This is a genomic window from Sulfurimonas limnophila (assembly GCF_059705345.1).
On record NZ_AP046127.1, the window covers coordinates 230,686 to 344,031 of the forward strand.

At 35.2% G+C, this 113,346-nt stretch carries 132 protein-coding genes and 5 tRNA genes (2 of these 137 cut by a window edge); 87 read left to right on the top strand and 50 right to left on the bottom strand.

What is annotated here, in order from left to right; genetic code table 11:
* The 3 genes from AC6H33_RS01230 to AC6H33_RS01240 all read right to left on the bottom strand — a co-directional run.
* On the bottom strand, positions 1-894 hold the 5' portion of the coding sequence (locus AC6H33_RS01230) for a multiheme c-type cytochrome (protein ID WP_497605171.1). The gene continues 426 nt to the left of window position 1, outside the view; 894 of the gene's 1,320 nt are visible here — the first part of the coding sequence; it begins with the start codon at positions 892-894; its stop codon lies off the left edge, out of view.
* Positions 895-1,188: 294 nt separating this feature from the next.
* Complete coding sequence (rnhB, locus tag AC6H33_RS01235) at positions 1,189-1,749, bottom strand: ribonuclease HII (protein WP_497605172.1); 561 nt, start codon at positions 1,747-1,749, stop codon at positions 1,189-1,191.
* A gap of 117 nt (positions 1,750-1,866) precedes the next feature.
* Positions 1,867-2,931 carry an ATP-binding protein gene (locus AC6H33_RS01240; protein WP_497605173.1) on the bottom strand — a complete coding sequence of 355 codons (1,065 nt, stop codon included), beginning with the start codon at positions 2,929-2,931 and terminating at the stop codon, positions 1,867-1,869.
* A 156-nt stretch (positions 2,932-3,087) separates the two neighbouring features.
* Here AC6H33_RS01240 and rpsJ point away from each other — a divergent pair, with 156 nt between their 5' ends.
* From rpsJ to infA, 23 genes are read left to right on the top strand one after another with little or no spacing between them, the layout of a single operon-like run.
* The gene (gene rpsJ, locus AC6H33_RS01245; protein WP_011371921.1) at positions 3,088-3,399 is read left to right on the top strand and encodes a 30S ribosomal protein S10; all 312 of its coding nucleotides are present in this window, start codon (positions 3,088-3,090) and stop codon (positions 3,397-3,399) included.
* Between the two features lie 9 nt (positions 3,400-3,408).
* Positions 3,409-3,984, top strand: a complete 576-nt coding sequence (gene rplC, locus AC6H33_RS01250; RefSeq protein WP_497605174.1) for a 50S ribosomal protein L3 — start codon at positions 3,409-3,411, stop codon at positions 3,982-3,984.
* Positions 3,984-4,598, top strand: coding sequence for a 50S ribosomal protein L4 (rplD, locus tag AC6H33_RS01255; protein ID WP_497605175.1), 615 nt, complete (start codon positions 3,984-3,986; stop codon positions 4,596-4,598). Before rplC ends, rplD begins: the two co-directional genes overlap by 1 nt.
* Complete coding sequence (locus AC6H33_RS01260) at positions 4,599-4,880, top strand: 50S ribosomal protein L23 (protein WP_299850966.1); 282 nt, start codon at positions 4,599-4,601, stop codon at positions 4,878-4,880.
* 1 nt (position 4,881) lies between these two features.
* The gene (gene rplB, locus AC6H33_RS01265; RefSeq protein WP_497605176.1) at positions 4,882-5,721 is read left to right on the top strand and encodes a 50S ribosomal protein L2; all 840 of its coding nucleotides are present in this window, start codon (positions 4,882-4,884) and stop codon (positions 5,719-5,721) included.
* 4 nt (positions 5,722-5,725) lie between these two features.
* Complete coding sequence (gene rpsS, locus AC6H33_RS01270) at positions 5,726-6,001, top strand: 30S ribosomal protein S19 (protein WP_497605177.1); 276 nt, start codon at positions 5,726-5,728, stop codon at positions 5,999-6,001.
* 2 nt (positions 6,002-6,003) lie between these two features.
* Positions 6,004-6,321 carry a 50S ribosomal protein L22 gene (gene rplV / locus AC6H33_RS01275; RefSeq protein WP_011371927.1) on the top strand — a complete coding sequence of 106 codons (318 nt, stop codon included), beginning with the start codon at positions 6,004-6,006 and terminating at the stop codon, positions 6,319-6,321.
* 1 nt (position 6,322) lies between these two features.
* On the top strand, positions 6,323-7,042 hold the full coding sequence (gene rpsC / locus AC6H33_RS01280; RefSeq protein ID WP_497605178.1) for a 30S ribosomal protein S3: 720 nt from the start codon (positions 6,323-6,325) through the stop codon (positions 7,040-7,042).
* Between the two features lie 2 nt (positions 7,043-7,044).
* Positions 7,045-7,470 (top strand): 50S ribosomal protein L16, encoded by a 426-nt coding sequence (gene rplP / locus AC6H33_RS01285; RefSeq protein WP_011371929.1) that lies wholly within the window; start codon positions 7,045-7,047, stop codon positions 7,468-7,470.
* Entirely contained in the window at positions 7,457-7,642 is a 186-nt protein-coding gene (gene rpmC / locus AC6H33_RS01290; RefSeq protein ID WP_300693690.1) for a 50S ribosomal protein L29, read from the top strand. The genes rplP and rpmC overlap by 14 nt, the downstream gene beginning before the upstream one ends.
* A gap of 9 nt (positions 7,643-7,651) precedes the next feature.
* Positions 7,652-7,900 carry a 30S ribosomal protein S17 gene (gene rpsQ, locus AC6H33_RS01295; RefSeq protein WP_011371931.1) on the top strand — a complete coding sequence of 83 codons (249 nt, stop codon included), beginning with the start codon at positions 7,652-7,654 and terminating at the stop codon, positions 7,898-7,900.
* Positions 7,900-8,268, top strand: coding sequence for a 50S ribosomal protein L14 (gene rplN / locus AC6H33_RS01300; protein ID WP_497605179.1), 369 nt, complete (start codon positions 7,900-7,902; stop codon positions 8,266-8,268). The genes rpsQ and rplN overlap by 1 nt, the downstream gene beginning before the upstream one ends.
* Complete coding sequence (gene rplX / locus AC6H33_RS01305; RefSeq protein WP_011371933.1) at positions 8,268-8,498, top strand: 50S ribosomal protein L24; 231 nt, start codon at positions 8,268-8,270, stop codon at positions 8,496-8,498. The genes rplN and rplX overlap by 1 nt, the downstream gene beginning before the upstream one ends.
* 2 nt (positions 8,499-8,500) lie before the next feature.
* Complete coding sequence (rplE, locus tag AC6H33_RS01310; RefSeq protein ID WP_497605180.1) at positions 8,501-9,046, top strand: 50S ribosomal protein L5; 546 nt, start codon at positions 8,501-8,503, stop codon at positions 9,044-9,046.
* Complete coding sequence (locus AC6H33_RS01315; protein WP_497605181.1) at positions 9,046-9,231, top strand: type Z 30S ribosomal protein S14; 186 nt, start codon at positions 9,046-9,048, stop codon at positions 9,229-9,231. Before rplE ends, AC6H33_RS01315 begins: the two co-directional genes overlap by 1 nt.
* 44 nt (positions 9,232-9,275) lie before the next feature.
* On the top strand, positions 9,276-9,671 hold the full coding sequence (rpsH, locus tag AC6H33_RS01320) for a 30S ribosomal protein S8 (RefSeq protein ID WP_497605182.1): 396 nt from the start codon (positions 9,276-9,278) through the stop codon (positions 9,669-9,671).
* Positions 9,672-9,680: 9 nt separating this feature from the next.
* Positions 9,681-10,217 (top strand): 50S ribosomal protein L6, encoded by a 537-nt coding sequence (gene rplF, locus AC6H33_RS01325; protein WP_497605183.1) that lies wholly within the window; start codon positions 9,681-9,683, stop codon positions 10,215-10,217.
* A 13-nt stretch (positions 10,218-10,230) separates the two neighbouring features.
* Complete coding sequence (rplR, locus tag AC6H33_RS01330; RefSeq protein WP_497605184.1) at positions 10,231-10,587, top strand: 50S ribosomal protein L18; 357 nt, start codon at positions 10,231-10,233, stop codon at positions 10,585-10,587.
* A gap of 8 nt (positions 10,588-10,595) precedes the next feature.
* A complete protein-coding gene (rpsE, locus tag AC6H33_RS01335) occupies positions 10,596-11,036 on the top strand; it encodes a 30S ribosomal protein S5 (protein WP_294929651.1) in 441 nt (146 codons plus the stop codon).
* A gap of 3 nt (positions 11,037-11,039) precedes the next feature.
* Positions 11,040-11,438, top strand: a complete 399-nt coding sequence (rplO, locus tag AC6H33_RS01340) for a 50S ribosomal protein L15 (RefSeq protein ID WP_277059614.1) — start codon at positions 11,040-11,042, stop codon at positions 11,436-11,438.
* Between the two features lie 2 nt (positions 11,439-11,440).
* The gene (gene secY / locus AC6H33_RS01345; RefSeq protein WP_497605185.1) at positions 11,441-12,703 is read left to right on the top strand and encodes a preprotein translocase subunit SecY; all 1,263 of its coding nucleotides are present in this window, start codon (positions 11,441-11,443) and stop codon (positions 12,701-12,703) included.
* 3 nt (positions 12,704-12,706) lie between these two features.
* Positions 12,707-13,465: a type I methionyl aminopeptidase gene (gene map / locus AC6H33_RS01350; protein ID WP_497605186.1), complete on the top strand. Its 759-nt coding sequence runs from the start codon at positions 12,707-12,709 to the stop codon at positions 13,463-13,465.
* A gap of 16 nt (positions 13,466-13,481) precedes the next feature.
* Complete coding sequence (gene infA / locus AC6H33_RS01355) at positions 13,482-13,700, top strand: translation initiation factor IF-1 (protein WP_008338996.1); 219 nt, start codon at positions 13,482-13,484, stop codon at positions 13,698-13,700.
* 32 nt (positions 13,701-13,732) lie between these two features.
* On the opposite strand, the gene AC6H33_RS01360 is transcribed toward infA, so the two are convergent.
* From AC6H33_RS01360 to AC6H33_RS01405, 10 genes are all read right to left on the bottom strand, one after another.
* Positions 13,733-14,470 (bottom strand): sulfurtransferase, encoded by a 738-nt coding sequence (locus AC6H33_RS01360; RefSeq protein ID WP_497605187.1) that lies wholly within the window; start codon positions 14,468-14,470, stop codon positions 13,733-13,735.
* 6 nt (positions 14,471-14,476) lie between these two features.
* Positions 14,477-14,779, bottom strand: coding sequence for a chorismate mutase (locus AC6H33_RS01365; RefSeq protein WP_497605188.1), 303 nt, complete (start codon positions 14,777-14,779; stop codon positions 14,477-14,479).
* Between the two features lie 53 nt (positions 14,780-14,832).
* Positions 14,833-15,522: a lysophospholipid acyltransferase family protein gene (locus AC6H33_RS01370; protein ID WP_497605189.1), complete on the bottom strand. Its 690-nt coding sequence runs from the start codon at positions 15,520-15,522 to the stop codon at positions 14,833-14,835.
* A 9-nt stretch (positions 15,523-15,531) separates the two neighbouring features.
* Positions 15,532-15,738, bottom strand: a complete 207-nt coding sequence (locus tag AC6H33_RS01375; protein WP_497605190.1) for a hypothetical protein — start codon at positions 15,736-15,738, stop codon at positions 15,532-15,534.
* A gap of 1 nt (position 15,739) precedes the next feature.
* The gene (locus AC6H33_RS01380) at positions 15,740-16,588 is read right to left on the bottom strand and encodes a CvfB family protein (RefSeq protein ID WP_497605191.1); all 849 of its coding nucleotides are present in this window, start codon (positions 16,586-16,588) and stop codon (positions 15,740-15,742) included.
* Positions 16,589-16,653: 65 nt separating this feature from the next.
* Positions 16,654-17,907 (bottom strand): arsenic transporter, encoded by a 1,254-nt coding sequence (locus AC6H33_RS01385; protein ID WP_497605192.1) that lies wholly within the window; start codon positions 17,905-17,907, stop codon positions 16,654-16,656.
* 207 nt (positions 17,908-18,114) lie between these two features.
* Entirely contained in the window at positions 18,115-19,578 is a 1,464-nt protein-coding gene (locus AC6H33_RS01390; RefSeq protein ID WP_497605193.1) for an ATP-binding protein, read from the bottom strand.
* Positions 19,571-20,245, bottom strand: a complete 675-nt coding sequence (locus tag AC6H33_RS01395) for a response regulator transcription factor (RefSeq protein ID WP_497605194.1) — start codon at positions 20,243-20,245, stop codon at positions 19,571-19,573. The genes AC6H33_RS01390 and AC6H33_RS01395 overlap by 8 nt, the downstream gene beginning before the upstream one ends.
* 3 nt (positions 20,246-20,248) lie before the next feature.
* Positions 20,249-20,608 (bottom strand): diacylglycerol kinase, encoded by a 360-nt coding sequence (locus AC6H33_RS01400; RefSeq protein ID WP_497605195.1) that lies wholly within the window; start codon positions 20,606-20,608, stop codon positions 20,249-20,251.
* Positions 20,605-22,545, bottom strand: coding sequence for an LTA synthase family protein (locus tag AC6H33_RS01405; protein WP_497605196.1), 1,941 nt, complete (start codon positions 22,543-22,545; stop codon positions 20,605-20,607). The genes AC6H33_RS01400 and AC6H33_RS01405 overlap by 4 nt, the downstream gene beginning before the upstream one ends.
* Positions 22,546-22,713: 168 nt before the next feature.
* Here AC6H33_RS01405 and AC6H33_RS01410 point away from each other — a divergent pair, with 168 nt between their 5' ends.
* The 20 genes from AC6H33_RS01410 to AC6H33_RS01505 all read left to right on the top strand — a co-directional run bounded on the left by AC6H33_RS01410 (position 22,714) and on the right by AC6H33_RS01505 (position 37,732).
* Positions 22,714-24,636, top strand: a complete 1,923-nt coding sequence (locus AC6H33_RS01410) for an LTA synthase family protein (RefSeq protein ID WP_497605197.1) — start codon at positions 22,714-22,716, stop codon at positions 24,634-24,636.
* Positions 24,626-25,306: a phosphatase PAP2 family protein gene (locus tag AC6H33_RS01415; protein ID WP_497605198.1), complete on the top strand. Its 681-nt coding sequence runs from the start codon at positions 24,626-24,628 to the stop codon at positions 25,304-25,306. Before AC6H33_RS01410 ends, AC6H33_RS01415 begins: the two co-directional genes overlap by 11 nt.
* Positions 25,307-25,364: 58 nt before the next feature.
* Positions 25,365-25,709 (top strand): hypothetical protein, encoded by a 345-nt coding sequence (locus AC6H33_RS01420; RefSeq protein WP_497605199.1) that lies wholly within the window; start codon positions 25,365-25,367, stop codon positions 25,707-25,709.
* A gap of 276 nt (positions 25,710-25,985) precedes the next feature.
* On the top strand, positions 25,986-26,099 hold the full coding sequence (gene rpmJ, locus AC6H33_RS01425) for a 50S ribosomal protein L36 (protein WP_008338806.1): 114 nt from the start codon (positions 25,986-25,988) through the stop codon (positions 26,097-26,099).
* Between the two features lie 2 nt (positions 26,100-26,101).
* Positions 26,102-26,464, top strand: coding sequence for a 30S ribosomal protein S13 (rpsM, locus tag AC6H33_RS01430; protein ID WP_299853109.1), 363 nt, complete (start codon positions 26,102-26,104; stop codon positions 26,462-26,464).
* A gap of 10 nt (positions 26,465-26,474) precedes the next feature.
* On the top strand, positions 26,475-26,867 hold the full coding sequence (gene rpsK / locus AC6H33_RS01435; RefSeq protein WP_497605200.1) for a 30S ribosomal protein S11: 393 nt from the start codon (positions 26,475-26,477) through the stop codon (positions 26,865-26,867).
* 11 nt (positions 26,868-26,878) lie between these two features.
* Positions 26,879-27,505, top strand: coding sequence for a 30S ribosomal protein S4 (gene rpsD / locus AC6H33_RS01440; protein WP_497605201.1), 627 nt, complete (start codon positions 26,879-26,881; stop codon positions 27,503-27,505).
* Positions 27,506-27,533: 28 nt separating this feature from the next.
* Positions 27,534-28,526 carry a DNA-directed RNA polymerase subunit alpha gene (locus AC6H33_RS01445; protein ID WP_497605202.1) on the top strand — a complete coding sequence of 331 codons (993 nt, stop codon included), beginning with the start codon at positions 27,534-27,536 and terminating at the stop codon, positions 28,524-28,526.
* A 20-nt stretch (positions 28,527-28,546) separates the two neighbouring features.
* Entirely contained in the window at positions 28,547-28,897 is a 351-nt protein-coding gene (rplQ, locus tag AC6H33_RS01450) for a 50S ribosomal protein L17 (RefSeq protein ID WP_497605203.1), read from the top strand.
* 154 nt (positions 28,898-29,051) lie between these two features.
* Positions 29,052-30,284, top strand: coding sequence for an aldo/keto reductase (locus AC6H33_RS01455; RefSeq protein ID WP_497605204.1), 1,233 nt, complete (start codon positions 29,052-29,054; stop codon positions 30,282-30,284).
* 79 nt (positions 30,285-30,363) lie between these two features.
* The gene (locus AC6H33_RS01460; protein ID WP_497605205.1) at positions 30,364-30,639 is read left to right on the top strand and encodes a NifU family protein; all 276 of its coding nucleotides are present in this window, start codon (positions 30,364-30,366) and stop codon (positions 30,637-30,639) included.
* Positions 30,640-30,654: 15 nt separating this feature from the next.
* On the top strand, positions 30,655-31,245 hold the full coding sequence (locus AC6H33_RS01465; protein WP_497605206.1) for a hypothetical protein: 591 nt from the start codon (positions 30,655-30,657) through the stop codon (positions 31,243-31,245).
* On the top strand, positions 31,235-32,530 hold the full coding sequence (locus AC6H33_RS01470; protein ID WP_497605207.1) for a UDP-N-acetylmuramoyl-L-alanyl-D-glutamate--2,6-diaminopimelate ligase: 1,296 nt from the start codon (positions 31,235-31,237) through the stop codon (positions 32,528-32,530). Before AC6H33_RS01465 ends, AC6H33_RS01470 begins: the two co-directional genes overlap by 11 nt.
* Before the next feature lie 96 nt (positions 32,531-32,626).
* Positions 32,627-33,001, top strand: a complete 375-nt coding sequence (locus AC6H33_RS01475; RefSeq protein ID WP_497605208.1) for a (2Fe-2S) ferredoxin domain-containing protein — start codon at positions 32,627-32,629, stop codon at positions 32,999-33,001.
* Between the two features lies 1 nt (position 33,002).
* Positions 33,003-33,368, top strand: a complete 366-nt coding sequence (gene panD / locus AC6H33_RS01480; RefSeq protein WP_497605209.1) for an aspartate 1-decarboxylase — start codon at positions 33,003-33,005, stop codon at positions 33,366-33,368.
* A gap of 4 nt (positions 33,369-33,372) precedes the next feature.
* Positions 33,373-33,507, top strand: a complete 135-nt coding sequence (locus AC6H33_RS01485) for a hypothetical protein (protein ID WP_497605210.1) — start codon at positions 33,373-33,375, stop codon at positions 33,505-33,507.
* A gap of 1 nt (position 33,508) precedes the next feature.
* Positions 33,509-34,489 carry a PDZ domain-containing protein gene (locus AC6H33_RS01490; RefSeq protein ID WP_497605211.1) on the top strand — a complete coding sequence of 327 codons (981 nt, stop codon included), beginning with the start codon at positions 33,509-33,511 and terminating at the stop codon, positions 34,487-34,489.
* 12 nt (positions 34,490-34,501) lie between these two features.
* Positions 34,502-35,350, top strand: coding sequence for a polyprenyl synthetase family protein (locus AC6H33_RS01495; RefSeq protein WP_497605212.1), 849 nt, complete (start codon positions 34,502-34,504; stop codon positions 35,348-35,350).
* 17 nt (positions 35,351-35,367) lie between these two features.
* A complete protein-coding gene (tkt, locus tag AC6H33_RS01500; protein WP_497605213.1) occupies positions 35,368-37,287 on the top strand; it encodes a transketolase in 1,920 nt (639 codons plus the stop codon).
* A 193-nt stretch (positions 37,288-37,480) separates the two neighbouring features.
* Positions 37,481-37,732, top strand: coding sequence for a ComEA family DNA-binding protein (locus AC6H33_RS01505; RefSeq protein WP_497605214.1), 252 nt, complete (start codon positions 37,481-37,483; stop codon positions 37,730-37,732).
* Between the two features lie 52 nt (positions 37,733-37,784).
* On the opposite strand, the gene AC6H33_RS01510 is transcribed toward AC6H33_RS01505, so the two are convergent.
* Positions 37,785-38,459, bottom strand: coding sequence for an endonuclease III domain-containing protein (locus AC6H33_RS01510; protein ID WP_497605215.1), 675 nt, complete (start codon positions 38,457-38,459; stop codon positions 37,785-37,787).
* Positions 38,456-39,364, bottom strand: coding sequence for an AEC family transporter (locus AC6H33_RS01515; protein ID WP_497605216.1), 909 nt, complete (start codon positions 39,362-39,364; stop codon positions 38,456-38,458). Before AC6H33_RS01515 ends, AC6H33_RS01510 begins: the two co-directional genes overlap by 4 nt.
* A gap of 54 nt (positions 39,365-39,418) precedes the next feature.
* Here AC6H33_RS01515 and AC6H33_RS01520 point away from each other — a divergent pair, with 54 nt between their 5' ends.
* Positions 39,419-39,739: a thioredoxin family protein gene (locus AC6H33_RS01520; protein ID WP_497605217.1), complete on the top strand. Its 321-nt coding sequence runs from the start codon at positions 39,419-39,421 to the stop codon at positions 39,737-39,739.
* A gap of 3 nt (positions 39,740-39,742) precedes the next feature.
* Here AC6H33_RS01520 and rlmB read toward each other — a convergent pair whose 3' ends face one another.
* On the bottom strand, positions 39,743-40,492 hold the full coding sequence (gene rlmB / locus AC6H33_RS01525) for a 23S rRNA (guanosine(2251)-2'-O)-methyltransferase RlmB (RefSeq protein ID WP_497605218.1): 750 nt from the start codon (positions 40,490-40,492) through the stop codon (positions 39,743-39,745).
* 51 nt (positions 40,493-40,543) lie between these two features.
* Positions 40,544-41,269, bottom strand: a complete 726-nt coding sequence (locus tag AC6H33_RS01530; RefSeq protein WP_497605219.1) for a YaaA family protein — start codon at positions 41,267-41,269, stop codon at positions 40,544-40,546.
* A 137-nt stretch (positions 41,270-41,406) separates the two neighbouring features.
* On the opposite strand from AC6H33_RS01530, the gene AC6H33_RS01535 reads away from it, so the two are divergent.
* From AC6H33_RS01535 to fusA, 18 genes are all read left to right on the top strand, one after another.
* Positions 41,407-41,483 (top strand) — tRNA-Thr (locus AC6H33_RS01535).
* 55 nt (positions 41,484-41,538) lie between these two features.
* Positions 41,539-41,623, top strand: a tRNA-Tyr gene (locus AC6H33_RS01540).
* Positions 41,624-41,636: 13 nt separating this feature from the next.
* A tRNA-Gly gene (locus AC6H33_RS01545) sits at positions 41,637-41,713 on the top strand.
* Positions 41,714-41,867: 154 nt separating this feature from the next.
* Positions 41,868-41,942 (top strand) — tRNA-Thr (locus AC6H33_RS01550).
* Between the two features lie 91 nt (positions 41,943-42,033).
* Positions 42,034-43,233, top strand: coding sequence for an elongation factor Tu (tuf, locus tag AC6H33_RS01555; protein WP_497605220.1), 1,200 nt, complete (start codon positions 42,034-42,036; stop codon positions 43,231-43,233).
* Between the two features lie 43 nt (positions 43,234-43,276).
* Positions 43,277-43,429 (top strand): 50S ribosomal protein L33, encoded by a 153-nt coding sequence (gene rpmG, locus AC6H33_RS01560; RefSeq protein WP_137011688.1) that lies wholly within the window; start codon positions 43,277-43,279, stop codon positions 43,427-43,429.
* Between the two features lie 54 nt (positions 43,430-43,483).
* Positions 43,484-43,560 (top strand) — tRNA-Trp (locus tag AC6H33_RS01565).
* Positions 43,561-43,624: 64 nt separating this feature from the next.
* On the top strand, positions 43,625-43,804 hold the full coding sequence (gene secE, locus AC6H33_RS01570) for a preprotein translocase subunit SecE (protein ID WP_497605221.1): 180 nt from the start codon (positions 43,625-43,627) through the stop codon (positions 43,802-43,804).
* A gap of 9 nt (positions 43,805-43,813) precedes the next feature.
* Positions 43,814-44,353 carry a transcription termination/antitermination protein NusG gene (nusG, locus tag AC6H33_RS01575; RefSeq protein ID WP_497605222.1) on the top strand — a complete coding sequence of 180 codons (540 nt, stop codon included), beginning with the start codon at positions 43,814-43,816 and terminating at the stop codon, positions 44,351-44,353.
* Between the two features lie 165 nt (positions 44,354-44,518).
* The gene (gene rplK, locus AC6H33_RS01580) at positions 44,519-44,944 is read left to right on the top strand and encodes a 50S ribosomal protein L11 (RefSeq protein ID WP_497605223.1); all 426 of its coding nucleotides are present in this window, start codon (positions 44,519-44,521) and stop codon (positions 44,942-44,944) included.
* 70 nt (positions 44,945-45,014) lie between these two features.
* Complete coding sequence (gene rplA, locus AC6H33_RS01585) at positions 45,015-45,707, top strand: 50S ribosomal protein L1 (protein WP_497605224.1); 693 nt, start codon at positions 45,015-45,017, stop codon at positions 45,705-45,707.
* A gap of 151 nt (positions 45,708-45,858) precedes the next feature.
* Positions 45,859-46,338 carry a 50S ribosomal protein L10 gene (gene rplJ / locus AC6H33_RS01590; protein WP_497605225.1) on the top strand — a complete coding sequence of 160 codons (480 nt, stop codon included), beginning with the start codon at positions 45,859-45,861 and terminating at the stop codon, positions 46,336-46,338.
* Positions 46,339-46,394: 56 nt separating this feature from the next.
* On the top strand, positions 46,395-46,763 hold the full coding sequence (gene rplL / locus AC6H33_RS01595) for a 50S ribosomal protein L7/L12 (RefSeq protein ID WP_497605226.1): 369 nt from the start codon (positions 46,395-46,397) through the stop codon (positions 46,761-46,763).
* Between the two features lie 229 nt (positions 46,764-46,992).
* Entirely contained in the window at positions 46,993-51,138 is a 4,146-nt protein-coding gene (gene rpoB / locus AC6H33_RS01600; protein ID WP_497605227.1) for a DNA-directed RNA polymerase subunit beta, read from the top strand.
* Complete coding sequence (gene rpoC, locus AC6H33_RS01605) at positions 51,131-55,642, top strand: DNA-directed RNA polymerase subunit beta' (protein ID WP_497605228.1); 4,512 nt, start codon at positions 51,131-51,133, stop codon at positions 55,640-55,642. The genes rpoB and rpoC overlap by 8 nt, the downstream gene beginning before the upstream one ends.
* 200 nt (positions 55,643-55,842) lie before the next feature.
* A complete protein-coding gene (gene rpsL / locus AC6H33_RS01610; protein WP_497605229.1) occupies positions 55,843-56,223 on the top strand; it encodes a 30S ribosomal protein S12 in 381 nt (126 codons plus the stop codon).
* Between the two features lie 100 nt (positions 56,224-56,323).
* Positions 56,324-56,791 (top strand): 30S ribosomal protein S7, encoded by a 468-nt coding sequence (gene rpsG, locus AC6H33_RS01615; RefSeq protein WP_497605230.1) that lies wholly within the window; start codon positions 56,324-56,326, stop codon positions 56,789-56,791.
* Positions 56,792-56,803: 12 nt separating this feature from the next.
* Positions 56,804-58,894, top strand: coding sequence for an elongation factor G (gene fusA / locus AC6H33_RS01620; RefSeq protein ID WP_497605231.1), 2,091 nt, complete (start codon positions 56,804-56,806; stop codon positions 58,892-58,894).
* A gap of 349 nt (positions 58,895-59,243) precedes the next feature.
* Here the strand turns inward: fusA and AC6H33_RS01625 are convergent, their stop codons facing one another.
* Positions 59,244-59,957: an arginyltransferase gene (locus tag AC6H33_RS01625; RefSeq protein WP_497605232.1), complete on the bottom strand. Its 714-nt coding sequence runs from the start codon at positions 59,955-59,957 to the stop codon at positions 59,244-59,246.
* A gap of 42 nt (positions 59,958-59,999) precedes the next feature.
* Here AC6H33_RS01625 and AC6H33_RS01630 point away from each other — a divergent pair, with 42 nt between their 5' ends.
* Positions 60,000-60,344: a hypothetical protein gene (locus AC6H33_RS01630; protein WP_497605233.1), complete on the top strand. Its 345-nt coding sequence runs from the start codon at positions 60,000-60,002 to the stop codon at positions 60,342-60,344.
* Here AC6H33_RS01630 and prfB read toward each other — a convergent pair.
* Positions 60,322-61,419, bottom strand: coding sequence for a peptide chain release factor 2 (gene prfB / locus AC6H33_RS01635; protein WP_497605234.1), 1,098 nt, complete (start codon positions 61,417-61,419; stop codon positions 60,322-60,324). The genes AC6H33_RS01630 and prfB overlap by 23 nt on opposite strands.
* 53 nt (positions 61,420-61,472) lie before the next feature.
* Between prfB and panC the strand changes: the two genes are divergently transcribed.
* Positions 61,473-62,294 (top strand): pantoate--beta-alanine ligase, encoded by an 822-nt coding sequence (gene panC / locus AC6H33_RS01640; RefSeq protein ID WP_497605235.1) that lies wholly within the window; start codon positions 61,473-61,475, stop codon positions 62,292-62,294.
* Here panC and AC6H33_RS01645 read toward each other — a convergent pair.
* From AC6H33_RS01645 to flgB, 4 genes are read right to left on the bottom strand one after another with little or no spacing between them, the layout of a single operon-like run.
* Positions 62,241-64,028, bottom strand: a complete 1,788-nt coding sequence (locus AC6H33_RS01645; protein ID WP_497605236.1) for a peptidoglycan D,D-transpeptidase FtsI family protein — start codon at positions 64,026-64,028, stop codon at positions 62,241-62,243. The genes panC and AC6H33_RS01645 overlap by 54 nt on opposite strands.
* Positions 64,029-64,059: 31 nt before the next feature.
* A complete protein-coding gene (gene fliE, locus AC6H33_RS01650; RefSeq protein WP_497605237.1) occupies positions 64,060-64,359 on the bottom strand; it encodes a flagellar hook-basal body complex protein FliE in 300 nt (99 codons plus the stop codon).
* Positions 64,360-64,375: 16 nt separating this feature from the next.
* Positions 64,376-64,870: a flagellar basal body rod protein FlgC gene (gene flgC / locus AC6H33_RS01655; protein WP_497605238.1), complete on the bottom strand. Its 495-nt coding sequence runs from the start codon at positions 64,868-64,870 to the stop codon at positions 64,376-64,378.
* 10 nt (positions 64,871-64,880) lie between these two features.
* Positions 64,881-65,312, bottom strand: coding sequence for a flagellar basal body rod protein FlgB (gene flgB / locus AC6H33_RS01660; protein ID WP_497605239.1), 432 nt, complete (start codon positions 65,310-65,312; stop codon positions 64,881-64,883).
* Between the two features lie 95 nt (positions 65,313-65,407).
* Here flgB and AC6H33_RS01665 point away from each other — a divergent pair, with 95 nt between their 5' ends.
* The 4 genes from AC6H33_RS01665 (at position 65,408) to AC6H33_RS01680 (ending at position 68,939) form a co-directional block, all read left to right on the top strand.
* Complete coding sequence (locus AC6H33_RS01665; protein ID WP_497605240.1) at positions 65,408-65,638, top strand: hypothetical protein; 231 nt, start codon at positions 65,408-65,410, stop codon at positions 65,636-65,638.
* A gap of 373 nt (positions 65,639-66,011) precedes the next feature.
* Positions 66,012-66,482 (top strand): type II secretion system protein, encoded by a 471-nt coding sequence (locus AC6H33_RS01670; protein ID WP_497605241.1) that lies wholly within the window; start codon positions 66,012-66,014, stop codon positions 66,480-66,482.
* Positions 66,483-66,589: 107 nt separating this feature from the next.
* The gene (locus tag AC6H33_RS01675) at positions 66,590-67,030 is read left to right on the top strand and encodes a prepilin-type N-terminal cleavage/methylation domain-containing protein (RefSeq protein ID WP_497605242.1); all 441 of its coding nucleotides are present in this window, start codon (positions 66,590-66,592) and stop codon (positions 67,028-67,030) included.
* A 31-nt stretch (positions 67,031-67,061) separates the two neighbouring features.
* On the top strand, positions 67,062-68,939 hold the full coding sequence (locus tag AC6H33_RS01680) for a primosomal protein N' (protein ID WP_497605243.1): 1,878 nt from the start codon (positions 67,062-67,064) through the stop codon (positions 68,937-68,939).
* Here the strand turns inward: AC6H33_RS01680 and AC6H33_RS01685 are convergent.
* Both AC6H33_RS01685 and AC6H33_RS01690 read right to left on the bottom strand, forming a co-directional pair.
* Complete coding sequence (locus AC6H33_RS01685) at positions 68,923-69,492, bottom strand: NUDIX domain-containing protein (RefSeq protein ID WP_497605244.1); 570 nt, start codon at positions 69,490-69,492, stop codon at positions 68,923-68,925. The genes AC6H33_RS01680 and AC6H33_RS01685 overlap by 17 nt on opposite strands.
* Complete coding sequence (locus tag AC6H33_RS01690) at positions 69,461-70,669, bottom strand: peptidoglycan DD-metalloendopeptidase family protein (protein ID WP_497605245.1); 1,209 nt, start codon at positions 70,667-70,669, stop codon at positions 69,461-69,463. The genes AC6H33_RS01685 and AC6H33_RS01690 overlap by 32 nt, the downstream gene beginning before the upstream one ends.
* Positions 70,670-70,782: 113 nt before the next feature.
* On the opposite strand from AC6H33_RS01690, the gene AC6H33_RS01695 reads away from it, so the two are divergent.
* From AC6H33_RS01695 to AC6H33_RS01705, 3 genes are read left to right on the top strand one after another with little or no spacing between them, the layout of a single operon-like run.
* Entirely contained in the window at positions 70,783-71,580 is a 798-nt protein-coding gene (locus AC6H33_RS01695) for a plasminogen-binding N-terminal domain-containing protein (RefSeq protein ID WP_497605246.1), read from the top strand.
* A gap of 3 nt (positions 71,581-71,583) precedes the next feature.
* Complete coding sequence (locus tag AC6H33_RS01700) at positions 71,584-72,969, top strand: FAD-linked oxidase C-terminal domain-containing protein (protein WP_497605247.1); 1,386 nt, start codon at positions 71,584-71,586, stop codon at positions 72,967-72,969.
* Positions 72,970-72,974: 5 nt separating this feature from the next.
* On the top strand, positions 72,975-73,808 hold the full coding sequence (locus AC6H33_RS01705) for a YihY/virulence factor BrkB family protein (RefSeq protein ID WP_497605248.1): 834 nt from the start codon (positions 72,975-72,977) through the stop codon (positions 73,806-73,808).
* On the opposite strand, the gene AC6H33_RS01710 is transcribed toward AC6H33_RS01705, so the two are convergent.
* The 4 genes from AC6H33_RS01710 to AC6H33_RS01725 all read right to left on the bottom strand — a co-directional run bounded on the left by AC6H33_RS01710 (position 73,755) and on the right by AC6H33_RS01725 (position 80,859).
* Positions 73,755-75,017, bottom strand: a complete 1,263-nt coding sequence (locus AC6H33_RS01710; RefSeq protein ID WP_497605249.1) for a ComEC/Rec2 family competence protein — start codon at positions 75,015-75,017, stop codon at positions 73,755-73,757. The genes AC6H33_RS01705 and AC6H33_RS01710 overlap by 54 nt on opposite strands.
* Before the next feature lie 4 nt (positions 75,018-75,021).
* Positions 75,022-77,502, bottom strand: a complete 2,481-nt coding sequence (dnaB, locus tag AC6H33_RS01715) for a replicative DNA helicase (RefSeq protein WP_497605250.1) — start codon at positions 77,500-77,502, stop codon at positions 75,022-75,024.
* Positions 77,502-78,560 carry a flavodoxin-dependent (E)-4-hydroxy-3-methylbut-2-enyl-diphosphate synthase gene (ispG, locus tag AC6H33_RS01720; protein WP_497605251.1) on the bottom strand — a complete coding sequence of 353 codons (1,059 nt, stop codon included), beginning with the start codon at positions 78,558-78,560 and terminating at the stop codon, positions 77,502-77,504. Before ispG ends, dnaB begins: the two co-directional genes overlap by 1 nt.
* Positions 78,561-78,855: 295 nt before the next feature.
* Positions 78,856-80,859 (bottom strand): TonB-dependent receptor, encoded by a 2,004-nt coding sequence (locus tag AC6H33_RS01725; RefSeq protein ID WP_497605252.1) that lies wholly within the window; start codon positions 80,857-80,859, stop codon positions 78,856-78,858.
* A gap of 94 nt (positions 80,860-80,953) precedes the next feature.
* Between AC6H33_RS01725 and AC6H33_RS01730 the strand changes: the two genes are divergently transcribed.
* Positions 80,954-81,091: a hypothetical protein gene (locus AC6H33_RS01730; RefSeq protein WP_497605253.1), complete on the top strand. Its 138-nt coding sequence runs from the start codon at positions 80,954-80,956 to the stop codon at positions 81,089-81,091.
* On the opposite strand, the gene AC6H33_RS01735 is transcribed toward AC6H33_RS01730, so the two are convergent.
* A complete protein-coding gene (locus tag AC6H33_RS01735) occupies positions 81,084-82,169 on the bottom strand; it encodes an AAA family ATPase (RefSeq protein WP_497605254.1) in 1,086 nt (361 codons plus the stop codon). The two genes, AC6H33_RS01730 and AC6H33_RS01735, sit on opposite strands and share 8 nt — an antisense overlap.
* A 251-nt stretch (positions 82,170-82,420) precedes the next feature.
* Positions 82,421-83,416, bottom strand: coding sequence for an agmatine deiminase family protein (locus AC6H33_RS01740; RefSeq protein ID WP_497605255.1), 996 nt, complete (start codon positions 83,414-83,416; stop codon positions 82,421-82,423).
* A 16-nt stretch (positions 83,417-83,432) separates the two neighbouring features.
* Between AC6H33_RS01740 and AC6H33_RS01745 the strand changes: the two genes are divergently transcribed.
* Complete coding sequence (locus AC6H33_RS01745) at positions 83,433-84,449, top strand: alanine racemase (RefSeq protein ID WP_497605256.1); 1,017 nt, start codon at positions 83,433-83,435, stop codon at positions 84,447-84,449.
* On the opposite strand, the gene AC6H33_RS01750 is transcribed toward AC6H33_RS01745, so the two are convergent.
* From AC6H33_RS01750 to ribA, 5 genes are all read right to left on the bottom strand, one after another.
* Positions 84,446-86,416 carry an EAL domain-containing protein gene (locus AC6H33_RS01750; protein WP_497605257.1) on the bottom strand — a complete coding sequence of 657 codons (1,971 nt, stop codon included), beginning with the start codon at positions 86,414-86,416 and terminating at the stop codon, positions 84,446-84,448. The two genes, AC6H33_RS01745 and AC6H33_RS01750, sit on opposite strands and share 4 nt — an antisense overlap.
* A gap of 80 nt (positions 86,417-86,496) precedes the next feature.
* Positions 86,497-86,889 (bottom strand): hypothetical protein, encoded by a 393-nt coding sequence (locus tag AC6H33_RS01755; protein WP_497605258.1) that lies wholly within the window; start codon positions 86,887-86,889, stop codon positions 86,497-86,499.
* Positions 86,886-87,110: a PP0621 family protein gene (locus AC6H33_RS01760; protein WP_497605259.1), complete on the bottom strand. Its 225-nt coding sequence runs from the start codon at positions 87,108-87,110 to the stop codon at positions 86,886-86,888. The genes AC6H33_RS01755 and AC6H33_RS01760 overlap by 4 nt, the downstream gene beginning before the upstream one ends.
* A complete protein-coding gene (rsmG, locus tag AC6H33_RS01765) occupies positions 87,107-87,688 on the bottom strand; it encodes a 16S rRNA (guanine(527)-N(7))-methyltransferase RsmG (RefSeq protein WP_497605260.1) in 582 nt (193 codons plus the stop codon). Before rsmG ends, AC6H33_RS01760 begins: the two co-directional genes overlap by 4 nt.
* 32 nt (positions 87,689-87,720) lie before the next feature.
* Positions 87,721-88,284: a GTP cyclohydrolase II gene (ribA, locus tag AC6H33_RS01770; RefSeq protein WP_497605261.1), complete on the bottom strand. Its 564-nt coding sequence runs from the start codon at positions 88,282-88,284 to the stop codon at positions 87,721-87,723.
* Positions 88,285-88,353: 69 nt separating this feature from the next.
* Here ribA and hemB point away from each other — a divergent pair, with 69 nt between their 5' ends.
* A complete protein-coding gene (gene hemB / locus AC6H33_RS01775; RefSeq protein ID WP_497605262.1) occupies positions 88,354-89,325 on the top strand; it encodes a porphobilinogen synthase in 972 nt (323 codons plus the stop codon).
* A 100-nt stretch (positions 89,326-89,425) separates the two neighbouring features.
* A complete protein-coding gene (argF, locus tag AC6H33_RS01780; RefSeq protein ID WP_497605263.1) occupies positions 89,426-90,352 on the top strand; it encodes an ornithine carbamoyltransferase in 927 nt (308 codons plus the stop codon).
* Between the two features lie 136 nt (positions 90,353-90,488).
* Here argF and trpS read toward each other — a convergent pair whose 3' ends face one another.
* The gene (trpS, locus tag AC6H33_RS01785; RefSeq protein ID WP_497605264.1) at positions 90,489-91,448 is read right to left on the bottom strand and encodes a tryptophan--tRNA ligase; all 960 of its coding nucleotides are present in this window, start codon (positions 91,446-91,448) and stop codon (positions 90,489-90,491) included.
* A gap of 119 nt (positions 91,449-91,567) precedes the next feature.
* Here trpS and hpf (AC6H33_RS01790) point away from each other — a divergent pair, with 119 nt between their 5' ends.
* Both hpf (AC6H33_RS01790) and hemJ read left to right on the top strand, forming a co-directional pair.
* Positions 91,568-91,897: a ribosome hibernation-promoting factor, HPF/YfiA family gene (gene hpf / locus AC6H33_RS01790; protein ID WP_497605265.1), complete on the top strand. Its 330-nt coding sequence runs from the start codon at positions 91,568-91,570 to the stop codon at positions 91,895-91,897.
* Position 91,898: 1 nt separating this feature from the next.
* Positions 91,899-92,321, top strand: a complete 423-nt coding sequence (hemJ, locus tag AC6H33_RS01795; protein WP_497605266.1) for a protoporphyrinogen oxidase HemJ — start codon at positions 91,899-91,901, stop codon at positions 92,319-92,321.
* A gap of 29 nt (positions 92,322-92,350) precedes the next feature.
* Here the strand turns inward: hemJ and der are convergent, their stop codons facing one another.
* From der to AC6H33_RS01810, 3 genes are read right to left on the bottom strand one after another with little or no spacing between them, the layout of a single operon-like run.
* Positions 92,351-93,835 carry a ribosome biogenesis GTPase Der gene (gene der, locus AC6H33_RS01800; RefSeq protein WP_497605267.1) on the bottom strand — a complete coding sequence of 495 codons (1,485 nt, stop codon included), beginning with the start codon at positions 93,833-93,835 and terminating at the stop codon, positions 92,351-92,353.
* A 60-nt stretch (positions 93,836-93,895) separates the two neighbouring features.
* Positions 93,896-94,585: an NlpC/P60 family protein gene (locus AC6H33_RS01805; RefSeq protein WP_497605268.1), complete on the bottom strand. Its 690-nt coding sequence runs from the start codon at positions 94,583-94,585 to the stop codon at positions 93,896-93,898.
* Positions 94,582-95,160 (bottom strand): LPP20 family lipoprotein, encoded by a 579-nt coding sequence (locus AC6H33_RS01810; protein WP_497605269.1) that lies wholly within the window; start codon positions 95,158-95,160, stop codon positions 94,582-94,584. The genes AC6H33_RS01805 and AC6H33_RS01810 overlap by 4 nt, the downstream gene beginning before the upstream one ends.
* Positions 95,161-95,300: 140 nt before the next feature.
* On the opposite strand from AC6H33_RS01810, the gene AC6H33_RS01815 reads away from it, so the two are divergent.
* Positions 95,301-95,759: a phosphoribosyltransferase gene (locus AC6H33_RS01815; RefSeq protein ID WP_497605270.1), complete on the top strand. Its 459-nt coding sequence runs from the start codon at positions 95,301-95,303 to the stop codon at positions 95,757-95,759.
* Here AC6H33_RS01815 and AC6H33_RS01820 read toward each other — a convergent pair.
* Positions 95,749-96,111, bottom strand: a complete 363-nt coding sequence (locus AC6H33_RS01820) for a cytochrome C (protein WP_497605271.1) — start codon at positions 96,109-96,111, stop codon at positions 95,749-95,751. The two genes, AC6H33_RS01815 and AC6H33_RS01820, sit on opposite strands and share 11 nt — an antisense overlap.
* Positions 96,112-96,114: 3 nt before the next feature.
* A complete protein-coding gene (locus AC6H33_RS01825; protein WP_497605272.1) occupies positions 96,115-96,867 on the bottom strand; it encodes a TerB family tellurite resistance protein in 753 nt (250 codons plus the stop codon).
* Between the two features lie 99 nt (positions 96,868-96,966).
* On the opposite strand from AC6H33_RS01825, the gene AC6H33_RS01830 reads away from it, so the two are divergent.
* From AC6H33_RS01830 to nusB, 6 genes are read left to right on the top strand one after another with little or no spacing between them, the layout of a single operon-like run.
* Positions 96,967-97,854 (top strand): DMT family transporter, encoded by an 888-nt coding sequence (locus AC6H33_RS01830; RefSeq protein ID WP_497605273.1) that lies wholly within the window; start codon positions 96,967-96,969, stop codon positions 97,852-97,854.
* 56 nt (positions 97,855-97,910) lie between these two features.
* Positions 97,911-98,702, top strand: a complete 792-nt coding sequence (kdsA, locus tag AC6H33_RS01835; RefSeq protein WP_497605274.1) for a 3-deoxy-8-phosphooctulonate synthase — start codon at positions 97,911-97,913, stop codon at positions 98,700-98,702.
* Position 98,703: 1 nt separating this feature from the next.
* Positions 98,704-98,943, top strand: coding sequence for a hypothetical protein (locus AC6H33_RS01840; RefSeq protein ID WP_497605275.1), 240 nt, complete (start codon positions 98,704-98,706; stop codon positions 98,941-98,943).
* A 1-nt stretch (position 98,944) separates the two neighbouring features.
* On the top strand, positions 98,945-99,229 hold the full coding sequence (locus AC6H33_RS01845; RefSeq protein ID WP_497605276.1) for a type II toxin-antitoxin system RelE/ParE family toxin: 285 nt from the start codon (positions 98,945-98,947) through the stop codon (positions 99,227-99,229).
* 14 nt (positions 99,230-99,243) lie between these two features.
* On the top strand, positions 99,244-99,708 hold the full coding sequence (ribH, locus tag AC6H33_RS01850) for a 6,7-dimethyl-8-ribityllumazine synthase (protein WP_497605277.1): 465 nt from the start codon (positions 99,244-99,246) through the stop codon (positions 99,706-99,708).
* Positions 99,709-99,710: 2 nt separating this feature from the next.
* On the top strand, positions 99,711-100,109 hold the full coding sequence (gene nusB, locus AC6H33_RS01855; protein WP_497605278.1) for a transcription antitermination factor NusB: 399 nt from the start codon (positions 99,711-99,713) through the stop codon (positions 100,107-100,109).
* Positions 100,110-100,137: 28 nt separating this feature from the next.
* On the opposite strand, the gene AC6H33_RS01860 is transcribed toward nusB, so the two are convergent.
* The 3 genes from AC6H33_RS01860 to AC6H33_RS01870 are packed head-to-tail and all read right to left on the bottom strand — an operon-like array spanning position 100,138 to position 102,509.
* Positions 100,138-101,223: an ArsS family sensor histidine kinase gene (locus tag AC6H33_RS01860; RefSeq protein WP_497605279.1), complete on the bottom strand. Its 1,086-nt coding sequence runs from the start codon at positions 101,221-101,223 to the stop codon at positions 100,138-100,140.
* On the bottom strand, positions 101,220-101,882 hold the full coding sequence (locus AC6H33_RS01865; RefSeq protein WP_497605280.1) for a response regulator transcription factor: 663 nt from the start codon (positions 101,880-101,882) through the stop codon (positions 101,220-101,222). The genes AC6H33_RS01860 and AC6H33_RS01865 overlap by 4 nt, the downstream gene beginning before the upstream one ends.
* Positions 101,883-101,906: 24 nt before the next feature.
* On the bottom strand, positions 101,907-102,509 hold the full coding sequence (locus tag AC6H33_RS01870) for a hypothetical protein (RefSeq protein WP_497605281.1): 603 nt from the start codon (positions 102,507-102,509) through the stop codon (positions 101,907-101,909).
* A 173-nt stretch (positions 102,510-102,682) separates the two neighbouring features.
* Between AC6H33_RS01870 and AC6H33_RS01875 the strand changes: the two genes are divergently transcribed.
* The 3 genes from AC6H33_RS01875 to recG all read left to right on the top strand — a co-directional run bounded on the left by AC6H33_RS01875 (position 102,683) and on the right by recG (position 106,926).
* Entirely contained in the window at positions 102,683-103,732 is a 1,050-nt protein-coding gene (locus AC6H33_RS01875) for a dehypoxanthine futalosine cyclase (protein ID WP_497605282.1), read from the top strand.
* The gene (locus AC6H33_RS01880; RefSeq protein ID WP_497605283.1) at positions 103,733-105,016 is read left to right on the top strand and encodes a M16 family metallopeptidase; all 1,284 of its coding nucleotides are present in this window, start codon (positions 103,733-103,735) and stop codon (positions 105,014-105,016) included. It begins immediately after the preceding gene.
* Between the two features lie 92 nt (positions 105,017-105,108).
* Positions 105,109-106,926 (top strand): ATP-dependent DNA helicase RecG, encoded by a 1,818-nt coding sequence (recG, locus tag AC6H33_RS01885; protein WP_497605284.1) that lies wholly within the window; start codon positions 105,109-105,111, stop codon positions 106,924-106,926.
* Positions 106,927-106,974: 48 nt separating this feature from the next.
* Here the strand turns inward: recG and hpf (AC6H33_RS01890) are convergent, their stop codons facing one another.
* The 5 genes from hpf (AC6H33_RS01890) to AC6H33_RS01910 form a co-directional block, all read right to left on the bottom strand.
* Positions 106,975-107,517, bottom strand: coding sequence for a ribosome hibernation-promoting factor, HPF/YfiA family (gene hpf / locus AC6H33_RS01890; protein ID WP_497605285.1), 543 nt, complete (start codon positions 107,515-107,517; stop codon positions 106,975-106,977).
* Positions 107,518-107,582: 65 nt separating this feature from the next.
* Entirely contained in the window at positions 107,583-108,056 is a 474-nt protein-coding gene (locus AC6H33_RS01895) for a hypothetical protein (protein ID WP_497605286.1), read from the bottom strand.
* The gene (locus AC6H33_RS01900) at positions 108,032-108,949 is read right to left on the bottom strand and encodes a type II secretion system protein (RefSeq protein WP_497605287.1); all 918 of its coding nucleotides are present in this window, start codon (positions 108,947-108,949) and stop codon (positions 108,032-108,034) included. The genes AC6H33_RS01895 and AC6H33_RS01900 overlap by 25 nt, the downstream gene beginning before the upstream one ends.
* Positions 108,949-109,566 carry a type II secretion system protein gene (locus AC6H33_RS01905; protein ID WP_497605288.1) on the bottom strand — a complete coding sequence of 206 codons (618 nt, stop codon included), beginning with the start codon at positions 109,564-109,566 and terminating at the stop codon, positions 108,949-108,951. The genes AC6H33_RS01900 and AC6H33_RS01905 overlap by 1 nt, the downstream gene beginning before the upstream one ends.
* Positions 109,560-113,346, bottom strand: partial view of a hypothetical protein gene (locus AC6H33_RS01910; protein WP_497605289.1) — the 3' portion only. The gene runs 116 nt beyond the window's last position; 3,787 of the gene's 3,903 nt are visible here — the last part of the coding sequence; the start codon falls outside the window, past its right edge; its stop codon occupies positions 109,560-109,562. Before AC6H33_RS01910 ends, AC6H33_RS01905 begins: the two co-directional genes overlap by 7 nt.

Here is a 113,346-nt window from a genome sequence, read left to right on the forward strand (position 1 = left end):
GTTTTTTTTGCCTATGCCGTTTCCGTAAAACTCTTTCGTTTCTACTCCATCAAAAGGTGCTTTTGTTTTATAATCAACAAGAGGCATTCCCGGTTCATACCCTTTTGGATAATCACGCACATCGCCAAAAATATCTTGCAATGTTTGCGTATCCAACCGTTTGTCTCGATTGCGCATATGGCACTGCATACAGATTTCACTTGAGCGTTTTGGGTCGGCATTGCTTGCTTTATAAACCAAGTCTTGCTCAGGATTTTGGCTGTGTTTGCTCGCTGGACCATGACAAGCTTCACATGAAACGGATGGCTCGGTTCGTTGTTCTTGACTCATAAAGCCCGTAAAATGGCACCCGTCACAAGTTTTGGATGTTCCCACTTTGCTGTTGTTGTTCTCAAATCCGTCGTGATACCAATCTTTGGTTACGCTATAAGGTTGCCATTTTTTAAGTTGCGTATTCCACTGGTAGCTTCCCACTACAAAATCTTTTGTTCCGTTAAAATCAACTTCCATCATGTAGCGTTGTTTAAATTTACTGCCGATTGTGTAGGTAATATTCTCTTTTTTGAAGTCGGCATCCTCCGGAAGTATTGCAAAATCTCCAACTATTGAAGCGGGATTTGCTTTAACATCTTGAATCATTTTTGTATGGTAAGAATCTTTCCAATCCTTGAACTGTTCTTCATGACATTTCTGACACTTTTGCGAACCGACATAATGTGCATCTTTTTGCGAAACAGGTTGTAAATCGACATTTGTACCCACTTGCTCTTTTGTGAGCTGTTCCATGTAAGGCATGATTTTGCCATATTTTTTGTAGAGCATAAAACCTGCGATACTTGCGATAACTGCAAGTAAAACAGACGATATTAAAACTATTTTTTTATTTTTGTTCATTTTTTTTCCTAAAAAAGCCATTGTTTGTAATAACTATTACATTTTAAAGTAATTGTTACAAAAAAATAATTATAAAAAGCTTAATACTAATTTCTTCAACAAATGCTTTTAGTGTTATTTGTAAAAGCTAAAAAAGATAATATATTGGATTTAGTAGAGGTTGTTTCTGGTTAAATAATTGGTTTTGTTTGTGTTTAAAAATAGAGATATGCTTTTGTTCCTATGGATTAGAGTTTCTTATTTTAACTTCACCGTTGATATGAAAGACTTGATTAAATAGCAAGTCGAGCATATTTAAAAGTCAAAAAGCGTTTTTTCAAGTGTTTTGAGTTTGTAGCTTTTTCTGTGAATCTCCGAATAGCCGTGCTTCTTTATCATCTCTACATGCAGAGCCGTTCCGTACCCTTTGTGTTTTTCCAGCTGATACTGCGGATATTTTTTAGCCAGCTCCAAAATATCCCTGTCATGTGTAACTTTTGCTAGTATTGAAGCGGCACTAACCTCTGGAACTTTGCCGTCAGCTTTTACCATTGTTTTAAGCCCGCTAACGCCAAATGCTGAGTTTCCGTCAAACAGGTACTCATTACATGTTAGATTTTTCATAATCTCCACAAGAGCTCGTTTTATGCAGATTGAAATCCCTAGATTGTCAATATCTTTTGCTGAAAATTTTACTATATGATAGGCAGAGTCCTTGACTATCAACTCATATAGAGCCTCTCTTTTTTTCTCGGTAAGTTTTTTAGAGTCGTCAAGACCCTCTACATAGCTGTTTAAAATACATCCTGCAACAACTAAATCTCCCGCAAGCGGACCGCGCCCCGCCTCATCAATACCGCATAATTTACCATACATATAACACAGCCTTTTATTTATATTTTCATCAAACCCCTGCAACTTAAGGGTCAAAATCTATGATTTTGGGGTACCCAAAGTGAAGCCGTTTGGGGAAAGTATAAATAAACTTGCAAATTAATCCCCAATAGCCCAAATATCAAACGGAATCATCTCTACGCGTGACAGCGGATGACTCATCCTACCTTCAGTACTCATAGTAATAGCCGTAACTCTTTTTATCTGATATGTAAATAAAAAAGCCTCTATAGCTTCCATTTTTTTAAAAAGTATTCTCTCATCAGCAAAAGGCATCCCCAAGATGACTTCATCAGACGATGGAATATAAAAATCAATGTTTTCATCATAAAAAGCCTCTTTGCCAGACTTTAAAAGCTCTAAATATATCATATTTTCAAAGAGTTTACTAAATTGCTTATCTATAGTTAGAGCAGACTTTAAAGATATATCGCAAAGATATATCTTTCTTATAGCTTTTGGGTGGTCTACTTTTTGAAGTTGATGAATGTATCCTTTTGAGCAGAGCATATCAAATGATAAATATAGTTTGTCTTTAGATATTTTTTGGCTCTGCTTTAAACGTTCATATATAGAATAAGGTGATATTTTTTGCGCCATCATCTTTGTACAAAAAATCAATATTTCAAGCTCAATTAGGTTTAACGTATGTTTTAAAATCTTTTGAATATAGAGCGCTCTATCATCTGAGCTTACTTTATGCATGGAAGGAAACCCTCCAAGTTTAAAAAAATGGTTTAGGGCTGTGGAATCATACTTATATTCATATGCTAAAAACTCTTCATAATCAAGCGGATAAAGTTTTAGAGTTGTCAAAAAATCAAACTCATAATTAATCTCACAGCAGATAAGAAGCTGAGGAACATTAACAATATTTACATCTGGTGTATAGTTGTCAAGAACCAGAGTGTTTATTTTGTTGTTTGTACAAAAAATAGCAAGAGTTTTATTAAGTTGTTCATAGTCTATACGTAAATCCTTGCAATCTATATACAGGTAACTACTTTTTTTAAGTCCCAAAAGATAGTTTTTTACAACTTTTGTCTTTCCGCTTTGAGTAATTCCATTTATTTGATAGCTATCTTCATCTAAAAAAAGCTTTCTTGTATGAAATTTTTCTAAATTTATATCGGTTTTATATAACTCTTCTAATAATATTTCCATGTTGTTATTTTACAGTTTCCTTATTAAAAGGAAATAAATTTAGATATATTTCAAATTTTAGCCCATATATTCTTGGATTATAGAGATAGTTTGGATACAATTCCGCTCCCTTAATATAGTTAGGCTAGACCTGACGAGTTCTTTAGAAGGAAAAACATGGAAAAAATTCGTTTAAAATTGAAAGCTTATGATCATCGTGTACTTGATAGATCTGTTGCATCAATCGTAGAGGCTGTTAAGCGTACAGGCGCGGTAATTCGTGGTCCGATACCTTTACCAACAAAGATTCGTAAATATACAGTTATCAAATCTCCACACGTAAACAAAAGTTCACGTGAGCAATTTGAAATTCGTATGCACGCTAGAGTAATTGACATTGTTTCTGCAACGCCTGAAACAGTAGATTCTCTAATGAAACTTGATCTTGCACCTGAAGTGGATGTTGAAGTCCGCTCTATGGATAAGTAAGGAGCTGGTATGGAATACATCGTTGAAAAAATCGGTATGAGCCGTACTATCACAGTACCTTCAAAGCCTGTTACTCTATTAAGAGTATTAGATGCTAAGGTATGTGAAGTTAATGAAAACAGTGCAATCGTTGCTTACAAAAGCGGTAAGAAAATGAATAAGGCAATTGAAGGTCAGCAAAAGAAATACAACATTTCTTCTGAGTTTAACCGTTTTACTACTATTGAAGTAGCAAATACTGAAGCTGGTGATTTAGATTTGACGCCTTTAGCAGAAGCTAAAGTAATCAAAGCTACTTTTACTACTAAAGGTCGTGGTTTTACTGGAGCAATGAAACGTTGGAACTTCTCTGGTGGTCCTGCTGAACATGGTCATAGATTTGGCCGTAGAACAGGTTCTATCGGTAATGCAGAATGGCCAGGTCGTGTTATGAAGGGCAAGAAAATGCCTGGACAATACGGAAACACACAAAATAGTGTTAAGAATGAAATCATCTCTTTTGATGCTGAAAACAAAATCATTGCGGTTGTTGGTTCAGTTTCTGGAGCTAATGGTTCTTTAGGTCGTGTAAAGGTAGCTAGATAATGAGCGCAATAGTTCTAAATGAAAAAATGGAAAAAGCTTCTGAGTTAGCACTACCAGAGAGTTTTGCTGGTATTAACCCTCATAACTTATATCTATATGTTAAGTCTGCACAAGCAGCAATGAGAGCTAACACTGCTACAGCGTTAACGCGTGCAGAAGTTAGAGGTGGTGGTAAAAAGCCATGGGCTCAAAAAGGCGGCGGTCGTGGTCGTGCTGGTTCAAAGCGTGCTCCAACATTTGTTGGCGGTGGTAAAGCTTTCGGTCCTAAAAACAACCGTAATTATGACCTTAAAGTTAATAAGAAGCAAAAAAAACTTGCTCTTAACTTCGCTTTAGCAGAACATGCAAACAAGGGTAGTTTATTTATTGTAGATAGTATTGAAATAGCATCTGGTAAAACAAGAGATGCTGCTGCTTTATTTAAATCGTTAAACCAAAGAGATACTCTTTTTGTAAAAACTGTTTTGGATGAAAAAACTTATTTGGCATTTGAAAACATTGCTTCAACTTATTTGATTGAAGAGAATGAGTTAAATGCTTATTTAGCTGCAAACTATCGTTCACTTGTGATCGAAAAGGCAGTGTGGGAAAATCTCGTAGGGGAGGCTAAGTAAATGGCAGATATTACAGATATCAAATCAATATTATATACAGAGAAGACATTAGGTATGCAAGAAGATGGAATCATCGTTGTGCAAACTTCTCCTCGTATGAGCAAAACTGGTCTCAAAGAGGTGTTTCGTGAGTATTTTGGAATAATTCCAACAAGAATTAACTCACTAAACCAAAGCGGAAAAATTAAAAAATTCCGTGGTGTTGCTGGTAAACAAAATGACTTTAAAAAGTTTTATGTAAAATTACCAGAGGGTGCACAAATAGAAAGCTTGGCGGTGTAATATGGCAATAAAATCTTATAAACCAACAACTCCGTCTCGTCGTTTTTATACAAACGTTGAAAATAGTGACATTACTTCTAAAGCAAGTGTTCGTTCTCTTCTTGTAAAACTTCCTGCAAGTGCTGGAAGAAACAACAATGGACGCATTACATCTCGTCATAAAGAAGCTGGTGCTAAAAAACTTTACCGTATTATCGATTTTAAAAGAGATAAGCATGGTGTTCCTGGTACAGTAAGTACAGTTGAGTACGATCCGTACCGTAACTGTCGTATTGCACTTATTACATATGCAGACGGTGACAAAAGATATATCTTATTACCAAAAGGTTTAAATGTTGGAGATGCGATTATCGCTGATGTAACAGGTGTAGATATTAAGCCAGGTAATGCAATGAAACTTATGAATATACCAGTTGGTACATCTGTTCATAACATAGAGTTAAAAGTAGGCAAAGGCGGACAAATGGTTCGTTCAGCTGGAACTTCTGCTCAAATTATGGGTCGTGATGGTAAGTATGTTTCATTACGTATGCCTTCATCTGAGATGCGTTTAGTTCTTGGTGAGTGTATGGCTACTGTTGGCGCTGTAGGTAATGAAGAGTATATCAATATCGTTCTTGGTAAAGCTGGTCGTACTCGTCATATGGGTATTCGTCCTCAAACTCGTGGTTCTGCGATGAACCCAATCGATCACCCGCATGGTGGTGGTGAAGGTAAAACGAATTCAGGTCGTCATCCGGTTACTCCGTGGGGTAAACCAACGAAGGGTTCTAAAACTCGTCGTAAAAAAGCAAGTGATAAACTTATTATTACTCGCCGTAAATCTAATCCGAAAAGGTAGTTAAATGGCAAGAAGTGTAAAAAAAGGTCCATTTGTTGATGATCATTTAATGAAGAAAGTACTTTCAGCTAAGGCAGAAGGTAATAAGAAACCTATCAAGACATGGTCTCGCAGAAGTATGGTTCTGCCTGATATGGTTGGTATAACTTTTAACGTTCATAACGGTCGTCAATTTGTTCCAGTATATGTAACAGAAAACCATATTGGTTATAAATTAGGTGAATTCGCACCAACTCGTACTTTTAAGGGCCACAAGGGCTCTGTACAGAAGAAAGGTTAATCATGGCTAGAGCATTATTAAAATTTATCCGTGTTTCACCAATTAAATCTCGTCTTATCGCAAGAGAGATTCAAGGTATGAATGCTGAACTTGCATTAGCATCTTTAGAATTCACACCAAACAAAGCAGCAAAAATTATTGCTAAAGTAGTTGCGTCAGCAGTTGCTAACAGCGGTAACGAAGCAGCTGATTGTATAGTAACATCATGCCGTGTTGATAATGGTCCAGTACTTAAGAGATTCCGCCCACGTGCTCGTGGTATGGCTTCAGGTATTAGAAAACCAACAGCGCATATTTTAGTAGAAGTAGAGGGTAAATAGTATGGGACAAAAAGTTAATCCTATTGGTTTACGTCTTGGTATCAACCGTAATTGGGAAAGCAGATGGTTTCCTAACTTTAAGACTGCAGCAGCATACTTAGGTGAAGATCACAAGATTCGTACATATTTGAAAAAAGAACTTTACTATGCTGGTGTTTCTAACATAGTTATTGAGAGAACAGCAAAAAGATTACGTGTAACTATTATTGCTGCTCGTCCTGGTATTATCATTGGTAAAAAAGGTTCAGATATTGAGAAGCTTAAAGATACTCTTCAAGCACTTGTTGGTAAACCTTTATCAGTAAATATCAAAGAAGAGAAAAAAGCTCAAATTTCTTCTCAACTTGTTGCAGAAAATGTAGCTACTCAACTTGAGCGCCGTGTTGCATTTAGACGTGCTATGAAAAAAGTTATGCAAAATGCACAAAGAGGCGGAGCTAAAGGTATTAAAGTATCTGTAAGCGGTCGTCTTGGTGGAGCTGAAATGGCTCGTACAGAGTGGTATTTAGAGGGACGTGTTCCACTTCATACACTTCGTGCAAAAATAGATTATGGTTTTGCTGAAGCACACACTACATACGGTTGTATAGGTGTAAAAGTTTGGATATTCAAAGGTGAAGTTCTCACAAAAGGTATTCCTGCTGAAGTAAAAGAAGAAAAACAAGAGACACGTCGTCCGAAGCGTGCTCCTAAACGCGAAAATAGCGGAAAGGCTGAATAATCATGTTGATGCCTAAGAGAACTAAATATCGTAAGATGATGAAAGGTCGTAACCGTGGTTACGCTCGTTCAGGCTATACATTGGCATTTGGTGATATTGCCCTAAAAGCAGTTGAAGCAGGTCGTATCAACTCTCGTCAGATTGAGTCAGCTCGTATCTCGGCTACTCGTCATATTAAAAGAAATGGTAAAATCTGGATTAGAGTATTCCCAGCAAAACCATTAACTGCTAAACCTCTTGAAACTCGTATGGGTAAAGGTAAAGGTTCAGTTGACCAATGGGTAATGAATATTAAGCCAGGTCGTATAATTTTTGAGATGGCTGGTGTTCCAGAAGAGCTTGCTCGTGAAGCATTAACTCTTGCGTTACACAAATTACCATTCAAAACAAAAATAATAACTGCGGAGATGAGCAATGAAATATTCTGATTTAGCAGATAAAAACGTAGCAGAGCTTCAAGCAATGCTAAAAGAGAAAAAAACACAGCTTTTTACTCTTAAAATAAAAAGACAGATGATGCAACTACAAAATACTAGCGAACTTCGTATCGCTAAAAAAGATGTTGCTAGAATCAACACTGCACTTAGTGCAGCGAAATAAAGGCTGGCAATGACACATAAACGTGAAATTCAAGGTAATGTAGTAAAGATTTCAGGCGATAAAACAGCAAGTATTGTTGTTGAGCGTCGTGTTATGCACCCTCGTTACCATAAAGTTGTAAAACGCTTCAAAAAGTACCTAGTACATGATGAGCGTAATGAGTTAAAAGTAGGTGATGAGATTGTTGCAATCGAATGTCGTCCACTTTCTAAGACTAAATCATATAGACTCAAGTCAGTAGTAGTAGGAGTTAAATAATGATTCAAGCTTTTACTCGTCTAAATGTAGCTGATAACACAGGTGCTAAAGAGGTTATGTGTATTAAGGTACTTGGCGGTTCTAAACGTCGTTATGCAAAAGTAGGTGATGTTATTATCGCTTCTGTAAAAAAAGCGACACCAACTGCTAAAGTTAAAAAAGGTAAAGTTGTAAAAGCTGTTGTTGTTAGAACTGCTAAAGAGATTCACCGTGAAAACGGCTCTTTAATTCGTTTTGATGATAATGCAGCTGTTATACTTGATGACAAAAGAGAGCCAATTGGCACTCGTATTTTTGGACCAATAGCACGTGAAGTACGTTACAGTGGTTTTATGAAAATCGTATCTCTTGCGCCGGAGGTTGTGTGATGGCAAAATTTAAATTCAAAAAAGGCGATACTGTAGAAATTATCGCTGGTGATGATCGCGGAACTAAAGCTACTGTACTTGCGGTATTACCAAAGAAAAACAAGGTAATAGTTGAAGGTTGTAAAATAGTAAAAAAAGCTATTAAGCCAACTGAAGAGAACACTAAAGGTGGACATTTAAATAAAGAGATGCCAATAGATGTTTCAAATGTTCGTAAAGTGGAGGCATAATTATGGCTCGTATGAAAGATAAATACTTAAGCTTAAAACCTGAGTTACAAGCAGAATTAGGAATTAAAAATCCAATGCAAATTCCTGCATTAGATAAAATTGTTATCTCTGTTGGTGCAGGTTTTGCAATGAAGGATAATAAACTTATCCAAAACATTGAAGATACTATTACTACTATCGCTGGTCAAAAAGCAAGTACTGTAATAGCAAAAAAATCTGTTGCAGGTTTTAAAGTTCGTGAAGGTATGCCAGTTGGTATACGTGTTACGTTACGTGGTGAAAAGATGTATAACTTCTTTGATCGTCTTGTGTCTATGGCTCTTCCTCGTGTAAAAGACTTCCGTGGTGTTCCACGTAATGGCTTTGACGGTCGTGGAAACTATAACTTCGGACTTCAAGAGCAGTTGATTTTCCCAGAGGTTAGCTATGATTCAATTATGCAAATTCATGGTATGAATATTACAGTTGTAACATCAGCTGAGTCAGATAAGGCAGGATTCGTTCTTTTAGAGAAAATGGGTATGCCTTTTAGTAAAGGGAGCAACTAATGGCTAAAAAGTCAATGATTGTTAAAGCTGCTAGAGAGCCTAAGTTTAAAGTTCGTGCTTATACTAGATGTCAGATTTGTGGTCGTCCACACTCTGTAATCAGTGACTTCGGAATCTGTCGTGTATGTTTTAGAAAAATGGCAAATGAGGGATTAATCCCAGGCGTTAGAAAGTCAAGCTGGTAATTATTACCAACTTGAAACTTCTAGTGATTAGCAAAGGAAAATAAATGATTAATGATTTAGTATCGGACGCGTTAACTCGTATTCGTAATGCTGGTATGAGAAGATTAGATGTTACTACACTTGTTCACTCTAAGAGTGTTGAGGCGTTAGCTAATATTTTAGTTGAAAAAGGTTATATTGAAAGCTGCAACGTTGTTGAAGACGGCGTTAAAAAAACTATCAATGTTGTATTAAAATATAGTGACAATGGTAAAAGTGTTATTAACGAAATGAAAAGAGTATCTAAGCCTGGTAGACGTGTTTACAAAGGTAAAGATGAGATAAAACGTTTCAAAAATGGATACGGAACTATTATTGTTAGTACATCACATGGCGTTCTACCAAATGACAAGGCTTATGCACTTGGTGTTGGTGGTGAAGTTATGTGTACAGTATGGTAGGAGAGTAACATGTCAAGAATTGGTAAATTACCTGTAGAGTTTGCAGCAGACGTAAAAGTAAGCGCAAACGGAAATGTTATAACTTTTGCTAAAGGCAAAAATAGTGTTGATTTAGATACAAAAGGCAATGTTGCTTTCAATATAGATGGAAATGTTTTAACTTTTGCAACTCTTTCAGATTCTCGTGCACATAAAGCTTTCTGGGGCACATATCGTGCATTAGCTGCAAACGTTGTTGCTGGTTTAACAACTGGTTACACTAAACAGTTAGAGATTAATGGTGTTGGTTACCGTGCTTCTGTAAATGGAAATATACTTAACCTTCAACTTGGTTTCTCTCATGATATTAACTATGAATTACCAGAAGGTATTGAAGCAGCTGTTGAGAAAAATGTTATTACTTTAAAAGGTCATGACAAGCAAGTTATTGGTCAAGTTGCTGCTGAAGTAAGAGGATTCCGCCCACCAGAGCCTTACAAAGGTAAAGGTGTTAAATATTCAGATGAGACTATCGTGCGTAAAGCCGGTAAGACTTCAAAAAAATAGGAAAGGGGTATAGATGAAAGCAAAAGTATTAAAAAGCAAAATCGCTAATCGTTTAAAACGTAAGCGTCGTATTCGTGCAAAAATATCTGGTTGTGCTTCACTTCCTCGTGTTTCTGTATTTCGTTCAAATCGTTATTTAAGTGTCCAAGCTATTAATGATGTAACTGCAACAACTTTAACATCATTAAGTTCAAAAGCTACAGGTCACAAAGCAAATAAAGATGGTGCTGCTGCTTTAGGTGCTGCATTCGCTGCAAAACTTAAAGAAGTTGGAATCTCTCAAATTGTATTTGATCGTAATGGTTACCAATATCACGGTGTTATAGCTGCATTTGGTGACGCACTTCGTGCAAACGAAATTAAGTTCTAGGGGTTAAAATGGAAATCAATAGAGAAGATTTTGAAGAATCAATTGTAAATATAGGCCGTGTTACAAAAGTTGTAAAAGGTGGACGTCGTTTCCGTTTTACAGCACTTGTAGTTGTTGGTGATAAAAAAGGTACTATCGGTTTTGGTGCTGGAAAAGCGAAAGAAGTTCCAGATGCTATTAAAAAAGCTGTTGATAATGCGTTTAAAAACTTAAGCAAAGTTAGTATCAAAGGTACTACAATTGCACATGATATTGAGCATAAATATAATGCAAGTCGTGTTCTTTTAAAACCTGCTTCAGAAGGTACAGGGGTAATCGCTGGTGGCGCTACTCGTCACGTTCTTGAACTTGCTGGTATTAAAGACATTCTTACAAAAAGTATAGGTTCAAACAATCCAGGTACACTAGTGCGCGCTACAGTTGAAGCACTAGGTCGCTTAAAAGGATAGATTATGGGTATTGAAAATTTAACACCTGCTGAGGGTTCTACGGCTAATCGTAAAAGAGTTGGTCGTGGATGTGGTTCTGGAATGGGTAAGACTTCTACACGTGGTGGAAAAGGTCAAACTGCTCGTTCAGGTAGTTCAAGAAAAAGAAACTTTGAAGGTGGACAAACTCCACTTGCAAGAAGATTACCAAAAATTGGATTTACATCTCGTGTTGTAAAACCTTATGTAATCAATGTAGAAAAAATTAAAGCGGTTGCAGAATTAGCTGAAATAACTATGGAAAGTATCCGTGGCGTTCATAAAATTGGTGCTGGCGTTACTAAAGTTAAGTTAGTTGGTGCATCTGCTAAAGATTTAGCATCAAAAATTAAAGACGACAACGTTACTGCAACAGGTAAATAGTCGTGAATAAAAATCTAGTTAATAAGATATTTATTACTATCGGGTTTTTATTTATTTATCGCCTACTGGCATACGTGCCAGTTCCAGGCGTTGACGCTGCTGTTATAGCTTCATTCTTCGATTCACATCAATCAGACGCACTAGGTTTATTTAATATGTTTAGTGGTAATGCTGTTGAGAGAATGTCAATTATTGCTCTTGGTATTATGCCTTACATCACTGCTTCAATTATAATGGAACTTCTAGCTGCAACATTCCCAACTCTTGGCCAGATGAAAAAAGAGCGTGATGGAATGGTAAAATATATGCAAATTATTCGTTATGCGACTATTGTTATAACAATAATTCAAGCAATAGGTATAAGTGTTGGACTACAAAGTTTAACAGGACCTAATGGAAATAGCGCAATATTAGCAGACCATAATACATTTATAATGCTCTCAGCTGTATCAATGTTAGCTGGAACAATGTTACTTATGTGGATTGGTGAGCAGATAACTCAAAGTGGTATCGGAAATGGTATCTCTTTAATTATTTTTGCTGGAATCGTATCAGCAATTCCTAGTGCAATTGGTCAAACAGTTACAATGGTAAATACAGGCGCAATGAGTTTCTTAACAGTATTAGCTATATTAGCTCTTATTTTTGGAACTGTTGCAGTAATTATTTATGTTGAACTAGGAGAGCGTCGTATCCCAGTTACGTACGCTAAAAAAGTTATATTACAAAATCAAAATAAAAGAGTTATGAATTACATTCCTATTAAGGTAAATCTTGCTGGTGTTATTCCAGTTATTTTTGCTAGTGCGATATTAATGTTTCCTATGACTGTGATGTCAAGCAGCACTAATCCAACGATTATGGCTATAGCTGATTATCTTAATCCAAATAGTTACTTCTTTAACTTTTTGACATTTGTTTTTGTTGTTTTCTTTGCATTTTTCTATGCATCAATTACATTTAACTCAAAAGATATTTCTGAGAATTTAAAGAAACAAGGGGGCTTTATACCAGGTATTCGTACTGGAAATGCAACTGCTGAATTTTTAAATATGACAGCAAGTAACTTAACGTTTACTGGCGCTCTATATCTTGGTTTAGTAGCAACTCTTCCGTTTATGATTATCAAAGGAATGGGAGTCCCATTCTTCTTTGGAGGAACTGCGGTTTTGATTGTTGTTCAAGTAGCACTTGATACTATGAGAAAAATCGAAGCTCAAATTTACATGAGTAAATATGAGACACTAAGTGCCGTTGGTCTATAAATAATGGCCATTGCGCTTAGACAACCTGCCGATATTGAAAAACTTCGTGCCGCTAACAAAATTGTTGGTGGTGCATTAGAACTGCTAAGACAAAATACAAAAATTGGCATATCTTTAAAAGAGCTAGACGCTATGGCAGAGGATTTTATCCGCTCTCATGGTGCAAAGCCTTCTTTTAAAGGACTTTATGGCTTCCCTAGCGCTGTGTGTACATCACTCAATAATGTAATCATTCACGGTATCCCAACAGAATATAAACTCCAAGAGGGTGATATTATAGGTTATGATATTGGGACTGAACTCAATGGATGGTTTGGTGATGCAGCAATTACAGTACCTGTTGGAACTGCAAGCGATAAAGATCTTGAGCTTATAGCATGCGCTAAAGAGTCACTTTATGAAGCGATTGATGCGATAAAAGTTGGGCTAAGATTTAAAGAGTTATCTGTTATCTTAGAAAACTCTATTCGCTCAAGAGGTTTTGTACCTCTACATAGCTTTTGTGGTCATGGTATTGGTAGAAAACCGCATGAAGAGCCTGAAATACCAAACTATTTAGATGGTAAAGATGCTAAGGGCGGTCCAAAAATAAAAAACGGAATGGTTTTTTGTTTAGAACCGATGATATGCCAAAAAGAGTCAAAGCCACTTATTTTAGAAAATAAGTGGGATGTTGTTAGTGCCGATGGATTACGCGGCTCACACTATGAGCATACTGTTGCAATTGTCAATGGTAAAGCTGAAATTTTATCTCTGGCTTGAGAAAAAAAGGATTAAAATGGCTAAATCAGATGTTATCGAAGTTGATGGCAAGATTATAGAGGCTTTGCCAAATGCAACATTCCGTGTTGAGTTAGAAAATGGGCATATTATTTTATGTCATATCGCAGGAAAAATGCGTATGCACTATATAAAGATATTACCAGGCGATAAAGTAAAACTAGAGCTAACACCATACTCTTTAGATAAAGGGCGTATCACTTACAGATACAAATAAAAAAAGAGGCATTTTTGCCTCTTTTACAATAACTACTCAGTGGTTGTTTTATATATCTTCATATTTTTTAAATCAAACATTTTATATAGTATAAACCAATTGGCATAAGCAGCTAGGGAAGTATCGCGGTAAATTGCAACTTTTGTCTCTTTAGATAAAATGAGCTCATTTTCAAAAAGCTTTTTTAGCTCTAACTCACTTTTTAGTGTCAAATCATCAAAGAAAATCTCTTTAACACTCTTTGCTGAAACTATCTCTAGGCCCTGATTTAAGTGCTCGTCATCAACTAAGAGAGTAGAGTTATTAGTCGCTTTAAAGTTCCCCTTCGTTAGAGGTTTTAACGCTTTAGATGTCACTGCGTCGTTATATTTAAAAATCCACGCCATATATCCACCATCAAGTATAGATACATTTTCAAATCCATGCTGTAAAAAGATATATGCCAAATATGTAGCATTCAAATAATCATCACTGTTTGTTCTTGAGTATATAACTATATGAGAAGTTTCGTTTATGCCTAGTTTTTGCATCTCATTTTCTACTTTCTGGCTAAAGTTAGTAGAGAGTCTTGCGTATTTGCTTTTTATAAATTTAGAGATATCGACATGAATCGCACCTGCTATGTGGCTTTGATTGTATGATGCGTAGTCACTCGCATCCAAGAGAATTAAATTTTCATCTTGAATTGTTTTATAGAGTGTATCTGGCTTGATAAAAGCATCATAAGCAATAGCATTTAAAGTAAAAAACAGGATTAGTATAAATTTCATAATTAATTAAAATGTCTGAGTATTTCTAAATTCTGATATCTCAGTTTCAACCATTTCATTTATCATAATTTTGAAAAGATCAGAAATCATATTTGGAGAGACATCAGCTTTAATTGCAGAATGACGTACCTTTTGTAAGATATAATCAACTCTGTCATCAGCTTTTACTTCTTCAATACTGTTTTTGAATGATGCTGCTTGACGAACAAGATGGCTTCTTTGAGAGATTAACTCAACTATTAGATCATCAATTTTATCTATCTCATTTCTAACTTCTTGCAGTGAGCTGCATTTTTTAATTTCTGACATTTTATTCTCCATTTGTGGTAAAGTATATTATCTAAAAAGAGACAATAAGTTCATTACTGAGCTATATTAAATGCTCTTGAATAAGCCTCTTGAAGCGATAATTCTCTATCTTTATAGTCTATAATATCGCCAAACTCTATCTCTATGAATCGCTCTACTTTTGAATTTTTTATGGCAGATAGTAAAGTGTTTTCCGCTCTAGAACGTATATATACGGGAAGAATATGAAGCCTATTTTTAATTGCAATTATTTGAGAACCCTCTTTAAAATCACTTATTGCTAAGTCAGATTTATTTCTTGTCCCTTCTGGAAAAATATAAATAGAGTCTCCATCTTTTGTGCGCTCTTTTATATCTTTAAAAAAAGTACTCATTTGAGATGCTTCTCTATCTAGCAAAATAGTTCCAGCATTCCTTGTAAATTTCCCAAAGAAAAGTGAGTTATAAAGCTCTTTTTTTGCTATCCAGTGTCCAAATATTGAACTATCTTGAGTTGCAATTTCAACTATAAGAGGATCGATTATAGTTCTATGGTTTGAGACTAAAAGGTATTGCCCATTTTTTGGTAGTTTAGCTTTGTTGATAATCTTTATTTTTATATTTAGCTTATTAAGAAGTCTGTTTGCATACTCAACTCTTAGCTTTTTTCTCTCTTGGGAGTTTTTAGCTGTTGTTAGTTTAAATCCATAGTAATTAGTTATAAAAGTTGCATAGATTGCCATTTTTATCTGATTTAGTGTCAAAAAATTTCCTTAGTTTGGCTTTATAATTTTTTTTATCTCTTTTGGTAGATGTGCAAAAGGGAGTGTTTTCATCCCTTCTTTTATACCGTTTTCAAAAACCATAACATCAACCGTCATTTTAGTAGGATAAAATCTTATGACATCATAAGATGTGTTTTCAAGCTTGAATGATATTTTTCTCTCAAGAAGTTCGATACTTTTTTTATCTTTTGCCATCTTAGCTCTTTAGGTATATGCCGTTTTCTCTAACTTCTATGGAGTTGCTTTCAACAAGTGCGGTTAGTGAGCGTTTAAACTCTTTTTTGCTTAATCCAAAAATATCTTTTATAAGTTCTGCATCACTTTTATAGTTGTAAGGCATACTTCCGCCATTTTCGTTTAAAAGCAGAAGAACCTTCTCTACTGAGGCATCTTTTCTCTTTGCACTGCTTTGCTGAAGTGATAAGTCTATACAGCCATCTTTTCTAATATTTTTAACAAAAGCTCTTTTTTTATCGCCTAACTCTATCTTCTCAAAAATCTCGTTGTGATATATCAGACCTTCATATTTTTCTACTACGATACACTTAAATCCAAGTGGAGTTTTTGCAATAATTAGCACATCTACCTCTTTGTGTTGCACCAAACCTTTTACTCTGCGCTCAAAAAAATCTCCAAGCTTCTCAGTACCTACAAGTCTGTGAGTTCTCTCATCATAAACGACTTTTAAAAATCTTTTGTCTCCAACTTTAAATGGCTCTTTTTGAAACATTTTAGGAACAAATAGATCTTTTGGCAGACCCCAGTTTACAAATGCTCCAAATGGTGCAACATCAACTACTTCAAAGAGGGCAAATCCATCTAGCATAGCTTTTGGTTTAAGTGTTGTAGCAACAAGTCTATCCTCAGAATCTGTATATAAAAAAACATCTAAAAGCTCATCTTCTTGCATGATTTCAGTTACATATGCTTGTGGCAGAAGAACATCTTTACCATCAAGAGATTCTAAAAAGATTCCGTGCGGAGTAAATCTATCAATTCTAAGAGTGTTGATTATGCCTAATTCTAAGTGTTCGTTTTGTTTCATTGTGTTTCCTTGTTATTCCGTCTATCTCAAGGTGCTTGAGAAATAAGGTCGCTATTATATCTTTTTTAGAGCAGTGAGAGTAGGACAACTAACAAAACTATGGGTGTTACGATGAGACCAAATTTTGTATATGAGTAGTAATCTATTTTTATCCTTTTTTTCTCTAACGTATGAAGCCATAAAAGTGTAGCGAGTGAGCCAAAAGGTGTCATTTTTGGACCAAGGTTACAGCCTATTATATTTGCATATATCATCGCCTCATTTGCAATATCTTTTAGTGCAATATCCATAATCATAATAGTAGGCATGTTGTTCATCACAGCTGAGAGAATAGCTGCTAAAAAACCAGTTCCAACAACCGCAACAAGCTGACTTTGCGTATTTAAGTAGAGTAAAATCTCGCTCAAGTAATTAGTCAAGCCTGCATTTTTGAGCCCATAAACAACTATATAAAGACCAAGCGAAAACCATACAACCTGCCAAGGTGCATTTTTGATTATCTGCTTTGGTTCAATTGTCTTAGTAAAAGTTGCAATAAAGAGAAATACAATCGCACCGCCAAGAGCAAATAAAGAGATAGGAAGATGATAAACATCCCCGATAAAGTAGCTACAAAGCAGAAGCGATATAAAAAACCAAGAGAAGTTAAAGAGCCCTTTGTGTTTTATAGCGTCTCTTGGATTTTTCAATAAGCTAGTATCTACATGGATGGGAATATCTTTGCGCAGAACTATCCAAAGAACAAGCATACTAATAACGGTACTTATAAAAAAAGGAAATATCATATTTGCAAAAAAAGTACCAAATCCTATGTTGAAGTAGTTAGCTGTAACTATGTTTGTTAAGTTTGAAAACACAAAAGGCAGAGATGCGCTATCGCTTATAAATCCGCCAGCTAGTAAAAATGCCAGAATTGTTTTTGTGTTTAATCTTAAAATATTCATTTTTGCAAGCAAGATAGGAGTTAAAATCAGTGCTGCTCCATCATTTGCAAAGAGTGCTGAGACAAGAGCACCTAAAATGATAGAGTAGAAGAACATTTTTCTTCCACTGCCCTTAGAGAGTTTTGCCATCTTCAGAGCGCAATATTCAAAAAATCCTATCTCATCTAAAATCATAGATAGTATGATAATGCCTATAAAAGCGAGTGTTGCGTCCCAGATAATATCAAAAACAGCTGCAACATCATTAAAATTTACAACACCAAAAACAAGTGCGACAATCGCACCAGACATAGCGATTGTTCCTATTTGAAACCCTCTAGGCTGCCATATAATTAAAATAAGAGTTATTATAAATATGAAAAATGGAAGCATCATCACAGCTCACTTTTTATAATTGAGATGAGTTTAGTTCTTCTCTCATCAAATGTTTTTTTATTCAAGATTGCATCCTTTTTTCTGTAACGATATATTTAGTGAGTTGATTTTTTATAATTATAACAGTTTATAAACTATATATCAAGATATGTTGATATATAGTATTTGTATAGAAATTTTTGAGTGTTAAGCATCTTATAATTTCTGCTAAATATTTCTAGTTAATAGAAGGGGCTCTTTTTGGATTTTTAAAGTAACTGTTGTTCCTATCTCTTTTTTACTTAGTATCGTGATTGTGTAGCTGTGAATATCTAAAATCATCTTTACAATAGAGAGTCCTAAACCAAAACCTGAATCTTTTCGTGAACGGGCTTTGTCTGCTCTATAAAATCTATCAAATATAAAAGGCAAATCTTCATCGTTTATGCCATGTCCATTATCTTTAATAATAAGCAAATACTCTTTTTCGTTCTCATCCATAGAAATCTCTATAACTGTATCGTTATTGCTATGAGTTATTGCGTTTTTGAGAATATTATTTATAGCAATTTTTAAAAGCGTCTCATTTGCGTATATAGTTGATGGAATTATTTTTTTTATAACTATGTTTATATTTTTAATTTTTGCGAGTTTTTCTATCCATTTAACGCTATCTATCACTACTTCATCTAAATATACCTCCAAGAAGTTACTCTTGATTTCGGTTGTATTTTTTTGAGAGAGAAAAAGAAGTTGATTTATTATCTTTTCAATACTAATGCTCTCTTCTAAAATATCTCTCAAGATGCTCTTGTACTCATTCATTGACCTATCTTGTTTTAGAGCAACTTCTATCTCTCCACGAATAACTGTTAGTGGAGTTTTCAGCTCATGTGATGCGTCATGACTAAAGGAAGTTATCTTAGCAAAAGAGTCCTCTAAGTTATTTAATAGGTGGTTGAATGTAGTCACAAGCTCTTTTATTTCACTTGGAATATTATCTATACTAACACGATTTGAGAGACTTTTTGCGGAGATAGATTTTACAGACTCTATAACTTCTTTCACAGGAGAGAGAGTTCTGTTTATAAGCATATTTGCAATGAAAAGAAAAATTATTAAAATGATTGGAGTTGCAATAATTAAAGTGTATGAAAGTTGTTTTACATAGGGGGAATCAATATCGTTTTGAATAGCTAATTGTATGAAAACTTTATTATTATCTCTTTCAAACATTAGCATAGAACTTACACGATAAATATCTTTGTTGAAGTAGTAGATGCCATTAAGATGCCCCATTTCATTAAGAGGTATATCAAAAATAGAACTCATCTCTTGCGAAGAGATACTCTCGTATTCTACAGTTTTATTTTCTTTGTTGTAGTAGATGATTTTTAAAAAAAGAGGCTCAATTAAAAATTCATCCAATAGTTGATTTGTAAACTCTTTTGCGTCTGGATAAACATTGTCTTTCAATTCTGGTAGTTTAAACTCAAACTTTTTAGCATTTGGATAAACATTGTCTTTAAATTCAGGGATAACATCTAAGGAGATCATCTTAAGCTGAGTATCAGTTGTGTTTAAAACAGCTTTTTTTGCAGTTACATATATGAAAGCACCATAAATAAAAAGGATTATAAAATTTATAATAAAGAAATAAAATAAAAGTTTTAATCTTAGGCTCTTAGACATTTTTATCACTCAACATATAGCCTAACCCTCGTACTGTATGGATAAGTTTTAGCTCATAATCTTTATCTATTTTATTGCGTAAGCGGTAGATGTAGACATTTACGATATTGCTCATGCTAAGCTCTGCCATATCACTTAGATTCTCTTTTATGATTGTCTCGGTTAATAGTTTTTTAGAGTTTCTTGCTAAGTACTCTAGTAGAGCATACTCTTTTGCAGTTAAGTTGATTTTTTTATCTCCACGCTTTACTTCACGGCGAGAAGTGTCTATTGTTAAATTAGATATAGTAATTATACTTGAGAGAGTAGAAGTAGTTCGTAGTTTTGCACGTATACGAGCTAAAAGTTCCTCAAATGAGAATGGTTTTGTCAAGTAGTCGTTCGCACCGCTATCAAGCCCATCAACTTTGTCTTTAGTGCTATCTCTAGCAGTTAGCATAATAATCGGAGTTGCGATATTTTTACTTCTTATATTTTTGCAGACATCTACTCCGCCAAGCCCATGAATCATCAAATCAAGCAAAACTATATCATACGTGTTAGTCTCTACAAGATAGATAGCTTCATAACCGTTAGCCGTAACATCAACACTATACGACTCTTCTTGCAAACCTTTTTTTATAAAAGAAGCAATTTTTTCATCATCCTCTACAACCAATACTCGCATGAGTTATAGCGCCTCGAAAATTATAAAAGTCCAAGTTATTACAAAAACAGAGATAGATAAAAAAACAACACTGCTTCCTATATCTTTTGCTCGTCCAGCAAGTGGGTGATGCTCAAGTGTAACCAAGTCCACAACTCTCTCGATAGCGCTGTTTATCGCCTCTGCTATTAGCATCCCAAAGAGCGTTATAAACATTAGTAGTTTGTTAGTAAGAGATACATCTATAAAGATAATTAGAGGCAGTAAAGCTATCGCTACAAAGAGCTCTATTTTAAAAGAGGTCTCAGTAGAAACTAAATCTTTTAGCCCTTTTATCGCGTAAGATGTGTTTTTAATAAAATTATATTTCGGTTGGTTTCTCACTTACTTTTTTCCTTAGGTTTATAGAGTTTTTTCTCATAGAGATAATTTAGTGTTATAACAAACGCTAACGCATCTTTTTCCAACTCTTCATCACTCTGAGTAGGGGTTAGGTGGTTATCTTTATCCATATAGTTAGATGGATTTTTATATGTAAATGTAGATGCTGCCTTACCTGAACCGATTACTGCAACTTTGTCATCTACTCTTAGTGCATAAGATGTATGAAACTGCATAAGCGAAATATTTTGTTTCTTATCGCTAAAAATCGAGTGCCCCATGATAGGATAGGTAAAATCCAAACCTAACAAGTCAAGAGCAGTCGCAAGAACATCTGGCTGAGTTGCAATTTTATCATAACTCTGAGGCTCTACATCTGCTCCAAGAATCAGAGCAGGTATATGAAACATATCAACGGGAACTAAGTCATTACCGTAAACTCTAACATTATGATCAGCCACAATAACAAAAATCGTATCTTGATAATATGGCTCTTTTTTTGCCATCTCAATTAGTCTTCCAATGGCAAAGTCAGCGTATTTAACGGCATTTTTAACACTATTTGCAGCTACTCCATCAAGTAGTTCTATCTTTTCATAAGGGTACTCAAATGGAGAGTGGTTTGATTGAGAAAACATAACAGTTGCAAATTTTTGCTTTTTGTCATACATCTTTTTAAACTCCTCATTTGCTCTTACAACCAAGTCTCCATCGCAAACGCCCCAAGGAGCTGTAAAAGTTGGGTTTACAAAGCAGGGCTGATCAATAATCTCATCAAAACCATTACCGATATACCAACTTCTCATATTGTCAAATCTGCTCTCTCCACCATACATAAAAGTTGTATGATAATCAAATGGCTTAAGCAGTGAAGCTATTGTAAAAAAGTCGCTTTGAGCTTTGCTTCTCTTTACAACACCTTCGCCTGGAATTGCAAGATTTCCAGCGCTCATACCAGCTAATCCGCGGACACTTCTTGTGCCATTTGAGTATAAATCTTTAAATAAAATACCCTCTTTGCTGAGGTTATTAAAGTTTGGTGTTATACCCTTTTCACCGCCAACTGCTTCTACAAACTGATAGCCAAAACTCTCTTGTATAAAAATTACAAGGTTTTTTGGTTTAGTAGTTTTAAAATGGCTCTCTTGTAATCTTGAAAAAGGAAACTCCTCATCTAAACTTTGAATATTTAACCTCTTTTCAACCCTTTGTATCGCCTCTTTTATATCCATCTTGCCATACTGCGCCATCATTTTTTTGCTACCGTGAGTTGAGTTGCTATAGATGGCGTACAAAATAGAGTAGATAGAGTTTTTTGTTATCTCATTTACCATTCTGTTTGTTGTATACATCGCATCAGAAGGATTTGCTGGTCTATGTCCAAATGATGAACGAGCACCGATAAAAAGTAGTAAAAAAAGAGGTAAAAATAGAGCTATACGTTTTAGATAGCTTGTCTCAAATACTTTTAGTGTGCTGTTTTTTGCATACTTTATATAAAGATAGATAAATGCACCAATCATACTAAAAGCTATAAAAAGCTCTAGTTTATAGTCTGCAAAAATCATTGCAAAAACTTCTCTTGGATAGACAAGGTACTCAACAAAAAGGTAGTTTGGACGTACATCATACTGTGCTATAAAAGGAAGAGTTGCATTTTCTATATAGATTAAAATTGAAAAAACCACTAAAAAATAGTATTTTAAAAATTTTTCAATAAAGTTTTTTATTATCTTTGGAGATAGTGAGAGCAGAATCAGAGGAATAAGTAAAAGAGTAGATGCAACAATAGTATCCATTCTAAGTCCGTGGATAAATGTAAGCCAATAAGCGACACCGCTATCTTTGAAGTTGTCAAAGTAGAGCACAAACAGTGTTGCTCTACCAATAAAAAATAGAGTAACCATATAGAGATAATATTTTAGAAGATACTTAAACATGCAGACCTTTGTTTTTTGTTTTTAGAAAAATATCACTATTGTATTAAATCAATATGAATAGAAGATGACAATCTGTTCATATTGATTTATGACAAAAAATTCATCTCTCATTCACTTTGATTTCATCACTATAGCCTAATCTTTTGCAATTTATTTCAAGGATATTTTATGCAAGAGAGTATGCGAAGCAGGTTTCATTTTATAGGAATAGTTTTTTGGTTTTTTTTAATAATTTCTGCGATAACAAGAACAGTACTTTTGGTTAAATCAATAGATCTAGTAGATTTGTCCATTAGTGAGCTATTAAAAATTTATGTTATTGGTACTTTTTATGATTTTATCAGTGCTGGATATTTAGTCATTCCTTTTGTAATTTATATATTTTTGGTACCTCAAAAGCTCTTTAACCACAAGCTTCATCGTTATGTTACTTATATCTTTACTTATGCACTTCTCTTTGGCGCAGTTTTCTTATCGTTTAGTGAGTGGTTTTTCTGGGATGAATTTAGTGTTAGATTTAATTTTATCGCAGTTGATTATCTGATTTATACAAAAGAGGTAATTGGAAATATAAAAGAGTCTTACCCAATGGGAGCGCTATTTAGTCTAATAGCAACGATTGCAGGAGCGCTTTTTTATCTTTTATATAAAACAAAAAGAGTTGATACTCTACTAAGAGACGACAGTACAATTAAGCAGAGAATTAAGCCAACGCTAATTTATCTTCTTATTCCAATAATCTCTTTTGCGCAAATTACAGATAGTTTTTCAAAATTTTCTGCAAATCAATATAGCAATGAACTAAGTAAATCAGGGCTTTATTCGCTATTTGGTGCATTTAGAAACAATACACTTGATTATGATACCTTTTATCTGAGCCAAGATGAGCAGAGCGCTGTATCAAATCTAAAGAAGAGTTTAGCTTCAAATAACACTACATTTTTAAACGATGGAGGAGTTGCAAGAAATATTATCAACAATGGTCAAGAGAAGGACTACAATGTAGTCATGATAGTTGTAGAGAGCTTAAGTGGGAGTTTTCTTGAATCTTTAGGAGGAGATAAAGGGTTAACGCCAAATCTTGATTCACTTACAAAAGAGAGTATGTTTTTTGATAATTTCTATGCGACAGGAACACGAACGATACGAGGAATGGAGTCTATTACACTCTCTGTTCCTCCGATGCCAGGGCGCTCTATTGTAAAGAAACCTGATAATCATAATATGTACTCAAGTGGTTTTATATTTCGAAATAAGGGGTATGAGACAAAGTTTATATATGGCGGATATGGCTACTTTGACAATATGAACGAGTTTTTTTCAAACAATGGTTTTGATATTGTAGATAGATCAAATTTTAGCAAAGAAGAGGATACATTTCATACTGTTTGGGGAGTTTGTGATGAAGATTTGTTAAACAAAACATTAAAAGAGGCTGACTCTTCATACCATGCACATAAACCATTTATGAGTTTTGTTATGACTACATCAAATCATAGACCATATGATTATCCAAATGGGCGTGTTGATATAGCATCACACACAGGAAGAGATGGTGCGGTAAAATATACGGATTATGCAATTGGTGACTTTTTGAAAAAAGCCAAAGATAAGCCTTGGTTTAAAAATACAATTTTTGTAGTAGTGGCTGATCATTGTGCTACAAGCGCAGGAAAAGTTGAGCTTCCTTTAGATAAATATCATATTCCTATGATTGTATATGCACCAGAGATTATTAAACCACAAATTGTAAATAAACTCTCAAGCCAGATAGATATAATGCCAACGCTATTTAATATGCTAAACTGGTCATATAAAAGTAAATTTTACGGAAGAGATATCTTGGAAGACTCATTTGAACCAAGAGCATTAGTTGGAACATACCAAAAGCTTGGATTATATAAAGATGATGTTTTAACTATTTTATCTGTTGGTAAAAAATTAAATAGTTATAAAGTTTTAGAACAAGATATATTCTCTACAAAATATAAAGAGATATCAGCAGATACAAAAACTCAAGATGAGATATTAAAATATTATCAAAGTGCTAGTTATATGCAAAAGAAAAAATTAGACAGATATGAAGATTAACAAAGAAATCGTAATTATACTAGCTACTATAATAGCTATATTTTTACTCTTCGAGCTTACAAATATCGATATGTTTGTACAGAGGTTTTTTTATGATGATAGCTCTCATAAATGGTTGTTAAGCCATGAAAAAGGGAGCTGGTTAGACATAGTTTTTTATACAGGAATAAAAAAAAGCATTATTATATTTGCTGTTATAATTTTGTTCTTGTATCTTTACTCATTTAAAAAATCAGCAAAAAACCTAAGAGAGTACAGAAGCGGACTTTTAATTGTATGGTTAAGTGTGCTAATAGTTCCATCTATAATAGGGATACTAAAAGCTACTACAAACGTACCATGCCCATGTGACAGTATTTACTTCGGTGGCAACTACCCTTATATCAGAGTTTTTGATTCAATGCCACAAGAGATTATAAAAAAATTTAAGTGTTATCCAGCAGGTCATGCAAGTGGTGGTTTTGCCCTTATGTCACTATATTTTCTATTTAAATCAAAGAGAAACAAAATTATATCAATAACTATTGCCCTAGTAATTGGTTGGAGCATGGGCATATATAAGATGTTAATTGGGCATCATTATCTTAGTCACACAATCATAACAATGCTCTTGGCAGGGCTATTGATAATTATTCTAGAAAAGATTGTAAATAAATATTGCAAATTGTAATATTTTTTTAAAATATAATATTTTTCCTCTATCATTATATAAAAAATGGAAAACAGTTATGATTTTAGGAAAATGTCCATGTTGCGATGATGGTAGCATTGAGATAAGAGATAAAGAAGTTAGTGGTAAAAAAGTAAAGCTTTATGCATGTTCAAATGCTCACTGGAGTACGGAAGATGGCGAGGTGTTTGAGCCAACTACTGAATCCACATGCAGTTTTAGAATCTGGCAAAATAGCCTTGCTAAATATGGAAAGTGGTTTACATATAGAGAGATAAGAGAGCTTTTAGAGAATGAGAGTATTGAAGTAGAGCTTTTGAGTAAAAAATATGGTAAAAAAATATACTATAAAAAAACGATAGTAATTAATAAGGAATATGGTGTCAGCATTTTGTGGGATTAAGTTGTTAAGAAAAAGTGCAAATGTAAAATTAAAGTTACAAATACAGACAACTTAATAAATCTTTTACATTTATTTATGTATAATCCACATCCGCTTTGCTGTTTTAACAAAAAAGTAGAATGTTTTTGTTTATATAATTATATGCAGACAAAAGTATTGGTTAACTTATACTTAACCTACAAACAGCAATTCGTGTGGTTGATTAAGAGGTTTTATTAACTAATAGGAACTGAATTTAATTCAGATTTTATTGAGAATTTATTGTAAGGACTTTCGATGAAAGTAAGAGCTTCAGTTAAGAAGATGTGTGATGACTGTAAAGTTATCAAAAGAAAAGGCATTGTAAGAGTAATCTGCAAAGTTAAAAAACATAAACAGAGACAAGGATAACCATGGCTCGTATATCAGGTGTTGATTTACCAAAGAAAAAAAGAATAGAGTATGGTCTAACATACGTCTATGGGATTGGTCTTCATGCTTCACGCAAGATTTTAGATGCGACAGGTATAGACTATAATAAAAGAGTTTACGAACTAAGCGAAGATGATGTTGCTGCGATTACAAAAGAGATTCGTGCAAGTCATGTAGTAGAAGGTGATCTTCGTAAACAAGTTGCAATGGACATTAAAGCACTTATGGATTTAGGTTCATATAGAGGTCTTCGTCACCGTCGTGGTCTTCCATGCCGTGGTCAAAAAACTAAGACAAATGCGCGTACTCGTAAGGGTAAACGTAAAACTGTCGGCGCAGCGTAAGGGATAACAGATGGCAAAAAGAAAAGCTGTTAGAAAAAAAGTAGTAAAGAAAAATATTGCACGTGGTATCTGCCACATTTCTGCATCATTTAACAATACTCTTGTAACAATTACAGATGATATGGGTAACATGATTGCTTGGAGTTCTGCTGGTAGCCTTGGTTTTAAAGGTAGCAAAAAATCTACACCATTTGCAGCTCAAGCAGCTGTAGAAGATGCAGTAGCAAAAGCACAAGTGCATGGTATAAAAGAACTTGGTATTAAAGTTCAAGGTCCTGGTTCAGGAAGAGAAACTGCTACTAAAGCAGTTGGCGGAATTGAAGGTATTCGTGTAACATTTATGAAAGATGTTACTCCATTACCACACAACGGTTGTCGTGCGCCTAAGCGCCGTAGAGTTTAAGGAGATTACTGATGGCAAGATATAGAGGTCCAGTAGAAAAAATCGAGAGAAGATTTGGAGTTAGCCTTAACCTAAAAGGAGAGCGTCGTTTAGCAGGTAAATCTGCATTAGAAAAGCGTCCATATGCTCCAGGTCAACACGGTCAACGTCGTAAAAAAGTATCTGAATACGGTTTACAGTTAAATGAAAAGCAAAAAGCAAAATTCATGTATGGTGTTTCTGAGAAGCAATTCCGTGCACTATTCGTTGAAGCTAAAAGAAGAGAAGGCAACACAGGTACAAACCTTGTTACTTTAATTGAGCAAAGACTAGATAACGTTGTTTATCGTATGGGATTTGCTACAACTCGTCGTTTCGCACGTCAATTAGTTACTCATGGTCACCTTTTAGTAGATGGCGCAAAATTAGACATCCCTTCTTACCGTGTAAGACCAGGACAAAAAATTGAAATTCGTGAGAGTAGCAAAAACAATTCTCAAATTGTTCGCGCATTAGAGCTTACAAGCCAAACTGGTTTAGCTCCATGGGTTGATATTGATGCTGATAAAAAATTCGGCATCTTTACTCGTTTACCAGAGCGTGAAGAAGTTGTTATACCGGTAGAAGAACGTTTAATCGTTGAGCTTTACTCGAAATAATAGTTAAAATATAAAAGGCGTAAGAGACATGAAAAAGATTAAAACTACTCCACTTGCTCCTCAAGAGTTTGAGGTAGAGCAGATTAGTGAGAATGAAGCTAATATAATGGCATATCCTTTTGAAACTGGATTTGCTATATCTTTAGCTCATCCACTTCGCCGTTTTTTGTTAAGTAGCTCAGTTGGTTACGCACCAATAGCTATTAAAATTGAAGGTGCTAAGCATGAGTTTGACTCTGTGCGTGGCATGCTTGAAGATATTTCAGATTTTATTTTAAATCTTAAAGAAATTCGTTTTAAATTGCTTGGTGGTATTACTGAAACAGAGATCAACTACAGTTTTGCTGGTCCTTGTGATATAAAAGGTAGCGATCTTACAAATAGTGAAGTGGAAGTAGTAACTCCAAGTGCTCATCTTGCTACATTAAATGAAGACTCTACATTAAACTTCAGTATTAAAATTGCGCAAGGTATCGGCTACGTTGCTAGTGAAAATACATATGATGAACTACTAGAGGGATATATAGCGTTAGATGCTTATTTTACTCCTGTTCGTAGCGCAACTTATAAAATCGAAAATGTATTAGTCGAAGATAACCCTAACTTTGAGAGAGTTATTATAAACATTAGAACTGATGGACAAATAAGCCCATTAGATGCATTTAGAAATTCATTAGAAGTTATGTATGCTCAACTAGCAGTATTTAATAGTGAAATTAGTGTAAAAGCTCCAGCTACTATAGAACGAGCTGAAGAGAGCCCAGATCTTAAAAAATTAACAGGGCATATTGATAGCTTAGGTTTAAGTGCAAGAAGTTTTAACTGTCTTGATCGTTCAAATATTAAACTAATAGGCGAAATAGCATTAATGAGTACAAATGATCTTAAAAATGTTAAAAACCTAGGCAAAAAATCATATGATGAGATTGTAGAAAAACTTCAAGAGTTTGGTTATGAAGTTGGTGGCGATCTTGCAGATGATGTAGTAAGTGCATTAAAAAAGAAAATAGAAGCTTTATAAGCTAAATAGAGGAATTATAGATGAGACATCGTCATGGATACCGTAAGCTAGGTCGTACAAGTTCACACCGTGCAGCTTTACTTAAGAACCTTAGTATTTCGTTAATTGAACATGGTAAAATTGAAACTACTGTAGAAAAAGCAAAAGAGTTACGCTCTTATGTTGAAAAACTTATCACAGTTGCTGGTAAAGGTGATTCAAATGCTCATAAAGCAGTATTCGCGGCGCTTCAAAGTAAAGAAGCAACAAAAACTCTAGTAAATGAGTTAGCTCCTAAGTACGTTGATCGTCCAGGTGGTTATACTAGAATTACTAGAACACGTATTCGTCGTGGTGACGCTACTACCATGGCATTTATTGAATTAGTATAACTTACTAGTTTAATACGCAAAAGGGACAAAAGTCTCTTTTGTTACGCTAACGCTTAGTTACTCAGCGCGAAGCTTACGCATACTAAAATGAGCTATGTTTTTACTTAGCAAAACTTCCCAATCCTAAAATACTTAAAATATAAAGTGAGACATTATGAGTAATTTTGCATTTGGAACTTATAGAGTAAGTGATTTAAATCAACAGCATGTAGAAGCCTTAAAAGAGGCAATAGAATCTGGTATAAAGTTAATTGATACTTCATCAAACTATATGGATGGCGGGGCTGAGAGAGCAATTGCAATTGCCATGCAATTAGTTGATAGTGATGCAAAAAGAGAAGTTGAGATAGTAAGTAAGTTTGGATATATTCAAGGCAAGGCTCTTGTTGAGTATAAAACAGACTTTGCGCAAAAGAGTTATTCTAAGGATGTTGTAAAATATTCTGAAGATTGTTATCACTGCATCTCAAAAGAGTTTATGCATGAAGCGTTGAACGCTTCACTGAAAAATTTAGAACTAGATTGTCTCGGCTGCTATTTACTCCATAATCCTGAATACTATATTTTAGATGCTATAAATAAAAATATCTCAAAAGATGATAGATTAGATGAGATGTATAAAAGAATTGAAAACGCTTTTATTGGGTTAGAACAAGAAGTCACAAAAGGTAGAATTTTATCTTACGGTATCAGCTCAAATAGTTTCTCATTACTAGACTCAGATGATGAGTTTTTGCCTTATGAAGATCTTCTAACTTTAGCTCTAAATGCAGCAACAATTGCTGGAAATGAGAAACATAGTTTTACTACAATAGAGCTTCCTATAAATATGCTTGAAGTTGATGGATTGGCATGTGCTGCTTGGGCAAAGAAAAATGGACTAAGAGTTTTAGCAAACCGACCTTTAAATGCAAGAGACTCAAAAAAAATGTATCGTTTAGCTGATTACAATGAGAGCAGGGATTATTATCACTACTTCAATGAACTTATAGAGTTTTGTGATAAAGATGAGCTACGAGAACTTTACAATCTTTTAGAAGAGTTAGAAGCAACTAAGCACAAATATGAGTGGATTGGCAGTTATGATATTTTTTTATTTACTCAGATAGTTCCGCATATAAAAAAGAGTCTAGAAATATTTAAGCCAGAAGAACTTGAAAATATAGTAAATTCTATCAATTTATATCTTATAGAGTATCGCAAAATGGTTGAGTATGAGTGTTCATTGCGTACAAGAAAAGAATTAAAAGGGCTTTTTAAAGAATCACATCTTTTAATGCAAGAGTGTGCTATTAATTTTTTAATGAAATGTGAAAATGTCGATTATATATTAGTTGGTATGAGAAAGCCTATTTATGTACATGAAATCCTTTCTTTAAGAGGATAGCTGATAATTTTTATCGCATGTTAAGGGATTTTGTCATATCTTATGAAGACAATAAATATATAAATTTTAAAGGATGGGCATGATTCCATTTACAGACGAAGAGTTAATGAATCCAGTGAAAAATGTGATAGACAAAGTGCGTCCATCGTTGGCTCTTGATGGCGGAGATATAAGTTTTATAACAGTTAAAAATTCAAAAGTATATATACAGTTAAAGGGCGCATGTATTGGGTGTGCTAGCAGTGGAACTACACTTAAATATGGTGTAGAGAGACAACTAAAGATGGATATACATCCAGAGATAACAGTAATAAATGTGCCAGTTGGTATGGAAAACGATATAGATAATTTATAATAAAAGTGTAGAAAAATGGCAATTAGTAAATTTAAAATATTATCACAAGCAAAAGAGAGTTTTACAAAGTCTGATTATAAAAATGCATTAGAAAAATTTGCTTCAGTTCTGCAAAATTTTCCTAACTCACAAGAGGCTTACAACGGTGTTATATTGGCAGAGATGGCATTAAGTGGCGAAGGTGGTGCCGAGGCTCTTTTTGACTATTATGAAGTGCTAAAAGAGGATGATAAAGAACAGGCTGACATAATAATGAGCGAAATATTAAAAAATATGGATGGTTCGCTAGAAAAATTGAGAGAAGTGTTTTCAGAGCCCCTGCGAGATAGAGTTGAGTTTGAAGATGGAATATTGTATAAAGATTTTAAAACATTAGTTGATGAAAATGGAAATTTTAAAGAAATATTTGAAAATATAATGTTTTCAACACGTGTGATTATTACCCAAAAAGAGGATTTTGTAGATTTTTTGGATAAGTTAATAGAACATGATTTTGCAGAGATGGCACTTACGTATCTTGAAAATGCTCTTAGCGTTTACCCAAGCGATGCTTTACTTAGAAAGCTTTTTAAAAAATTAGTTAAAGGTAAAATAGTTGAAAATTGAGATACCAGAAGAGTCTTTTAAATATATAACAGAAAATTCACAAGAGTGTGATGTAGAAACAGCTTTCGTTTTGACTCCACAAAATGAAAAGTATCTTCAAAATGCAAAAGATAATGATGCGCACTCTATTATAAATATCAAAGATGTTGCAAAGTTATTTGGTATTGAGAAGATAAAAATTGTAGGTATTACAGGAACAAATGGTAAAACTACAACTGCTAGCGCTATATACTCATTTTTACTTGATTTGGGATACAAAGTTGCTATGCAGGGAACTCGTGGCTTTTTTATGAACGACAGAGTGATAGAGCAAAAAACATTAACAACTCCATCACTTTTAAATACTTATAAACATATTTATCAAGCAGTAAGTGAAGGTTGTGATTTTTTCATAATGGAAGTAAGTTCTCATGCTATCGTGCAAAAGAGAGTAGAAGGTCTTAACTTTGAGCTTAAAATTCTTACAAATATCACGCAGGATCACCTTGATTTTCATAAAACATTAGGCGAATATATCGCAGTAAAAAATAGCTTCTTTCAAGATGATGGTAGAAAACTTATCAATAAAGATGAGCCAAAATCATCGTTTAATTTTAAAAATACTTTTACATACGGAATAGAAAATTCAGCAACTTATAGGCTTATTGCATACTCGCTAAATAATGCATCGAGTGGAATTATTCAACATTTTGGAGAGGTAGTTCCTTTCACATCATCATTGCATGGCTTTTTCAATCTATACAATCTTATGGCAGCAATTGGGGCAACACATCTTCTAAGCGGTAAAAAACTAGAAGAAGTTGTAGCAGTAGTGGATAATTTTGCTGGTGTTAGTGGAAGAATGGAGCAAGTTAGCGAAAATCCAAATGTTATAGTTGATTTTGCACATACTCCAGATGGAATACAACAAGTTTTAAATGCGCTAAAAGAGAAAGAACTTTTGGTTGTTTTTGGAGCAGGTGGAGATAGAGACAGAACTAAAAGACCTTTGATGGGCAGAGTTGCAGCAAGTTTGGCAAAAAAACTCTATATTACAAGTGATAACCCGAGAAATGAGGACCCTCAAGATATTGTAGATGATATTTTAGATGGAATTGAAGATAAAAGCATTGTTCAAGTTGAGCTAAATAGAAAAAAAGCGATAGAGAACGCTTTGAGTGAACAAAAAGAGGATGAAGTTGTTGTAATCCTTGGTAAAGGCGATGAAACTTATCAGATTATATATGACCAAAAATTCCCTTTTGATGATAGAGAAGTGGTAAGAGAGATACTCAAAAAAAGATAATATAAATCTTAAGCCCAAAGAGTTATTTACAGGTGCTGTTTTTTATCTTATCCTTTTTTGATATAATTGCGAAAATTTTTTATAAGGGTGGTTTTTATGGGAATTCCTCAACCAGCATTTTATATATTTAAGTGTGAACAATCGGCTCCTCCAGGTATGCCAAAACCTTCATGTGTTACACCAGAAACTCAGGATTTGTTCCAACATTTAGCACAAAAATTGATGAAAGAGGGTGTAATGGGAACAGTCCAGCCTATCCGTACATCTTGTTTAAGCCGTTGCAGCTCAGGTCCAGTTATGCTTGTAGAACCTGGACATTTTATGTATGCAGCACTTACAAAAGAAAAAATTGATAGAATAGTTGAAGAGCATCTAATCGGCGGAAAAGTTGTTGAAGAGTATTTAATAAGTGCTGATATGTGGGATCAACCTATATCTCCTTGTGAGATGAAAAAACAGATGGGAATGTAAAATGACTATAGAGATGTTGTACAGCAAAATTCATCGTGCTACGGTTACTGATGCTAACTTGAACTATGTTGGCTCCATAACTGTAGATGAGGAGCTTTTGGAAGCTTCTAAGTTGAGAGTTGGACAAAAAGTTGAGATTTTAAACATAAATAATGGTGAGAGATTTTCAACATATATTATTTTGGGAGAGCGTGGCAAGAGGGACATATGCCTAAATGGCGCAGCTGCTAGAAAAGTTCATAAAGGCGACAAGATTATAATAGTTGCTTACGCTACATATGATGAAAAAGAGTTACAAAACTATAAGCCTAGAGTTGTTTTAGTAAACGATGACAACGATATAGAAGAAATTTTAGAGAGTATTTAGAACCATGTTTAGAAATTTAGGCTATATGAGCAAAAGAGTTGAAGGCATCAAAGAAAATGCAAAAAAACTTCAAAGTGAGCTAGAGTCTAAAGTTTTTAGTGTAAAAAAGCGCGGTGTAAACCCTTTTGGGGAAAAATAGAGTGCTAAGGCTACTCTTAGCGCTCACTCTACTTTATTTAAATCTACAAGCATGTAGAGGCGGTGCTGAATCTTGCAGACAAAAAGTCTCTGATTCACGTGCGATAACAGAACAAAGAGTACAAGTACCCATACAAAACAATCAATTATTAATATTTTCTAAAACGCCACCAGAAGAAAAAATAATAAAACATGACCCATTTTTATCTCTATATATCATCCAAGATACAAAAAAATTTAAATACCCTTTTAAAATAAATAATAAGCTATCTTTAGGAATTATTGGTATTGATAGCAATAAAGCATTAGAAGGAAAAATAGTAAAAAAACAGTTAGGACTGGAGAGTTTTGCAAAATTTAGCAAGCCACTCTCTTCACCAAGTATTCTTCTTAATAGCTGTTGTAATTTAGAGGGGATTGTAACAGAGCGTGGAATTATAGAAAAAGAGTATGTAGAGAGATTTATAAATATAAAAAATGTCTCTTATGGTGATTTTGGCATTAGGGTGTATGATGAAAGTTCAGCAGTAGTTGTAAAAGAGAGTAATCCATTTATAAAATCCAACCAACTAAAAGTAGGAGATATTATCTTAGAACTTGACGCCAAGAGAGTTAAAGATAGTGCCTCTTTTATGAAAAATATACTTTTTTCCTCAATCGGTTCTACCCATAATGTGAAGATAAAAAGGGACAACAAAATAGTTACTCTAAGATCAATTACACAAAAGAGGGTCGGTGGTGGTTATCTTGATGATGTTTATCTGGAATTTTTTGGACTCTCATTTGATAAAAAGCTTTTTTTGATAAAAATAGAAAAAAAAGCACAACATTTTGGGCTTAAGATAGGCGATAGACTTCTTCAGGTAAATACAAAAGATATTAAAGGTGCAGATGATATTTTTGATAAAACAGATAAAGTAAAAAACTCTTTAAATCTTCTCTTTGAAAGAGAACATTTTCAGTTTTTTGTGAAAGTAAATTAGATACAATTTCGGATGCAAAACTTTGAAAATTTCCTACTAAATCATCTACCAACATCAAAAAGTATACACCCGACATACGAAGAGGCAGTTCAAAAAATGCTCATTGCTGGAGGAAAGAGATTTCGTCCAGCTCTTCTTCTGGGAGTTGTAAATGCTTATAATCCGCTTCTAATAGGCGGAGCATATCATGCAGCATACGCTATTGAGCTTCTACATACATATTCACTCATACATGATGATTTACCTGCTATGGACAACTCTCCACTTCGCAGAGGCGAACCTACTCTACATGTACTATATGATGAAGTCACTGCAATTTTAGCAGGTGATGCACTCAATACATACGCTTTTGAAGTTCTAAGCAATGCTCCTTTTTCAGACTATACAAGAGTAGAGTTGATTAGAGAGTTGGCAGTAAATGGCGGCCTTAATGGGATGGTGCTTGGTCAAGCTATTGATTGTTATTTTGAAAATAGACCACTTTACATAGAAGATATAAAAATCTTACATACAAATAAGACAGCAAAGCTAATTGCAGCTTCGCTTAAGATGGGCGCAATTATTGTGGGGGAAGAAAAATTAGCTGATACGCTTTATGATTTTGGTATAAAACTAGGACTGCTTTTTCAGATTCAAGATGATATTTTGGATGTTACACAAACCTCACAAGAGGCTGGTAAACTTACAAATAACGATGAACAAAAAAATAGTTTTGTAACAATTCTAGGACTAGATAAAGCATTAAGTGAGGCAAACACTCTTGCAAAAACTCTCTTAGAAGAACTTGAGAGTTTTGATGAAAAGCTAAAAAGTGAGTTATCAAAACTTCTGACACACTATATAAATAGACATATAAACTAAAAAAAGGTAAAGATAAAATGAGTAATAAAATGCGCCAAAAGATGGCAGACAGCATAAGATTTTTAGCAGCAGACATGGTACAAAGCGCAAATTCTGGTCACCCAGGCGCACCTATGGGACTCTCAGACATAGCAGTTGTTTTAAGTGAACATTTAAACCACAATCCAAAAAACCCATCTTGGTTAAATCGTGATAGAGTTGTATTCTCAGGCGGTCATGCTACAGGGCTTATCTACTCTCTTTATTATCTTTGGGGATATGGATTAGAGATAGAAGATTTAAAAAACTTCCGTCAACTTGATTCAAAAACGCCAGGACATCCAGAGTTTGGGCATACTGCTGGTGTTGAGATAACAACAGGCCCACTAGGGCAAGGTATAGCAAATGCTGTTGGTTTTTCAATGGCTTCAAAATTTGTAGGTGCGCAAGTAAACTCTGAAACTGCAAAAGTAATAGACCATAAAGTTTACTGTTTATGTGGTGATGGAGATTTAGAAGAAGGTATAAGTTATGAGGCTTGTTCAATCGCAGGGCATAACAAACTAGATAATCTTATACTTATTTATGACTCTAATCGTATCACTATAGAGGGCTCAACTGATTTAAGTATCAGCGAAAACATCCGTATGCGTTTTGAGTCGCAAGGTTGGGATGTTTTAGAGTGTGATGGTCACAATTTTGATGAGATTGACAACGTAATTACAGCTGCAAAAGCAAACTCAAAACCTACTATTATTATAGCAAACACAACTATTGCAAAGGGTGCTGGAAAATTAGAAGGTTCTCATCATTCACATGGAGCACCACTTGGAGCAGAGATAATTGCAGCAGCAAAGAGTGCAGCTGGATTTGATGCGACAAAAACATTTCATGTAGATGAAGATGTTTTTGCACGTTTTAGATGTGCTACTGAAAAAGGAGATTTGGCAGAGCGAGAGTGGATTCATAGCTTAAAAACTCTTCCTTTAATGGAGCAAAATGAGGCGCTAGATGCACTTCAAAATCCTGATTTTTCAAAAATTCAGTGGCCAAGCTTTGATAAGGCAGATGCAACAAGAAACACAAACGGAAAAATTTTAAATGCTATTGCTAAAGCTCTTCCTAACTTTTTAGGTGGTTCAGCTGACCTTAGCCCATCTAACAAGACTGAACTTGTAGATATGGGAGTTTATCCAAAGGGGAGAAATATCTACTTTGGTATTCGTGAACACGCCATGGCTTCAATTACAAATGCTATTGCACTTTATGGCCCTCTTATGCCATTTTCAGCTACATTTTTTGTTTTTTCAGACTACCTAAAACCAGCGGCACGTATAGCGGCATTAACAGGAATACAACAATTTTTTATCTGGACTCATGATAGTATAGGAGTAGGTGAAGATGGACCTACTCACCAACCAATAGAGCATTTAAGTCAGTTCCGCTCACTTCCAAACTTTTATGTTTGGCGTCCAGCGGATGGTGCAGAGAATGTTGTTGCTTGGCAAGTAGCTTTAGAGATGAAAAAATCTCCATCAGCTTTTGTCTGCTCACGCCAAAATCTTTCAGTTTTACCGCATGCCTTAAAAGGTTCCGCTTCAAAGGGTGGGTATCTTTTAGCAAGTGATGAGGGTGCTACAATCACACTAATGGCTAGTGGAAGTGAAGTAGAGTTAGCTCTTAAAACAAAAGAGGCACTAAATGCAAAAGGGACAAAAGTAGATGTTGTCTCAGTCCCATGTTATGACCTTTTCATAGAGCAGGGAAAAGAGTATATAAATTCAATTATTAAACAAGATAGTAAAAAAGTAGCGATTGAAGCTGCAAGAGGTTTAGAGTGGTACCGTTTAGCAGATGAAGTTATCGGTATGGAAACTTTTGGTGCTTCTGCTCCAGCAGATAAACTTTTTGAAAAATTTGGCTTCTCAGTAGAGAGCATTCTTACTAAAATCATATAATTTCAGCTGTTGGCATTTTTGCCAACAGTTAAGAATAACAAACAGACCTCATTTTAAACCTAATCTAAAAAAATATTATGAAGTGTTACTAAAACAGATAATACAAAAAATCTTGCTATATTTTATAAAAAATTAATATTTGTTTTATTTTAATGATATATAATAAAATATCTTACGTTAAAAGGAGTTATAAATGAAGTTGTTTTCTGTTTTACTAATTGGAGCTACATTGTGTTTTGGTGCGGTTGATATTAACAAGGCTGATAAAGCTCAGCTTATGGAGATAAAAGGTGTTGGAGAGGCAAAAGCAAATGCTATTTTAGAGTATAGAAAAGAGCATAAATGTTTTAAAGCGGTTGAAGAGATAAAAAATGTTAAAGGATTTGGTGATAAATTTTTAGAAAAAAACAAATCAAATCTAGAAGCTAGTAGCTGTAAAAAGTAGCTCTTTAATCTACATGTATGCTTACATGTAGATTTTTAAAAAATAGAAAATATCAAACCAACTCTTTTAGAATGCACCCAATCCCATAAGGCTTTTTTGAGTAAAATTTCTTTCCGTGCGCTACTATAAGAGCATGAAACTCCTGATAAGTTTTAAGAAGTTCATTCTCATCTTTTATGCACTCTTTTAAAGATGTTTCCATAAGATTTTTTATATCTTTGTATTTAGCGTTAGCGTCTATAAAACTGAGTTCAATTAGCAATCGTTTTGTGTAGGCATCTACTTTAAATTCTCTCTTGTTATATCCGTATAAAAGTATGGAATCTGCACTCTCTTCACCAATCCCAATAACACCTAAAAGAGCGTCCCTCGTTGGTACTCTGCCATTAAGAGCTTTATAGAATTTTATAAACTCTAAAATGTATCTTGTTTTTTGATTAAAATATCCAGATGGTCTAATAGCATCTTTTAGCTCGTCTACGTTCATACCTTCTATGTCATCCACATGTAGGGCGCCTTTAATATATAAATTATTTAGAGATTTTATAACTGAGATAAAAGTTGTATTTTGAGTCAATATTGAGCCTAAGCAGACTTCAAATATCTCATTTTGATTTCGTGGGAAAGTGTAGTCTAGCTTGTGATAACCATGCCCTAAAATTGGCCACCAGCCTTGAGGGCCATATATTTCATAGAGAGTTTTATAGATATCATAAATTTTGTTCACAGATAACCTAGCACTCTTATCCCAACAAAGATTGCCCCTAAAAATATAAGAGACGAGATAAAGACAAGTGCTGTTACAACTTTTGGCTTACAATCATAAAGTGAGGCAAAATTCACATTTGCGATGGCAAGAGGCACTAATAGTTCTATAAATATTATTCCTTTTATCATAGAATCAAGTTCGATAAAATAAAGAACTAAAAATGTAAGAACAGGTAGAAGAATAAACTTTATACCCATAACCCAGATAGTTAGTTTTTTGCTTATTTCACTTATTTTTGTTCCATATAGATATATTCCAAATAAAAAGAGCTGCATAACTATAGAAGCATAAGCCCCCATCATAAGCATTTTCATTATCTCTTCGCTTGGTTTGTAGTCGTTCAGACTTAAAAATATGGCTGCACCAGCTGCCCAGAGAATAGGGAGTTTTACTATGTTTTTCAGCGAGGTCTTAACGTCAAAACTACCTCTTGAATAGTAGTAAACGCCGATTGTATAGACCACAAAGACGTTCATAAGGTTTATAACGGTTGTATAGGGTATGGACTCTTCGCCAAATATTGCGATATTTAAAGGAATGCCGAGATTTCCTGTGTTTCCTATTATTGCCGCGACCGCCGCGATGGAGTGCTCTTTTTGGTCGCGAAAAAGTTTTCTTGCAACAAGAGCTGAGACAATAAGAACGGCAAGAACGATAAAAAGATAGATAGAGGGTGTAAAAAATAGAGTAGAGTCGATAGGGCGAATTAGAAGCCCCCAAAATGTGAGAAAAACCTGCAGGAAATATACATTTATTAGCGTTATGGTTTTATCATCAATCTTCTCTTTAAAGCTCATCTTCGCCACAAAGCCGATGACGATAAATATATAGATAGCCAAAATTGAAAATATTATTGAACTCATGGAGCGATTATAGCAAATAGTGTATAATTTCGCACCAAAAAAAGGCGCTAAGAGATGCAGACAATAGAAGAGATAAAAAAAATCATAGAAGAAAATCAAGCCGTTATGCTCTACTTTTCGGCTCCTACATGTAACGTTTGCCATGCGCTAAAACCAAAGCTCTTAGATGCGATTGAGAGCAACTTCAAAGAGTTTAAAGTTGTAAGCATAGATACGTCGTTTGAGCAGGAGGTTGCCGCTCATTTTAGCGTTTTTGCCATCCCTACCGTTTTGGTTTTTTTGGGAGGCAGAGAGTTTTTAAGAAAATCTCGCCACATGAGTGTTGATGAGGTTATAAGAGAGATAAAAAGACCTTACGAAGTTATGACTTCATAACCCTTAGCGCATAAAAGCGATTAAAGAGGCGGTAACTGCTACATTTAAAGATTCTACATCTCTATTCATTGGAATGTTTATCGAGTCGTTACAAAGTGCTTCAATCTCACGTGAGACTCCATCACTCTCATTTCCAAGAACAAATATAGACTTATTATCTTGCTTTAAATCATAGATGCTCTTTTTGGCATGAGAAGAGAGAAGATATATCTTTGTATCTTTTAACTCTTTTAACACTTCATCTAAAGTATTACAGTAGTAGATTGGAAGCTTAAATAGTGTTCCTGCACTAGCCTTTATTACAAGTGGAGAGATTTTAGCACTATTTTTTTTAGGAAGAATCACGCCATCAACATATCCAGCAGCACAAGAACGTATAATCATTCCTAGGTTTTGAGGATTTTGGATACCATCAAGTGCTAAAAGTTTAAATTTTTTAAGATTTTTTATCTCATTCGCATTTTTATAAGAATTAGCGATTATATCAATTGCAACACCTTGATCTTGTTTTGCATTTTTACTTATTCGACTAAGTGCATTTTTATCATGATAAGTTACATGTATATCTCTTTTTTTTGCCAAAGAGAGAATCGTCTCTATTGCTCCATCACTCTTGTTAGAGCTCGAAAGATGTAGCTTATGTATCTCAATTGTGCTGTCTTGTAAAACTTCTATAACAACGTTTCTGCCATAAAGAGTAATAATTTTCTCAAAATATGCTTTTTTCTCTTTATACTCTTGTGAATCTTGCAAAATGGAGCCTTTTATTTAATTGAGTGGAATTTTACACTATTTATGACTTTGTTATCTGATTTCATAAACTATTTCTGTATTGTTTTTTTTCTTTAGAATCTCTTTGACCTCAAGAGTATCAATTTCCATCTTCATAAAATCTTCAATTGACTCTATTTTATTTTGAGCCACTGTTCGTAAAACCAAACCCCTATAAGCTTTTGCCCAGTGACTTACAACTTTTCCGTCTTTTAAAAATTTTAAAGTAGTATAAGGTCTTTTTATCTCATAAAATTTATCATAATATCCAGCTCTTAAATCCAAAATATCTGAGCTTGAGAGGTAAAGATCTAGCTGATATGAAAATCTATCTTTATAGAACTTATCAGGTGCAAAATTACTTATATTATTGCCTTGCTTTACTTTGTAGTTTGCAATAGTATCACCTCCAAGAAGTGGCCCATAGAGGTTTGAGAATATAATAGTATTTGCAAATATATACTCTTTTGCACTATTATTTAGTGTAGAAAAGCTTAGATATTGATAAGCAACACCATCGTAACGCTCTATTGCAGACATAAGCGGTGGCTTTAAAATATCTTTTAAATATGGTAGGCAATCTATAAATTTTTTAAATCCAAAAAGCTCTTTGATTTTCTCTTCATCATTACTAATTACAATTCTATTGTACTCACTAAGTATATTTTCTCTGGCACTATTTGAACCAAAAAGCTCTCTTTGCTCTTCTACACCACCAATTTTTTTATTCTCAGATGGGGAAAATAGTATTTTTAACATCAATAAAACCCTTAAAATATATAAAATAAAAACAGATAATAGCCTTTTTTACATAAAGAGATAAATCTTTTAAATTTTAAGTAAAAAACTATTGACATTGAAAATATATTGCACTATAATTCTGGCTCAAATTCGATGCCGACATAGCTCAGTTGGCTAGAGCAGCTGATTTGTAATCAGCAGGCCCGGGGTTCGAATCCTCGTGTCGGCACCATTGAATTCGAGAATATTAGAAACAGTGTTAGACCAGATAAAACATATTTATGTATGGTGAGATAGTCAAGTGGCCAACGACGGCGGACTGTAAATCCGCTCCCTCCGGGTTCAGAGGTTCGACTCCTCTTCTCACCACCACTCAATGGCACATGCGGGCGTAGCTCAGTTGGCTAGAGCGTCAGCCTTCCAAGCTGAGGGTCGAGGGTTCGAGTCCCTTCACCCGCTCCATTGAGATTCTGGAAGCTGAAGTACAATTTCAAATTACTTCATAAACATATAGTTATTATAATAATAAACTCATATGGCTATCTACACAAAAAACAATCTAATATTTTAAAAATTATGCAATTATTGCTTACTGTTTATTTTACTTTTTAACTTTGCTCTCGTGGCTCAGGGGTAGAGCACTTCCTTGGTAAGGAAGAGGTCGGCGGTTCAAATCCGCTCGTGAGCTCCACTAGATAAAAGTATAGGCAAAATTTAAGCAATAATTGAATAATTTTTGGGTACAATTCCATTTCTATTCACAAATTAAGTCGGAGGACACTATGGCAAAAGAAAAGTTTGCGCGTAATAAACCGCATGTAAACATAGGTACAATTGGTCACGTAGATCATGGTAAAACAACATTGACAGCTGCAATTACTGCAGTACTAGCAGTAACTAACGGTGCAAAAATGATGGATTATGATGCTATCGATAATGCTCCTGAAGAGCGTGAGCGTGGTATTACAATTGCTACATCACACGTAGAGTACGAAACTAACAATCGTCACTATGCACACGTTGATTGTCCAGGTCACGCGGATTATGTTAAAAACATGATTACAGGTGCTGCACAAATGGATGGTGCTATCTTAGTTGTTTCTGCAGCTGATGGCCCAATGCCTCAAACTCGTGAGCACATTCTTCTTTCTAAGCAAGTTGGTGTTCCATATATCGTTGTTTTTATGAACAAAGAAGATATGGTTGACGATGAAGAGCTATTAGAGCTAGTTGAAATGGAAATTCGTGAACTTCTTGATATGTATGATTTCCCAGGTGATGATACTCCAATCATAGCTGGTTCAGCAAAAGAAGCATTAGACGAAGCAAAAACTGGTACACTTGGAGCATGGTCTGCAAAAATACAAAAGCTTATGGCTGCTGTAGATGAGTATATTCCTGAGCCAACTCGTGAAGTTGATAAAGACTTCTTAATGCCAGTTGAAGATGTTTTCTCGATCTCTGGACGTGGAACTGTTGTAACTGGTCGTATCGAGCGTGGAACAGTTAAAATCGGTGATGCAATCGAAATCGTTGGTATCCGTGATACACAAAAAACTACTGTAACTGGTATAGAGATGTTCCGCAAAGAAATGGATCAAGGTTTAGCTGGTGACAACTGTGGTGTTCTAGTTCGTGGTATCGGTAAAGACGATGTTGAGCGTGGTCAAGTACTTTGTAAGCCAGGCGCTATTACTCCTCATACTAAGTTTACAGCTGAGATCTATGTACTAAGCAAAGAAGAGGGTGGTCGTCATACTCCATTCTTTACTAACTACCGTCCACAGTTTTATGTTCGTACTACAGACGTTACAGGTGCAATTTCTCTACCAGAAGGTACTGAGATGGTTATGCCAGGTGACAACGTAAGTATTACTGTTGAACTAATTCACCCAATCGCTATGGAAAAAGGTACTAAGTTCGCTATCCGTGAGGGTGGACGTACTGTTGGTGCTGGTGTTGTAGCTGAGATTCTTGCATAATTCGCTTAGGCGAGTATGCAAAATCCTTTAAAAGGTTAATAACATGAGAGAAGCAATACATTTAGGATGTGAGAAGTGTACTCGTCGTAACTATCACACAACTAAAAACAAAAAAACTCATACTGAAAAATTTTCAGTAAAGAAATATTGTAAGTTTTGTCGTGAGCATACTGTTCACAAAGAGATGAAACTCTAATATAGTTGCAACTTAAGCTTAAGTCTTTTTGACTTGGCTTTTTTTGTTTAAAATAGGCGTGTAGCTCCAACGGTTAGAGCACCGGATTCCAAATCCGGGTGTTGGGAGTTCGAATCTCTCTACGCCTGCCATACATTAATTATTTGTAATGCTTTAGAGCTTTATTTGTAATTAATGACTATTTAGGAAAGTTAAATGAATTTGGGTACACATATTAAAAATGCTAGACTAGAGTTAAGTAAAGTAATTTTTCCTACTAAAGGTCAAGTTAAACAGGCTTATATATCTGTTATAATTGTTGTAACAGTAATAGCTGCTTTTTTAGCATTAGTTGATTTGCTTATGTCGTCAATAATGTCAGCAATTTTAGGTTAGGGAGTGGCAATGGAGAAAAAAAGTAATCATCAATGGTACTCTATACAAACATATGGAAATGAAAGAACAGTTCGTTTAGCAATTTTAAACCTCATTGAAGAGATGAGATTACAAGATTTTATAACAGACGTAATAGTTCCAACTGAAGATGTTATAGAAGTGAAAGATGGCAAGAAAAAAATCTCAGAGCGTTCATTATATTCAGGTTATGTTTTTGCAAGAATAGATTTAAATACCGAGATACAACATATAATTCAATCTATTCCAAAAGTTTCTGGATTTATTGGTGAAGCAAATATTCCTACACCGCTTAGTGAACACGATATCAATGTAATACTTGATCGTGTTCAAAATCGTGCTGCACCAAAGCCGAAGGTATTTTTTGATAGTGGAGAAACTGTTCGTATAACAGATGGTCCATTTGCAAACTTTACAGCAACTGTAGATGAGTATGATTTAGAGCATGGAACTCTAAAGTTAAATGTTTCAATTTTTGGAAGAGCAACGCCAGTTGATATATCTTATACTCAAGTTGAGAAAATAATTTAGAAAAAAATGAACTACGCTAATATTAGATTTTTTATAAAAGTTTAATATTAGCGTAGTTTAAAGCGACTAGTCGCGCGAGCATTCTGCTAAAGAAAACTTAGCGTTAGCGTAGCAAACTGGACTTCGTTCAGATTGCGTAAGTAAAATAATAAAAAGGAAAAAAAGATGGCAAAAAAAATAATGGGCTACATTAAGCTTCAAATTGAAGCTGGCAAAGCAACTCCGGCTCCTCCAGTTGGACCAGCACTTGGTCAACGTGGTGTTAATATTATGGAGTTTACAAAAGCATTTAACGAAAAAACAAAAGATAAAATGGGATTTAAAGTTCCTGTAGTTATCACTGTTTATACTGATAAAAGCTTTACATTTGTTGTAAAACAACCACCAGCTTCAGCTCTGCTTATGCATGCTGCAGGTCTTAAGGGAGGCTCAAGTAATCCACTTAAAAACAAAGTGGCAAAACTTACTCGTGCTCAGTTAATGGAAATTGTAAATAGAAAAATCGAAGATTTAAATACTGATGATAAAGAAGCTGCAGCTAAAACAATTGCTGGTTCAGCTCGTTCAATTGGTATTGAAATAATAGACTAATATTAAACATACTATCATCGACCACAGTGATATAAAATTTTGTGGCAGAATTTCATAGGAGAATTTGACAATGAGCAAAAGATATAAACAATTAACAGAAAAAATAGATATTACAAAAGCGTATGGTGTTGATGAAGCAACAGCTTTAGTAAAAAATTTAGTAAGTGCAAAATTTGACGAAACAGTTGAAATCGCATTTAACCTAAATGTTGATCCAAGACATGCGGATCAAATGATTCGTGGTGCTATCGTCCTTCCTCATGGTACAGGTAAAACTGTTCGTGTTGCAGTTTTTGCTAAAGGTGTTAAAGCTGATGAAGCAAAAGCAGCTGGTGCTGATATTGTTGGTACAGACGATTTAGTTCAACAAATAAAAGATGGTATATTTAATTTTGATGTAGTTGTTGCTGCACCTGATTGTATGGGTCTTGTTGGTCAAATTGGTCGTATTCTAGGGCCAAAAGGTATGATGCCTAACCCTAAAACTGGTACTGTAACTCCAGATGTTGCAACAGCAGTTAAAAACGTAAAGGGTGGACAAGTAAATTTCCGTGTTGATAAAAAAGGAAATATACATGCAGGTATCGGTAAGGCAAGTTTTGATGCTTTAAAAATATCTGAAAACCTTATCACATTTGTTAAGGCAATAAATAGACATAAGCCTTCAACTGCAAAGGGTCGCTATATTAAAAACTGTGCGCTTAGCTTAACAATGAGTCCTGCTATCAAGCTTGATGTTATGCAATTGGCGGATCTGAAATAATTAGTAATTTTTAGTGCTTTATTCGTAAAGCACTCTCAAGTTACTACTTTGGTAACTGCATTTTATGGACTGAAGATATAGGTGTGAAAACTTAATTTGTTGATAATTATCAACATTCCTGTTGAAGTGTTGTCTGGAAAGGAGATATTCTATGACAAAAACACAAAAAGCTGAAATTATTGAAGTACTTTCAAACCAATTTAAAGATGCTCAAAGTGTAATCTTTTGTGATTACAAAGGGTTGAGTGTTTCTAAGCTTGAATCATTAAGAAAAATGGCTCGTGCTAAAGATACAAAAGTTCAAGTTGTTAAAAATACTTTAGCAACTATTGCGCTTAGTAAAGCTGAACTTACTGGTGTTGAATTAAAAGATACTAACATTTTAGTATGGGGCGCAGATTCTGTTGCAACTTCTAAAGTTTGTGCTGATTTTGCTAAAGATAACGATAAATTTGTAATTAAGTCTGCTTACGTTGACCGTGAACCAGCTGATGCTGCTAAGGTTGAAGCGTTTGCTAAACTTCCTGGTCGTGAGGAGCTTCTTGCTATGCTTGCTGCTACTTGGATGGCGCCAGTTGCATGTTTTACTATCGGACTTGACGCATTAAGACAAAAAAAAGAGGAAGTTTAATAACTTTCAAAAAATAGATGATTAAATCATCAAAATAAAAATTAAGGAGCTATATTATGGCTATAACTAAAGAAGATGTATTAGAATTTATCTCAGGACTTTCTGTATTAGAACTTTCTGTATTAGTAAAAGAATTTGAAGAAAAATTCGGTGTTTCTGCACAGCCTGTTGCTGTTGCTGGTGGTGCTGTTGCAGCTGTTGCTGCTGAAGAGCAAACAGAGTTTAACGTTATCATCACTGATGCTGGCGATAAAAAAATCAACGTTATTAAAGTTGTTCGTGCATTAACTGGTCTTGGACTAAAAGAAGCTAAAGATGCAACTGAAAACGTACCTTCTACAATCAAAGAAGGCGTAGATAAAGAGACTGCTATGAATGCTAAGAAAGAGCTTGAAGAAGCTGGTGCAAAAGTAGAAGTTAAATAATTTTACTACTTGTTCGCAATGCAGGGAAAACTATTTTCCCTGTTAATTGCGAGTTTTTGGGCGCTTTTACGAAGAGATAAGTATCTCCTCGTAAAAGTGCCCTTATGTCGTTTATAAGCACTAAAAAAGAAGCTCTAACTATTGAGCTAAAAATCATCTAGGGACGCCTAGATACGATAACCTTAATCTTTAATGATTAAGTCTTAATAACAACTCATCGAGGTAGCCAATGTTAAATACTTTATATTCCGGAAATCGTCTTCGTGTAGACTTCTCTAAAACCCCTCAGCAAATTGAAGTACCAAATTTATTACAACTACAACAAAGCTCATATAACAAGTTTTTAATGCTTGAGGAAAAAGATAGATCACAAAGTGGTGTTGAAACAGTTTTTCAATCAGTTTTCCCTATTCATGATACTCAAAACAGATTAACTGTTGAGTATATTGATAGTGAAGTTGGAAAGCCTAAATATACGGTTAGAGAGTGTATGGAGCGTGGTCTTACATACGCAGTTAGCTTAAGAATGAAAACACGTCTTGTTCTTTGGGATAGAGATGAAAATACAAAAGAGAAATTAGGTGTAAAAGATATCAAAGAGCAGAGTATATTTGTTCGTGATATTCCACTTATGACAGAGAGAACTTCATTTATCATCAATGGTGTTGAGAGAGTTGTTGTAAATCAGCTTCACCGTTCACCAGGTGTTATCTTTAAAGAAGAAGAATCAACTACTTCAGGCAATAAACTAATATATACTGGACAGATTATTCCAGATCGTGGTTCATGGCTCTATTTTGAGTATGATCCAAAAGATATTCTTTATATGAGAATAAATAAGCGTCGTAAAGTACCAGTTACAATCATGTTCCGTGCTCTTGGGTACTCTAAACAAGATATCTTAAAACTTTTCTATCCGATACAAAAAATAAGTTTAGTAGATAACAAATTCTTGATGCCATTTAATCCAAACGATTACTCTACTAGATTAACATATGATTTAGTTGATAAAAATGGAAAAATACTTTTAGCTTCAGGGAAAAGACTATCTGCTAAAAAAGCACAAAGTTTTATTGAAGAGGGCCTAAAAGAGGTTGAGTATCCTCTTGAAGTTCTTTTAGATCGTTATTTGGCAAATCCTATAGTTGATCCTGAAACTGGCGAGATTCTTTTTGATGCAATGACACGAATTGATGAAACAAAACTTAAAAAATTAAGCGAAATTGGTATTAAAAACTTTAGTATAGCAAATGATTTGGCCGATGGTGTGGATAGTTCAATCATCAATGCATTTAATGCTGATGCCGATTCACTAAAACTGCTAAAACAGACTGAAGGTATTGAAGATGAGAATGATCTCTCAGCTATTCGTATCTATAAAGTAATGAGACCAGGCGAACCAGTAACGAAAGAAGCTGCAAAGATTTTTGTAAATCAGCTTTTCTTTGATCCAGAGAGATATGATTTAACAAAAGTTGGTCGTATGAAAATGAATCATAAATTAGGGTTAAATATTCCTGAATATATAACAGTTTTAACTCATGAAGATATTATTGAATCTGTAAAATATGTTATTAAAGTTAAAAATGGCCAAGGACATATTGATGATAGAGATCACCTTGGAAACCGTCGTATCCGTTCAATCGGAGAACTTTTAGGTAATGAGCTTCATAATGGTCTTATTAAGATGCAAAAAGCTATTCGTGATAAACTCTCAACTATGAGTGGACCTATGAATGAGCTTATGCCTCATGACCTAATAAACTCTAAAATGATTACTTCAACAATTATGGAGTTCTTCTCAGGTGGACAACTTTCACAGTTTATGGATCAAACAAATCCACTATCTGAAGTAACACATAAACGTCGTCTATCAGCTCTTGGAGAAGGCGGTCTTGTAAAAGAGCGTGCTGGCTTTGAAGTGCGTGACGTTCACCCTACTCATTATGGTAGAATTTGTCCGATTGAGACTCCTGAGGGGCAAAATATTGGTCTTATAAATACTCTCGCTACTTACTCAAAAGTAAATGAGCATGGATTTATTGAGGCTCCATACAAAGTTATGAGAGATGGAAAGATAACTGATGAGATTGTTTATCTAACTGCAACTCAAGAAGAGGGCAAAAAGATTGCAGCTGCATCTAATAAGCTAGATAAAGATGGTCAGTTTATAGATAAAATGGTTGTAACTAGAGTTGATGGTGAAATATTACACCGCCCTGTTGGCGAATGTAGCTATGCAGACCTATCTTCTCATATGGTTGTAGGTGTTGCTGCTTCACTGATTCCATTCTTAGAACATGATGATGCAAACCGCGCACTAATGGGTTCGAACATGCAACGTCAAGCAGTGCCTCTTATTAAACACGAAGCACCGATGGTTGGAACTGGTGTAGAAAAACTTGTTGCTCGCGACTCTTGGGAGTGTGTAAAAGCAAGACGTTCAGGTATTGTAGAAAAAGTTGACGGAAAACATATTTACGTTATGGGAGATGATGATGGAGAAATCTATATAGATTACTATCCATTACAAAAAAATCTTCGTACTAACCAAAATACTGCATTTGGACAAAAACCAATTGTTAACGTTGGACAAAGAGTTGAAATTGGTCAAATAATCGCTGATGGTCCAAATATGGATCAAGGAGAATTAGCACTCGGTGTCAATGCCATGGTAGCGTTTATGCCTTGGAATGGATATAACTTTGAGGATGCTATCGTAATCTCTGAGAGACTTATCCGTAAAGATGCTTTTACATCTGTTCATATTTATGAAAAAGAAGTTGAAGCAAGAGAGTTAAAGCATGGTGTAGAAGAGATTACTCGTGATATTCCAAACGTAAGAGATGATGAGTTAGCTCACTTGGATGAGAGTGGTATTATTAAAATCGGTACAAACGTTACTGGCGGTATGATACTAGTTGGTAAGGTTTCTCCAAAAGGTGAAGTTAAACCAACTCCTGAAGAGAGACTCCTTCGCGCAATATTTGGTGAAAAAGCTGGACATGTTATAAACAAATCTCTCTACTGTCCTCCTAGCATGGAAGGTGTTGTAGTTGATGTTAAAATCTTTACAAAAAAAGGTTATGACAAAGATGCTCGTACACTGGAGCTTGAAAAAGAGGAGCGTGATTATTTAGAGCGTGAGCACTATGATAGACTTCTTATGATTGACAAAGAGGAGATGTTAAGAGTTACAAAACTTCTTACAAAAGAGCCTCTTATAAATGATATAAAAATTGGAAATACAAGCTATAAAACTGGCGATATAATTAACGGTGCTGATTTAATAGAAGTGAATCGTTTTGCTATGAATGCTATTATAAAATCATTTAGCGAAGAGATTCAATCAGAGTACAACAAAACTAAAAATTATTTCCAAAAAGAGAAGAGACTTTTCCGTGATGAGCACGAAGAGAAGTTAAATATCTTAGAAAAAGATGATATTTTACCAAACGGTGTTGTAAAACATGTAAAAATATATATTGCTACAAAACGTCAACTAAAAGTTGGTGATAAAATGGCAGGACGTCATGGAAATAAAGGTATCGTATCTACAATAGTTCCTGAAGTTGATATGCCTTACATGGAAGATGGAAGAAGTGTGGATGTTTGTCTAAACCCACTTGGTGTTCCATCTCGTATGAATATCGGGCAAATCTTAGAGATGCACCTTGGTATGGCTGGTCGTGAACTAGGACACCAAATTACAAAAGAGTTTGAATCAAAGCAAAAAGATTTTATAAAAAATTTACGCGCTAAAATGATTGAAATAGCTGATGTTGCACAAATGATGAACGCAGCTAAAACTCTTGGAGATATGAGTGATGAGCTATTGTTGCATCATGCTCGTGACTGGTCAAGAGGAGTTAAATTTGCATCACCGATATTTGAGGGTGTAAATGCAGTAGAGTTTGAAAAGCTTTTTGCTCTTGCGAAAATGGATTCAGATGGAAAAACTACACTCTATAATGGTTTGACAGGTGAAAAAATTAAAGAGCGTGTAAACGTTGGTTACATGTATATACTTAAACTACATCACTTAGTTGATGAGAAAATCCATGCTCGTTCAACTGGACCATACTCTTTAGTAACTCAACAACCTGTTGGCGGTAAAGCGCTATTTGGTGGTCAAAGATTTGGAGAGATGGAAGTTTGGGCACTAGAAGCTTATGGGGCTTCAGCAGTTTTAAAAGAGATGTTAACTATCAAATCAGATGATGTTGATGGTCGTGTTCGTGCATATAAAGCGATTACAAAAGGTGAATTGGTTCCAGAATCTGGTATTCCTGAAACACTATTCGTATTAACAAAAGAGTTGCAATCACTTGCTCTTGACGTAGAAATATTTGACGAGGTAGAAGATAATGAGTAAATTAGTACCTATTGAAGTAACAGAAGATAGAAGACCAACTGATATAAAACAGATACAGTTTCGTTTGGCTTCTCCTGAAAAAGTGATGTCTTGGAGTCACGGAGAAGTAAAAAAACCTGAAACTATTAACTATCGCACACTCAAACCTGAGCGTGATGGACTTTTTTGTGCAAAAATATTTGGACCAGTTAGAGACTATGAGTGTCTTTGTGGTAAATACAAAAAAATGCGTTATAAAGGTGTTGTGTGTGAGAAGTGTGGTGTTGAAGTAACAAGCACAAAAGTTCGCCGTATCCGCATGGGGCATATAGAACTTGTAACTCCAGTAGCACATATTTGGTATGTGAGTTCATTACCTTCTCGTATAGGTACTCTTTTGGGCATAAAGATGAAAGATCTTGAGCGCGTACTGTATTATGAAGCGTATATAGTTGAGAGCGGTGGTGAAGCATATTATGATGCAGAAGCAAAAACGCCAGTACTAAAATATGACGTATTGAATGAAGAGCAGTACCGTACTCTTGTATCTAGATTTGGTGAACTTGGTTTTAAAGCTCGTATGGGTGGAGAAGTTGTTCGCGATCTTCTTGATTCTATCGACTTGGTTGATTTATTTACTCAATTAAAAGAAGATATTGAACTTACAAAAAGTGAAGCAAAAACAAAAACTATAGCTAAGAGACTAAAAGTAATCGAGTCATTTTTAAATTCAGGAAATAACCCTGCATGGATGATGCTTACAGTTTTACCTGTTCTTCCACCTGATTTGAGACCACTTGTAAGTCTTGATGGCGGTAAATTTGCTGTTTCAGATGTAAATGACTTATACCGTCGTGTTATTAACCGTAACCAACGTCTTAAGCGTCTTGTTGAGCTTGAAGCTCCAGAGATTATTGTTAGAAATGAGAAGCGTATGCTTCAAGAATCAGTTGACGCACTATTTGATAATGGTCGTCGTGCAAATGCAGTTAAAGGTGCAAACAAGCGCCCACTAAAATCTTTAAGTGAAATCATTAAAGGTAAACAGGGACGTTTTAGACAAAATCTACTTGGAAAACGTGTTGACTTCTCTGGTCGTACTGTAATCGTTGTTGGACCATCTCTATCTATGGATGAGTGTGGATTGCCTAAAAAAATGGCACTAGAGCTATTTAAGCCACATTTGATTGCTAAACTTGAAGACAAGGGATATGCGACAACTGTTAAAGCTGCGAAAAAGATGATTGAAGATAAAACTAATGAAGTTTGGGAATGTTTAGCAGAGATAGTTGATGGCTATCCAGTATTACTAAACCGCGCACCAACACTTCATAAGCTTTCAATTCAAGCATTTCACCCTAAGTTGATAGATGGAAAAGCTATACAACTTCACCCTTTAGTTTGTGCTGCATTTAATGCCGACTTTGACGGTGACCAGATGGCTGTTCATATACCTCTAAGTTCTGCTGCAATAGCAGAAGCAAAAGTGTTGATGTTGGCTTCTATGAACATTCTTCTTCCTGCATCAGGAAAGGCTATTGCTACACCTTCACAAGATATGGTTCTTGGAATTTATTATATTACTTTAGAGAAAAATGGAGTAAAAGGGTCTAATAAACTTTTTGCAAACGTTGATGAAGTAAGAATAGCGATAGAACACGATTCACTTGATATTCATGCAAAAGTAAGAACTCGTGATGAGGGTAGAATTATTCATACAACAGCTGGAAGAATGCTGTTAAAAGCAATTCTTCCTGATTTTGTTCCATCAGAACTCTGGAATAGAGTTATGAAGAAAAAAGCTATAAATGAAGTAGTTGACTACGTTCAAAAACATGGTGGAATAGGCATTACAGCTGGATTCTTAGATAGACTTAAGAATTTAGGATTTAAACATGCTACAGAAGCTGGTGTTTCTATATCTATCGATGATATAAAAATACCTGCTACAAAAGAAGCAAAGATTACAGAATCAAAAAGTAGAGTTTTTGAGATTCAAAAACAGTTTGAAGCTGGATTGTTAACAGAACAAGAGAGATATAATAAAATTATTGATGTTTGGACTGATACAAACAATACTCTAGCAACTCAGATGATGGAGCTAGTTCAAACAGATAAATCAGGCTTTAACTCTATCCATATGATGGCAGACTCTGGTGCGCGTGGTTCAGCTGCACAAATTCGTCAGCTTGCTGGTATGCGTGGACTTATGGCTAAACCAAGTGGTGAGATTATTGAAACACCAATTATCTCTAACTTTAAAGAGGGACTAAATGTTGTTGAATACTTTATTTCAACACACGGTGCTAGAAAAGGTCTTGCCGATACTGCACTTAAAACTGCAAATGCGGGTTATCTTACTCGTAAACTTGTTGACGTTGCTCAAAATGTCAAAATAGCTGAACACGATTGTCATACACATGAAGGTATAGAAATTAGTGATATTAGTGATCAAAATACTCTAATCGAATCTCTAGAAGATAGATTAAATGGTAGAGTTTTAGCTGATGATATAATTGATCCTATAAGCAATGAGATACTTTTTGCAGAGGGAACACTTCTTGATGAAGTTAGTGCTAAAGTTATAGCAGAAGCTGGAATTAAGACTGCATATATCAGAACACCGACAACTTGTAAGAGTGAAAATGGTATCTGTGCACTATGCTATGGTGTTAACCTAGCAACTGGTCAGATAGTTCGCACAGGAGAAGCGGTTGGTATTATCGCTGCTCAGTCTATTGGTGAACCTGGAACTCAGCTTACTCTTAGAACATTCCACGTTGGTGGAACTGCAAGTTCAACTGCTCAAGAGAGACAAGTTATAGCTGAGAAAGAGGGCTTTATTCGTTACTATAACTTAAAAACTTATCTTTCAAAAGAGGGTAAAAATATAGTAGCAAATCGAAGAAATGCAGCTGTTCTTTTAGTTGAACCTAAGATCAAAGCTCCATTTAGTGGACGTGTTGAAATTCAAACAGTACATGATGAAGTAATTATTAGCGTATCATCAGCTAAAGATACTGTTCGCTATGTGTTACGTAAAAATGAGATTGCTAAACCAAACGAATTAGCAGGTGTTGGCGGACAAATCGAAGGAAAATACTACTTCCCATATGAGAGTGGTTCAGAAGTTAAAGAGAATGAATCTATTGTTGAGACAATAAAAGATGGCTGGAACGTTCCAAGTCGTATCCCATATGCTTCTGAAGTTTTAGTTGCAAATGGTGCACCTGTTACTCAGAAAATTCTTGCTAAAGAGGATGGTGTTGTTAAATACTTCCTTCTTAGAGGTGACTATTTAGAGAGATTTGAAGGACTTAAATCTGGCTATGAAGTAGTTGAAAAAGGTCTTTTTGCAACTGTTGTAGACTCAAATAATCGTGAAGCAGTACGTCACTATATAGCTCGTGGTTCTATTATTGTAACAGAAGATGATGCTACAGTTGATCCAAAAACAGTTATTGCTAAACCAAAAAGTGATGAATCAACCGTGATAGCAGAGTGGGATCCATATTCTAATCCTATTATTTCTGAGACTAGTGGTACAGTAAAATTTGAAGATATTATTATTGGAACAACGGCAACTGAGCAGTACGATGAGTTAACTGGTAAAACACGTTTAATGATTAGTGATCATGTTCCTGCTGAATATAAACCAACAATCGTACTTGCTAGTGAAGACGGAGAGCTATTAAGATACCAAGTTCAATCAAAAACTTCTATATATGTAGAAGATGGAGCAAAAGTTAAAGTTGCTGATGTTATTGCGAAGATGCCAAAAGCGCTTCAAAAATCAAGCGATATTACTGGAGGTCTTCCTAGAGTAAGTGAACTTTTTGAGGGTCGTCGTCCAAAAGCAACAGCACTAATTTCTGAGATAGATGGTGTAGTATCATTTGGAAAATCTCTAAGAGGCAAAATCAGAATAATGGTTGCTTCAGACAATGGGATTATAAAAGAGTATTTTGTTGATAAATCACATAGTCCAGTTGTAAATAGTGGTGATTTTGTTCACGCTGGAGAGAGATTAACATCTGGTATTATCTCTTCACATGAGTTACTACGTATTATGGGTGTTAAAACACTTTATAACTACCTAGTAAGTGAAGTACAACAAGTATACCGTTCTCAAGGTGTTAACATTTCGGATAAGCATATTGAGGTTATCTTTACTCAGATGCTAAGACAAGTAAAAATTCTAAAATCTGGTGATACTAAGTTTATTGAAGGTGATTTAATCTCTAAAGTTAAGTTTGCGCTAGAGAATGAAAAAATTATCAAATTAGGTGGCCGTCCAGCTATTGCCGAGCCATTCTTAGTTGGTATCACAAGAGCTGCTGTGTCAGCTGATAGTATTATCTCTGCTGCATCATTCCAAGATACTACAAAAGTATTGACAGAAGCTGCTGTAAGTGCTAAAGTTGATGATTTAAATGATCTAAAAGAAAACGTAATTATTGGTCGTACTATTCCAGTTGGAACTGGTATTTATAAAGATCAAGAAGTTATGTTTAATTACAATTAAATAAAAATTTACTTAGAGACCTCATGAAGGTCTCTAAGCCCGTATGCACTTCTTCTATAATTCCACAAATAAAAAACTATATATTAATTTATTCTTAAAATAAGCTAACTTTAATCACAATTTATATAATATTACGCGTCTATAACTCCCTAAAATTTAGCGAGTTAAATTCTACTGGAAAAATTAAGTAAAGGAATTGTATGCCTACAATTAATCAATTGATTAGAAAAGAGCGCCAAAGAGTGGTTAAAAAATCAAAATCACCTGCTCTAGTATCATGTCCACAACGTCGTGGAGTTTGTACACGTGTTTACACAACTACACCAAAAAAACCTAACTCGGCTTTGAGAAAAGTTGCAAAAGTTCGTTTAACTTCTGGTTTTGAAGTTATTTCATATATCATGGGAGAGGGTCACAACCTTCAAGAGCACTCAATAGTTCTAGTTCGTGGTGGTCGTATTAAAGACTTACCAGGTGTTAAGTATCATATCGTTCGTGGTGCATTAGATACTGCTGGTGTTGCTAACCGTACTGTTTCTCGTTCTAAATATGGAACTAAGAAACCTAAAGTTAAAAAATAGTCCCAAGCTTTTAAGCTAAAAAAGAAAATAGCACAGGATATGCCTTGAGTGGTATATTTTGAGTAAATTTAAAAAAAAATTGAAGTAAGGAAAATTACAAATGAGAAGAAGAAAAGCTCCCGTTCGTGAAATTATGCCAGATCCAGTTTATGGAAGCAAAGTTTTAACGAAATTTATAAATAAAATTATGTATGATGGTAAAAAATCAACAGCTGAGAAAATCATATATAGCGCAATGGATATCATTAGTTCTCGTGGAGAAAAAACTGGTATAGATACTTTTAATGAAGCAATCGAAAACATTAAGCCTATTATAGAAGTTAAGAGTCGCCGTGTTGGTGGTGCAACTTATCAAGTTCCAGTAGAAGTGCGCCCAGTGCGTCAACTATCTCTAGCAATTAGATGGTTAGTTGATGCTTCTCGTAAAAGAAACGAGAGAACAATGGCTGAGAGATTAGCAAATGAATTAATGGACGCGTCATCTGATAAGGGTAACGCATTTAAGAAAAAAGAGGATACTTACCGTATGGCTGAAGCAAATAAAGCATTTGCTCACTATCGCTGGTAATAGGAAAATATTATGGCAAGATCACATAAACTAGAAGACGTAAGAAATATCGGTATTGCCGCTCATATCGATGCAGGTAAAACAACAACAACAGAGAGAATCCTTTTCTATACTGGTCGTGAACATAAAATCGGTGAAGTTCATGATGGCGCTGCTACTATGGACTGGATGGAGCAAGAGCAAGAGCGTGGTATTACTATTACTTCTGCTGCAACTACATGTGAATGGGCTGGAAAGCAAATTAACATTATAGATACTCCAGGCCACGTTGACTTCACTATCGAAGTTGAACGTTCAATGCGTGTTCTTGATGGTGCAGTTTCTGTATTTTGTGCAGTTGGTGGTGTTCAGCCACAGTCTGAGACAGTTTGGAGACAAAGAAATCGTTATGGCGTACCATCAATCGTATTTGTTAACAAAATGGACAGAACAGGCGCAAATTTCTATGCAGTTGAAGAGCAAATTCGTACACGTCTTAAAGGTAATCCAGTTCCTATCCAATTACCAATTGGTGAAGAAGAGCGTTTCGCTGGTATAGTCGATCTTGTAAAGATGAAAGCTATTGTTTGGGATATAGATGCTGCTATGGGTTCAAATTACCATGTAGAAGAAATTCCTGCTGATATGCTAGAAAAAGCTGCACAGTATCGTGAAAAAATGATTGAATCTATCTCTGAAGTAGATGGTAACGAACACCTTGCCGAGAAATATTTAGAGGGTGAAGAGTTAACTGAAGATGAGATTATTGCAGGTATTAAAGCTGCTACAATTGGTATGCATATCGTTCCAATGACAGCTGGTACAGCATTTAAAAACAAAGGTGTTCAAACTCTTCTTGACGCAGTTGTTGCTTACCTTCCTGCTCCAACTGAATGTGCTGCAATCAGAGGAACAATGATGGATGATGAGGAGCAAGAAGTTATTGTTCCATCAACTGATGATGGAAAATTTGCATCATTAGCATTTAAAATCATGACAGACCCATTTGTTGGAACATTGACATTTATTCGTGTTTATCGTGGATCACTAGAAGCTGGATCGTTCGTTCATAACTCTACTAAAGATAAAAAAGAGAGAATTGGGCGTATAGTAAAGATGCATGCTATCAAGCGTGAAGAGGTAAAAGAAGTTTATGCTGGAGAGATTGCAGCAGTTGTTGGATTAAAATACACAACTACTGGAGATACTTTATGTTCAGAAGATGATAAAGTAATTTTAGAGAGAATGACATTCCCTGAGCCTGTTATCTCTGTTGCAGTTGAGCCAAAAACTAAAGCTGACCAAGAAAAAATGGGTCTTGCATTAGGTAAACTTGCTGCTGAGGATCCATCTTTTAGAGTTCATACTGACGAAGAAACAGGACAAACAATTATTTCTGGAATGGGTGAACTACACCTTGAAATTCTTGTTGACCGTATGAAACGTGAGTTTAAAGTAGAAGCTGAAGTTGGTGCGCCACAAGTTTCTTACCGTGAGACTATTAGAGAAACAGTTAACCAAGAGTACAAATATGCTAAGCAATCTGGTGGTCGTGGAGCATTTGGACATGTGTATCTTACTATTAAGCCAGGTGATGCAGGAACAGGTTTTGTATTCCACAATGAAATCAAAGGTGGGGTAATTCCAAAAGAGTATATCCCTGCGGTTGAAAAAGGTTGTGCTGAAACTATGAGTAACGGTGTTCTTGCTGGTTATCCTATGGAAGATATTGATATCACTCTTTATGATGGTTCATACCATGAAGTTGACTCTAATGAGATGGCATTTAAACTTGCTGCTTCAATGGGATTCAAAGAGGGTTGTAGAAAAGCAAAACCTGCTATCTTAGAGCCTCTTATGAAAGTAGAAGTTGAAGTTCCTGAAGATTATATGGGTGATGTTATCGGTGACCTTAACCGTCGTCGTGGACAAGTTACAAATATGAGTGATAGAAGCGGAAACAAAATTGTTGACGCATTTGTTCCTTTGGCTGAGATGTTTGGTTATTCAACTGACCTTCGTTCTGCAACTCAAGGGCGTGCTACATACTCTATGGAATTCGATCACTATGAAGAAGTTCCAAGAAATGTATCTGAAGAGATCATTAAAAAGAGAAATGGTTAATATAACTAAATAATACTTCTTTATGAAGTATTATTTCTCTTTAGAACGCAAAAAAACTCTCCTACTTTTTATTTTTATTTTTTAAAAAAATTATAAATTTTATAATTAATCTCACAAAACCAATCAAAATATAAATGCCAGATGTCCAGAGCAGAGGATGTATAAAGTTCCCTTTTTCTGTCATAAGATTTATTCTAACAAGTGGTGAGCTAAGTAAATCTGAGTGCTGTAAAACAGAGAGCACCAACAATATAGCCAAGAAATAGATGAGTTCAGTTGTTATTTTTTTTATCATAGTGAAATTATAATAAAAAAAATAAAAATATTATTGTTTTATGAAATAATTTATCTATAACCAATATGCATCTTCATTGAGCTCTGGCCTATCCTGAAGAGTTAAATATGGTGTGTAGTGTGCTTTATATGCAAGTGAAGGACACTCTTTTACATAATATCCAAGATATATCCACCTCTTGTTACTATTTCTTGCAAAGAGTATCTGATTGTAAAGAGATACTCTTCCAAGTGAGTATTTAGAGTACTCGGGGTCGTAGTAGAAGTATATAGATGAAATGCCATCATGAAGAACATCAATAAGATCAACTCCAATTAACGTACCTTCATAATAATACAATACTTCATATCCAAAATCGTGGTGCCCATCTACAAATGAGCTATAGTAACTTTGAGCAGAAGATGGCGTATATTCCCATCCTTTTTTATCTTTCATAAAAAGATGGTATTTATCAAAAAGTTCAAGATGGGCTCTGCTCATAGTTGGCTTTTGTATATAGCTTTTAATGGTTGATGCTTTTTTTAAAACCTTTTTTTGAGAAGAAGAGAAGTTAAAATTATTGACATCAATTTTTATACTTTTACACTCATCACATCCGCTGCATACTGGTCTAAAGTACATTTTTCCAAATCTTCTATATCCTCTTTCTATTAGTTCTTGGCAAAAAGAGATAGAACAATCATCAATTACTTTGTAGTGAGTTGTCTGATTTTTGCCGTCTAAATAAGAACAATTATCATTTGTTTTAAATTCTTTAAGTATATTCATACAAGAAGTTTGACATAATTTAGTTTATAAAAAGGCAAAAAAATGAGAGAGATTTTTATTAAATATAAAGTAGTTATTTTTAGAGTTGTAGGTATTTTTATGCTTCTAATTGGTTTTGTACTCTTCTTTTGGATTGCGCCAAAAGAGGGTATTAGTGAAAATGAGATAGCTTTAGCCAATGTTGCTAGAATGGAGGCGAGTGTAAAAGGTGGCTCAGGAGCTAGTTCAAAACAGAGTCAAAAACCTGATGGAACAAAGTTTATGGAAGAGCTTCAAAATTCTCAACAACAACAAATAGAGCATTTACTTATAGCGAGTATGGTATTTGGAGCACTTTTCTTGGGGTATAGTTTTATTGCTAAGCCTAAGAGCGATTCTGAGCTATAAGCACATCCTCAATCATCTTATCAATATCTCCATCTAGTATAGCACTCACATTTGAGTAAGCTATATTGCTTCTTGTATCTTTAATCTGTTGATATGGTTGCATTACATAAGAGCGTATTTGGTGCCCCCAACCGATTTCGCTTTTTGCAATACCTGCAATTTCTGCTTTTTGATTTTCAAGTTCCAACTCATAGAGTCTTGATTTTAGCATTTTCATAGCAGTAGCTCTATTTTTATGCTGACTTCTGTCGTTTTGACACTGTACAACTACATTAGTTGCTATATGTGTTATACGAATGGCAGACTCTGTTTTGTTAACATGTTGCCCACCAGCACCGCTTGAACGATATGTATCTACTCGGATATCTTTATCTTCAATTACTATATTTATGTCATCATCAACTTCAGGCGAGACCATTACAGAACTAAAAGATGTATGTCTTTTCGCGTTAGAGTCAAATGGAGAGATACGCACCAGACGGTGGATACCATTTTCTGCTTTTAGATAGCCATAAGCATTTTCTCCTGAGATAAGCAAAGAAACATCTTTTATACCTGCTTCATCACCAGCTTGATAGTCAAGAAGTTCAACGCTCCATTCACGTCTCTCGGCAAATCTTTTGTACATTCTAAGAAGCATAGAAGCCCAGTCTTGGCTCTCTGTTCCGCCAGCTCCAGGGTGAATTGAGAGGATAGCATTATTTCCATCAGTCTCTTCACTTAGAAGTACTTCAATCTCCATTGTACGGATAAGCTCTTCGATAAGCTCTGCACCGCTAAAACACTCTGCGATTAAATCATCGTCATTTTCATCTTTTGCCATCTCATAAAGCTCTCTAGCATCATCAATAGCATTTTTTGCGAGGTTGTATTTTTTTAGTTTTCGCTCACATTGAGTTTTCTCTTTTTGAATCAAAGCCGCATTTGCTGCATCATTCCAAAAATCTTGAGAGTTTTCAAGCTCGTTAATTTCACTGAGTATTTTATTTAGTTTTTCAGGCTCTACAACACCTGTGATATTGCTCATTTTTTTTGAGAGATTTTTTAAAAGTTCTGTATATTCGTAGTTATCCATAAAATTTGTCCAATAGTGTATAATTGCGCGATTATATTAAATTGAGGCTTAAAATGAAGATTATCTCTACACCCATAGAGCTAAAAGAGTATCTTAAAAATGAGAACAGCTCTATCGGTTTTATACCAACAATGGGCGCTTTGCATGAAGGTCATATCTCACTTATCAAAAAAGCAAAAGAACAAAATGAGCTTGTTATTGTTTCTATCTTTTTAAATCCTACACAATTTTTAAGGGGTGAAGATTTAGACAAATATCCTAAAAAAGATGAAGCCGACAAACAGATATGTAAGCTTTGCGGAGTTGATATACTTTTTTTTCCAAAAACAGATGATATTTACAGCTCGGATGAAGTATCACTTCTTGCTCCAAAGGTTAGAGGATATGTTTTAGAGGGGGAGAGTAGACCAAGCCATTTTAACGGCGTCTTAACGGTTGTTATGAAACTTCTAAATATCGTAAGTCCAACAAGAGCTTACTTTGGAAAAAAAGATGCGCAACAGCTAAACCTAATCTCTTTGATGGTTAAGCAATTTTTTATGAGTGTAGAGATTGTTGCGGTTGATACGGTTAGAGAAAAAGATGGGTTGGCTCTTAGCAGTAGAAACGCGTATCTAACGCCATTACAAAGAGTTGAAGCGCTAAAAATATCTACATCTTTACGGAGTGCTACTGCTATGGTTATGCGAGGTATTCTTGATTCAGAACTTATAGTGGCAAATATGAGAGAGATTTTATCTCCGCTAGATATCTCGTATGTTGCTATTTTAAATAGGGAGTTTACTCAAATAAGTAAAGTAGAATTAGGTAATAGCGTTATCTTAGTGGAGGCTAGCGTCGGGAACACTAGGCTGCTCGATAATATTTGGCTTTAAGTAGCTCTCTTCAACCAATAAATCAATAATTTTTTTATAGACAGGTACGGCAGTTTGTGCCGCAAACTGGCTCTTTTTTGGTTTTATAACAATAACACCGATTGTGTATTTGCTTTTTTCATCATTTGCAAATCCAATAAAGGCTGTGTTATATTCATTAACATATCTTCCCTCTTCAACTATATGAGCAGTTCCAGTTTTACCGCCAATTTCAAGCCCATCTGTTTTAGCTTTTGTTCCAGTTCCTTCATTGACAGTTTTGATTAGAATATCTTTCATTCTTTGTGCGGTTGATGTTTTTATAACTTGAATCTGCTCTTCATTTGGTATAAGAATTTCTCTTTTGTAGTTGTCTATAAAGGAGTGGACTATTTTAGGCGTTACAATTCTTCCGTTGTTGTTAAAAGCGCTATATGCACGAATGAGTTGCATAAGGTTTACGCGTATACCGTACCCATAAGAGCAGGTTGCTTTGTAGATTTCGTTATTTAACTGCATTGCACTTGGAACTGAGCCAATTCTCTCATATACTAAATCTGGAGTTGAAGCTTTAGAGAAGCCAAAATCTATAAGACCTTGATTGAAATCCCCACCAGAGAGCTTTTGTGCTAGTTGAGCGATACCAACATTGGATGAGTGAACAATGATGTTTTCTGCACTTATCCAATCAAATTTATGCTCATCTGTTATAGTTTTATTTCCAATAGTATAACGTCCATGATGACCGTTTATCATATCATATGGGTTAACAAGTCCTTTATCTAACAGAAGTGAAAAAGTAACAGTTTTTATAACACTCCCTGGCTCAAAACTATACTCAATCATAGAGCTATTTAGTGATGGATAGTCACTCGTTTTTATCTCTTTTGGAAGAAATCTGTTTGAACTTGCCATAGTGAGAATTTCTCCAGTTGATGAGTTCATAACAGCTATCATAATCTCTTTTGCACGAAGATCTTCTTGCATCATATCTAACATTTTTTCAACTCTTATCTGAAGAGAGACAGGGATATTTAACTTTACATCAAGTCCATTAATCTCTTGTTTTGTAAAGCTGTTTTTGTTTAATATGATGTAGCTGTTGACATCTCTTAGTCCTTGGCTTAGCTCGTCTTGTTTTGCTTGTAGCTCATTTTCAAATTTTTTCTCTAAACCTTTAACACCCTTAACATAGGTATACCCATCCTCTTCTACTTTATGAGGATATCCTATGATAGGGGTTAGAAGCTTATCATAGGCGTACTCTCTACTCTCTCCGCTCTCTATTATGCTAAGCCCGTGAAGTGACGTTTTTCCAGTTATTGGATTTTTTCTCTCTATAAAAACTTTTAATCGTCTTAGTTCGTATGATAGCTGTTTAAGATACTGTGCTTGTTTTTGAGGAATGTTATAGCTAAGAACAACAACACCTTTTTGGCGTAGTCTTTTCTCTATCTCTTTTGGTTCCATCTCGGAGTATATACTAAAGAGTTTTACAAATAAATCTGCTTTTTTTGAATCAATATAGTGTGTATTTACGATAGCTTTATAGAGTTTTACAGTTGTTGCGATATGAAAACCATCAGCACTTATGATAGCGCCACGAGTTGCTTTTGATGTATTTTTTGTATAAAGAGATGGAAGGTCACGAGGTTTTAGTGTATTTATAAGCATTACAACTAAAAAAAGTAAAAAACCTGCAACAAGCAGAGCATAGAGTATAAATATTTTTTTGCTTTTATTTTGGCTGTTCATACTTTTTATTATCTTACTTTTTTAAAAAGTATTATAGCTGAGTCCTACCTAATTCTTTGTATGCACTTAGTGCTTTATTTCTAATTTCAAGCATTAGTTTCATGCTTGTTTCAGCTTTTCCAATAGCAAGAGCTGCTTGATGAAGGTCTTTAACCTGTCCAGTAGCCATGTCACCAAGGGCTGCTTCGCTGTTTTGTTGAAGTTCATTTACTTCATTGATAGCAGATTTTAAATGTTTGGCAAAATCTTCGCCACCACCACTTTCAATCTTGCTTTTTTGTTTTAACAGTTCGGCAGATGATACGCCTGAAATTCCATCAATTGGACTCATAATTTTCCTCTATTATTTATTGTAACAACGAAATAGCGCTGTTTGCTATGTTTTTTGAACTCTCAAATGCAGCTACATTTGCCTGATAACTTCTAGTAGCTTCTACTAAATCGGCCATTTCTATAACTGGATTAATATTTGGGTAGGCAACATATCCATTTGCATCAGCATCAGGGTGTGCTGGGTCGTACTTTTTTTGAGGCTCTTTGTCATCACGTGAGATTTTATCAACAACTACACTCATTATAGCAGGATTGACTCTCTTACCAAATTCACCCTCATTTAATGGGTCTTGATATTTTGCACTCTCAGTCATGCCACTTAGAGCTTTGTTGAACTCTTGATTAAAATCTATCGCTTTAAAGACAACCTCTTTTCTTCTGTATGGTCCGCCTTCATCAGTTCTGGTTGTTTGTGCGTTTGCTATATTTTGAGATATGGTATTTACACGAACACGTTGAGCAGATAGTCCATAACCGCTAATATCAAAACTATTTAAAAAATTTGACATCCCTTAATCCTTAACTTATTTTTGAAGAGGCTTCTATAACGCCCTTAAATATACCAGAATCTTTTTTCATAGCGCTGACTAAAGCGTTGAACATGATAGAATTTTTACTCATCTCAGTAGTCTCAACGTCTAAATCAACACTGTTTCCATCATTTCTAGCCATATGTCCATCTCTGAAGAAAGTTTTAGCTTTTGTGTTGTCTGGCTCATCCCTTAGAGCTATATGTGCAGAGTCTGTTTGAGCTAAAGATAGTTTAGCAGAGGATAAATCTAAAATCTTGGCTTTTTGCTCTGCTAAAGTGTTTTCAAAACGAATATCTCTTGGTCTATAGTAAGGAGTATCAGCATTTGCGATATTTGAAGATATCATATCTTGACGAATAGCTCTATAATCAAGCGCTTTTGCAGCAAGTGCATGAGTAGCAGAAACTTCAATGCTCATAAAAACTCCTTCTTTTTGGTGTTATAAGCAAATAGAGTTCCAAAATGGGTTTTTCTTTATTTCTTATTTTCATTTGCATTAGTGTATAATAACTCATGGCAAAAATAGATGAAATAAAAGCACATATAGATTGGCTCAAAGAGTTGTTTAAGATTTTTGTAACTATTTTAGTTGCAGATATTGCAGGTGTATCAAAACTCTATTTAGATGGAGATATCAACATACTTTTCTATTCTGGTGTAGTTCTTATTATAGTTTTATCAGCTATAGCGTCTATAACATCTAAAAAAATAGAAAAACATATCAAAGAATTGGGAGATTTATAAGATGGAACAACTACTTATCATTATTGCATTAATAGCTGTTATTTCTACTTTTTCATATACTGTTTTGATAGCAAAATAGAAAAAGAGATAGAGAAGCTTAAAAAAGATGAATGACATTATTTCGATATTGTTTCCAATAGGTGCAATTTTAGCTGCTGTTTTTGCGTTTGTGGCGTACAAAAACCACTGGAAGATAGCGGGTACTTATAAACTTTGACTCCTGCGCGTATGCATTCCATCTCGGGAGAGGTGGAACGAGAAAAAGTTCCAAGTTATATGCCAATAACATTAAGCAACAATTAATCTTATATGCTTCATAATGTTTGCTAAGGTTATTTGGGTAACCCAATTTTTATTTATATAAGGAGTTCTTATGAAAAGAGCTGGTTTTACAATGATAGAGTTGATTTTCGTTATCGTTATTTTAGGTATTTTAGCGGCGGTTGCACTTCCTAAGTTTGTTGGTGTTTCTGAGCAAGCAAAAGTTGGTAAGTTGCAGGCTTATGTTGGGACATTAAATAGAACTGTTTTGCCGTCATATTGGAGTAATTCCATGATGGGTGGGAATAAAGGATCATTAACAGCAAATGGTCTTGATCTAACTAGTAAGATTAATGCTGATTTAACTCCGCCAGATGGAATGACAGCAGACTTTTCTAGTTTAGCAGCAGCATCTTATGATTTTAATGCCACTACAGTAAGTGGAACAGGTGTTGTTGCTTCAAAAAGTTATAATGGTGTTGCTTATAGTGTTGTTTGTAAAGATGGAAATACTTCAGTTTCGCCTATGTGTGATTTATTTAATCCAGAAACTAGTAAGTATATGCTTCATAGCAACTTATAAAAGATTCTTCCCTCGTTCCCAAGCTCCTGCTTGGGAATGCATATATAAAGTAGTCATTTTCAAGCTGTTTTAGAACAGTTTTAAAATTACTATTCTTAAGGTTTTTTATGAAATTCTCTCGTGCTTTTACCATAATAGAACTTGTATTTGTTATTGTAGTTCTTGGTATTTTAGCGAGTATTGCTCTTCCAAAATTTGCAAGTACAAGAGAGATGGCAGACTTGGCGAAAGGTCGTGCGGATGTGGCAACGATTCGTGCTGCTATCGTAAATGAGAGATCGGAACAAGTTATAAAAGGTGTAAACACATATATACCAAAATTATCTCCGTTGACTACTTCTACAACACTTTTTACAGGTAATGGAGCAGGTAGAACTCTGCTCTTATATGGTTTAAGAGCAGGAACATCTTCTGGTGACTGGGCTATAACAAATGACACTACATACACATTTAGAGTTGGTAACACAGATACAACTTTTACATATGATTCAAATAATGGAGAGTTTACCTGTACAGGAACTGGTAACTGTAACGCTTTAGTTGATTAGAAATTAAGTTTTAACAGGTATCTTTTTAAAATTGTATTACTATAATATATCGCTTATAAACTCCCCGCTAGAGCCTCTGACTTACCAGAGTAAAAACCATCTTGCTATTGGCACAAAAGTAACTGTTCCTATGCGCAGCAAAGAAGTTGAGGGTGTCGTTGTGGGGGTGTGCGATAAGCCTTCTTTTGATTGTATTGAGATTTTAGAGAGTAGTGGATTTTGCTACTCACCAAAGCAACTTGAAATAGTAACTTTTATGGCTTCTTACTACTTTTGTTCGCTTGGCGAATCACTTGGGGTGATGGTGCCGTATGAGTGTGGTATGCATTCCCACGCGGAGCATGGGAACGAGAGTGAAGAAGAGAATCTTTTGGTTGATGCGATTATAGATAAAGAGATAGAGCTCTCTTTAAAACAGCAAGAAGCCTTAGCGTTTTTAAAAAAACATAAAGTCTCACTTCTTTTTGGCGATACAGGAAGTGGAAAAACAGAGATTTATATGCGTTACTTTCAAGAGATGCTTCAAATAGGCAAACGTTGTATATTTTTAATGCCAGAGATTTCACTTACTCCACAAATGGGCAAACGTCTAAAGGTTCACTTTGGCGATAGTATTGTTATGTGGCACTCTAAGCTAACTCCTTTGCAAAATAGAAAAGCACTTGAGTCAATCTATAATGGAGAAGCTAAAATTATCGCTGGTCCTCGTTCAGCCCTTTTTTTACCAATAGAAGATTTGGGTCTGATAGTTGTTGATGAAGAGCATGATGATAGTTACAAGTCATCCTCTCGCCCTAGATATAACGCCAGAGATATAGCTATATATATGGGCAAACTTTATGATGTCAATGTAGTTTTGGGTAGTGCTACACCTAGTGTTGGAAGCTATGCAAAGTTTCCTTTTTTTCGTCTTCGGGGTGGTTATTTTAACTCTTCTAAGGAGTTTGTATATGAGAGAGGTGCCGAGAGTTTATCCCCTCTTGTGATGGATAATTTAAAAAAAAGTTTAGATAAAAAAGAACAGGCGATTCTTTTTTTGCCAACTAGAGCAAATTTCAAGTATCTGATTTGTCAAGATTGCGGACATACTCATAAGTGTGCGTTTTGCAGTGTAGGTATGAGTATACACCAAAAAACACGCTCTTTAAGATGTCACTACTGCAATTTTGCTCAAGCAATTCCTCAGGTTTGCTCAGAGTGTAACAGTACCAATCTTGTAAGTACTAGACTTGGAACGGCAGAGGCTGTAAGTGAGTTGCAAGAGAAGTTTGGCGAGTTTAAAATAGGGCAGTTTGATAGAGACGTTATTACAACTTCAAAAAAACTCTCAACAATGTTAAAGAGCTTCAATGATAGAGAGGTAGATATCTTAGTTGGTACGCAGATGCTAAGTAAAGGGCACGACTATCATGGGGTAACTTTAGCAGTTGTTTTAGGACTTGACAACATACTCAACCAGAGTGATTATAGAGCGAGAGAAAAAGCCCTCTCAACGCTTATTCAAGTAGCTGGGAGAAGCGGTAGAAAAGAGAGTGCAGTTGTTTTAGTTCAGACATTTAACAAAGAGTTCTTTAGCTCTTATGTTGATAGATATGAAGATTTTTTAGAAGATGAAAAAGGTTTCAGAGAAGAGCTATACCCGCCATATAAAAAGTTATGCCGTATCCTCTTTTCTCATAAAAACGGTATAAAAGCACAAAATGCCATGAATGAGATGCAAGAGAGATTGCGTAGTTTTACAAATGTTGAGATTGTGGGTTATAAAAAGTGTGCTATTGAGAGAGTAGCAGATAAATACAGATTTGAGATACTTCTGCGTGCTGATAAAAGTACCGACATCATCAAAGCAGTTTTAGCGTGTAGAAACTCTTTAGCGGAGATAGATATGGATCCTATCGAGTTTGGTTGATATTATCAAAAAACCAATAAAAGGCTAACATAACACCAGTTGTTTTTTGGTAGCTCTCATTAAACATAAACTCTTTTGCTTCTTTTGTAGGGATATAGACAACCTCTATGTTTTCCTCTTCTAAACCACCGCCTTCATCAATCTTCATAGAGTCATCACACTCTGCATAGTAGAGCGTTTGATGTGTCCCAGAGATGCCAACACTTGTGTAAAAAGAGCTTATTTTTTGCAAACTCTCAACAGTGATATCAAAACCGCACTCCTCTAAAACCTCCTCTTTTGCTATCTGCTCAAGCGAAGTCTCTTTATCTACAATACCAGCGCATAGCTCGTACATCATGCCATCGTTTTGATTTTTATTTAAAACGGTTGCGCGCAGCTGTTTTACAAGTATAAACGCATCATGGGATTTGTGCCAAAGCAAAATAGCTACACTGTCATGCGCTACTACTGCTTCCCACCTTCTTATTACTCCCATAAAAGAGTAGTTTATGAGAATTGGTTTTATAAACCTTGGATTTTCAAGAGTTTGAATCGAGTCTATTTTGTACACTATTTTCCTCTTCAAAAAAGTAACAAACATTCTCAGGCATAGAAGTTCTTATAAATTTTGTATCATTCGTAACGTGTAGATTGATGCTCTCATCATAGTTTGACTTTAGTTTTAAAAATGCAGCTTTCTCTTTAGCTGAGATTTTTTTAGTAGCAACTTGAACAACGCGAAGAGGATCAATCGCTTGACCATCTTTGTATAGACCAAAGTGAAGATGAGGTCCAGTTGAGAGTCCTGTACTTCCTACATAGCCTATTACTTGACCTTTTTTGACGCTACTTCCGTTGTTAACGCCTTTTCTAAAAGAGTTTTGGTGTGCGTATAGAGTAAGATAACCATCACTGTGCTGTACTTTTGTGAGATTTCCATAACCACGTGTTGTGCCTAAAAATACAACTCTTCCATCTCCAGCAGCAAGGATAGGAGTACCGCGTGAGGCAGCATAATCAACTCCCAAATGGGCGCGGTATTTTTTTAAAATCGGATGAAATCTTCTTTTTGTGAAAGTAGAAGATATTCGAGCACTCTTTACTGGATTTGCAAGGAAAAAGCCTTGAAGTTCACTTCCCTCTTGATTGTAGTAACGCTCATCACTATTTAGATAGATATAGTTTTTTTTGCCACTCATCTCTATCATCGATGCTTTAAGAGTAGGCATTGAGAAGGGTTTTCCAAGGCGATACTTTTGCTCATATATCATTGCAAGGGTATCGCCTTTTTTTAAATCTCTCTTAAAATTAAGTGAGTTTTGAAACCCAGACACAAATATCTTTGCAAGTTTTTTCGAGCCTGTTTCTCTTAAAATATCCAAGTAAGGAGAGTTCTCAATTTTTATGATAAAAGCTTCTGTTTTTGTTTCACTTATAATCGGAATTGTTTCAAAAAAGTATTCGTCGTTATGTTTGTAGATATGGATTTGAAGTTCATCATTTAATGGAATAAATGCTTGAGCTATTGATTTGTCTTGGTTGTATGTTGCCTTACAGTGAACACCTGTTAGTATCTCTTCACTAAGCTGTCTCTCGTCTTCATCTAAGTTATAGTATAGAGTTTTTAGGGGAAGATTGTTTTTTTCTAAAAAAGAGAGGTATGTTTCGCCATTATCCCAACGAAACGTTTCAACACGGGCGCCAAATAGAGAACTTGCTAGTAATAAAAAAATAAAAAATTTTGCCATATATAAAACCAAATCATAAATTTTGAAAATAATGCCAAAACTTTAACAAATTTTGCCTTAGTGTGAGGTTTGTTTGATATAATCGCATCATATTATTTACAAAGTGGAAAAAAATGAAGCATATATTTTTAGTATTTATAACAGTGTTACAGCTCTTTGGAGGTGTTGTTAAATCGCCTATTATAGGGCTTGATGAAGAGTCGGGCGAAGTTAGTATCAAAGTTGAGAAGATTGATGTTGGTGTGAGTGGTTTTGTTGTTCATGAGATAGCAAAAGGTAAAAGAATAATTTTAGCAAATGCTTTTGTGAAGAGTTTTGATTCAGCTTCTAAGATAGCAAAAATTAGCGTAAGTGAGTTTAATACTCTAAGCAGTAGCGCCCTTCCAAATGGAAAATGGAGTGTTAAAGTTGGAGATGAGGTTGTTCTCGCATTTGGATATACAAGAGGAGTTTTGATTGCTCCAAATGAAGAGATATATCACAGAATAACTAAAAATTCTGCTCTTCAATGGGTACATCCAGACCTCTTTGCAACAATGTTATCATACAACGGTCATCCAACACCTATCAGAAGTGATTTTTTACAGATGAGTAACGACAGCTCTGTTGGGTTGGTATTTATATTTTTACAAAACAAGGTATATACTCTAGATGTAAAGAGTTTTAAAATTTTGGCAATTACAGATGCGGTGCTTGAACAAAAAGAGGTACAGCTTCCTTTTTATACAAGAGTAGAAGAGATAGACGCAGCATGGTGGGGTGAGGGAAGCAGTAGACTCGAGGAGTATGAGCCACACTACTATGAACTTATGATAGAAGCAAACAGAGATAATAAAGAACTTTATGAGATAGTAAAAGCTAGTGGTGAGAAGTTCAAAGAGTTACTTGAAGAATTTGATATAAAAGGTTAGAAGATGATTGATAATAAACATTTAACTCACTTTAGCGAGATAGTTGGAAGTGAAAATATTTACAGCGATAAAGCGCACCTTATAGCTTACTCATATGATGCAACAAGAGATCATTTTGAGCCAGATGCTGTTATCTTTCCAAGAGATGAAGATGACATAAGTAAAATACTAAAATATTGTAATGAGCATAAAATCATAATAGTTCCTCGTGGAGCAGGCAGTGGTTTTACGGGTGGCGCACTTCCTAGCAGTGGCGGGATTGTTCTTGCCATGGAAAAACATATGAATAAGATTTTAGAGATTGATATGAAAAACATGGTAGCAGTCGTTCAGCCTGGCCTAATAAATATGGACTTGCAACGCGCTGTTGAAGCGGTTGGGCTATTTTATCCGCCAGACCCAGCTAGCCAAGAGTACTCAAGCATAGGTGGAAATGTTAGTGAAAATGCTGGTGGAATGAGAGCTGCAAAGTATGGAATTACAAAAGATTACGTAATGGCTACTCGTGCTGTTTTACCAAATGGTGACATTATAAAAGCTGGAAAGAGAACTATAAAAGATGTTGCAGGTTATAACATCAGCGGAATCTTGATAGCTTCAGAGGGAACTTTAGCAGTTCTTAGCGAGATTACTCTAAGACTTATTCCAAAACCAAAAATGACTAAAACTGCTATGGGAGTTTTTAAGAGTGTAAATGACGCAATGAATGCAGTTTATAAAACAATGGCAAGTGGAATAACGCCAGTTGCCATGGAGTTTTTAGATAACTTAACAATTAGAGCGGTTGAGCAAACTTACAAAAAAGGGCTTCCTATAGATGCTGGGGCACTTTTAGTCACTGATGTTGATGGAAATCTTGAAGATGATTTGGATTTTCAACTCTCTGAGATTCAAAGAGTATTTACAGAAAACGGCTGTTATGAGTTTAAGATAGCAAAAGATAAAAAAGAGGCGGCTGACCTTTGGTTTGCAAGACGTAACGCTTCCCCATCCCTGAGTGTTTATGGAAGTAAGAAACTAAATGAAGATGTAACAGTACCACGTTCGGCTCTTCCTGAACTTTTAGAGAGATTTTATGCGATAGCAGATAAATACAACGTAAAAATCCCATGTTTTGGGCATACTGGAGATGGTAATGTTCACACAAACGTTATGGTTGATGGCAAAGACCCAGAACAAGTAAAAATAGCTTATCAAGCCATAGAAGAGGTTTTCCAAGCGACAATAGATTTGGGTGGAACACTTAGCGGAGAGCATGGAATAGGGCTTGCAAAGGCTCCATATATGTCAATGGCATTTACGCCAGAAGAGATGGCTCTATTTAAATCTATCAAGATGGCGTTTGATCCGAACAATATTTTAAATCCTGCAAAAATGGGTCTAAGCTAACAGCTATGCAAGATATAAAAGGTAAAGCTCTTAAGCTCTATGGATATGTAAAGTTTTTTTTAACTTCATTTATAGATAAGGACCTTACCTTTTATGCGGCAAGTTTAAGTTTTTATACTATTTTTACCCTTATACCGCTACTTCTTATAGTTCTTACTCTATTTACATCTATGCCAAACTTTGCTGATAATTATGACAAACTTCAAGAGTTTATCTTCTCTAACATTATGCCTGTAAACTCAGAGGCAGTTATGGGACATATCAATGGATTTTTGCAAAATTCAATTGAGATGAGCATGATTAGTTTTATCGCAGTTATTATCTCTTCGCTTCTCTTTTTTCAAAATTTTGAGTACATCGCAAATAAGATTTTTCGTGTTAAAAAAAGAGGGATTTGGGAGAGCGTAACAACTTTTTGGACGCTTTTAACACTCACTCCTATCGGGCTAGGAGCCTCTTTTTATATCACAGGATACGTGGCAAATCTTATGGCAAACAGCCAATATATACCTAGTATAAATATCCTTCCATATATACCTTATGTTATCATTTGGGCGCTCTTTTTTCTTATATTTCAAATCTCTGCAAATACAAAAATTAATGCAAAAGCTTCACTTATAAGCTCGCTCATAACCTCTATCGTTTTTAGTATCGCAAAAAATGGTTTTATCTATTATGTTTTTTACAACAAATCATATGCAACTATGTATGGCTCATTTTCTATCGTAATGCTTCTGTTTTTGTGGATTTATGCCTCTTGGATTATCTTTATTTATGGGCTTAAGTTATGTTACTTGATAAATAGAGTATATGAAAATCGCACAAGCAAAGAGCAATAAACCCCACATAATCTTTTTGTAAAAAATTGCCATAAATGAGAGCAAAAGATAGAGTACAAATGGATATATATCAAGCTCAACTCTGTTGCCATCTTGTCCTAAATCCAAAAGCCACAACAAAGAGCCATCAAAAATAGCTCCATAACCTACAATATGCGCAAGAATAGAGAGTGGATAAAAGAGCGTAAAAAGTGTTGTCCATATGATTGAGAGTGGATGAAAAACAGAGAAGTTATTGAAGATGGCTAGTGAGTATGGCAACATCAAAAGATATACCCAAATTGGAAGAAGTAAAAACTGCCATAACTTACTCAGTGTTTTAAAATAGAGAAAAAACAAGAAGATATAAAAGACCCCAGCAGAAGATAGCCAGAAACCTAGAGAGAAAAAAAGACGTGGAAAAAATGCCAAAAGAAGCATGATTGTTATAAAAAGAGTCTGCATCGAGATAATCTTTATACCTCTGTCATATAGCAAAAAGCTCACAAGAAGCATTCCAAAGGCACGAATTAGGGAAGGGGGAGTATCTAAAAAAAGTGTATAACCAAGAAGTATAGTAGCAACTATAAAAAAAGTATCACGACTGCCATTTGTGTATGGAAAAAATCTATCTTGAAAAAATGAGTAGATTGGACGGATGAGAAAGTAGAGGAGTGCGCTTAAAACCCCAAGATGAAAACCGCTAATCGCAAGGAGATGAGAGATGCCAAGATTTGAAAATATAGTTTGAGACTCACTCTCTAGTGGAGTTGCACTGTAGAGCGCATGATAAATATTTGCGATTGATTTATCTTCATGCGCATTTGAGATATAGTTGTTTAGCTCTTGTTTTGTAGTGTGATTTTCATAAATCTCCAGAATTTTGCTATTTGCATAGAAGCTTGAGAGGTAGCTCAAAAAAGTTAACTCTTTTGGCCAGATAATGATTTTTATCTTTTTCTCTCTTATGTCTTCAAGCGACTTTTTTGCAGTGGTATAAAAAGTAACGCCCTCATCATTTCTGAGTTTTAGGACTTGATAAGTTCGGTTATTTTTACTTTTTACATACTGTTTTAAGACAGTTGCTTCTAGGGGTACAGAGTCAAAGCGGTTAAATTCGTAGTAGTTTTTGTACTCAAGCAAAAGAGAGATAGCGAGGATAAAAAAAGCTAATGCCAGAGAGATAAAGATGTCTTGCTTTTTATTAAAGAGCGAGACTCTCTCTATCATCTACTTAGAGTGGAGGCATTGAGATGGTATCGTTTGAGATGCCTATATTTGCAGAGCGAGTATCTACATTTTCATAAATTGTCTCAATTGATTTGATATGATTATTTGAATCAACAAATTTTGTAAGCTTTTTCTGAAAGATTAGCTTAACATGTCCAGTTGGTCCATTTCTCTGCTTACCGATAATAATCTCAGCTTCTTCTTCTTCACGCTCAACATAAGTAGAGACAAATTCCTGCCCTTTTGCTTTAGCCTCTTTCTCGCGCTCTTTTTCTTCTTTGTAGAGATAAACATCGTCACGGTAAACAAAAAGAATGATGTCTGCATCCTGCTCAATCGATCCAGATTCACGAATATCGCTTAACATCGGTCTTTTGTCGTTTCTTGACTCTAGTCCACGATTTAGCTGTGATAGTGCGACTATTGGCATGTTTAGCTCTCTTGCTAGCATCTTAAGTCCACGAGAGATTTCTGAGACTTGCAAGTGTCTATCTTGATTTCCAATACCGCTCATGATTTGAAGGTAGTCGATTACCGCTATCTCAATCTCTGGATGTTGGTTTTTAAGCTTTCTAAGTTTTGAGCGGAGTTGATTTATGTTTATGCTTCCATGATCATCAACATAGAGCTTTGCACTGTTCATTCTATCAATCGCGCCATTTAGTGAGCCCCATTGATCATCACTCATATCTCCAACGCGAAGTTTTTGAAGAGGTATAGATGTTTGGATAGATAAAAGACGAAGCATAAGTTGCTCTGCTGGCATCTCAAGAGAGAAAAACGCTACACCTTTGCCCTGTACGATAAGACTATTGACTGTGTTTAGTATAAAAGAAGTATTATGTGTAACTGTCATGTCTTCAAGTAAAAACAGATGATTGCCATCTATTGTAAATCCGTAATAATCATCCACTCTGTCATACTCAACTTTTATGCCCGTATGTTTAACTTCTCTTTGAGCTTTTAATGTTCTGGCTTGTTTTCTTTTGATTTTTGTAGGAATTTTATCTAAGTCACCAACGATTCTTACTCTATAGACATCACACTCAAAGTTTATTTTTTTTATTTTTGCCTTTTTTGTTTTAAAAGAGACCCTAAAACCTAAAGAATCAGCCAAAAATTTTATCTGTTTTGCAAGATTTTCATCTTTTTGAACTATCTCAAAAACATTAAACTTTTCATCATAGTATCCATCACTGTCAATAAGACCTGCTAAAAGTCCAAGTCTATTTTTCTCGCTATTTTGTATGTATAGATGTGGAATGTGTTTATGATTTAAAACACCCAGCTCTCGTAATCTTTTTTGCAGAGAGTTATCTTTAAATTTTGAGATACCTTGTTGTCCTGATGTAATTCCATAAACTGGACATTTGTCTTTTGCGCTCTGTTTTGTTACCTGTAGGTTTAATTTTGTTGCGTAACTCTCAAGATACTTTACAACTTCTTTATCCATAGTTGTAATATTTACACTTGAACTGTGTCCATCACCAAGCCAAAGACCTAAAAAGTATGGGTCGATACCTAATTTTTGTTCTTTAAATTCAATAGCAACTTTGTACCCTTTATAGTTTGTGTGGAACTTATTTGATTTTTGGTTATACTCATTTACGGAGATATTAAGTACATCCCCACTTTTGTGCTTACCTTCATTTCTGCTTCTTTTTAGTGAAAGTATATGACTTTCATTTACCCTGTAATCTATCCCTTTGTTTTGACGAACCCAGTACATTTTTTCTCTGCCACGAGCTAAAGATAGCACATTCCTAGGAGTAGAATCATCTCCCATGAGCTGTTCACCTACCTCTATATCTTCCACATTTTTTAGAGTTCCATCAAACATAACCACTTTAGTTCCAAGTCCTAGGCATTTACCCATCGCAGGACGAGCGGCAACGATAACTAAGTCACCTTTCCCAAATCCTGTTGTCATCTTGTTTAGTTCATAAAAACCAGTGTCAACTCCGACTAAAATCTTATTTCCACGCTCTTTCATCTCTTTGATATATGTCATCGTGTCAAATGTCATTTTTGGAGAGTCTTTGAAATCGCTTGTTTGGTTGTTTTGAGTTATCTCGTAGAGTTTTTTTTCTACTATATCTATAACTTCTTGACTTGGAAGCTCCTCTTCAACCGTCACTCTTTTTATCTCTGTTGTAAGTGTTAAAAGGTGGCGTTTTAGGGATTTGTCCCTTATCTCTTCTACATAAGCTTTTGTGTTTGAGATAGGGTTTGCAGAGAGGATTTCAAGCATTACATTTTCATCAAATTTTTTGATTTTGATAAGCTCTTTTTTTATAAACTCCTCATCAATTGGCTGGTCTTTTTGCAAAAGAAGAGTCATGACTCCAAAGATGTCTTGATGTGCGGGAAGATAAAAATCATCTTTTTTAAGTTGTGAGCCTAGCTCATCAAATTGACTTGGCTCAAAAACAATAGAGCTTAAAATACTGCGCTCAAAGGCAAGATTATAAAGATTTTCCTGCATTAAAACTCTTTTGCCATTTTTTCTACTTCATCAACAAATCTATCTACTAGTTCATGCTCATCAAGGTTTGCCACTACTTCACCCTTGACCATAATAAGTCCTTTACCTTTGCCATATGCTATTGCAACATCGGCGTGTGCGGCTTCTCCAATGGCATTTACAACACACCCCATGACCGATACGTTGAGAGGTGCTTTGATATGTGTAGTTCGTCTCTCTATCTCGCCAACTGCTGTTACAAGGTCTGCTTCAATGCGCCCACAAGTAGGGCATGAGATGATGTTTAGACCATCTTTTAGAGCACCACTGTCTTTTAAAATGGCACGTGCTACATTTATCTCTTCTTCAAGCTCTCCTGTGATGCTAACTCTCATAGTATCACCGATTCCATCCAGAAGAAGTGAGCCTAAGCCAATGGAGCTTTTTACTGTTGCATGAAAAAGTGTTCCAGCTTCTGTAACACCTAAATGAAAAGGATAGCTGTTTTTTGGGCGTAACATTCTATAAGCATCAACTGTTCTTTGAACGTCACTCGCTTTTAGTGAGATTTTAATATCATCAAACCCCAAATCTTCCAAAAACTTTATGTTGTACTCTGCGGAGGCTACCATACCCTCTGAAGTCTGTCCATACTTGTTTAAAAACTCTTTTTCCAAGCTTCCAGCATTTACACCGATGCGTATTGGGATTTTACGAGCTTGACACGCTTTTACAACCTCTTTTACACGCTCACGTGAACCAATGTTTCCTGGATTTATTCGTATGCAGTCAACAACTTCTGCGGCAACTAGTGCTAGACGATGGTTAAAGTGAATATCAGCTACAAGGGGGAGTGAAATTTGCTCTTTTATGCTTTTTAATGCAAGTGCATCCTCCATCTCTGGAACTGCCACGCGTACTATATCGCACCCTGCAAAGTGAAGCCTTTTTATCTGCTCTACTGTTGTTGTGATATCTGAAGTTTTTGAAAAAGTCATAGATTGTGTTGATATAGGTGCATCACCACCCACAGCCACATTACCGACAAATATTTTTTTAGTTGGGATTCTTTTTATCATAAGAGGATTTTATCTGTTTTGGAATAAAAAAACGCTTTTATGGGGGCAAGGGGTAAAAACCCCTTGGCGTTACCTAAGTAACGGTGCAAAGACGCACATAAGAATTAACGTGAATAACATCTTATCCATAAAGTCCCCCCTGTTCGTAAATTCTCGGAGGACAAAAAAAAAGGTCAGAGGCTCATGACTTCCCCCGACCTTAAATTGTCGCTCCATAGAATTTACAGAACAGATTGTTATTCACAAAAAGAATTATAATGATTTAAAATCAATAAGTCAACGCGACTGAAACAGACTAAAACTTAAATGTAAGATTTGTATAAAAGTATCTTCCTGGTTCATTTAGGAGCATAGTATTACCTGCTGAGTTTAGAAGTATCAAATCAACATACGAGTTGCTTTGGATGTAAGTTTTGTCAAATAGGTTGTTAACACCTATCGTTATATCTGTATTTTTATCAATAGCATGTTTTACTTTTGCGTTATAGATGTTCCATCCTGCTAACTCTTGCTCTCCATTATCACTATCAATAGTATCCCATCTATCAGACGCTTGCATCTCAATAGTAGCTTTTGAGTTGTTCATATACTCATAGTTAAGAGCAAGATTTCCTCTAAGAGGTGCAATGTCAGCTAAGTCTCTATCTGTTTGAGTAGGAGTCGAAGCTTTTTTGCCTCTTTTGTATGAAGCAGTTGCGTCCATTGTTACTTGATCTGTTATAAAGTAAGAACCGCTTAATTCAACACCATAAACTTTAGCATCTATATTTTCAAACGCATATGTTGGTGCTGTTGGTGCTGTGTGTCTTAAATATATATAATCTTCTAGCATAGAGTAAAATGTTTTTGCTTTAAACATAAAACTATCATAAGATGCTTCATATCCAAGGTCAATCTCTCTATTTTTAGTTTGTTTTAGGTTTTCATTTCCTGTGAGATTATCGATAACAGGATATAGCTCTCTTGCATCAGGAACACGAGCTGATGAGCCTACCCCTAAAAATATACTGTTATGATTGTCAAGAGAGTATGTTGCCATTAGATTTAGACTAAGCGCTGTGTAGTCGTTCTCTTTCTTTGTTACATCATCTGGCTTTATATCAGTTGTATCAAATCTAGCACCGCTCTCAATCTTTAAATCACCAAAACTCTTCTCTACCTTTGCAAAGAGAGCTTTGTTGTCAGTTTGAGTATGGGTAAGGCTTGTGGCAACGCCAGTAATATTACCTGTAGTAAAATCAGTACTGTAAGATTCACCCTCCCAAGTTCTTCTGCTTCCATCAAGGCCCACTAATAGCTTGTACTCATCTAAATCAAAACTGTTTTTGAGTTTTACACCCTGCATAGAAGTTTTTAAATGATTTGTTTTATAAGTTCCTGCAGTAGGAATTGTTCTAAACTTTGTATCCATCGGATGGTCTACATCAGAGTAGTAGTACTGGATATTTATATTTTTATACTCATTTGTTACGTTGTCTATGTTGTACTCAATGCTGTAGATGTTAGAGTCATCATACGCAGCGTCCATTTTTGAGTTTGCATATATTACACCATCACTTCTGTTTCCTGTATAGCTTAGGCGAAGTTCTTGATCCTCAAGTGTTTTTACAAAAACCTTACTCATAACACTCTTTTTTGTGTAAGCTTCAATATTTTTATATTGTGATTGAAATTTTGTTCCAGCAACAGCGGTTCCATTTACTACAGCATTGTCAATTTGCTCTGCTAGAGTATTTCCGTCTCCATCTTCATACTGATCGCTTGTTTCATAAGAGGCACTGATAAGGGCACGTACTGTGTCTGTTCCACCGCTTCCTGTTGCACCTATCTTTTTATACCCCCAGCTTCCAAGTCCAAAGTTTATCTCTGCTTTTGGCTCTTTTGATGGTTTTTTGGTTGTGATTTTTAGTCCACCACTTAGTGTTCCAAAGTTTTCAACATCATAAGGTCCTTCAATTACCTCTACTGTGTCTATCTGATTTGTTACGATATGTGAAGTAGGCGGGTCCATTCTGTTTACACATGCTCCGCAAACTTTAGTCCCATCAACACTTACAGAGATGTTATCTCTTTTTTGTCCACGTATATAGATGTCGTTTGCAATACCGCTTCTGCGACTCATGTCAATGCTTGGCACACTCGTACTTAGTGCTTGAGCCAAATCTGCCGATAATTGTGCATTTTGGCTTACTTCTGTAATCACAGTTGATTCAACATTTACACTTGGTAATGCAACTTCATTTGCGCCTAGAATAGTTACCGCTACAAGCGATAAAGGGATGATTTTTTTACTTAACATATAATTTACCTTAATATTTTAAATTAGTAAATTGTATAAGATATTTGTTACATAAGTGTTAAATTAATCTAAAAAAATATGCTAATATTTCGCCATGAGTACAATAGATAAGATAAAAAAAGTTGTTTTAATAGTTTTAGGTTTAAGCCTCTCGGCTTATTTGATTTATAGCGGTTTTGAGATTTTAAACCAAGAAGATGCAAATTCTTCAAAGGTTGAGATTGCTAAATAATTTCAACCCAAAGTTCTAAGCTTCTATCTGGTATAAAATATTTGTCACCCTCTTTGTCTATGAACTCTTTTTTAAACAAGGCATCAATGGCTGACTGAAGGGTCTGTTTTTTGATATTGTATTCGTTTAAAATAGGTGCCGCGAAAAAACCTCGCTTGTATTTACCCACTATTTTTAAAGCTATTTTTTGATTATTGCTAAGTGTGTCAAATATAATTTTATAGCTTGAATCTTTTGAGCCAAGTATCTCACTTATGGCTTCATCGATAAGCTCTTTGGATGCTTTTTTATCCCTATTTATGTAGAGTAAGTGCAAAATATTTTGCACCATCTTTGTCTCACCGTCACTTCTTTCATAGATATATGCAACCATGTCAGCGTCTAAATCTAAAAATATTTTTGCATATTTATAGATGGCATCCACTTTTAAAGGTTGCAGTTCATAGTGTGTTGCAAGCTCATATAACGGTGCTTTGTACTCAAAAAGAGAGGTTAGCATATGTCTTTTTGACCCTAAAAATATATAGGAAATATTTTCTCTGTTTTGTATATATTTTCTAAGTATTGCATCTAGTTTTACATCCGTAATGTTTGCGATTTGCTGAAATTCATCTATGGCTAAAACTATCTGTTTGCTTTTGCTAAGCGTGGCAATGGAGTCAAAAAAATCATCCATCATCTCTTCAAAACTAAGTGTTGTAACGATTGGTTTGATAGAATATTCCAGCGTAACAGGGTCTATGGAGGGTTCAATGCGTACTCTTTTAAAGAGTGAAGTGAGATTTTTAATTGTTGTTTTTATATCTGATTTATGTGAGTTTGAAAATGCTCTAAGGAGCGAATGCGCAAAATGTTCTTTTGAAGTTATGTCAAATATATCTACATAGATGCATAAATAATCCTCTTTGTGCTGCTCGAAAAAATAGTTTATAAGTGAGCTTTTCCCCATTCTTCTTTTTGAATGAATAAGAAGATTATTGGAGTATTTTACAGTGTTTGAGAGCTTTTCAAGCTCTTCTTCTCTTCCAAAAAACTCTTCTAAAGTGCTGAGCCTATCATAGGGGAATGGCGAATGCATAAAAGCTTCCTTAGTATTTGTATTTAGATACTAAAAGTATATTACAAACCGTTCATTAAAGTCAAGACTGAAAGTATCTAAAATTAAATACTAAAAAGAGAAATTCAATCAATTTCTGATGTCGGTTCTACAATATGGATAACTGTGTAAAAGATACCGTTTTTATTGTTGCTGATTTTGGTGCGAGAGTAAAAAACCATTTTTTTACTCCTTCTTTGTTGAAGGAGTAAATATTTAAAGGAAATGCCATCTTAGGAGAGTCTGACTCCGTCGGCAAAGTTCATAGTGACACAGTGAAGTGAGCCATGTTGTTTTATAAGTGAGAAGCAGTTAATGCCTATAATATCTTTGTCAGGAAATGTTTCTCTAAAAATCTCTAACGCCTCTTCATCTTGTTTAACTCCGTAAGTAGGGACTAAAACAGCACCGTTTACAAACAAAAAGTTTGCGTATGTAGCTGGAAGTCTCTCGCCCTCAAAGTAACAAGCATCCGTCATTGGAAGTGCTATAAGCCTGTATTCGTACTCTTTGGAGAATGCCTTTAGCTCATTTTCCATAAGTTTTAACTCATCAAAATGCTCATCGCTCTCATCCGTGCATCTGACATACATTATGCTTTTTTCATCGATAAATCTAGCCAAAGTATCGACATGTGAGTCTGTATCATCACCAGCAAGGTAGCCGTGATTTAAGTACAAAATTTTGCTCATGCCAAACTCTTCTTGAAGTTTTTTTGTAATCTGCTCTTTTTTAAGAGAGGCATTTCTGTTTTTGTTAAGCACACACTCAGAGGTTGTAAGTATTGTATCTATACCGTTGCTCTCAATGGCACCGCCCTCCAAGATAAGGTCTATTTTTTTGAGCTCTTTGTCGTAACATCTTTTTATCGCACTGCTCATTGCATCATCTTTTGAAGCTTCAAATTTTCCGCCCCAGCCTGTAAAAGTAAAATCAAGAAGTTCTACGCTAGAGCCATTTTTTACGCACAAAGCAGAGCAATCTCTTGCCCATGTATCGTTTGTCTCATACGCTACAAAATATAAGTTCTTATTTGGCTCAAATCTTCTCTTTACGTCATCTATGTCAGCACAAACAACAAGACACTTCTGATACTTGATAATCTCTTTGATAATATTTTCAAAAGTTGCCTCTGCTTCACTTAGATACTCTACCCAATCGCTATTTTTATGTGGAAAAATTATTTGTGTAAAACTCTGCTCTTCAAACTCTGCTATAAACCTTTTCATTTGGTATAATTCCTCCATGGCTACTATAATTTTAAATAAAAACAATTTTTTTAATAATCTCGATATTATCGCTAAATATTGCAAAAGCGTAGATAAAATCGCACTTGTTTTAAAAGACAATGCTTATGGACACGGGTTAGTTGAGATGTCAACTATGGCAAGAGAGTATGGCATCAAAAGGGCAGTTGTTAGAACGCAAAGAGAAGCAAAACTTATAGAAGATTTCTTTGAGTACATCTTAGTTCTTGGTGAGATACCAACATCAGCATCACAAACTATCAGATACACTATAAATGATTTAAACAGCATAGATGATTTTGCTAAAGATACAAAAGTGGAGTTAAAAGTAGATAGCGGAATGCACAGAAACGGTATATCTATGGATGAACTTGAAGAGGCGTTTATAAAAATAAAAGCAAGAGGGTTGCTCTTAGAGGGGCTCTTTACTCATCATAGAAGTGCAGATGAGCTGACAAGTGAGTGGTTCTGGCAAAAAAACAACTTTGAAGATGCAAAAAAAATAGCAAAAGAGTTAGCTATAAAGTATGGTTTTGCTCCGCTTAGATTTCACTCCTCAAACTCAGCAGCACTTTTTAGAAATGCTTCATTTGATGAAGATATGGCAAGAGTAGGAATTGCAGCTTATGGATGTATGAAGCTTCCAGAAGCCCTTGATATAGAGGGTTTTAAACCAGTTTTATCGCTTTGGGCTAAAAAACTCTCATCAAGAAAATTAAAGTCACACCAAAGAGTAGGGTATGGCGGAGATGGAGAAGTTGAGAGAGATGAAGTTGTGAGCAATTATGATTTTGGCTATGGAGAGGGCTTTTTAAGAGTCTGTGCAAATGGCTATAAAACGCCAGAGGGTGTAGAACTCATTGGTAGAATCTCTATGGATAACAGCTCTTTTTTAAGCTCAAAAGATGAGTTACTAATATTTGATGATGCAAGTGTTGTCGCAACTTATGCTTCAACTATAAGCTATGAAGTTTTAACCTCGCTTAAGCCAGAGATAAAAAGAGAAATCTCTTAAGCGTTAAAATCCTCACAAAGGGTAGCGCTTGGTTTGCCAATGTAGTACCCTTGAATAAAATCTACACCCATCTTCTCTAAAGTCTCAAGCGAATCTCTATCTTCTACAAACTCAGCGATAGTTTTTAAACCAAGATTTGAAGCAAAGCTTACTATGGTTTTTATGATTACTCTTGAGCTCTCATCGGTTGTTATATATTTTACTAAAGAGGCATCAATTTTAAGACAGTCAACATTTAGCTCAAAAACTTGTGAAAAGTTTGAATAACCACTTCCAAAATCATCAATAGCTATTTTTGACCCATATTTTTTAACCTCTTTTATAAAGCTTTTCATCTCTTGATAGTTCTCTATTTTATGGCTCTCTAAAATTTCAAAAACAACTCTTTGAGGTGCTGAAAATTCTTTAAGTTTTGAGAGTATAAATTTAAGTACCTCTTGGTTTTGAATATCTAGTATCGATAGATTTATTGAAAATTCATACTCTTTGTCTTTAAAAAATTCAAATGATTTGAGTATCATGGCTTTTGTTATCTCAGGATAGAGCTTTGATTTTATAGCGATATCTAAAAAAGCAAAAGGAGCGATAACCTTGCCATCATCAGTAATTATCCTAGCGAGTGCTTCATACTTCTCGATTTTTTTACTTCTTGTATTGTAGATAGGTTGATAATATGGAGTTATCTGGTTTTTCGCAATCGCCTCTTTTAGTACCAAAAAAGCATCCATATTTTTTGTTATCTGCTCTTTGGCATCTAGTGAATCTTTATATATCACAACATTTTTTGAAGCATTTTTTGCAGTTTGCAGAGCAGTATTTGCTTTGATAAGAAGAGGTTCTTTGTTAGATGCAATTCCACAACTAAATGATATAAATATAGAGTGGTCAGCTACGCTAAATTTTGTCTCATTTATTTTTTCAAGAAGAGTTTTTATCAACTTATAAAAAGCATCTTCATCAAGTTTATTTGTTATAAAAATAGCAAATTCATCATTTGGAAGCTTGTATATAGAGCCCAAGTTGTTACAAAACTTTAATACTCGCATCGATACTTGTTTTAAAATTTCATCACCTATACCATAACCATAGAGATCATTTATATCTTTAAAAGCATCTATATTTATAAGTGCTAAATGTTTTGAACTATGCTCTTTTGTAGCTTCAATATCTTCTATGAGCTTTAGTCTATTTGGAAGTTTTGTAAGTCTGTCTTGAAAAAAAGAGTTTTTAAGTTCATTTGTTTTTGCCTCAACTTTCTGCTCAAGCATCCAATTTATTTTTTTTGAGTATTTTATGAGATAAACAACACCAATAAATATAAGTAAAAAAAGTGTTAAATCATATAGAGCAGATTTAAAAAAGCCCTTAAAAAAATAATCACTTAACTCTTTTTTTGGGATTTTTATACTTATAATGCCACGCACATCGCCTATTTTATACTCATAAGCATTTTCATAGCTTTGCTGTATGTAAAGAGGTGCGTCCTCTTTTTTACCATGACATTTTAAGCAAATAGAGGTAACTTTTAAAACACTTGCATATTGGTAAAAATCTGGATTTTTAGACTCAAAGTAGTGCTCTTCATGTTTGTTTTTTTTAAAAAAATCTATCGCTTCTAGTTCATCTTTATCAGCAGAGTTATTGCTGTTTCTTGCTCTATCAGATACAGTCGAGAGAGAAATTTTAAGAGGGTTGTTTTGTGAAAACTCTTTAGATATATGATAAGAGCTGTAAGCAGGAAGTGCAGGAAGTGTTTTTTGGCTGATTGTTATGGTGTCGTTTAAAAAAAGATTTTGATAGTAGTTTCTATTTTCAACCGCATAACTGTTTAAAACTTCAGCCTCTTTTTTTGCAAAATCAGCTTCTTTAGCTTTTGTTTCATTGTATATATATGTTATTTTTGCAGTTCCAATAATAAGAAAAAGAAAAAGTGCTATTTTTAAAAATTTACTATTTAAACTGTACATTACCTTCCTTAAGAAAAAAAATTAGTTCACAATTGTAACAAAAAAAACATATTATTTAGATAATTGTAACCAAATTGTCGCTAGGAGTTAATTTTTATAATAGCATTTGGAAATATCACACCATCTATGCTAAGAAGCCCCAGTTCTTCAATTTCACGTTCATCTGTAACAAATACTAATATTTTAGCATCAAAGAGATATTTTTCTGCTATATTTTGTGCTGTTTTTGCTAACTCTTTTTCAACGACAATGTAGAGTGCGCCAAAAGATGAGGCATAGAGAAGTTCTGTGATATTTTTCACATGGAGTGCCATTGGAATTTCACTAGATGAAGCAAAAGTTATAATATCTAAGTTTTGTTCGCTAAATTCTAAAAAGATAGTTGATGATGGTGGAGTGTTGTCGATAGCCTCAATGCTTTGAATGTGGTAAAAATTTTGGCTCTGTATAAATCTATGACCAAAAAATATCATTTTGCACTCTCTTGGCACTCTTTTGAGCAGTAGTATTTGCCACCGCTGATTAATGAATCTTCAAGTGAGCAATATATCTTACATGTTGCGCACTCAACCATATCACTACTTTTTTGCTCATCTTTTTTGTCTGCTGTTTTTTCAACTTGAGGTTTTTTCTTTATAAATTTAAAATATATAAAAGCGATAACGCCTATAACAAGCAGTAGTTTAAGTATCATAAAGTCTCTCCAATGAGAAGATAGTGTCTATTTTCTCTTTTTATTATCTTATATTTTATATCTTCGCTAACTTCATCATAAACTCTCTCTCCTTTAAAAAAAAGAAGTTTTGAGTTCTCGTTTCGGAAGTTTTTACTCAGTTCAAGGAGCATATTTGTATCTATAACTGCTCTTGAAGTCACTATATCAAAAATTTCACTAGGCATATCTTGAACTCTCTTTTGAACAACCTTAACATTACTAAGCCCAAGGTCAGCTTTTATGAACTGTAAAAAACTAGCTCTCTTTGCCAAAGGCTCAACAAGTGTAACTTCAGTCTCTGGCAGACCCATAGCTAAAATGAGTCCTGGAAAACCAGCACCCGTTCCAATATCTAAGAGATTTTTACACTTTGGTAAAAAAGTGATTGGGTATATTGCATCATATATAAATTCATCTATGGTATTTTCGTTTTTTGCACCAGTCAAGTTATGGATTTTATTCCATTTAAAAAGGTGTTCTTTGTATTTTTGTATATGATGAAAGAGCGTATCTGGCAAGTCGGCATCAAGCTCCAAGAGAGCAGTCTTTAGATTCAAAATATTCCTTCTTTAGAGTTGTTTTGCATAATTTAGAGCAGGTGTCCCATGCTCTCTTTTTTTACATTTAAGTAACCCTCGTTGTGAGGATTTGATTTCATGATAATTGGAACACGCTCTACTATATCTATACCGCTTAGTGAGAGAACTTTTTTTGGGTTGTTTGTGAGAAGCTTTATTTTTTTGATGCCAAAATGCTCAAGTATAAAAGGAACTATCTCATAAGTTCTCTCATCAGCCTCAAAGCCTAACTGATGGTTTGCTTCTATTGTATTTAGCCCCTTGTCTTGAAGAGCATAAGCGTTTATCTTGTTTAAGAGCCCAATATTGCGCCCTTCTTGTCTTAGATATATAACCATACCATTTGTTTTTGATGCTAGTAAAAGAGCGTGTTCTAGCTGATCTCTACAATCACACTTTAAGCTCCCCATCGCATCCCCAGTCAAGCACTCAGAGTGAACTCTAACTATTGGAGTTTCATCTAATGGCTCTTTGTAGATGACAAGATGTTCTTTACAACCTACTTTAAAGACTTTGACCTTAAAATCGCCAAATCTTGATGGTAAGTTTGCTATTTCGGAGATTTCTATTTCCAATAAATTGTCCTAAAATTAATTTTAAAAAGGTAAAATTTTCAAAAATTATAGCTAAAAAAAGGTTCAATAATGTTTCAAAGATTTCGCAGAACACGCCTCAACACTCATCTTCGCTCACTTGTTCGTGAAACAAGCGTAAGTGTAAATGACTTTATTTATCCGCTTTTTGTACGCTCTGGAGAAAAGATTAAAACAGAAGTCTCATCTATGCCAGGTGTTTTTCAGATGAGTATAGATGAGGTTTTAAAAGAGTGCGAGGAGCTTAAAAAATTAGGGCTTTACTCTATCATCCTCTTTGGGATACCAGATGTAAAAGACTCTATTGGTTCAGATTCATTGTGCGAACATGGTATCATCGCAAAAGCCATCCGTGCCATAAAAGAGGCGCACCCAGAGATGTTTGTAGTAACAGACTTATGCTTTTGCGAATATACAGACCATGGTCACTGCGGAATTATTGATGAAAAAAACCAAACAGTAAATAATGACGCAACACTTAAAATTTCAGCACAACAAGCGATAGTTCATGCAAAAGCTGGAGCGGATATGATAGCACCATCAGGCATGATGGATGGAATAATAACAACACTAAGAGAAGCGCTAGATGGCGCAGGGTATGAAAATCTACCTATTATGAGCTACTCTACAAAATTTGCTTCAGGATACTATGGACCATTTCGTGAAGTAGCAGAGTCAACGCCTAGTTTTGGTGACCGTGCTTCATATCAGATGGACCCAGCAAACAGAAGAGAGGCTATTGCTGAGAGTATCTCTGATGAGGCTCAAGGTGCAGATATTTTGATGGTAAAACCAGCTCTCGCATACTTGGATATAGTAAGAGAGATAAAAGATGCAACATCGCTTCCTATGGCTGTTTATAACGTAAGTGGCGAGTATGCAATGATAAAATTTGCAGGGATGCAGGGGTTAATTGATTATGATAGAGTTGTGATGGAGACTATGGTTAGTTTTAAGAGAGCGGGTGCGGATATCATAATCTCTTATCACGCTAAAGAAGTTGCAAAGATGTTACAAAAGTAACCTTTTAACCTATCTCTAGAGAGTAGATGCAGTTTTTAGAAGCATACTTAAAGAGAATTGTTATAAACTTAATGCTTATTTTATATTTTTGGGGAAATTATTGAGACACTTTTTAACGCTGAGAGACTTTAGCAAAGATGAGATTTTAGAGATTATAAGCATAGGTTTAGAGATAAAAAAGAGCCTAAAGAGCGGTATCTATAAACATGAACTAAAAAATCAGACACTAGCTATGATATTTGAAAAAAGCTCAACAAGAACTCGTGTTAGTTTTGAGACGGGAATGTTTCAGTTGGGTGGACATGCGCTCTTTTTATCAAGCAGAGATATTCATCTTGGCAGAGGTGAGCCTGTAAAAGATACTGCTAGAGTTATTTCAGGCATGTGCGATATGGTTATGATAAGAACTTTTGAGCACTCACGCATTGAAGAGTTTGCATCTTACTCAAAAGTTCCAGTTATAAATGGTTTAACAGACTCTTACCATCCTGTTCAACTCTTAGCTGATTATATGACTTTGGTTGAGTATGGTATGGAGAAAAATATTATCGCTGCTTACGTAGGTGATGGAAACAATATGACTCACTCATGGATGATGTTGGCTGCAAAACTAGGTTTTGAGCTAAGAGTTGCTACTCCAAAAGGGTATGAAGTTAATGAAAAAATTCTTCAAGAAGCTCTTCTAATCGCAAAAGAGAGCGGAGCAGTTATAAAAGTCACAAATGACCCATCAGAGGCTATAAAAGGTGCAACAGTTGTGACAACTGATACTTGGACCTCAATGGGGCAAGAGGAAGAAAAAGAGGCTCGTATTAGAATATTTAACGGTTTCATGGTTGATGAAAATATGATGTCATTAGCAGCAAATGATGCAAAGTTTCTTCACTGTCTTCCCGCTTATAGAGGTTTAGAGGTTAGTGAAGAGGTGTTTGAAAAACACTCTGAGATAATTTTTAATGAAGCGCAAAATAGACTTCACGCCCAAAAAGGGCTGATGGTTTGGCTGGATAAGCAGAGAAATATATAAGCTATACCTATTTCCTGCAATATCAAAGACAATTTTCTCATCTCCAATAATACTATCTCGCTCCCAGACTCTGCTTGGGAGTGTATATCTCAGTTTGTATGCGTTCCCAAGTAAAACTTGGGAACGAGGGGAAAACTTAGTATCTTATTCCTGTCGCGCTTCTGATTTTCTCTATGATAGGGAGCGCTGCTTCTTTAGCCCGTTTTGCTCCAAAGTCCAAAATCTCTCTTACTTCATCTTGATGAGCTTCAAAATACTCTCTTTTTTGTCTAAAATCTTTAAAGTACTCCCACATAACCTCTGCAAGATACATCTTAAAGTGGCCATGACCTTCTCCGCCTCTTTTGTATCTATCTTGAAGCGCAATGAGGTTGTCTCCTTCTAAAAAAAGCTTCGCCATATTGTAGACATTACAGCTCTCAAACTCTTTTGGTTCTTCAACTGCTACATTCTCAGTCACTATTTTTTTTATAGTTTTTTGTTGAGCTTTCTCTTCTCCAAAAATATTTACGATGTTTCCATAGCTCTTTGACATTTTTTGACCGTCAGTTCCAGGAACAGTTTGAACCTCTTCTTGAACCCTAAACTCTGGAATAGTTAAAATATCTCCATATTGATTATTAAATTTTATAGCTATATCTCTTGCAATCTCAACATGTTGAATTTGATCTTTTCCAACAGGGACAACTTCCGAGCCAAATATCAAAATATCTGCCGCCATCAAAACAGGGTATGAAAAGAGCGAGTGATTTGCTGCGATTCCCTTTGCCGTTTTATCTTTATAGCTATGCGCTCTTTCTAATAATCCCATTGGAGTAAATGATGATAAAATCCAGTATAACTCAAGCACCTCTTTTACATCTGATTGAACCCAAAAAATAGATTTTTGCGGGTCAATTCCCAGTGCCAAAAAATCTGTTGCGCACTGCATAGTGAGCCTTGCTAAATCTTTGCCACCACTTGTCATGGCATGATAGTTTGCTATAAAAGCAAAAGTTTGGCTACTCTCTTGCGCATCCACCATCTGTTTAATAGAGCCAAAATAGTTTCCTATATGTAAATCTCCTGATGGCTGAATACCTGTTAAAACTCTCATCCTAAAACTCCAAAATAGTATAAATTTTTATGTTGTTATTATACTTGTTTTAACTTTATTTCGCTATGATTTAAGGGTGTGGCGTCGCTAGAAAACAGAAAAAAATTAAAGGATTTATTATGAATGTACAAGTTCATGCAAAAGATATAACACTTAGTGCAAATGCAAAAGGGCATATTGAAACTGCAATAGCAGCTTTTAAAAAATACTCACTTGATATTACAACTGTAAATGTAAATTTAAAAAAAGAGAAAAAAGGTGTTTTGGTAGAGTTTGACATTCATATAGCACACTCAGAGCCAGTTGTAATCAATCAAACAGATGAAGATTTAGATACTGCAATCGATTTAGCGATAGATAGAGCTTCAAAAGCACTTCGCCGTCTCCATGATAAAGTAGTATCTCATAAAGCGACCTCTTTAAAAGAGATGGAAGTAGTAGAGGAGTAGTATGTACAATTGGGTAGTATGGTTTCATATCCTCTCTTTTATATCGTGGTATGCAGTTTTGTTTTACCTGCCACGACTCTTTGTTTATCATGCAGAAAATGCAGATAACGAGGGTTTTGTTAAAGTTGTAAAAGTTATGGAGATGAAAATTTACAAATATATCGGTGTCCCTGCTATGTGGGCGACACTGCTAAGCGGGACTTATCTAGCTATTGAGCTAGGTTTTAGTGCTAACGCTTGGCTACATGCAAAGATACTTTTTGTGGTTATTTTGGTAGCATATTTTTTCTCTTTAGGATATTTTAGAGAGAAATTTTTAAATGATGAGTGCATAAAGAGTGGAAAATTTTTTAGAGCATATAATGAAGTGCCGACTATCTTACTTCTTATTATAGTCGCTATGGTTATAATAAAACCATTTTAAAAAATAAAAAAGGGAGCTCTCTCCCTCTTTTACTTCTCCCCACGTTTTTTAGCTTTAAATAGAACTGGTGTTCCGCTAAAGCTAAAAGCTTCTCTTAATTTATTTGTCAAATATCTTCTATAAGTAAAGTGAAGACCTCGTGGTTTATTCATAACTATCGCTATCTTTGGCGGTCTTGTTTCATACTGCGTTGCATAGTAGATTCTGATAATCTGTCCACGCATACTTGGTAACTGGTGACGACGGAGAGCTTTTTCTAAAACAACATTTAACTCTGATGTTTTTATATGCTGAGAGTAGTTGTCGTTTATCTCTAAAATCATATCAAAGAGCTTATCAACACGTCTATGTGATTTTGCAGAGAGTGTTATGATAGGGGCATAAGCTAAGAATTTAAATCTATCACGTACTTCTTGGATAATTTTGTCATAATCTTCTCTAAGCGCTATATCCCATTTGTTTAAAACAATGATACATGCAAGACGGTTGCTATCAACCAAACCTGCAATTTTCTCATCTAAATCTAAAAAAGGCTCACTTGCGTCTAATACAACAAGTGCCATGTTGGAGTTCTCTAGCATCTCTTTTGTGCGCATAAGAGCAAACTTCTCAATGCCCACGATTCTTCCTCTGCGTCTAAGACCTGCCGTATCAACAAAGGTTAATTGTTTGTCTTTATACTCCATGCTCTCATCAATAGGGTCGATTGTAGTTCCTGCAACACTGCTTACAACAGAGCGCTCTTCACCAAGAAGAGCATTTAAGAGAGAGCTTTTTCCAACATTTGTACGTCCGATGATAGAGATTTTTATATGGTTTACATCAGTTTCATCAAACTCTTTGATTCTATCGTTTTGAGCAAAGATAGAGTCATCTTCAAACTCTTCATCTTCGTCATCTTCAGGGTAGAAAAAGTTATCATCTTCCTCCTCTTCGTTATACTCAGCATCGTCAAAATCAAACTCTTCATCGTCCTCTTCGATTATGTTTACATCATCTTCTTCATCTTCATCTTTTATGATGTCTTCTTCTGGAAGTCTGTCGTATATCCACTCTAAGAGCGCATTTACGCTTCTGTTGTGTGAAACAGATATGCCAAAAATAGCGTCTGTTCCAAACTCATAAAAATCCCAAAGATTATCTTTTAGTTTATCGTTGTCTATCTTATTTACAACGAGTGCTACCTCTTTGCCAAGCGTTTGAAGTTCATAAAAGAGTTTTTTATCCGCATCTTCTGGGATACTTTTTCCATCAACCATATAGAGGATAATGTCTGCTTTTTTTGCAGCTTCTAAAGATTTCTCTTTTATCTTGTCGAAAAGCTCACACCCTTGGTCAAGACCGCCAGTATCTAGCAAAAGTGCTTCTTTATTTATGATAACAACATGTCGTCTCTTTACATCTCTTGTCGTTCCAGCAACATCAGAGGTAATAGCATCTCTTTTTTTAATTAGCCTGTTAAAGAGTGAGCTTTTTCCAACATTTGGACGACCGATAATGGCGATTTTTTTCATATTTGTTACCTTAAGTTTATTGGATGGAATTATAGCTAAATAAAGAAGTAGAAAAAAATTTTAGTTTTTACTTAATTCTATCTTCTCTTTTGGCATTGGAGATGCATAAGAACTAAAGAAAAAAGAGGTTAAACATTTGCTCTTTTGTCTGTTTTTGGAACATCTCTTCAAAAAGCTATTTATATGTTTGTCTGAGAGCATATGATGGTCTGAGTATTTTCTATTTAGTTGGTCTATTTTGTTTTTGCCTTGAATATTATGGATAAAATGTACGGTTTCATCCTCATCAACGGCAGTAACTATACCCATATGTGTGATGTTTAATGAGCCAACTCTTCGTTTTGTTTTTTGAAGAGTGTCTGAGAAGAAGACAATATCACCCACTTTTGGAAGAGGCTCACTTACTAGCTTATCTTCATCTTGCATCATGTTGAAAATTGCTCTTGAGCGTCTTGAGTTATCATAATATTTATATAGCATTTCTGCTTTATAGAAAGATTCATTGGTATCACTATTAACAAGACCGACAAATCCTGAACAATCATGACCATTGTCTGTATCGAGATATTTTAGAGCACTCTCTACTATAGCCTTGCGAATAGGCAGTTCTTTATCTTCTGGAGGCTTTATCTCTTCTATAATTGGTGCAATGACTATTTGAACCTCTGGCTTAACTACTACGACCTCTTTTTGCGAACATCCTGTTAAAAAAAGCAGGAGAAGAGTAAGTCCTAGAAGGATACTCCTCATTCTGCAGAGAACTCTTTTTCAAGATCTTCTAGTGCATTTTTAGCTTTAAATTGTTGCCAAAGAGCGTTGTCATTTTTAAAACTTGTTTTGATATTGTCTCTAATTTGCTCATTTGTTGAATCTTTTGATACTGTTACAAGCATATAAAGAGCGCCTGATGGTGCACTCCACATATCTATCGCTTTTGAGCCGCTCAAGTTTACTTTTGCAACTTGCTTAGTTACGCTCTCAGTAGTTTTGTCTACTGTTTCACTAGTTGCAATTCCAGTTGTACCAGTGTATAGACTGACTTTGTCTTTTACAAGTGTTTGTATCTGTTGAGCTAAATCAGAACGACCGTTTGCCATAGCAACTCTTCTCATATGATCCATTCCAGCAGCGCTTTTCTCAGCGATACCAACTCCTGCATAGTGAGCAGATACTTCAGGGATACAAGTCCATTTAGGAGCGTCTACATTCTCTTGTTTACAAGAAAAATCTACACTTCTTGGCTCTGGCTCAACATCTTTTGAACAACCAGTTACAACAGCACTGATAATTATTGCAAGTGAAATAGATGAAATAGTTTTGATCATTTGATGATCTCCTTTGTTTTTCTTAAAGCGATTGTAGCAGTTTTCATCTTAAATAAATTTTACTAATTTAAGCCACTATATGCTGTTTAAAAATGCCTTGTTTATAGGCTTTTATAAAGTTTTTATGTACAATGCATTTTATGAAATATTATAGTTATGATACATTTAAAAATGACACAAAGAAGTTGTTGCTTCTGCTTAGAGAAGATAATTTTGAAGCAATAGTTACAGTAGCAAGAGGTGGTTTTACTCTATCCCACGCTATCTCCGAAGGCTTAAATATAAGAGATGTCCAAAGCATTAGAACCGAACTATACGATAAGAGTTTAAAAAGAGACAACATTACTATCTTTGCAAAGTGCCAATTTAATGGCATAAAAAGAGTTTTAGTAGTGGATGATATATCTGATAGCGGCGAAACTCTCAAGAGTGTTATGAGTTATCTTGCAGAGGAATTTAAAGATATAGAGTTTAAATCCGCAACACTTTTTTATAAAAAAACATCTGTTTATGAGCCTGATTTTTGGATAAATGAAGCAGATGACTGGATAGATTTTTTTTGGGAGAGAGATTTTTTAGAAGATAAAACTATCTCTTAGGATGAGTTTTCTCTTCCTCTGTAAAATCTGTAACATATATATAAGCGCAAATCGTCTTTAGAGCATCTTCATCAAACCCAAGTTCTGGCATTAAACCATGCTTTTTTATAGCATCATGCATAAGTGAGCCCTCGTGAGATGGTTTTTTAACCCAATTTGACATGTAAGATACAAACTCCTCTTTAGTGGAAAAAGCATCTCTGTACCTCTGTCTAAACTCAGTTGCAGAAGGTGCAGAGATAGTTTTTGTCTCGTGATGGCATGTTACACAGTTTCCATGAAAAAGCAGTGAGCCCATATCTGCCCCATAGAGCAATGGAGCTAGAGATAGAGTTAAAAAAAATAGTCGCATCTTCTACTTTCTCTTCTCTTTTATCATCTCGTATGCTTGATTTATCTCTTGAGTTTTTGCCGTTGCTTCTTGCATGTAAGCTTCACTTTTGCCTTGAGATTTTATGATATCTGGATGAAATTCACGGATGAGTTTTCTATAAGCTTTTTTGATTGTATCCATATCATCACTCTCGTTTACGCCTAAAAGTTTATATGCGTCAGATATATTTGCTTTTGGAGTGATGTTTTTCATCATTTGCTCAAATTTATCAAACATTGCATGATAAACATTTGGGTCAAACTCAAGTGCTTCTGCAATTTTTGCTAAAATCTCCTCTTCGCTCTTGCTTAGCTCACCATCAACAAACGCCAACTGAATCAAAAAGCCCATAAACTGTTGCTGTTTTGCTCTGTCTCTTTTTATCGCATGGCTTAGAGTTTGAGCGATACTATGAAGATTTTCTCTTTTGTCTTTCTCTTCGTTAAATATCTCTTTTAAAATATCTTTAGTTTTTTGAGGCTCTGGAAATATTGCAGAGATGTCATCAAACATGATGCCCACAAGCTCTGCTTCAAGGGCATCAACTTTTCCATCAGCTTTTGCAACTTTGGCAACAAGGGCTATAAAAAGCCCAAGATCGCTGTTTTTAAGAGACTCTTTTGTGATAGAAAAATTCTTAAACGCCTCTTTTGAGTAGTCGCTATATTTTGCATAACCTTTAAAAATCCAGTAGAAAAATCCGCCTAGAATTATAAAAATAATTATATTTCCCATAAGTACCCTTTATTATTTTTTTAAAATTATAGAAAACTCAAGTTAATAGATAGCCTATCAAATAGTTTTGAATTGATAAAGATGGGTATACTCTCATTTATGAAACATATAAAAAATTTAAACAGTGGCGTAAAATATATGCTTATGGCTTCACTGCTTTTTGCAGTTATGGGTGCATTTGCAAAACTGGCTTCAGCGCATATGAGCTCACTTGAAGTTGTTTTTTTTAGAAATATTTTTGGTGTGGTTTTTATAGGGTACGCTCTTTATAGAAGCCCAATGAAGAGCAAAGGTGGTAAGCCATTTCTGCTGTTTTTTAGAGGATTGATGGGCTTTTTAGCTCTTCTTGCATATTTTTACAATATCGCAAATATACCGCTTGGAGATGCTGTAACCTACTCAAAAACTGCACCTATCTTTACAGCGATTTTTGCATGGATATTTTTAAATGAAAAACTATCACTAAGTGCTTGGATTGCCGTATTTATCGGCTTTTTAGGGATTATTTTGATTGCGCAACCGAGTGGATTTGGGTTTAGTAAATATGATGTATTGGGAATCTTTAGCGGTATAGGTGCTGCTCTTGCATACACTTCAATCAGGGAGCTTAAAAACTATTATGATACAAGAATGATAGTTTTATCATTTACTTTAGTTGGAACAGTTGGTCCGATTTTACTCTTTATGCTCTCACACTATTTTTATATAGCTGAACTTGATTTTATGATGGGAGAGTTTGTTCTTCCTAGTGGAGTTGTTTGGGTTTATATTGTGGGACTTGGTACTTTGGGAACGCTATCTCAATACTTTATGACAAAAGCGTATGGAGAGACAAAAGCGGGAATTGTTGGGGCGGTTAGTTATACAAATATAGTTTTTGCTATTTTTATTGGAGTAGTGCTTGGAGACGCATATCCAAGTGTTGTAAGCGCATGTGGAATTGCTCTTATAGTCAGTGCTGGAATTATGGTTGCAAAATCAAAATAATTCTACATTAAACCCAATATGATATAATCACTTTCTATTTTTTAAAAGGCAAATATATGAAATTACTCGCTGGACCTTGCGTTATTGAGAGTGAAGAAAACATTTTTAAAATTGCAAAATCATTAGAGATTTATCAAAATGATAAAACAATCGATTTTTATTTTAAATCAAGTTTTGATAAAGCAAACCGTACGTCACTTGATAGTTTTCGTGGTTTGGGAATAGATGAGGGACTTAGAATTTTAGAGAAAGTTAAAAATGATTTTGGTTACAAAGTAGTCACTGATGTCCATGAGTCATGTCAAGTTGCTCAGGTTGCCGAAGTTGTAGATATGCTTCAGATACCTGCATTTTTATGCCGTCAAACAGACCTTCTTGTGGCATGTGCTAAAACTACAAAAGAGGTAAATATCAAAAAAGGGCAGTTTATAAACCCGCCTGATATGCGCTACTCTGTGGCAAAAGTGCTAAAAACTAGAGGCTGTGATGAGGTGAGTTACGAGGCTTCTAAAAAACATGGAGTCTATCTTTGTGAGAGAGGAAGCTCTTTTGGTTATGGAAATATCGTTGTAGATATGCGCTCTCTTGTTATCATGAGAGAGTTTGCACCGACTATCTTTGATGCGACCCACTCCGTTCAAGCTCCAGGTGCGCTTGGCGGAAAAACAGGCGGAGACAGAACTATGGTGCCATATCTCTCAAGTGCAGCCGCAGCGGTAGGAGTTGATGGTTTCTTTTTTGAGACACACTTTGACCCAAACATAGCGCTAAGTGATGGACCAAATATGATAAAACTTGATGAGCTAGAAGCACTGATAAATAAAATTAAAAAGATACGGGAGATATAAAATGCTTACTTTAACTATTGAAGATAAACAGATTGAGCGTATATTTCTTGATGAGTTTCATAGCAACAAAGAGAAATTTTTTGAGTTTATAAAACTTAGTTTTGATAGTAAGAGAAAAGATGAGAGTTTTGAGGAAGATTGGTCCTCTTTGGAAGATGAGATACAAAAAGGGATTGATTCGGGAGTGTGCAAACAATCTCATGAAGAGATTTGGAACGAACTTTTTAAAAAATATGTTTAAATTGGATTATTCTCAGAGATCTAAAAATGATTTAATTGCTATTTTTGAAGCCATTAAAAAAGATAAACCAAATGCGGCAAGGGAATATGCTCAAAAATTAAAAGAGTATATAGAGTTACTTGTAGCAAACCCAAATATGGGAAATAAGTGTAAAAACAAAAATGTAAAAATTGAATGTAGGGTTTTGGTTTTTAAATCTCATTTGGTTTTTTATAAGATAAAAGCTAAAGGGCTTTTAATAATTAGAATTATAAATTCTAAAGAAAATTACAATTCAAAACTATAAAAAAAGGAAAATAGATGAAGTTAATTGAAGGACAACTAAAAGTTGTAAATGGGAAAAAAGTTGCGATAGTTAGTACAAGATGGAACCACTTTATTGTTGATAGACTTGTTGAGGGTGCGAAGGATGCATTTGCTCGTCATGGCGGAGATGAGGCTGACTTGACACATATCTTAGTTCCAGGGGCGTTTGAGCTTCCTATGATTATTGACAAGCTTTTAGCAAGTGGAAAATATGATGCTATTTGTGCTCTTGGCGCTGTTATTCGTGGGGCAACACCACATTTTGATTATGTCTCTGCTGAGGCAACAAAAGGGATAGCGATGATGAGTCTAAAGCACCAAAAACCTGTCTCATTTGGTCTTTTAACAACTGACAATATTGAGCAGTCAATAGAGAGAGCTGGTACAAAAGCTGGTAACAAAGGTTTTGAAGCTATGACGGTTGTTATCGAGATGCTAGATTTGTATGAGAATATATAATTATGGCAACTAGACATCAAGCCAGAATGGCGGTTGTAAGCCTACTTTACGCATTTGACTTGGGTAATGGAAACATTGCAGAGCATACAGATGAGATTTTAGAAGAGAAGAAGATTAGAAACAAGCAAAAAGATTTTGCACTAACTCTTTATGAGGGTGTTATGGCAAACATAACTCCTGTCGATGTGGCAATTGTGAAACACCTTAAAGATTGGGATTTTGAGAGACTTGGAGCTATCGAGAGAGCAACTCTTAGACTTGCAACTTATGAGATACTTTTTGGCGAACTTGATTCTGCAGTCGTTATAAACGAAGCGGTTGAGATAACAAAAGCGTTTGGTACAGAGCAGTCACCTAAGTTTATAAATGGCGTATTAGACGCAATCTCTAAAGATAAGTAAACCACCTCATTGTTTGTACTTTTACTTCTTACTTTGAAGTAAGAGTAATTTTAAAGATATTTCTATTTTGCACGTATTCGTACTCTAGGTTCATGTTGTGCATCTGAAGTATAGCATTTACTATATACAGACCAAGTCCCATTCCATGATTTTTAAATTTTGTATCATTGTGAAAAGGTTTAAAGTAGTCGCGTAACGGCCTTTGAAGCTCTGCTCCTATTGATATAAAATGGAGCTGATTTGCTTCTTCTTTGATAATTATTTTAGAATCGCTTGAGTATTTTAAACCATTCTCAATTAGGTTTTTTAGTGCCAATGCAAATAGGTCCAAATCTATATCTATCACTCTTGTAGAAATCTCTTTGTGGATTATATTGTCACTATTTTCAAGCATTAGCATATCGATAGCTTTTTGCAGGGCACTCTCTATGGTGCAACTATACATATTTAGCTTGTAGTTGTTAGAAACTATCTGCTCAACCTTTGCAAAGTCGTCTATAAGCAAGTTGAGCTTTTCAAAGATAGTGATGATTCTATTTTTTTGTTTTTCATCATCTATAAGTTCACTCACAATTCTCCCTTTTGCAATAGGAGTTTTTAGCTCATGCATAACTGTTCGTAAAAAAAGTTGTCTTGATTTTAGTTGACGCTGTGTGTCATTTATGTTTTTTAAAATAAGATAGTAGATAAATGCAAAAAGCATAGCGACAAACAAGACAATAAATATATCAAGATAACTACGCTCAAATTTATTTGATTTATCTAACAAAAGCACTCTAAAGTGAGGTGCTAAAATATGCAAATAATAGTTCTCTTTTACAATAAATATCTCAAAACCATCTCTTTTAATAATCAGCTTATTTGGCAAAAACAAAATATCTTCTGGACTCTCAACCTCAATAAAATCAAGAGTATCCAAATATTTTATTACATTTTCTCTAGACATTCTCTCTTGTTTAATATGTTGCATAAATCTCTCATAGTTATGCATCACATTTTCATTTGCCCTCATCTCTTGCATTTGATGAAAAGGCAGAGATGCTAAAACAAGGAGTACAAATAAAAAAACGAACACGCTTGTGATTTTTGTTTTGAGTGAGAAAGTCATCTTCATTGTGAGAGTTTATATCCTAAACCACGGATTGAGTGTAGATATTTTGGATTTTTAGAGTCATCGCCAAGCTTACTGCGAAGTCTGCCGATAATCACATCTAAACTTTTGGAATAACTATCACTGAGGCTCTCGCAACTCTCAACGATTTGCTCTCGCGATACTACTGTGTTTGTGTTTTTAAGCAGACATAGCATAACCTCATACTCTGCATGAGTAAGCTCTAAATCATTCTCTTTGAAGACTATTTTTAAGCTCGATTTATCATATGTAAAATCACTTTTGACTATAGGATAGTTGCTCTTTTTTATCCGTCTTAAGAGGCTCTGGATAACAGCATACATCTCTTTTGGATCATAAGGTTTTGGCAGGTAATAATCAGCGCCCATCTGTAAGCCCATTATTTTATCGGTAGAGTCGCTTCTAGCACTTGAGATAATGATAGGAATGTCATATTTTCTTGCCACTTCACTACATACTTCAAGACCATCCATCCCAGGAAGTGTCAAATCCAAAATTAGCAAGTCGTACTTATCCACACCAGAACTAAGACCCAAAAAAGGGTCTTGAAAGTTTGTTATTTTAATATTGTATTTTTCTAAGTATTCGCCTAAAAAAAGTGAAAACTGAGGATCATCTTCAATCATTAAAATATTAATCATAACACCCTTCCTTTGCCATTTTTACTATGCGTAAAATGACATTGTATTGTAATTATCTGATTCCTTTAAAATTTGGCTCAAAGAATTGACAATAAATTTCTGCGTATCTTCCTTAGAGAGAGTGTTCTCCTCGGAATTATATTTATTTAAAAGGTCCATCACTTCTGTTTTTGCATCATCTTTAAGGCTTACAATTTTACTTGTATAGTCTAAAACAGTATCAAATGATGATGAAGTAGTGCTAGTTGTTGAATCATCTTCTTCATCAGAACTTAGCAGACTCTCTAGCAAATCAGACACACTCGACATCTCCTCTTTTTTTGGAGGTGGAGGTCCCATCGGTCTTCCGCCACCCTCTTTGCCTACACCAGCTAAATCCCCTATCTCTTTAGCGTCAAATCCTGAAGCAGCCATAGTGCTCTCCATCGCTTTAGAAGGCTCAATACCAGCTTCTTGCAAGGCTTTTACAATCTCTTGCGCATCACTTGCAGAGAGAGACTCTGAATCATACCCAGAGAGCAAATCTGATATAAATGCCTGTTGCTCAGTTGATAGACTGCTTGATTTAGTAGTACTACTCGTCTGCGCCTGATAAACTTGACTCGAACTTATTGAACTGATACTCATGGTTAACTCCTTTTTTGTTTTAAATAATCATATAGGCAGATTTTAAATAGGAGTTTAATTCAAAGTAAATGAAAGTAAATAGATTCTTATAACTTTGGAGCTATGCGCTATTTTTATATCTTTGTTGTAAAAAAAAAGGTAAAATCCAACCACTAAAAATGAAATGGCAATAAATGAAAAGATTGACAAAAGAAGAAGCCTTAGAGCTTATAAAAAACGCAGACCTTAAAGAGCTTGGGCGTATGGCAACAGAACGTAAAAAAGAGCTTCATCCCGATAACATAACAACTTTTGTGGTTGATAGAAACATCAACTATACAAACATCTGTTGGGTTGACTGTAAGTTTTGCGCATTTTACAGACATGAAAAAGATGCGGATGCTTATGTTTTAACATTTGATGAGATTGATGCAAAGATAGATGAACTGCTTGAAATTGGCGGTACACAGATACTTTTTCAAGGCGGTGTTCATCCAAAACTAAAGATAGAGTGGTATGAGGATTTGGTTGGGCATATCCATACCAAATACCCGACTATTACGATTCATGGCTTCTCCTCCATAGAGATAGATTTTATCGCTAAAGTTTCACGAATAAGCGTGGAAGAGGTTTTAGAGAGACTTCATGCAAAAGGTCTTGCTTCTATTCCTGGTGCTGGTGCTGAGATACTTAGCGATAAGGTCCGTGACATAATTGCTCCTAAAAAAATAGATAGCGAAGTTTGGGTTGATGTTCATAGAAAAGCTCATAAACTCGGCATTATGTCAACAGCTACCATGATGTACGGTACTGTTGAGAGCGATGAGGACATCATAGAGCATTTTGATATGATAAGAAAACTTCAAGATGAGAGCGGAGGCTTTCGTGCTTTTATTATGTGGAGTTTTCAGGGGCAAAATACTGAACTTTTACGCCTCATTCCAGATATGGAGAAACCATCATCAAACCGCTACCTAAGACTTCTCGCCGTTGCAAGGCTCTACCTTGATAATGTGCCAAATATCCAAAGCTCATGGGTAACGCAAGGTCCATATATCGGGCAGATGGCACTTATGTTTGGGGCAAATGATTTAGGTTCAACGATGATGGAAGAGAATGTTGTAAGTAGCGCTGGAGCAGCTTATACGATGGCAAAGAGCGAGATGGTGCATCTCATAAAAGATATAGGCGAAATACCAGCAGTACGAAATACTGCTTATGAAATTTTAGAGAAATTTGCATAGATGAAAAAAATAATTTTAACACTACTGATTTTAGGAAATATAATAATGGCAGCAACAATAGATAAGATAGAAGCAAAAGATATAAATGTACCTATGATTTTTGAACAAGACAAAAGATTGCCTCTTATAACAATGCAACTTGTTTTTACAAACAGCGGGAGTATAGCAGACACAAAAAAAGCAGGTCTTGCAAAATTTAGCGCAAAAGTTATGAACGAGGGTAGCAAAGCGCTAGGTTCAAGCGCCTTTGCAGAGGCACTTGAGAGTAGAGCCATTCACATCTCTGCAACAACGGGCAAAGAGACTTTTGTTATTGAGTTAGGATGTCTTAAAGAGGAGTTTGATGAGGGTCTTAAATATTTACAACTCCTTTTAAATGAGCCAAATTTTACTCCTGAGGTTATAAAAAAGATTAAAACAGCAACGCTTGGCTCTTTAGCAAACAAAGAGAGTGACTTTGACTATATCGCTGCAAATGAGTTAAAAGCTATTCTTTTTAAAGATAGTATTCTTGCACAGCCATCTTCTGGAACGGTTGCTAGTGTTAAGAGTATTGAACTTGATGATGTTAAAAATTTTATAAAAGAGAATCTTGTCTCTTCAAAACTAATTGTAGTTGTTGGTGGCGATACAGATATAGAAGAGATGAAGAGCAAGGCTGTAAAAATTATAGATACATTGGCAGTTGGAAGCAAGAGTGAAGTTATAAAATATGAAGTTACAAAAGAGCCTAAAGAGAGAGTGATAAAAAAAGATACACAACAAGCGTATCTTTATTTTGGCTCTCCTTATAATATCTCAGTAGATTCAGATGATTATTATAAAGCTAGAGTTTCTGCTTTTATTTTGGGTGCTGGTGGTTTTGGTTCAAGACTTATGGAAGAGATTAGGGTTAAGCGTGGTCTTGCTTACTCTGCATATGCGAGAGTAGATGTGAGTAAATCAAGCTCTAGCATGAATGGGCATCTACAAACAAAGTTAGAATCTCTTGAAGAGGCAAAAAAAAGCGTTAAGGCAATAGTTGAAGATTTTGTAAAAAATGGTGTGAAAAAAAGTGAACTTGAGCAGACAAAAAAGTTTTTACTTGGAAGTGAACCGCTTAGAGTGGAAACTATGAGCCAAAGACTAAATCGCACATTTATGGAGTACTACAACGGACATAAACTTGGGCATTCAGATAGAGAGTTAGAGCGCATCAAAAATCTTGAGCTTGAGGATTTAAACAGCTTTATAAAAGAGCACAAAGAGATTTTAGATATAAGTTTTGCGATAGTTACTAAGTAAAACTCTAGTTCAAGTAAAATAAATATTGCAAAACGCAATATTTTAAGAGGTAGTTCATAAAAAAAGATAGTATTTGGTACTAAGGATTTGAAATGAACATTACAAAAGAGCAAGAAGAGAAGTTTAAAAAGCTAGGCATAACTAGTTATAGTGAGCTCTCTTTGATAATCCCATCCCATTATGAAGATTTGCGACTTAGCTATAAACTTCAACCACACTCTATGCAACTAATTGACGCTACTGTTGAGGCAGTATATAGGGCTCCTAACTCACTTCAGATTACTTTTTTTGCACATAACTTCTCACATACAGTTACGGGTGTTATTTTTCGTCCAAAACCATATATGATGCATCAATTTAAAGTTGGCGAGAGAGACTACTACTATGGAATGATTGAGTGTAGAGGTGGATTGTGTAGTATAAATATGCCAAAAAAAGTAACAACAATTGGCGCAATAACTCCAAAATACAAATCGGCTCTAAGAAGCGATGTGATGCTCAGGCTCATGCAAAACAGCTTAACAAAAGAAAACTTACTTCTAGATGGACTTAGCAAAGATATAGCAGATGAAATTTTAAAACTGCACTCTCCAGATAACGTAATACCAAATTTAAAAGAGTTAGATGAAAAAACATTAGAAGCACTAAAATATATAGAACTTTTTGTCTATATGAGAGAATTGGCAAATAAAAGACGCTACTATCGCTCTCAATCAATCATGCCAAGTGAGTATGAAACATGGATGCAAACTTTACCATTTAAGCTAACAGAGGAGCAAATAAAAGCGATAGAGGATATAAGAGGAGATTTCTATAAGGAGTTTGCATCAAGAAGAGTAGTAGTAGGAGATGTTGGAAGTGGAAAAACTATGGTAATTTTAGCCTCTGCATTGATGAACTATCCAAGGCGCTCAGTTTTGATGGCACCAACAACGATTCTCGCAAATCAAATTTATGAAGAGGCAAAGAAGTATCTTCCTATGATGCGAATAGCTTTGGTTACAGGTAAAAATAAGAATATTGAGTTAGATGAGAATGATTTTATCATAGGCACCCATGCTCTTTTATATAGAGAGTTGCCAGAGGCTACTCTTATTATGGTTGATGAACAGCATAGGTTTGGAACGCAACAGAGAAATTTACTTGAAAAATTAGTAAGCAGTGAAGATAAAGGGAGTAGACAGGGAGATACAAAACCTCACTTTTTACAATTCTCAGCAACCCCGATACCACGAACACAAGCAATGATACAGAGCGCTCATATAGATGTTTCACTTATAACTTCAACACCTTTTAAAAAAGAGATAAAGAGCAGAGTCATACATAAAAGTGATTTTAAAGAGCTACTAGAACATATAAAAGAGGAGATAGCTCTTGGCAATCAAGTTCTTCTTGTATATCCACTTGTTGAGCAGAGTGAAGTTTTAGAGTATCAAAGTATTGATGAGGCGAGAGGTTTTTGGGAGAGTAGATTTGAGAATGTTTATGTAACTCACGGCAGAGATAAAGATAAAGAAGAGGTTTTGGTTGAGTTTGATAAAAAGGGAGATATTCTCATCGCTACTACCGTTGTAGAAGTTGGTATCTCTTTGAGTCGCCTTAGTACAGTTGTAATAGTTGGGGCGGAGAGATTGGGACTCTCAACTCTTCATCAGCTCCGAGGAAGAGTCAGCAGAACAGGTCTTAAGGGGTACTGTTTTTTATACACAAACCAAAACTCATCAGAGCGTTTGGATAAGTTTGTTGAGACAACAAGCGGATTTGATATCGCCAATCTTGATTTAAGATTTAGAAAAAGCGGAGATTTGCTAAGAGGACATAATCAAAGCGGAAATCAGTTCAGGTGGGTTGACTTGGCAGAAGACGCTGAGATAGTAAAAAGAGTAAGAGATGATTTGCTAAGTGGTTGATTTGTTTAAAAAGGTACGCAAAAAGAGAAAACTCCTTTTGCATAACTGCTAATAAAGCCCGAATTTACCGTCGTTTCTTTTGTATAGAACTCTTGTTTTGCCGTCATTATCTATAAAAATTTCAAAGAGTTTTTTGTTCTCTTTTATATCATTTAGTACATCTTCAACTTCACGAGGTTTGTATAAAGCCAACTCAACAGGAATAATTTCATCCTCCATAGCTTCACTCGCTTCATGTAGGTCTATGCCAACGTTTGCTTGAATTTTTGCTTCATTTATACCATCTTTGTGGTGTCCGCTCTCTCTATCATGTATGCGACGCATAGCTTTTTGTGCTCTTGCAATCGCCATATCAATTGCGGCATATAAATCTTGATCATTTTGCTCAATAACAATTGAGTTTTTATGAGCTAGATTTATCACAAACTCAACTACTGAGTGGTCTTTGCCTTTTTTTGTTTGAGTAGACGCTATTACGTTAACAGAGATTATATCCATGTTGTATTTGCTAAGTGTTTGTATCGAGGCATTCATATGTGCTTTGATAGCATCGGTTAGTTCAATATGGCGCCCAGTTAGTGATATATTCATAGTTTTATCCTTTAGTCTCTAAGTATAAATTATTATAGCATTAAAAGGTTTACAATATTTACAATTTAGAGCTTTTGGATTGTTCTTCTGTAGTAAGTTATAGGCTCAGTAGTTATGTTTTGATCAGTGTTGACGCTAACAGTTATATCCATTAAAACAGAGCCATTTTGTTCTGGCGTTGCTATGTTAAAGTAGTTCGTACAACCTCCAACCGCGCCAGTATATATATAGCGCATAGAGACATTTACGTCATAAATTCCATCCAAAGTTGTAGCTAAATTATTTGTACAACCATTTTGTGCAATCTTGAGCATTGCCAACTCAGCCGCACTTTTTGCATGAAGAGCCACTTGTTCATAGATATATACATCAACAGTTCTTTTGCTTGTTTGTGCCGTTAGAGAGAGTGAGAGAGTCATTATGGTCGCTATTATGATGATTACTATTATCGCCATAATCATAGCAAAGCCAGAGCGTCTTTGGAGACTCTTTTTGCTTTTCAAAGAGTTAAACTCTAAAATACTGTTTTTTCTTTGCATAAAGAGTAATCCTCCATTAAATCAGATTTTACACACACTTCTATTTTTAAAATAGAACCAGCCGCCATAAATCTAAATGTACTTACATTATCCATTAGTGTTATGGCAGTTCCGTTTGCCAAATATGTCTCACCTCTCCATGGTTGATAGTTATAATACAATGTAAGAGTACCTGTGTATGTTGTCAAATTATAGTCACGTATGCCAACTGCGTAAGCACTCCACGCAAGTTGATAGTATTCGTAAATATCAACCCCAGTAAAGTTGTTATCCGCACCTGTTGCTCCATTTATAGGGATAAATCGATTTTCTTCTCCAACAACGGCGCTTCTTCTTATGGGGTGCATAGCTCCATCTTGTGTGGCAAGTGCACCATTCCATCCATAGCCAGTTTGGGCATCGCTATCTGAACCTATAAAGTATAGAGCCGCATCATTGATACCGCTTGTACCATTTGAGAGTGCTCCTATGAGAGTGTTTATATCTGTTGTATTTGTTCCTGGCGAGACTAGAGCCGTCGTGCCAGATAAATCCATATCAACAATCCCGCTCCACAGAGGCAATACAGGCGCTGCTGCACTCTGGCCTCTAAAGCCTTCTATATCATAGCCTACCCATTCCAAGATAGGGGCAGTCAAAACAGTATTTCCAGCCACTGCCTGAAAGTTGCCATTTGTTTGTCTAGCGATTACAGAGTCTTTTATGCGGTACTGTAGTCTTGATGCGATAGTCTCTACCGCCATTGCGCTGTTTGCTTGAAGCGAGTTGTTTACTTTTGTAAAGATAAAACTTTTATACGCTTTTGATAACAACTCAACACCATAGTTGGCAAGAAGCCCCATGATAACAATAACAAAGATAAGTTCTAGGAGAGTAAAAGCGGCTCTAGGCATCAAAATCTCCTCTTGTAGTATTCAACTTCGCCGATGTTTGCGCTGCGAATACGTAGTCTTGTTAAGTGGTCTGGATTAGTAGTATCGAACACACTAACAATCAATTCTTTTACATTGTTGCTTAGTACACCATTTATGTCGTTGCTTTTAGTTATATTCATATCACTTGTATAGAGATCTTTATATCCAGTGGCATTTGCAGCAGCATTATCAAACATACCGCCCTTGTTATGAAAACTGGCATTTAATCCTAAGGTATTATCATGTGCCGTATAGTTTGTTCCAACAGCATTACTATCAAGGCATCTTCTGTTCACATGACCTGGTCTTTGCCTAGTAGTAGGATCACAATCACCATCTACATCAACCACTCTAGAGTAACCGCTTATAGCAAAATCCTCAGTAGATCTTCCATCCCAGTAGTACGAAGTAGCACCCATAAGTTCAGCAGAACCTGCAAAAATAGCTTCCTGTGCTATACTTTTTTCAACACCATCAGCATTTATTTGCATCATTATAGGTAGAGATACAATAGCTATAGACATAATGATAATCGCAAAAACAAGCTCTATTAAAGTAAAAGCTGCTCTGCTAAGAGTTTTTTTAGTTCTTACCAAATTACTCTCCTGTTTGTACTAGTTCCTAGGTTATTTGTTGTAGTAGTGTTGGTCTCATGAGCACCGCTCCATCCGCTAACACTGTCAAATTCTACTTGAAACTCGTTTCTAGTAGCAGTCGGATCACTTTCGTTGTAAATCAGCCAAGGAGAAGCGCCATTTTGCATAGTTGTTTTATATGGGTAAGCTTTACTTCCATCATAGCCAATTTGAGTAGTAGATGGATTTGCATCAGGATTGTCTGTTGCATCAACAATATCAGCAACCGCATTTGCTCCGCCTTTTTGAAGAACAATAGTAACATTGCCATCCGTTGCAGAGACGTGATTATCATTTATATACCATCTTGCATCACTTATTTTTCTCGATGCAGCTCCATTTGGAAGTAGTGCTGGGTTACACGTAGCCCCAAAGCAGAATGATTCAAAGTATATGTTTGCAGGTCCTCCAGCTCCTAGATTTACTCCAGTTCTTTGATATCTTTGCTTTGAAGCATTTGTTCGCCCATAAACAAAAGTGGCGTTCATATCGTTTGTTCTGTTAAAATCACTTCCTGTAACACCATCCGCATCAGCTATTTGTGTAATGTTAAAATCATTTCTAGCAATGTTGAATGGATTGTCTGGGTTTGTTTGATTTCTATCAAAATTGATTCTAAATGTTGTAACGCCGACTCCATTTGTAAAGTTTCCCTCTCCTGTTAGGAAAGTAGCTTGACTTCCAGTTTGATTAAGTAGTTGTGACGTAGAGTTTAAGTCATCAAAAAACTTAATTCTTGTTTGAGAATCACTCCAAGAAAGAATTTGATTGTTTGTTAAAGAGATGTTTGTGGTTGTATCACGAGAGAAACATCCTGCTGTATAGTTTGTAGCGGCACCACCACCATCAAGAGATGCAGTTGCGCTTAGCGTAAGAGGTGCAGACATTATTTGCTCATCTGCAATATATGTAAATCCTCCAATATTGTTTGCGTTAGCTAGTGTTAATGTGGAAGTGAATTTTTCTGGAATAAATGTAAAAGTTTTAGTTGATTCAACATTACATCCCACTTTACCATCACCATCAGGTGTATTCTCTTTGCTGCCAACCAGACAATCGCCTTTGGTTTGATCTGAAGATTCAGTGCTCCATTGGCTATCTGTAAGCTTAAACTCTATATTCCCGATATTAGGATATGTAACAAGTGCTGTAACTTGCCCATCAACAAACGGAATTCCTACATTTGTGTATTCGATAGGTGTTGGCAATGCACATCCAACAGGAACTATAAGCTGTGTTGTAGCACTTTTATCTACGGTGTTATGAATTGTTTGCGTATAATTAAGTGCAGGAGTTGTTGGTGCTCCATCATGGGCCGCTGTAAATGTAAAACTATGTATGCGATTGCCGATAAGTGGCGGATCGTTTGCGACTATTTCAAATGTTGCTGGGCGAATAGCAAAAGAGTCCCTCGAGCATACCGTTGTTGCACTAGTAACCATTTTAAATAGTGCATTTTTAGAGGCTGCAGTTGGAGTTACTGTTGTTTCTTTATATTTTTCAGTTGAAAAATGTAGTTCACTAGTAGTTGATAGCAGAGTATTCGCATCTGAACAATCTCCACTGCTTGGTACTTCTACTATTGATAGATTTAAATCTCCGCTCCATGATGTCGGAGTAATGTTGTCATTAGCAAATGAGATTACGTGAACATCAAAAGGCTTATTAACTATTTGAGTATAAAGAGCATTTTTTACATCAGCTGGGTCAACTGGGTCTGGACCACTTACTAAATCAATACCAGAATTAGAGCGAACAGTATTGTATTTTCCAATTACTGGAATGTAAACGCCAAAACTGTTGTTAAAATCTTGACATTTTCGTATAGGAATCCCAGTAAAATCTATATCTAGTTGGCTATTACGATAGCTTACTAGGTAGATGTTTTCACTAGCGTTTTGATCACCTACCTCTGCTTTGTATTTAAACTTAGTCTCAGCACCCTTGTCAATGGTTCCACCTGAAGCTTGTGTAGCACCAGTTCCAAGTAAAAATTTTGCAGTTGCTGCACCTGTGGAGTATTCTGCGGTGTCATCCCCAATTGTATCTGTTTTAGCGCTGTATGCTGTCCCAGGAATTGGGGCTATTTGCATTGAGCCGTCTATGTATGTGATTTCATTAGGCTTATTAAATCTTTTTTCTATAAAAACACCTTTTGCAGGTTCATTATCTTTGTTTGTTATGGTTACTTCATACTCTACTTCATCGCCTGTTTCAGGTATGTTTGAACCTTCTATCTTTTTACCATTAAACGAAAGATCTTCAATATAACAGACATCTGGAGTATAAAGCTGTGTGGAAAATGCAAAAATCCCAGGGTTGTACACATCATCACCAGTGCTTAAGTTAATTGTGGTAGATGTTTGGCTGTTTAATATAATTCCTAAGGCACCAACATCATAAGTTTTTATATCAATTCCGATTACATTACCATAGTTTGGAGCACGAGTATCACTGCCAGTTTGTGTAATAGATGAGCCCATAGGATTGTAATTACCACTCGTTTTAGATGCCGTTCCGTCATCTTTTAGATAGTATTTTGTGTTGCTTTTGTCTGTTAAGGAGATTTTATCTTTTTTGTAGTTTATATCTCCTTCACTCGCAAAAATCATAAAAGAGGAGTTGACGGCTCCTTTACTTGGAGTTAAGAAGCCAGAGAGCGTTTTTTCAACAGATTTGCTACTGCTAACAGCACCAAAGCCATCATAAATGGTAATGTTTTTCAAAGTGTCGCTAGGGTCTTCATAGACTATAACCATGGACCAGCCTCCAAAATGACCAGGTGTATAATTGTCACCATAAGCTTCACCTTCAGGGCTGACTATATTATTAATATTTGCAACTTGATAAGTACCTGCTCCTGCACTTCTTAAAATTGAAGTGACTTCTTTGACTCCTTGGTAATACATGGCACTGGTACTCGTAGTGTTTTTTATCCAGTTGAAGCGATTATTGTATGTCTCTGCTGAGACTTCTCTATATGAGGTGTCCCCAGGTGCTTTTAACTTTATTGTTTGAACATCTTCCATGTCAGTACTCGAAGCAGTCCCTTTTATCCCAGCTTGCCAATAGAGAGCTGCCCATAAAATATTTTCTTTATTCACGCCGCTTGGCAGAGCAAAAGTATAAGAGGTAGAGTTTACGATAGAGGAGTCAGAACTATCGCTTCCTAATTTATAAAATAAAGTGTCTAATTCGTTATTGTTTTTATCGTTATCTGGTTCTGAACAACTGCTCCCATTTTTTTTACATAAAATAGAGTTACCAATGATTTTCATATTTCCATTGATGTTATCTTTAAAGATTATTTCAAAATCACGAGGATTATCTTTGGTGTAGTCAGCACAAAGGCTTAACTTCTCTGTATACTCGGTGTTTCCTATCTTGTATGAAGCATAGTATGCTTCCGCTGAAAAACCCATAGAAATGGTATTTTTGTAATAGATACTATGAGTTGTTCCTTTCGCATAATCATCCGTTCGATACACGATACCTTTGCCAAACATATTAAAGTCTATAAGGCTATTGAAGTTTATGTAGCTATTTAAGGTTGATTCAACTTCTGCCGCATCAGCATCTTTTTTTGTAGTTTTCTCTTGTCCATCAATACCTATTTTGTTGGCCAAGTCGAATTCAAAGCCACTGAAGGCATGAAGTATGGTAGTATCTTTTATGTTTGAATTACTAATATTTTTAATGGTTGTTGTAGTTGTACATCCAATGTCAAAAAGACCAAAACAC

Coding starts and splice junctions, on each gene's coding strand:
- rnhB (WP_497605172.1), bottom strand. CDS start 1,749: ATGTATGGTAAATTATGCGGTATTGATGAGGCGGGGCGCGGTCCGCTT.
- AC6H33_RS01240 (WP_497605173.1), bottom strand. CDS start 2,931: ATGGAAATATTATTAGAAGAGTTATATAAAACCGATATAAATTTAGAA.
- rpsJ (WP_011371921.1), top strand. CDS start 3,088: ATGGAAAAAATTCGTTTAAAATTGAAAGCTTATGATCATCGTGTACTT.
- rplC (WP_497605174.1), top strand. CDS start 3,409: ATGGAATACATCGTTGAAAAAATCGGTATGAGCCGTACTATCACAGTA.
- rplD (WP_497605175.1), top strand. CDS start 3,984: ATGAGCGCAATAGTTCTAAATGAAAAAATGGAAAAAGCTTCTGAGTTA.
- AC6H33_RS01260 (WP_299850966.1), top strand. CDS start 4,599: ATGGCAGATATTACAGATATCAAATCAATATTATATACAGAGAAGACA.
- rplB (WP_497605176.1), top strand. CDS start 4,882: ATGGCAATAAAATCTTATAAACCAACAACTCCGTCTCGTCGTTTTTAT.
- rpsS (WP_497605177.1), top strand. CDS start 5,726: ATGGCAAGAAGTGTAAAAAAAGGTCCATTTGTTGATGATCATTTAATG.
- rplV (WP_011371927.1), top strand. CDS start 6,004: ATGGCTAGAGCATTATTAAAATTTATCCGTGTTTCACCAATTAAATCT.
- rpsC (WP_497605178.1), top strand. CDS start 6,323: ATGGGACAAAAAGTTAATCCTATTGGTTTACGTCTTGGTATCAACCGT.
- rplP (WP_011371929.1), top strand. CDS start 7,045: ATGTTGATGCCTAAGAGAACTAAATATCGTAAGATGATGAAAGGTCGT.
- rpmC (WP_300693690.1), top strand. CDS start 7,457: ATGAAATATTCTGATTTAGCAGATAAAAACGTAGCAGAGCTTCAAGCA.
- rpsQ (WP_011371931.1), top strand. CDS start 7,652: ATGACACATAAACGTGAAATTCAAGGTAATGTAGTAAAGATTTCAGGC.
- rplN (WP_497605179.1), top strand. CDS start 7,900: ATGATTCAAGCTTTTACTCGTCTAAATGTAGCTGATAACACAGGTGCT.
- rplX (WP_011371933.1), top strand. CDS start 8,268: ATGGCAAAATTTAAATTCAAAAAAGGCGATACTGTAGAAATTATCGCT.
- rplE (WP_497605180.1), top strand. CDS start 8,501: ATGGCTCGTATGAAAGATAAATACTTAAGCTTAAAACCTGAGTTACAA.
- AC6H33_RS01315 (WP_497605181.1), top strand. CDS start 9,046: ATGGCTAAAAAGTCAATGATTGTTAAAGCTGCTAGAGAGCCTAAGTTT.
- rpsH (WP_497605182.1), top strand. CDS start 9,276: ATGATTAATGATTTAGTATCGGACGCGTTAACTCGTATTCGTAATGCT.
- rplF (WP_497605183.1), top strand. CDS start 9,681: ATGTCAAGAATTGGTAAATTACCTGTAGAGTTTGCAGCAGACGTAAAA.
- rplR (WP_497605184.1), top strand. CDS start 10,231: ATGAAAGCAAAAGTATTAAAAAGCAAAATCGCTAATCGTTTAAAACGT.
- rpsE (WP_294929651.1), top strand. CDS start 10,596: ATGGAAATCAATAGAGAAGATTTTGAAGAATCAATTGTAAATATAGGC.
- rplO (WP_277059614.1), top strand. CDS start 11,040: ATGGGTATTGAAAATTTAACACCTGCTGAGGGTTCTACGGCTAATCGT.
- map (WP_497605186.1), top strand. CDS start 12,707: ATGGCCATTGCGCTTAGACAACCTGCCGATATTGAAAAACTTCGTGCC.
- infA (WP_008338996.1), top strand. CDS start 13,482: ATGGCTAAATCAGATGTTATCGAAGTTGATGGCAAGATTATAGAGGCT.
- AC6H33_RS01360 (WP_497605187.1), bottom strand. CDS start 14,470: ATGAAATTTATACTAATCCTGTTTTTTACTTTAAATGCTATTGCTTAT.
- AC6H33_RS01365 (WP_497605188.1), bottom strand. CDS start 14,779: ATGTCAGAAATTAAAAAATGCAGCTCACTGCAAGAAGTTAGAAATGAG.
- AC6H33_RS01375 (WP_497605190.1), bottom strand. CDS start 15,738: ATGGCAAAAGATAAAAAAAGTATCGAACTTCTTGAGAGAAAAATATCA.
- AC6H33_RS01380 (WP_497605191.1), bottom strand. CDS start 16,588: ATGAAACAAAACGAACACTTAGAATTAGGCATAATCAACACTCTTAGA.
- AC6H33_RS01385 (WP_497605192.1), bottom strand. CDS start 17,907: ATGATGCTTCCATTTTTCATATTTATAATAACTCTTATTTTAATTATA.
- AC6H33_RS01390 (WP_497605193.1), bottom strand. CDS start 19,578: ATGTCTAAGAGCCTAAGATTAAAACTTTTATTTTATTTCTTTATTATA.
- AC6H33_RS01395 (WP_497605194.1), bottom strand. CDS start 20,245: ATGCGAGTATTGGTTGTAGAGGATGATGAAAAAATTGCTTCTTTTATA.
- AC6H33_RS01405 (WP_497605196.1), bottom strand. CDS start 22,545: ATGTTTAAGTATCTTCTAAAATATTATCTCTATATGGTTACTCTATTT.
- AC6H33_RS01410 (WP_497605197.1), top strand. CDS start 22,714: ATGCAAGAGAGTATGCGAAGCAGGTTTCATTTTATAGGAATAGTTTTT.
- AC6H33_RS01415 (WP_497605198.1), top strand. CDS start 24,626: ATGAAGATTAACAAAGAAATCGTAATTATACTAGCTACTATAATAGCT.
- AC6H33_RS01420 (WP_497605199.1), top strand. CDS start 25,365: ATGATTTTAGGAAAATGTCCATGTTGCGATGATGGTAGCATTGAGATA.
- rpmJ (WP_008338806.1), top strand. CDS start 25,986: ATGAAAGTAAGAGCTTCAGTTAAGAAGATGTGTGATGACTGTAAAGTT.
- rpsM (WP_299853109.1), top strand. CDS start 26,102: ATGGCTCGTATATCAGGTGTTGATTTACCAAAGAAAAAAAGAATAGAG.
- rpsK (WP_497605200.1), top strand. CDS start 26,475: ATGGCAAAAAGAAAAGCTGTTAGAAAAAAAGTAGTAAAGAAAAATATT.
- rpsD (WP_497605201.1), top strand. CDS start 26,879: ATGGCAAGATATAGAGGTCCAGTAGAAAAAATCGAGAGAAGATTTGGA.
- AC6H33_RS01445 (WP_497605202.1), top strand. CDS start 27,534: ATGAAAAAGATTAAAACTACTCCACTTGCTCCTCAAGAGTTTGAGGTA.
- rplQ (WP_497605203.1), top strand. CDS start 28,547: ATGAGACATCGTCATGGATACCGTAAGCTAGGTCGTACAAGTTCACAC.
- AC6H33_RS01455 (WP_497605204.1), top strand. CDS start 29,052: ATGAGTAATTTTGCATTTGGAACTTATAGAGTAAGTGATTTAAATCAA.
- AC6H33_RS01460 (WP_497605205.1), top strand. CDS start 30,364: ATGATTCCATTTACAGACGAAGAGTTAATGAATCCAGTGAAAAATGTG.
- AC6H33_RS01465 (WP_497605206.1), top strand. CDS start 30,655: ATGGCAATTAGTAAATTTAAAATATTATCACAAGCAAAAGAGAGTTTT.
- AC6H33_RS01475 (WP_497605208.1), top strand. CDS start 32,627: ATGGGAATTCCTCAACCAGCATTTTATATATTTAAGTGTGAACAATCG.
- panD (WP_497605209.1), top strand. CDS start 33,003: ATGACTATAGAGATGTTGTACAGCAAAATTCATCGTGCTACGGTTACT.
- AC6H33_RS01485 (WP_497605210.1), top strand. CDS start 33,373: ATGTTTAGAAATTTAGGCTATATGAGCAAAAGAGTTGAAGGCATCAAA.
- AC6H33_RS01495 (WP_497605212.1), top strand. CDS start 34,502: ATGCAAAACTTTGAAAATTTCCTACTAAATCATCTACCAACATCAAAA.
- tkt (WP_497605213.1), top strand. CDS start 35,368: ATGAGTAATAAAATGCGCCAAAAGATGGCAGACAGCATAAGATTTTTA.
- AC6H33_RS01505 (WP_497605214.1), top strand. CDS start 37,481: ATGAAGTTGTTTTCTGTTTTACTAATTGGAGCTACATTGTGTTTTGGT.
- AC6H33_RS01515 (WP_497605216.1), bottom strand. CDS start 39,364: ATGAGTTCAATAATATTTTCAATTTTGGCTATCTATATATTTATCGTC.
- AC6H33_RS01520 (WP_497605217.1), top strand. CDS start 39,419: ATGCAGACAATAGAAGAGATAAAAAAAATCATAGAAGAAAATCAAGCC.
- AC6H33_RS01530 (WP_497605219.1), bottom strand. CDS start 41,269: ATGTTAAAAATACTATTTTCCCCATCTGAGAATAAAAAAATTGGTGGT.
- tuf (WP_497605220.1), top strand. CDS start 42,034: ATGGCAAAAGAAAAGTTTGCGCGTAATAAACCGCATGTAAACATAGGT.
- rpmG (WP_137011688.1), top strand. CDS start 43,277: ATGAGAGAAGCAATACATTTAGGATGTGAGAAGTGTACTCGTCGTAAC.
- secE (WP_497605221.1), top strand. CDS start 43,625: ATGAATTTGGGTACACATATTAAAAATGCTAGACTAGAGTTAAGTAAA.
- nusG (WP_497605222.1), top strand. CDS start 43,814: ATGGAGAAAAAAAGTAATCATCAATGGTACTCTATACAAACATATGGA.
- rplK (WP_497605223.1), top strand. CDS start 44,519: ATGGCAAAAAAAATAATGGGCTACATTAAGCTTCAAATTGAAGCTGGC.
- rplA (WP_497605224.1), top strand. CDS start 45,015: ATGAGCAAAAGATATAAACAATTAACAGAAAAAATAGATATTACAAAA.
- rplJ (WP_497605225.1), top strand. CDS start 45,859: ATGACAAAAACACAAAAAGCTGAAATTATTGAAGTACTTTCAAACCAA.
- rplL (WP_497605226.1), top strand. CDS start 46,395: ATGGCTATAACTAAAGAAGATGTATTAGAATTTATCTCAGGACTTTCT.
- rpoB (WP_497605227.1), top strand. CDS start 46,993: ATGTTAAATACTTTATATTCCGGAAATCGTCTTCGTGTAGACTTCTCT.
- rpoC (WP_497605228.1), top strand. CDS start 51,131: ATGAGTAAATTAGTACCTATTGAAGTAACAGAAGATAGAAGACCAACT.
- rpsL (WP_497605229.1), top strand. CDS start 55,843: ATGCCTACAATTAATCAATTGATTAGAAAAGAGCGCCAAAGAGTGGTT.
- rpsG (WP_497605230.1), top strand. CDS start 56,324: ATGAGAAGAAGAAAAGCTCCCGTTCGTGAAATTATGCCAGATCCAGTT.
- fusA (WP_497605231.1), top strand. CDS start 56,804: ATGGCAAGATCACATAAACTAGAAGACGTAAGAAATATCGGTATTGCC.
- AC6H33_RS01625 (WP_497605232.1), bottom strand. CDS start 59,957: ATGAATATACTTAAAGAATTTAAAACAAATGATAATTGTTCTTATTTA.
- AC6H33_RS01630 (WP_497605233.1), top strand. CDS start 60,000: ATGAGAGAGATTTTTATTAAATATAAAGTAGTTATTTTTAGAGTTGTA.
- prfB (WP_497605234.1), bottom strand. CDS start 61,419: ATGGATAACTACGAATATACAGAACTTTTAAAAAATCTCTCAAAAAAA.
- panC (WP_497605235.1), top strand. CDS start 61,473: ATGAAGATTATCTCTACACCCATAGAGCTAAAAGAGTATCTTAAAAAT.
- AC6H33_RS01645 (WP_497605236.1), bottom strand. CDS start 64,028: ATGAACAGCCAAAATAAAAGCAAAAAAATATTTATACTCTATGCTCTG.
- fliE (WP_497605237.1), bottom strand. CDS start 64,359: ATGAGTCCAATTGATGGAATTTCAGGCGTATCATCTGCCGAACTGTTA.
- flgC (WP_497605238.1), bottom strand. CDS start 64,870: ATGTCAAATTTTTTAAATAGTTTTGATATTAGCGGTTATGGACTATCT.
- flgB (WP_497605239.1), bottom strand. CDS start 65,312: ATGAGCATTGAAGTTTCTGCTACTCATGCACTTGCTGCAAAAGCGCTT.
- AC6H33_RS01665 (WP_497605240.1), top strand. CDS start 65,408: ATGGCAAAAATAGATGAAATAAAAGCACATATAGATTGGCTCAAAGAG.
- AC6H33_RS01670 (WP_497605241.1), top strand. CDS start 66,012: ATGAAAAGAGCTGGTTTTACAATGATAGAGTTGATTTTCGTTATCGTT.
- AC6H33_RS01675 (WP_497605242.1), top strand. CDS start 66,590: ATGAAATTCTCTCGTGCTTTTACCATAATAGAACTTGTATTTGTTATT.
- AC6H33_RS01690 (WP_497605245.1), bottom strand. CDS start 70,669: ATGGCAAAATTTTTTATTTTTTTATTACTAGCAAGTTCTCTATTTGGC.
- AC6H33_RS01695 (WP_497605246.1), top strand. CDS start 70,783: ATGAAGCATATATTTTTAGTATTTATAACAGTGTTACAGCTCTTTGGA.
- AC6H33_RS01700 (WP_497605247.1), top strand. CDS start 71,584: ATGATTGATAATAAACATTTAACTCACTTTAGCGAGATAGTTGGAAGT.
- AC6H33_RS01705 (WP_497605248.1), top strand. CDS start 72,975: ATGCAAGATATAAAAGGTAAAGCTCTTAAGCTCTATGGATATGTAAAG.
- AC6H33_RS01710 (WP_497605249.1), bottom strand. CDS start 75,017: ATGATAGAGAGAGTCTCGCTCTTTAATAAAAAGCAAGACATCTTTATC.
- dnaB (WP_497605250.1), bottom strand. CDS start 77,502: ATGCAGGAAAATCTTTATAATCTTGCCTTTGAGCGCAGTATTTTAAGC.
- ispG (WP_497605251.1), bottom strand. CDS start 78,560: ATGATAAAAAGAATCCCAACTAAAAAAATATTTGTCGGTAATGTGGCT.
- AC6H33_RS01725 (WP_497605252.1), bottom strand. CDS start 80,859: ATGTTAAGTAAAAAAATCATCCCTTTATCGCTTGTAGCGGTAACTATT.
- AC6H33_RS01730 (WP_497605253.1), top strand. CDS start 80,954: ATGAGTACAATAGATAAGATAAAAAAAGTTGTTTTAATAGTTTTAGGT.
- AC6H33_RS01735 (WP_497605254.1), bottom strand. CDS start 82,169: ATGCATTCGCCATTCCCCTATGATAGGCTCAGCACTTTAGAAGAGTTT.
- AC6H33_RS01740 (WP_497605255.1), bottom strand. CDS start 83,416: ATGAAAAGGTTTATAGCAGAGTTTGAAGAGCAGAGTTTTACACAAATA.
- AC6H33_RS01745 (WP_497605256.1), top strand. CDS start 83,433: ATGGCTACTATAATTTTAAATAAAAACAATTTTTTTAATAATCTCGAT.
- AC6H33_RS01750 (WP_497605257.1), bottom strand. CDS start 86,416: ATGTACAGTTTAAATAGTAAATTTTTAAAAATAGCACTTTTTCTTTTT.
- AC6H33_RS01755 (WP_497605258.1), bottom strand. CDS start 86,889: ATGATATTTTTTGGTCATAGATTTATACAGAGCCAAAATTTTTACCAC.
- AC6H33_RS01760 (WP_497605259.1), bottom strand. CDS start 87,110: ATGATACTTAAACTACTGCTTGTTATAGGCGTTATCGCTTTTATATAT.
- hemB (WP_497605262.1), top strand. CDS start 88,354: ATGTTTCAAAGATTTCGCAGAACACGCCTCAACACTCATCTTCGCTCA.
- trpS (WP_497605264.1), bottom strand. CDS start 91,448: ATGAGAGTTTTAACAGGTATTCAGCCATCAGGAGATTTACATATAGGA.
- hpf (WP_497605265.1), top strand. CDS start 91,568: ATGAATGTACAAGTTCATGCAAAAGATATAACACTTAGTGCAAATGCA.
- hemJ (WP_497605266.1), top strand. CDS start 91,899: ATGTACAATTGGGTAGTATGGTTTCATATCCTCTCTTTTATATCGTGG.
- der (WP_497605267.1), bottom strand. CDS start 93,835: ATGAAAAAAATCGCCATTATCGGTCGTCCAAATGTTGGAAAAAGCTCA.
- AC6H33_RS01805 (WP_497605268.1), bottom strand. CDS start 94,585: ATGAGGAGTATCCTTCTAGGACTTACTCTTCTCCTGCTTTTTTTAACA.
- AC6H33_RS01810 (WP_497605269.1), bottom strand. CDS start 95,160: ATGATCAAAACTATTTCATCTATTTCACTTGCAATAATTATCAGTGCT.
- AC6H33_RS01815 (WP_497605270.1), top strand. CDS start 95,301: ATGAAATATTATAGTTATGATACATTTAAAAATGACACAAAGAAGTTG.
- AC6H33_RS01820 (WP_497605271.1), bottom strand. CDS start 96,111: ATGCGACTATTTTTTTTAACTCTATCTCTAGCTCCATTGCTCTATGGG.
- AC6H33_RS01825 (WP_497605272.1), bottom strand. CDS start 96,867: ATGGGAAATATAATTATTTTTATAATTCTAGGCGGATTTTTCTACTGG.
- AC6H33_RS01830 (WP_497605273.1), top strand. CDS start 96,967: ATGAAACATATAAAAAATTTAAACAGTGGCGTAAAATATATGCTTATG.
- kdsA (WP_497605274.1), top strand. CDS start 97,911: ATGAAATTACTCGCTGGACCTTGCGTTATTGAGAGTGAAGAAAACATT.
- AC6H33_RS01840 (WP_497605275.1), top strand. CDS start 98,704: ATGCTTACTTTAACTATTGAAGATAAACAGATTGAGCGTATATTTCTT.
- ribH (WP_497605277.1), top strand. CDS start 99,244: ATGAAGTTAATTGAAGGACAACTAAAAGTTGTAAATGGGAAAAAAGTT.
- nusB (WP_497605278.1), top strand. CDS start 99,711: ATGGCAACTAGACATCAAGCCAGAATGGCGGTTGTAAGCCTACTTTAC.
- AC6H33_RS01860 (WP_497605279.1), bottom strand. CDS start 101,223: ATGAAGATGACTTTCTCACTCAAAACAAAAATCACAAGCGTGTTCGTT.
- AC6H33_RS01865 (WP_497605280.1), bottom strand. CDS start 101,882: ATGATTAATATTTTAATGATTGAAGATGATCCTCAGTTTTCACTTTTT.
- AC6H33_RS01870 (WP_497605281.1), bottom strand. CDS start 102,509: ATGAGTATCAGTTCAATAAGTTCGAGTCAAGTTTATCAGGCGCAGACG.
- AC6H33_RS01875 (WP_497605282.1), top strand. CDS start 102,683: ATGAAAAGATTGACAAAAGAAGAAGCCTTAGAGCTTATAAAAAACGCA.
- AC6H33_RS01880 (WP_497605283.1), top strand. CDS start 103,733: ATGAAAAAAATAATTTTAACACTACTGATTTTAGGAAATATAATAATG.
- recG (WP_497605284.1), top strand. CDS start 105,109: ATGAACATTACAAAAGAGCAAGAAGAGAAGTTTAAAAAGCTAGGCATA.
- hpf (WP_497605285.1), bottom strand. CDS start 107,517: ATGAATATATCACTAACTGGGCGCCATATTGAACTAACCGATGCTATC.
- AC6H33_RS01895 (WP_497605286.1), bottom strand. CDS start 108,056: ATGCAAAGAAAAAACAGTATTTTAGAGTTTAACTCTTTGAAAAGCAAA.
- AC6H33_RS01900 (WP_497605287.1), bottom strand. CDS start 108,949: ATGCCTAGAGCCGCTTTTACTCTCCTAGAACTTATCTTTGTTATTGTT.